Origin of the sequence: uncultured Bacteroides sp. (genome assembly GCF_902472605.1) — a bacterium.
Lineage (GTDB): Bacteria > Bacteroidota > Bacteroidia > Bacteroidales > Bacteroidaceae > Phocaeicola.
Genome location: NZ_CABROP010000001.1, coordinates 1 through 115,343, shown reverse-complemented (window position 1 = coordinate 115,343; position 115,343 = coordinate 1). Strand labels below are relative to the sequence as shown.

At 46.7% G+C, this 115,343-nt stretch carries 87 protein-coding genes (1 of these 87 running past the window's edge); 55 read left to right on the top strand and 32 right to left on the bottom strand.

What is annotated here, in order from left to right:
• Together RDP42_RS00435 and RDP42_RS00430 are read left to right on the top strand one after the other, a co-directional pair.
• On the top strand, positions 1-417 hold the final stretch of the coding sequence (locus RDP42_RS00435; RefSeq protein WP_308762084.1) for a glutamate-5-semialdehyde dehydrogenase. The gene continues 834 nt to the left of window position 1, outside the view; the window shows 417 of its 1,251 coding nt (coding positions 835-1,251); its start codon lies beyond the left edge, outside the window; its stop codon occupies positions 415-417.
• Between the two features lie 72 nt (positions 418-489).
• Positions 490-1,452, top strand: coding sequence for an acetylornithine carbamoyltransferase (locus RDP42_RS00430; protein ID WP_204474413.1), 963 nt, complete (start codon positions 490-492; stop codon positions 1,450-1,452).
• Positions 1,453-1,548: 96 nt separating this feature from the next.
• On the opposite strand, the gene RDP42_RS00425 is transcribed toward RDP42_RS00430, so the two are convergent.
• The 6 genes from RDP42_RS00425 to RDP42_RS00400 are packed head-to-tail and all read right to left on the bottom strand — an operon-like array spanning position 1,549 to position 6,533.
• A complete protein-coding gene (locus RDP42_RS00425; RefSeq protein ID WP_308762083.1) occupies positions 1,549-1,947 on the bottom strand; it encodes a rhodanese-like domain-containing protein in 399 nt (132 codons plus the stop codon).
• A 10-nt stretch (positions 1,948-1,957) separates the two neighbouring features.
• The gene (locus RDP42_RS00420; RefSeq protein WP_308762082.1) at positions 1,958-2,626 is read right to left on the bottom strand and encodes a NigD-like protein; all 669 of its coding nucleotides are present in this window, start codon (positions 2,624-2,626) and stop codon (positions 1,958-1,960) included.
• Entirely contained in the window at positions 2,623-3,777 is a 1,155-nt protein-coding gene (locus RDP42_RS00415; protein ID WP_308762081.1) for a 1-acyl-sn-glycerol-3-phosphate acyltransferase, read from the bottom strand. Before RDP42_RS00415 ends, RDP42_RS00420 begins: the two co-directional genes overlap by 4 nt.
• Positions 3,778-3,813: 36 nt before the next feature.
• Entirely contained in the window at positions 3,814-4,791 is a 978-nt protein-coding gene (locus tag RDP42_RS00410; protein WP_308762080.1) for a D-alanine--D-alanine ligase, read from the bottom strand.
• A complete protein-coding gene (locus RDP42_RS00405) occupies positions 4,788-5,864 on the bottom strand; it encodes an RluA family pseudouridine synthase (protein ID WP_308762079.1) in 1,077 nt (358 codons plus the stop codon). Before RDP42_RS00405 ends, RDP42_RS00410 begins: the two co-directional genes overlap by 4 nt.
• A gap of 18 nt (positions 5,865-5,882) precedes the next feature.
• A complete protein-coding gene (locus tag RDP42_RS00400; protein ID WP_308762078.1) occupies positions 5,883-6,533 on the bottom strand; it encodes a PASTA domain-containing protein in 651 nt (216 codons plus the stop codon).
• Between the two features lie 405 nt (positions 6,534-6,938).
• Between RDP42_RS00400 and RDP42_RS00395 the strand changes: the two genes are divergently transcribed.
• The 8 genes from RDP42_RS00395 (at position 6,939) to RDP42_RS00360 (ending at position 21,724) form a co-directional block, all read left to right on the top strand.
• Positions 6,939-8,138, top strand: coding sequence for an SAM-dependent methyltransferase (locus RDP42_RS00395; RefSeq protein WP_308762077.1), 1,200 nt, complete (start codon positions 6,939-6,941; stop codon positions 8,136-8,138).
• Positions 8,139-8,323: 185 nt separating this feature from the next.
• Positions 8,324-9,001 carry an ABC transporter ATP-binding protein gene (locus RDP42_RS00390; protein ID WP_022352824.1) on the top strand — a complete coding sequence of 226 codons (678 nt, stop codon included), beginning with the start codon at positions 8,324-8,326 and terminating at the stop codon, positions 8,999-9,001.
• 12 nt (positions 9,002-9,013) lie between these two features.
• A complete protein-coding gene (locus RDP42_RS00385) occupies positions 9,014-11,389 on the top strand; it encodes an FtsX-like permease family protein (RefSeq protein WP_308762076.1) in 2,376 nt (791 codons plus the stop codon).
• Between the two features lie 50 nt (positions 11,390-11,439).
• A complete protein-coding gene (locus tag RDP42_RS00380) occupies positions 11,440-12,330 on the top strand; it encodes a GIN domain-containing protein (RefSeq protein WP_308762075.1) in 891 nt (296 codons plus the stop codon).
• Between the two features lie 411 nt (positions 12,331-12,741).
• The gene (locus RDP42_RS00375; protein WP_308762074.1) at positions 12,742-14,559 is read left to right on the top strand and encodes a sugar-binding domain-containing protein; all 1,818 of its coding nucleotides are present in this window, start codon (positions 12,742-12,744) and stop codon (positions 14,557-14,559) included.
• 65 nt (positions 14,560-14,624) lie between these two features.
• Positions 14,625-18,572, top strand: coding sequence for a two-component regulator propeller domain-containing protein (locus RDP42_RS00370; protein WP_308762102.1), 3,948 nt, complete (start codon positions 14,625-14,627; stop codon positions 18,570-18,572).
• Between the two features lie 139 nt (positions 18,573-18,711).
• Positions 18,712-19,689 (top strand): family 43 glycosylhydrolase, encoded by a 978-nt coding sequence (locus RDP42_RS00365; RefSeq protein ID WP_308762073.1) that lies wholly within the window; start codon positions 18,712-18,714, stop codon positions 19,687-19,689.
• 4 nt (positions 19,690-19,693) lie between these two features.
• Positions 19,694-21,724 (top strand): hypothetical protein, encoded by a 2,031-nt coding sequence (locus tag RDP42_RS00360; protein ID WP_374046879.1) that lies wholly within the window; start codon positions 19,694-19,696, stop codon positions 21,722-21,724.
• Between the two features lie 95 nt (positions 21,725-21,819).
• Here RDP42_RS00360 and RDP42_RS00355 read toward each other — a convergent pair whose 3' ends face one another.
• Together RDP42_RS00355 and RDP42_RS00350 are read right to left on the bottom strand one after the other, a co-directional pair.
• Positions 21,820-22,194 carry a hypothetical protein gene (locus tag RDP42_RS00355; protein ID WP_308762072.1) on the bottom strand — a complete coding sequence of 125 codons (375 nt, stop codon included), beginning with the start codon at positions 22,192-22,194 and terminating at the stop codon, positions 21,820-21,822.
• A 21-nt stretch (positions 22,195-22,215) separates the two neighbouring features.
• Positions 22,216-23,175: a calcium/sodium antiporter gene (locus RDP42_RS00350; RefSeq protein WP_308762100.1), complete on the bottom strand. Its 960-nt coding sequence runs from the start codon at positions 23,173-23,175 to the stop codon at positions 22,216-22,218.
• A gap of 207 nt (positions 23,176-23,382) precedes the next feature.
• Between RDP42_RS00350 and RDP42_RS00345 the strand changes: the two genes are divergently transcribed.
• The 13 genes from RDP42_RS00345 (at position 23,383) to gpmI (ending at position 41,769) form a co-directional block, all read left to right on the top strand.
• Entirely contained in the window at positions 23,383-25,305 is a 1,923-nt protein-coding gene (locus RDP42_RS00345; RefSeq protein ID WP_308762071.1) for a family 43 glycosylhydrolase, read from the top strand.
• Between the two features lie 24 nt (positions 25,306-25,329).
• Complete coding sequence (locus tag RDP42_RS00340; protein ID WP_308762070.1) at positions 25,330-27,816, top strand: alpha-L-arabinofuranosidase C-terminal domain-containing protein; 2,487 nt, start codon at positions 25,330-25,332, stop codon at positions 27,814-27,816.
• A gap of 93 nt (positions 27,817-27,909) precedes the next feature.
• On the top strand, positions 27,910-30,270 hold the full coding sequence (locus RDP42_RS00335; RefSeq protein WP_308762069.1) for a beta-galactosidase: 2,361 nt from the start codon (positions 27,910-27,912) through the stop codon (positions 30,268-30,270).
• Between the two features lie 192 nt (positions 30,271-30,462).
• Positions 30,463-31,776: an NAD(P)-dependent oxidoreductase gene (locus RDP42_RS00330; protein WP_308762068.1), complete on the top strand. Its 1,314-nt coding sequence runs from the start codon at positions 30,463-30,465 to the stop codon at positions 31,774-31,776.
• A 124-nt stretch (positions 31,777-31,900) separates the two neighbouring features.
• Positions 31,901-33,247 carry an adenylosuccinate lyase gene (purB, locus tag RDP42_RS00325; protein ID WP_303914456.1) on the top strand — a complete coding sequence of 449 codons (1,347 nt, stop codon included), beginning with the start codon at positions 31,901-31,903 and terminating at the stop codon, positions 33,245-33,247.
• Positions 33,248-33,313: 66 nt separating this feature from the next.
• Positions 33,314-34,630, top strand: a complete 1,317-nt coding sequence (locus tag RDP42_RS00320; protein WP_308762067.1) for a pseudouridine synthase — start codon at positions 33,314-33,316, stop codon at positions 34,628-34,630.
• 83 nt (positions 34,631-34,713) lie between these two features.
• Positions 34,714-36,117 (top strand): asparagine--tRNA ligase, encoded by a 1,404-nt coding sequence (asnS, locus tag RDP42_RS00315; RefSeq protein WP_308762066.1) that lies wholly within the window; start codon positions 34,714-34,716, stop codon positions 36,115-36,117.
• A gap of 156 nt (positions 36,118-36,273) precedes the next feature.
• On the top strand, positions 36,274-36,765 hold the full coding sequence (locus tag RDP42_RS00310) for a DUF4488 domain-containing protein (protein WP_308762065.1): 492 nt from the start codon (positions 36,274-36,276) through the stop codon (positions 36,763-36,765).
• 288 nt (positions 36,766-37,053) lie between these two features.
• Positions 37,054-37,515: a 50S ribosomal protein L13 gene (gene rplM, locus RDP42_RS00305; protein WP_007569888.1), complete on the top strand. Its 462-nt coding sequence runs from the start codon at positions 37,054-37,056 to the stop codon at positions 37,513-37,515.
• A 6-nt stretch (positions 37,516-37,521) separates the two neighbouring features.
• The gene (rpsI, locus tag RDP42_RS00300; RefSeq protein ID WP_177866351.1) at positions 37,522-37,908 is read left to right on the top strand and encodes a 30S ribosomal protein S9; all 387 of its coding nucleotides are present in this window, start codon (positions 37,522-37,524) and stop codon (positions 37,906-37,908) included.
• Between the two features lie 209 nt (positions 37,909-38,117).
• Positions 38,118-38,957, top strand: coding sequence for a 30S ribosomal protein S2 (rpsB, locus tag RDP42_RS00295; protein ID WP_072541549.1), 840 nt, complete (start codon positions 38,118-38,120; stop codon positions 38,955-38,957).
• Between the two features lie 119 nt (positions 38,958-39,076).
• The gene (gene tsf / locus RDP42_RS00290; protein WP_308762064.1) at positions 39,077-40,069 is read left to right on the top strand and encodes a translation elongation factor Ts; all 993 of its coding nucleotides are present in this window, start codon (positions 39,077-39,079) and stop codon (positions 40,067-40,069) included.
• Positions 40,070-40,254: 185 nt separating this feature from the next.
• Positions 40,255-41,769 carry a 2,3-bisphosphoglycerate-independent phosphoglycerate mutase gene (gene gpmI, locus RDP42_RS00285; protein WP_308762063.1) on the top strand — a complete coding sequence of 505 codons (1,515 nt, stop codon included), beginning with the start codon at positions 40,255-40,257 and terminating at the stop codon, positions 41,767-41,769.
• 371 nt (positions 41,770-42,140) lie between these two features.
• On the opposite strand, the gene rpmH is transcribed toward gpmI, so the two are convergent.
• Positions 42,141-42,302 (bottom strand): 50S ribosomal protein L34, encoded by a 162-nt coding sequence (rpmH, locus tag RDP42_RS00280; protein WP_007564314.1) that lies wholly within the window; start codon positions 42,300-42,302, stop codon positions 42,141-42,143.
• 189 nt (positions 42,303-42,491) lie between these two features.
• Here rpmH and efp point away from each other — a divergent pair, with 189 nt between their 5' ends.
• Entirely contained in the window at positions 42,492-43,058 is a 567-nt protein-coding gene (gene efp, locus RDP42_RS00275) for an elongation factor P (RefSeq protein WP_204474356.1), read from the top strand.
• Positions 43,059-43,151: 93 nt separating this feature from the next.
• Here the strand turns inward: efp and RDP42_RS00270 are convergent, their stop codons facing one another.
• Positions 43,152-45,581 carry a glycoside hydrolase N-terminal domain-containing protein gene (locus tag RDP42_RS00270; protein WP_308762062.1) on the bottom strand — a complete coding sequence of 810 codons (2,430 nt, stop codon included), beginning with the start codon at positions 45,579-45,581 and terminating at the stop codon, positions 43,152-43,154.
• 314 nt (positions 45,582-45,895) lie between these two features.
• Entirely contained in the window at positions 45,896-46,150 is a 255-nt protein-coding gene (locus tag RDP42_RS00265; protein ID WP_007564320.1) for a type B 50S ribosomal protein L31, read from the bottom strand.
• Between the two features lie 343 nt (positions 46,151-46,493).
• On the opposite strand from RDP42_RS00265, the gene RDP42_RS00260 reads away from it, so the two are divergent.
• Positions 46,494-47,501 carry a class II fructose-bisphosphate aldolase gene (locus tag RDP42_RS00260; protein ID WP_308762061.1) on the top strand — a complete coding sequence of 336 codons (1,008 nt, stop codon included), beginning with the start codon at positions 46,494-46,496 and terminating at the stop codon, positions 47,499-47,501.
• 89 nt (positions 47,502-47,590) lie between these two features.
• On the opposite strand, the gene RDP42_RS00255 is transcribed toward RDP42_RS00260, so the two are convergent.
• Positions 47,591-47,767, bottom strand: coding sequence for a DUF4250 domain-containing protein (locus RDP42_RS00255; RefSeq protein ID WP_022353504.1), 177 nt, complete (start codon positions 47,765-47,767; stop codon positions 47,591-47,593).
• A 111-nt stretch (positions 47,768-47,878) separates the two neighbouring features.
• Here RDP42_RS00255 and RDP42_RS00250 point away from each other — a divergent pair, with 111 nt between their 5' ends.
• The 4 genes from RDP42_RS00250 to RDP42_RS00235 all read left to right on the top strand — a co-directional run bounded on the left by RDP42_RS00250 (position 47,879) and on the right by RDP42_RS00235 (position 54,026).
• Entirely contained in the window at positions 47,879-48,586 is a 708-nt protein-coding gene (locus RDP42_RS00250; RefSeq protein WP_308762060.1) for a SprT family zinc-dependent metalloprotease, read from the top strand.
• Positions 48,587-48,676: 90 nt separating this feature from the next.
• Positions 48,677-49,846, top strand: coding sequence for an MFS transporter AraJ (gene araJ / locus RDP42_RS00245; RefSeq protein ID WP_308762059.1), 1,170 nt, complete (start codon positions 48,677-48,679; stop codon positions 49,844-49,846).
• A 26-nt stretch (positions 49,847-49,872) separates the two neighbouring features.
• Entirely contained in the window at positions 49,873-51,783 is a 1,911-nt protein-coding gene (locus tag RDP42_RS00240; RefSeq protein ID WP_308762058.1) for a two-component regulator propeller domain-containing protein, read from the top strand.
• Positions 51,784-51,785: 2 nt separating this feature from the next.
• Complete coding sequence (locus RDP42_RS00235; protein WP_308762057.1) at positions 51,786-54,026, top strand: ATP-binding protein; 2,241 nt, start codon at positions 51,786-51,788, stop codon at positions 54,024-54,026.
• 104 nt (positions 54,027-54,130) lie between these two features.
• On the opposite strand, the gene RDP42_RS00230 is transcribed toward RDP42_RS00235, so the two are convergent.
• The 6 genes from RDP42_RS00230 to RDP42_RS00205 all read right to left on the bottom strand — a co-directional run bounded on the left by RDP42_RS00230 (position 54,131) and on the right by RDP42_RS00205 (position 66,059).
• Entirely contained in the window at positions 54,131-55,531 is a 1,401-nt protein-coding gene (locus RDP42_RS00230; protein WP_308762056.1) for a glycosyl hydrolase family 28 protein, read from the bottom strand.
• Positions 55,532-55,552: 21 nt separating this feature from the next.
• Positions 55,553-57,835 carry a GH92 family glycosyl hydrolase gene (locus RDP42_RS00225; protein ID WP_374046882.1) on the bottom strand — a complete coding sequence of 761 codons (2,283 nt, stop codon included), beginning with the start codon at positions 57,833-57,835 and terminating at the stop codon, positions 55,553-55,555.
• Between the two features lie 245 nt (positions 57,836-58,080).
• Positions 58,081-59,739, bottom strand: a complete 1,659-nt coding sequence (locus RDP42_RS00220; protein ID WP_308762054.1) for a RagB/SusD family nutrient uptake outer membrane protein — start codon at positions 59,737-59,739, stop codon at positions 58,081-58,083.
• A 24-nt stretch (positions 59,740-59,763) separates the two neighbouring features.
• Positions 59,764-62,757: a TonB-dependent receptor gene (locus RDP42_RS00215; RefSeq protein WP_308762053.1), complete on the bottom strand. Its 2,994-nt coding sequence runs from the start codon at positions 62,755-62,757 to the stop codon at positions 59,764-59,766.
• Between the two features lie 33 nt (positions 62,758-62,790).
• Entirely contained in the window at positions 62,791-63,858 is a 1,068-nt protein-coding gene (locus RDP42_RS00210; protein ID WP_308762052.1) for a heparan-alpha-glucosaminide N-acetyltransferase domain-containing protein, read from the bottom strand.
• A 35-nt stretch (positions 63,859-63,893) separates the two neighbouring features.
• On the bottom strand, positions 63,894-66,059 hold the full coding sequence (locus RDP42_RS00205; protein ID WP_308762051.1) for an alpha-N-acetylglucosaminidase: 2,166 nt from the start codon (positions 66,057-66,059) through the stop codon (positions 63,894-63,896).
• A gap of 176 nt (positions 66,060-66,235) precedes the next feature.
• Here RDP42_RS00205 and RDP42_RS00200 point away from each other — a divergent pair, with 176 nt between their 5' ends.
• Positions 66,236-67,585 carry an MATE family efflux transporter gene (locus tag RDP42_RS00200; RefSeq protein ID WP_308762050.1) on the top strand — a complete coding sequence of 450 codons (1,350 nt, stop codon included), beginning with the start codon at positions 66,236-66,238 and terminating at the stop codon, positions 67,583-67,585.
• 2 nt (positions 67,586-67,587) lie between these two features.
• On the opposite strand, the gene RDP42_RS00195 is transcribed toward RDP42_RS00200, so the two are convergent.
• Positions 67,588-67,815, bottom strand: coding sequence for a hypothetical protein (locus RDP42_RS00195; RefSeq protein ID WP_308762049.1), 228 nt, complete (start codon positions 67,813-67,815; stop codon positions 67,588-67,590).
• A gap of 57 nt (positions 67,816-67,872) precedes the next feature.
• Entirely contained in the window at positions 67,873-68,646 is a 774-nt protein-coding gene (proC, locus tag RDP42_RS00190) for a pyrroline-5-carboxylate reductase (RefSeq protein ID WP_308762048.1), read from the bottom strand.
• A 499-nt stretch (positions 68,647-69,145) separates the two neighbouring features.
• Between proC and RDP42_RS00185 the strand changes: the two genes are divergently transcribed.
• From RDP42_RS00185 to RDP42_RS00120, 14 genes are all read left to right on the top strand, one after another.
• Entirely contained in the window at positions 69,146-70,123 is a 978-nt protein-coding gene (locus RDP42_RS00185; protein ID WP_308762047.1) for an SGNH/GDSL hydrolase family protein, read from the top strand.
• A 25-nt stretch (positions 70,124-70,148) separates the two neighbouring features.
• Positions 70,149-71,573 (top strand): sialate O-acetylesterase, encoded by a 1,425-nt coding sequence (locus RDP42_RS00180; protein WP_308762046.1) that lies wholly within the window; start codon positions 70,149-70,151, stop codon positions 71,571-71,573.
• Between the two features lie 225 nt (positions 71,574-71,798).
• Positions 71,799-72,689: an AraC family transcriptional regulator gene (locus RDP42_RS00175; RefSeq protein ID WP_308762045.1), complete on the top strand. Its 891-nt coding sequence runs from the start codon at positions 71,799-71,801 to the stop codon at positions 72,687-72,689.
• Positions 72,690-72,887: 198 nt separating this feature from the next.
• Positions 72,888-74,186, top strand: coding sequence for a glycoside hydrolase family 2 TIM barrel-domain containing protein (locus RDP42_RS00170; protein WP_308762044.1), 1,299 nt, complete (start codon positions 72,888-72,890; stop codon positions 74,184-74,186).
• 200 nt (positions 74,187-74,386) lie between these two features.
• Entirely contained in the window at positions 74,387-77,659 is a 3,273-nt protein-coding gene (locus RDP42_RS00165) for a TonB-dependent receptor (RefSeq protein ID WP_308762043.1), read from the top strand.
• A gap of 11 nt (positions 77,660-77,670) precedes the next feature.
• On the top strand, positions 77,671-79,386 hold the full coding sequence (locus RDP42_RS00160; protein ID WP_308762042.1) for a RagB/SusD family nutrient uptake outer membrane protein: 1,716 nt from the start codon (positions 77,671-77,673) through the stop codon (positions 79,384-79,386).
• Positions 79,387-79,404: 18 nt separating this feature from the next.
• Positions 79,405-80,664, top strand: a complete 1,260-nt coding sequence (locus tag RDP42_RS00155) for a glycan-binding surface protein (RefSeq protein ID WP_308762041.1) — start codon at positions 79,405-79,407, stop codon at positions 80,662-80,664.
• Positions 80,665-80,680: 16 nt separating this feature from the next.
• Positions 80,681-82,354, top strand: coding sequence for an IPT/TIG domain-containing protein (locus tag RDP42_RS00150; protein WP_308762040.1), 1,674 nt, complete (start codon positions 80,681-80,683; stop codon positions 82,352-82,354).
• Positions 82,355-82,362: 8 nt separating this feature from the next.
• Positions 82,363-83,715, top strand: coding sequence for a glycosyl hydrolase (locus tag RDP42_RS00145; protein ID WP_308762039.1), 1,353 nt, complete (start codon positions 82,363-82,365; stop codon positions 83,713-83,715).
• 162 nt (positions 83,716-83,877) lie between these two features.
• Positions 83,878-84,957, top strand: coding sequence for a glycosyl hydrolase (locus RDP42_RS00140; protein WP_308762038.1), 1,080 nt, complete (start codon positions 83,878-83,880; stop codon positions 84,955-84,957).
• A 19-nt stretch (positions 84,958-84,976) separates the two neighbouring features.
• Positions 84,977-86,149 carry a glycosidase gene (locus RDP42_RS00135; protein WP_308762037.1) on the top strand — a complete coding sequence of 391 codons (1,173 nt, stop codon included), beginning with the start codon at positions 84,977-84,979 and terminating at the stop codon, positions 86,147-86,149.
• Between the two features lie 21 nt (positions 86,150-86,170).
• On the top strand, positions 86,171-87,565 hold the full coding sequence (locus tag RDP42_RS00130; protein ID WP_308762036.1) for an MFS transporter: 1,395 nt from the start codon (positions 86,171-86,173) through the stop codon (positions 87,563-87,565).
• The gene (locus tag RDP42_RS00125; protein ID WP_308762035.1) at positions 87,555-88,751 is read left to right on the top strand and encodes an AGE family epimerase/isomerase; all 1,197 of its coding nucleotides are present in this window, start codon (positions 87,555-87,557) and stop codon (positions 88,749-88,751) included. Before RDP42_RS00130 ends, RDP42_RS00125 begins: the two co-directional genes overlap by 11 nt.
• A 25-nt stretch (positions 88,752-88,776) precedes the next feature.
• Positions 88,777-91,116, top strand: coding sequence for a glycoside hydrolase family 3 N-terminal domain-containing protein (locus RDP42_RS00120; RefSeq protein WP_308762034.1), 2,340 nt, complete (start codon positions 88,777-88,779; stop codon positions 91,114-91,116).
• Positions 91,117-91,194: 78 nt separating this feature from the next.
• On the opposite strand, the gene RDP42_RS00115 is transcribed toward RDP42_RS00120, so the two are convergent.
• From RDP42_RS00115 to argR, 5 genes are all read right to left on the bottom strand, one after another.
• The gene (locus tag RDP42_RS00115; RefSeq protein WP_308762033.1) at positions 91,195-92,319 is read right to left on the bottom strand and encodes an aminotransferase class III-fold pyridoxal phosphate-dependent enzyme; all 1,125 of its coding nucleotides are present in this window, start codon (positions 92,317-92,319) and stop codon (positions 91,195-91,197) included.
• A gap of 143 nt (positions 92,320-92,462) precedes the next feature.
• Positions 92,463-93,431 (bottom strand): N-acetyl-gamma-glutamyl-phosphate reductase, encoded by a 969-nt coding sequence (gene argC, locus RDP42_RS00110; protein WP_308762032.1) that lies wholly within the window; start codon positions 93,429-93,431, stop codon positions 92,463-92,465.
• Positions 93,428-94,636 carry an argininosuccinate synthase domain-containing protein gene (locus tag RDP42_RS00105; RefSeq protein ID WP_308762031.1) on the bottom strand — a complete coding sequence of 403 codons (1,209 nt, stop codon included), beginning with the start codon at positions 94,634-94,636 and terminating at the stop codon, positions 93,428-93,430. Before RDP42_RS00105 ends, argC begins: the two co-directional genes overlap by 4 nt.
• 79 nt (positions 94,637-94,715) lie before the next feature.
• Positions 94,716-95,285 (bottom strand): GNAT family N-acetyltransferase, encoded by a 570-nt coding sequence (locus RDP42_RS00100; RefSeq protein WP_072541565.1) that lies wholly within the window; start codon positions 95,283-95,285, stop codon positions 94,716-94,718.
• Between the two features lie 23 nt (positions 95,286-95,308).
• The gene (gene argR, locus RDP42_RS00095; protein ID WP_308762030.1) at positions 95,309-95,785 is read right to left on the bottom strand and encodes an arginine repressor; all 477 of its coding nucleotides are present in this window, start codon (positions 95,783-95,785) and stop codon (positions 95,309-95,311) included.
• A 169-nt stretch (positions 95,786-95,954) separates the two neighbouring features.
• Between argR and RDP42_RS00090 the strand changes: the two genes are divergently transcribed.
• Positions 95,955-96,680 carry a methyltransferase domain-containing protein gene (locus tag RDP42_RS00090; RefSeq protein WP_308762029.1) on the top strand — a complete coding sequence of 242 codons (726 nt, stop codon included), beginning with the start codon at positions 95,955-95,957 and terminating at the stop codon, positions 96,678-96,680.
• Here RDP42_RS00090 and RDP42_RS00085 read toward each other — a convergent pair.
• From RDP42_RS00085 to RDP42_RS00070, 4 genes are all read right to left on the bottom strand, one after another.
• A complete protein-coding gene (locus RDP42_RS00085; RefSeq protein ID WP_308762028.1) occupies positions 96,670-97,794 on the bottom strand; it encodes a PepSY-associated TM helix domain-containing protein in 1,125 nt (374 codons plus the stop codon). The genes RDP42_RS00090 and RDP42_RS00085 overlap by 11 nt on opposite strands.
• A gap of 9 nt (positions 97,795-97,803) precedes the next feature.
• Complete coding sequence (locus RDP42_RS00080; protein ID WP_308762027.1) at positions 97,804-99,225, bottom strand: DUF4374 domain-containing protein; 1,422 nt, start codon at positions 99,223-99,225, stop codon at positions 97,804-97,806.
• Between the two features lie 32 nt (positions 99,226-99,257).
• The gene (locus RDP42_RS00075; protein ID WP_308762026.1) at positions 99,258-101,681 is read right to left on the bottom strand and encodes a TonB-dependent receptor; all 2,424 of its coding nucleotides are present in this window, start codon (positions 101,679-101,681) and stop codon (positions 99,258-99,260) included.
• 174 nt (positions 101,682-101,855) lie between these two features.
• On the bottom strand, positions 101,856-102,638 hold the full coding sequence (locus tag RDP42_RS00070; protein WP_308762025.1) for a Cof-type HAD-IIB family hydrolase: 783 nt from the start codon (positions 102,636-102,638) through the stop codon (positions 101,856-101,858).
• Between the two features lie 407 nt (positions 102,639-103,045).
• Between RDP42_RS00070 and proB the strand changes: the two genes are divergently transcribed.
• Positions 103,046-104,140: a glutamate 5-kinase gene (gene proB / locus RDP42_RS00065; protein WP_308762024.1), complete on the top strand. Its 1,095-nt coding sequence runs from the start codon at positions 103,046-103,048 to the stop codon at positions 104,138-104,140.
• A 13-nt stretch (positions 104,141-104,153) separates the two neighbouring features.
• Here the strand turns inward: proB and RDP42_RS00060 are convergent, their stop codons facing one another.
• A complete protein-coding gene (locus RDP42_RS00060; protein ID WP_308762023.1) occupies positions 104,154-105,290 on the bottom strand; it encodes a Gfo/Idh/MocA family oxidoreductase in 1,137 nt (378 codons plus the stop codon).
• A gap of 31 nt (positions 105,291-105,321) precedes the next feature.
• Entirely contained in the window at positions 105,322-105,711 is a 390-nt protein-coding gene (locus RDP42_RS00055) for a hypothetical protein (protein WP_308762022.1), read from the bottom strand.
• 93 nt (positions 105,712-105,804) lie between these two features.
• Between RDP42_RS00055 and RDP42_RS00050 the strand changes: the two genes are divergently transcribed.
• Positions 105,805-106,359, top strand: coding sequence for a cupin domain-containing protein (locus RDP42_RS00050; RefSeq protein ID WP_308762021.1), 555 nt, complete (start codon positions 105,805-105,807; stop codon positions 106,357-106,359).
• Between the two features lie 20 nt (positions 106,360-106,379).
• Positions 106,380-108,035, top strand: a complete 1,656-nt coding sequence (locus RDP42_RS00045) for an AMP-binding protein (protein ID WP_308762020.1) — start codon at positions 106,380-106,382, stop codon at positions 108,033-108,035.
• 62 nt (positions 108,036-108,097) lie between these two features.
• Here the strand turns inward: RDP42_RS00045 and RDP42_RS00040 are convergent, their stop codons facing one another.
• Entirely contained in the window at positions 108,098-108,985 is an 888-nt protein-coding gene (locus RDP42_RS00040) for an NAD kinase (protein ID WP_204477185.1), read from the bottom strand.
• A 197-nt stretch (positions 108,986-109,182) separates the two neighbouring features.
• On the opposite strand from RDP42_RS00040, the gene RDP42_RS00035 reads away from it, so the two are divergent.
• From RDP42_RS00035 to recG, 7 genes are read left to right on the top strand one after another with little or no spacing between them, the layout of a single operon-like run.
• On the top strand, positions 109,183-109,896 hold the full coding sequence (locus tag RDP42_RS00035; RefSeq protein WP_308762019.1) for a pyridoxine 5'-phosphate synthase: 714 nt from the start codon (positions 109,183-109,185) through the stop codon (positions 109,894-109,896).
• A 3-nt stretch (positions 109,897-109,899) separates the two neighbouring features.
• Complete coding sequence (locus RDP42_RS00030; RefSeq protein WP_072541575.1) at positions 109,900-110,619, top strand: MotA/TolQ/ExbB proton channel family protein; 720 nt, start codon at positions 109,900-109,902, stop codon at positions 110,617-110,619.
• Between the two features lie 6 nt (positions 110,620-110,625).
• The gene (locus RDP42_RS00025) at positions 110,626-111,042 is read left to right on the top strand and encodes a biopolymer transporter ExbD (RefSeq protein ID WP_204475759.1); all 417 of its coding nucleotides are present in this window, start codon (positions 110,626-110,628) and stop codon (positions 111,040-111,042) included.
• A gap of 14 nt (positions 111,043-111,056) precedes the next feature.
• Positions 111,057-111,893, top strand: coding sequence for a TonB family protein (locus RDP42_RS00020; protein ID WP_308762018.1), 837 nt, complete (start codon positions 111,057-111,059; stop codon positions 111,891-111,893).
• Positions 111,894-111,918: 25 nt separating this feature from the next.
• Positions 111,919-112,467: a DJ-1 family glyoxalase III gene (locus RDP42_RS00015; protein ID WP_177867293.1), complete on the top strand. Its 549-nt coding sequence runs from the start codon at positions 111,919-111,921 to the stop codon at positions 112,465-112,467.
• Entirely contained in the window at positions 112,467-113,135 is a 669-nt protein-coding gene (locus RDP42_RS00010) for a 2-C-methyl-D-erythritol 4-phosphate cytidylyltransferase (protein WP_303913690.1), read from the top strand. The genes RDP42_RS00015 and RDP42_RS00010 overlap by 1 nt, the downstream gene beginning before the upstream one ends.
• The gene (gene recG, locus RDP42_RS00005) at positions 113,135-115,234 is read left to right on the top strand and encodes an ATP-dependent DNA helicase RecG (protein WP_308762017.1); all 2,100 of its coding nucleotides are present in this window, start codon (positions 113,135-113,137) and stop codon (positions 115,232-115,234) included. Before RDP42_RS00010 ends, recG begins: the two co-directional genes overlap by 1 nt.
• Positions 115,235-115,343 lie beyond the last annotated feature (109 nt).

The following is a 115,343-nucleotide window of genomic DNA, read 5'->3' as shown; positions in this document are numbered from 1 at the left end:
ATATTGTATGCCGACGAAGCGGCTTACGAGGCTTTGTCGGGACAGTATCCCGTGGAATTGCTTCGCCCTGCTACGCCGGAAAGTTATGGGACAGAATTCCTGGACTACAAGATGGCCATCAAGACGGTGGAGAATGTGACAGAAGCTGTATCGCATATTTATACATACGGCTCTGGACACAGCGAATGCATCGTAACGGAAGATGCAGAAACGGCCAACTTCTTTACGAAGGCAGTGGATGCGGCTTGTGTGTATGTCAATGCACCGACTTCCTTTACCGATGGGGCTCAGTTTGGTTTGGGAGCCGAAATCGGAATCAGTACCCAAAAACTGCATGCCCGTGGTCCGATGGGTTTGCGGGAGATGACCACTTATAAATGGATAGTGGAAGGCGACGGACAGATTCGAAAAAAATGAATAAAAAAGGAACAGTGTTGTATTTTTATAGTATATTTGCGGTGAAAAATAAATTAATATACAATTTTACGTATGAAAACTTATACCAATGTATTCGATTTGGGCGACTTGAAGACCGCCTTGGCTGAAGCGTTCGAGATAAAAAAGGACCGTTATAAATACGAAGCGTTGGGCAAGCATAAAACTTGTCTGCTTATATTCTTTAATAACAGTTTGCGTACGCGACTGAGTACGCAAAAGGCTGCCCGCAACTTGGGCATGGATGTCATCGTGCTGGATGTGAATCAGGGTGCCTGGAAGCTGGAAACCGAGCGTGGCGTGGTGATGGATGGCGACAAGAGTGAGCATCTGTTGGAGGCTATTCCGGTCATGGCTTCTTATTGTGACATTATCGGCGTACGTTCGTTTGCCCGTTTCGAAAGCCGGGAAGATGACTATACCGAGAAGATTCTGAACCAGTTTATCCAATATTCCGGTAAACCGGTATTTTCTATGGAAGCGGCTACAGGACATCCTTTGCAGGCTTTTGCCGATTTGATTACGATTGAAGAATACAAGCGGACCGAACGTCCGAAGGTGGTACTGACGTGGGCACCGCATCCGCGGGCACTTCCGCAGGCTGTACCGAATTCTTTTGCCGACTTTATGAACGAGGCCAATGTGGATTTCGTGATTACGCATCCGCATGGCTATGAACTTGATCCGAAGTTTGTGCGTGGCGCGAAGGTGGAATACGACCAGAAGAAAGCGTTTGAGGGAGCCGAGTTCATTTATGCCAAGAACTGGGCTTGTCCGGGAGTAACTTGTCCGGAAGACTACGGAAAGATTCTGAGTAAGGATATGAGCTGGACGGTAGATACGGAACACATGTCGTGGACCAACAACGCGTTCTTCATGCATTGCCTTCCGGTACGTCGTAACATGATTGTGTCGGACGACGTGATTGAAGCTCCGACTTCACTGGTCATTCCGGAAGCAGCCAACCGGGAGATCTCGGCTACGGTCGTATTGAAGCGTATGCTTCAGAGTATGTAATAATCAGCACATCACATAAAATGCCGTGACGGTCAGAGGCGTTTCCTCTTGCGGGTCACGGCATTTTTTATAGGTGTGAGTTGTTTGAGCCTTATATTATTGTTCAATTTCTTTGCCCAGTTCTTTCCAGCCTTCAAAACCTTTGTCGAGATTGTACACCTTGAAACCTTTCTTGACCAATACTTTGGCGGCATTCCGGCTCCGGCGTCCGCTCTTGCAGTATACGGCTACCGGCTGTGACGGGTTCAGCAGCTCATCGGCGTTGGCTGAGAATTTCTCATCCAGCACGTTGATGTTGATACTGCCCGGGATGTGTCCTTCGCTGTATTCGGCTACAGTCCGTACGTCTACCAGCTGTACCTGGTCATCGTCGATAAGGCGTTCAAACTCGTCGGCCGACAGGTTCTTGAAATTGTCGCTTGATTTTCCTTTGCATGCTACCATGGCGATGGCGAACATGCATATAAAGAACATGAAATAAATTGTCTTGATCATAACTCGTTGTTTAATAAGTAAATTCGTAGTTGACATACCCTTTCTCATACGTGTTGATACGGAGGATTATCCGGTCGCCCGATGTCAGTCGTCCTTCATAAGCCCATAAGGGAACAGAAAGATAGCTCTTGCGTGTAAATGCCTCATAGTCTCCGTTCTGGTCGTGATAAAGCGTCAGGTGAAGTGTCCGTTTTCCGTCCTCATCGTCAGTGATTCCTTCTTCCATGAAATGGAAGATATGGCTCTTGTCCTTTGCCATGGGTAGCAGAATCAGATTGATGTAGTCTCCCGATTGCCATACACTTTGTATGTTTAACGGGTCAGTCTTGGCCGTTCCGTTCGGCAACTTGTCAACCGTCACCGGCTTCACGGAGATAATCAGTTGGCAGGAATACAGCAGGGCCGTCGCATTGCCTTGTGTGTCTATCTCCTTGGGCTCATAGATGGATACCGTCCGGTAGGTCGAATCGGGTGTCAATCCATCCAGCCCTTCCCGGTTGAGAATCTGCAGTGTCTCCTTTTTGTCGGTAATCAGCTTCTCTACGGTGCCACTGTTGTCTGTGCTCACATCGATGAACGTGCTTATCACGTTGGGATATACATATTCTTCATCCTTCTTGCAAGATCCTAACAGTAGCAGGCAGGCAAATATACTTAAAAGGATACGGAGCTGTTTCATGCTTCGTGGGCTTTCAGATAGTTGATAGCCGGATTGGCATACATTTGCAGCATACACCGACGGAGGAAAGCTTCGTCCTTGTTGGGCAGTTGAATCAGGTCCAGTTTCTTTTGCAGGTAGGCCTCGAAGCGTTGTTTCTCTTCCGGTGTATATTTCCCGGCAAAGGTATCGGTACCGTTCAGTAAGTCACAGGCCACGTAGTTTCCCGGATACATCCGATAATTGCGATGGATGTGTCGGTCGATTAATGTGGCAAGTTGGTTGAATATCTCTGTCTTAGGGAGTCCTCGCAGTGTTTCCAATTCCTCGTTGAGGCAAGGGGCTGTCTGGAAATGTACGTGTCCCTTGTAGCCGAAGATACCGGTCTGCATGTTGGTGAGATCGTCGGCCTGACTTTTCTTGAAGTTTTCCGAATCCCGTTTCTGCTGCATCTCCTTCGCTTTCAGAAAGTCACACGGATCATATTCATACGATAAGGATACCGGTACAAGGTTCAGTTCCTTCAGCCGGTCAACGATATCGCCTTCTCCTCCCATCGCCAGCATTTTCAACACGCTTTCCTGGGTGCGGTCGTTGGAGTCTTTGGCTCTTCCTTCACGCTGGGCAATCCACACACTTTCCTTTTTCTGGGTGATGGCAAAATGAATGTAGCGTGACATGCGGGCCGAAGATTCCAGCATCTGCCGCATGCTCAACGCACGCTGCACGATGAAGGCCTTGTTTACTCGTACCAGCTTCTTGATCCAGGGATAAATCAGCAGGTTGTCGCCGATGGCAATTTCTACGGTATCGGGGAAACCGTTGTCCAGTAAGCCGACAGACAGAAAGCCCGGGTCAAGAACGATATCCCGATGGTTGGAGATAAAGGTATAATTTTTGTTCTTGTCGGGAAGGGAAGAGGTATTCAGGTCAAATCCGTCGCTATGTTGCTGCATGATGTCGTGTAACAGCTTGTGGAAGAATGTTTCCTGTATGTCCAGGGTAGTCTTGCAGCGACGCAACTGTGCCGCAATCATTTCCATGGGCACACCCGGCATGACGGACTGGATGACAGCCTGAAAGTCCTTGTCGGCCAGTAGTTCCTCACAGACTTGTGGAAGTTCTTCGGGGGTGTACGGACGAATATCGTCAAATTCAGCAGGTATGTTCATGATATTGAATGTCTTGTTCTCTCCAAAGATACAAAATTAATTGAAATGGTCCTCAATAATATCGGTCATTACGTCCTTTATATCCAGTCCGGCGGCACGTACTTGTTGTGGGATGAAGCTGGTAGCAGTCATGCCCGGAGTGGTATTGATTTCGAGCATGTTGATTTTGTCGCCTTCTGTGATGATGTAATCCACACGGACGATACCCTTGCAGCCCAAAATATCATAGATGGCAGAAGTGAGTTGCTGTACGCGATTGGTCAGTTCGGGGCTGAGGCGTGCCGGGGTGATTTCTGTCACTTCTCCTTTGTATTTGGCGTTGTAGTCGAAGAATTCGTTCTTGCTGACCACTTCGGTAATCGGGAATACTACAGCGCTATTTTTAGTCTTGTAGCATCCGTTGGCCAGTTCGATACCGTCCATGAAGGCCTCAATCATTACATCGTCCGATTCCTTGAAAGCTTCTTGCAGAGCCGGCTGGATCTGTTCTTTGGTCTTTACCTTGGTTACACCAAAGCTGGAACCGCTGGCATTGGGCTTAATGAAGCAAGGTAAGCCGATTTTGCTGATAACATCCTCATCGCTGATGCCATGGCGTTTATTTACCAGCATGGATTCAGCTACCCGTACACCAAAGCCTTTCAGGTACTGGTTCAAGGTGAACTTGCTGAACGTCATGGCGGATACCAGCACGTCACAAGTAGAGTAAGGGATGCCAATCAGTTCGAAATATCCTTGCAGGATACCGTTTTCTCCCGGAGTTCCGTGAATGGTGATATAGGCAAAGTCGGGGATGATTTTCTTTCCGTGGTCAGTGAAACTGAAATCATTCTTGTCTACGGTGGCACGGCTTCCATCGGAAAGAATGGCTTCCCAGTGCGCTTTGGTCAGTTCCACAATATAAAGGGTATATTTTTCCTGGTCGATAAAAGAGTAGATACCCTCTGCACTTTTCATGGAGACTTCATGTTCGGAAGAGTCTCCTCCTGCTACAATCGCAATTGTACGTTTCATAATTGTTCTCTGTTACTGATATACGTTCTCCATCGTTCCAGCAGACAGGTCATGTCTTCGGGCAGTTCGGAAGTGAAAAACATTTCCTCTCCCGTGCGGGGATGTACAAACCCTAAAGTCTTGGCATGTAATGCCTGACGGGGACAGATTTCGAAACAGTTGTTTACAAATTGTTTGTATTTGCTGAAATGAGTTCCTTTTAAGATTTCATGGCCACCGTAGCGTTCGTCGTTGAACAGTGTGTGACCGATGTATTTCATGTGTACACGAATCTGATGGGTGCGTCCGGTCTCAAGCACACATTTTACCAGCGTGACGTAGCCTAATCGTTCCAGCACCTGATAGTGCGTTACGGCATGTTTCCCCTGAGTTGGGTCGGCCATGACGGCCATCTGCATCCGGTCGCGCGGATTGCGTCCGATGTTGCCCACGATGGTGCCTTCATCTTGTTCCACGATGCCCCACACCAAGGCGTTGTATTCTCGCTTGGTGGTCTTGTGGTAGAATTGAAGTCCTAAATTTGTTTTTGCATCCGGTGTCTTGGCCACGACGAGCAAGCCCGAGGTATCCTTATCGATGCGGTGCACCAGTCCTACCTGCGGGTCGTTCGGATTATAGGTCGGCACGTCGCGCAGATGCCAGGCGATGGCATTCACCAGCGTACCATGGTAATTTCCGCAGCCCGGATGTACCACCAGCCCCGCCGGTTTGTTCACTACCATCAGGTCGTCGTCTTCATATACAATGTTCAGGGGAATGTCTTCTGGGATGATATCGTTCTCGTAGCGTGGACGGTCCATCATCACGGTCAGCACGTCCAGTGGTTTCACCTTGTAGCTGCTCTTCACCGGTTTTCCGTTGGCCATGACAAAGCCGTTATCGGCCGCCATTTGGATACGGTTGCGCGATGCATTGACGATGCGTTCAAATAAATACTTGTCGATGCGGACCGGAGCCTGTCCTTTGTCTACCACCGTACGGAAATGTTCGTACAGTTCCGGTTCTCCCCCTATCGGTTCAATGTCGTCTGGCGTTTCGTCATCCAGTTCGTAATCAATCAAATCTTCTGCCATTTTTTCGATTTGTGGAGGTTAGAACCAAGAGTCATCCACTTCAGCTTCGCTGCTGGAAGATGCCCCTTCACTTATCATTACTTGTGTAGAATCCATGGCCAGTGAATCGCGGATGGCTGTATTGCCCACACACAAAGTCAGCATGGCCTCGTGGGGAACCTTGTCTCCGCTCATCAGGCTTCTGCCACGGTATTTGATGCCGTAAATCCAGTCTTGCTCACCCGAAACATATTCCGGTTCCGTCAAGCGGAAGCCCATGGCTTTTAATTTTGCTTCTGCCTGGCGCAGCGAACTGTTGTCAATCAAATCGGGCAGTTTTACCAGAGGTACCTTCGACGTGGTGATGGTCAGATAGATGGTACGTCCTTCTTTTACACGTGCGCCTCCCGCCGGATTCTGATCCAGAATCATTCCGTCGGGGAGTCCCTTCACATAACTGGAGTCTACTACCAGCCCTTCCAGCTTTTGGTTGTGAAGAGCCAGTTGCGCTTCTCCCAAAGTCTTGTTTTTTACGTTGGGCACCACATAGGCTTCTCCGTGGTGTGTATAGTGGTCGAGCCAGAGCAGCGTGCCCCAGCATGCACCGATAACTACGACAATCATGGCTATCAGGTTCAGCCAGAAAAAGCGGTTCTTCTTAAAGGAAAAGAATTCTTTCAGGGTTATCATGTTACGTCAAAGTCTATAATCGAGGCAAAGATATAACATTTTGTTGGAATACGGGGGAGTTAGGGGTGAAACCTATGTCTTTTTAACATGAAAACAAGCACTTGCAGCAGAAAGAGTGCAAGGGAAGGCGATGAAAGATACGGAAAGCAAGTGTGGAGAGAAGCAACCTTTTTCTTAATGCCTTTTAAAGCACAGGGTAAACTTCTTAATCTATGTTATAAAACATGCGTAAACGCGCACAATACTTGCATAATTCCAGAAAGTCCGTACCTTTGCATCGTGTTTTTCATAGTATTAGATTTAAGGTTAACAAAGGTTGGAGTTCAGCGGAACTCCTTTTTTTATGCCTTTTTCTGAACGAAAGGAAAAACGACAGCTTGTACAGACGCTTATAAGAACAGAAGAATGGCTGAACTTTCACCCGAAACGCTCCAGTTTATTCGTGCGCACCGTACAGAGGATGTGCGTACGTTGGCTTTGCAGGCCCGCAAATATCCGCAGGTGGATATGGCGGCGGCTGTGGTGCAGATTGCCGGCTGGCAGATTGCCGAGAAGAAAGTGCCCCTTTGGGCGCAGACCGAAGGCATCCGGTATCCGGCCCACCTGTCCATGGAACAGTGCTCCTCGGAAATCACGGCCCGCTACAAGGCTTCCTGGCTGAAGGGCGATACGATGGCCGATTTGACGGGCGGACTGGGGGTAGACTGTTCTTTCCTAGCACGGAACTTCCAAAGAGTGGACTACGTGGAGCGGCAGGAAGTGCTTTGTGAACTGGCCCGCCACAATTTCCCCTTGCTCGGCTTGCCGCAAGTCACGGTGCATGAGGCGGATGGCGTGGATTATCTGCAGCAGATGGAACCGGTGGATTGTTTGTTTCTGGACCCGGCCCGTCGCGACAGTCAGGGAGGAAAGACCGTGGCCATTGCCGACTGTGAACCGGATGTGCAGAGGCTGGAGCCGTTGCTGGTAGAGAAAGGACGCACGGTGGTGGTGAAACTTTCGCCCATGCTCGACATTTTTTCTTCGCTGCGGGAGTTGAAATACATCCGTCAGATTCACGTAGTGGCTGTGAATAACGAGTGCAAAGAGTTGCTCGTAGTGCTCCAAAAACCGGAAAAATCCGCTCCAGAAGCCTCCGGAGAGGTGTGGATAAGTTGTGAACAGGCTGTTAATAACTTTTTGACGGAACCGTTTGTCTTTACTTATGCACAGGAGAAAGAAGCCCGTTGTTCGCTGGCGGAAGAAGTGGGGAATTACCTTTATGAACCGGGGGCGGCTTTGCTGAAAGCAGGACCTTACCGCCTGTTGGGAGCGCGTTTCGGCCTCCAGAAACTGCATGTGAACAGTCATTTGTATACATCGGAGGCATTAGTCGACTTTCCGGGACGTCGTTTCCGGGTGCTGGAAGTGTCTGGTTTCGGGAAGAAGGAACTGAAACAGATGCTGCAAGGAGTGGACAAGGCCAACCTGACCGTACGCAATTTTCCGGCATCAGTGGCGGAACTTCGGAAAAAATGGAAATTGAAGGAAGGTGGCGATGTGTATCTGTTTGCCACTACCTTGGAAGGCGACCGGCACGTGGTCATCAAATGCGTCAAGGCATAACCTCTACTCGAAAATTGTCAAAAAATCATACAGCGGGTGTCTAAAAATTAGACACCCGCTTTTTTTAGGTATTTCATTCTTTGTTGATAATCAGTTGTTTAAAAGATTGGCACGGACTTTGTATAGGATTTAGTGGAAAATAAAGTTCCAAAATGAAAATATGAATCCTATAAAACGATAAAATTATGATTAAGATTGAAAACCTGACAAAAACGTTCCGTACCACGGAAGTAGAGACACTGGCACTGAATAAAGTAAGTTTGGAGGTAAGAGACAAGGAATTTGTAGCCATCATGGGACCTTCCGGATGCGGAAAGTCTACCTTATTAAATATTATGGGTCTGCTGGACAATCCGACTTCGGGAAGCTATTTTCTCGACGGAAAAGAAGTGGGCAGTCTGAAAGAAAAAGACCGTACCAACGTGCGCAAGGGAAACATCGGTTTCGTGTTCCAGAGCTTCAACCTGATTGACGAGTTGAACGTGTTTGAGAACATCGAACTTCCGCTGACGTACCTGAAGGTGCCTTCTGAAGAACGGAAACGCCGGGTGAATGAAATCATGCAGCGGATGAACATCAGCCACCGTGCAAAGCACTATCCGCAACAGCTGTCCGGTGGTCAGCAACAGCGTGTAGCCATTGCCCGTGCCGTGGTTTCCGGACCGAAGATTATCCTGGCCGACGAGCCGACCGGTAACCTGGACTCCAAGAACGGACAGGAAGTGATGGAACTGCTGACCGAACTGAATAAGGAAGGAACCACCATTGTGATGGTGACACACAGCCAGCGTGATGCGGGTTTTGCCGGACGTGTCATCAACCTGTTCGATGGCCAGATTGTGGCTTCTATCGCGGAAATGTAAAAATAGTGCTTTATGAAACGTGCATTGAAAGGACTGTTTCGAAAAGGAGAGGCCAATGTGGTCAAGATTGTCTGCCTGAGCGTGGGACTGGCCATCGGCTTGGTCATGCTGGCGGAGGTCATTTTCGAACGGTCGTATGATAATTTTCTGCCGGGGTTGAAAGAAACCTACCGGGTGGAAGAACGCTACAAACAGAAAGGTACCGACTGGAGGGAGCACGCGCAGACTCCTGGTGCCATCGGACCGGGGTTGCAGCGCTATTGTCCGGCGGTGGAAGTGGCCACCCGTTTCACGGGGATTGGGTCGATGACGCTGACGACGGAAGACCATAAAGAACTGGATGGGCAGGCTTATTTCTGCGACAGTACCTTCTTCCGGGTCTTCCCGCGGAAACTGCTGATGGGCGAGGAGCCTTATACGGGGTTGGAAAAGGCCAACAATGCGTATATCTCTTCCAAACTGCTGGAGGTGGCAGGCGAACAGATTATCGGGAAAACCTTGTCGTGGAAACAATACCCTGAGTTCCATGTGACCGTGGTCGGGGTGTTCGAGGCTTTTCCCGAGAATACCCATCTGCCACAGATGGATGTGCTCATTGCCCTGCCGACCATCGGGCAGGTGGCTTACGATGGAACGAACAACTGGTTGGGAAATGACCGCTACAAGACCTATGTCCGCTTGCGGAAAGGGAGCACTCCAGATGACTTGAAGGAAGGTATGGACCGCATGCTGGAAGCGAATCATGTGACGGAAGAACTGTCTCAGTCGGGGACGAATCTTGAATTTTCTCTTCGCCCCGTAGCCGAAATATTCACCTCGTCCGATTACAACCGCATTATGAACATCGTGTTTCTGAGTTTTGCGATTATCATGTTGCTGGTGGCTGTGCTGAACTATATTCTGCTGGTGGTTTCGTCCATGGTGAGCCGTGCCAAGGCCATTGCCACTTACCGTTGCTACGGGGCCGGGAGCGGCGACATTTACCGGATGATTCTTTCCGAGTCGTTGCTGCACGGACTGATCAGTCTGGCTCTGGCCGTATTGATTATTTTCGGCTTGCAGGATTTCCTGCAAGAACAGATAGGACACAGTCTGGAGTCGCTTTTCCCCTTGTCTACCGTATGGGTCTGTCTGGCAGTAACGGCCGGAGTGATTTTGCTTTGTGGAGTGATGCCGGGCTATCTTTATACCCGTATACCGGTGACCTACGCTTATCGCCGCTACACGGAAAACAAGCGGAGGTGGAAGCTGGGACTGCTGTGCTTGCAGTTCGTGTTGACCACATTCTTTGTCTGCCTTCTGACGGTCATCGGCTTGGAGTATAACACCTTGATGAATTTCAATCCCGGATTTGAATACCGGAACACCTTGTATGCCGACCTGTCGGGCTCTAAGATGGTGGAGCGGGAACGCTGTGTGCAGGAGTTGAAAAAACTGCCGGAGGTAAAGGCGGTTACCTGGGGCTACCAGCTCCTGTCGGAGCGTTGCAGTGGAAACAATGTGTACAATCCGGAAACAGGAGAAGAATACATGAACATTGCCGACATGTATTATGTAGGTCCCGATTATCACAAGGCTTTCCGGATTCCAGTCATCGAAGGAAATTTGTTTACCCCTACGCTGACAGATTCCTTGTCGCAGCAGGTGATGGTGAGCCGTCAGTTCGTGGAACGCATGAAAACACTGGCCGGATGGACAGGCTCTCCCATTGGGAAGTCGGTATATATTACCGAACATACCGAACGTGGAACGGTGGCCATTGTTTGCGGGGTGTACGAAGAAATCCATTTGGGCTCTCAGGTTTTGGAAGAGCATGACGAGCGTCCTACGGTGATGTTCTATCGAAATAGACCTTCGGGTTATTTATATGTAGCGTTGAACCGGATGTCGCCCGAGGCCATGAAGCAAGTGCAGCAGGTGGTCGACCGAACGGTTGCTTCCCAGCAGTTGAAGGTGTACAGCCTGTCGCTGGAGATGGGCAACTTGTACAATGGAGTGTTGCACGTGCGCAACAGTGTACTTTTTGCAGGCTTGTGTATCCTGATCATCGCCTTGACAGGACTGGTGGCCTATGTGCGCGACGAAGTGTCACGCCGTCGGGCGGAAATCGCTATCCGCATCATCCACGGGGCTTCCATGGCCGACGTGCAGAAAATCTTCCTGCTCGATTTGCTGAAGATTGCGCTTCCGGCTGTAGTGATTGGGGCCTTGTGTGCCTGGAAGGTCGGCGAACAGCTTTTGCAACTGTTTGCGGTGAAAATCGACCTCACCTGGTACCTGTTTGCCGGATGTATGCTGATTGTTTGCGTAATTGTTTGGCTGGTGGCCTTCGGACTGGTATGGAAAGCTGCCCGTGCCAATCCCATGGAGAATTTAAGAACAGAATAAAATAAGATGAAGTAAAAAATAATTGGAGGTAAAGACTTATGAAAATTGGAATGAATATACTCACATTGGCATGTGCCATGGCATGTTTCAGCTGTATGGGAACTGCCCATACCGTTCAACCGAGTCAGAACTATCAGACGGAACGTCGTACCCTCGGGAATATACAGGAAGTGTCTACGCTCTCTTCTATCGATGTGGTGTATCACCAGACTTCCGGACAGCCGTATGCGGAAATCTATGCATCCGACAATGTAATGCCCTACGTGGTGTTGAAGGAGTCGAAAGGGGCGTTGAGTGTGTATTATCAGGAGGGTACCAGTATCCAGGGAGAGAACCGTTGCCGGGTAGATGTATATGCGCCGTCTGTCAGTCGCTTTACGACGATGGCTTCCGGTGACATCGCCATTCCCAAAGGACTGCGTACGGAAGGAGGTATCCGTTTCCAGACGAATGCCAGTGGTGACATTGAATGTTCCACGGTGCAGTGCGGCAGTTTTGAGGCAGAAACCAATGCCAGTGGCGATGTGGAGGTACAGGAAGTCAACTGCAGGAAGTTGCAGGCTCGCATCAATGCCAGCGGCGATATGAAAATCAATAAAGCGGTGTGCCGCGATGCGGCCTTGGCGGTCAATGCGTCCGGCGATTTCATCCTCTCCAATCTACAGTGCCAGGAAACTTTGGAAGGTACGGTCAACGGCAGTGGCGATATGTTGGTATCGGGCCGTTGCCTGAAGGCCGTGCTTCGTGACAACGCTTCCGGTGATTTGGATGCCGGCAGCTTGAAAGCCGAGGAAGTGGATGCAGCCGTCCATGGTTCCGGTGATTTGTCTTGCCGGGCTTCCCAGAAACTTACGGCAAAATCCTACGGCAGTGGCAACTTGGTATATGCCGGTAACCCTTCGCAGGTGACAAAGGAAGGAAAAAATATTTATAGCAAATAAACATAGAAAATCTCTTTTAAAGTTAAGTAGGGTGAAAGGTCCGTGAGGTTCTTTCACCTTTTTTTGTGTCCTGACGGTACGCGGATGTGTCGCAAGAAATGGAAGGTCTTGCAGCAAACAAACTGTTTGAATGGGGAAACGCAAGAGAAAAGAGTGGAAAAACTCGTGCTATGTTTTATGTTTTCCGAGGCGGAAACGTATGTTTTCCATTCGCGAAACGTACGTTTCTCCGTGCGAAAACGTACGTTTCCCACAAGAGAAACGTAAAAACTGCCAAGGTGTATGTGGCATTTTGCGCGTTCGTTTGGTAATTGAAGTGATATTTGCCTCTTATTTTCTATTTTTTGGTAGAATCGTTTTATCTGAGTGGATAGTTATGTCTTATTTTTGTACATCTTAAAAATAATATCAATGAAAAATGTATGGTTATTGCTCGCCTTTTGGGGAGCTTTTGCAGTGCAACTGCATGCGCAATGGAAAATGGTGGATGGGAAAATCCGTACACAATGGGCCGAACAGGTGACACCCGAAAATGTGTGGCCTGAATATCCGCGTCCGATTATGGAACGTGAAGACTGGAAAAATCTGAATGGATTGTGGGATTATGCCATTGTAGAGAGAGGCAAGCACATGCCTGCCACGTTCGATGGACAAATTTTGGTACCTTTTGCCGCTGAGTCTGCTTTGTCGGGAGTCGGCAAGACGGTCGGTGCGGAAAAGGAATTGGTCTATCGCCGCTCGTTCGACATTCCTTCTTCGTGGAAGGGGAAAAAGGTACTTCTGCATTTTGGGGCAGTAGACTGGAAAACGGATGTGTGGGTGAACGGAGTGAAAGTGGGCAGTCATACCGGAGGTTTTACTCCTTTCTCTTTCGACATCACGGAAGCCTTGCAAGGCAGGGAAAATACCCTGATGGTGAAAGTCTGGGACCCGACCGACCAAGGCTATCAGCCGCGAGGAAAGCAGGTGTCCCGTCCCGAAGGCATCTGGTATACTCCTGTCACTGGAATCTGGCAGACAGTTTGGTTGGAACCGGTCAGTGAATCTTATATTCAAGACCTGCGAATCACACCAGATATCGACCATTCATTACTTTCCGTACAGGCGGTGGTGAATGAGGCTACGTCAAAAGACTTGGTAGAAGTGAAAGTTTTTGACGGACGGAAACTGGTGGCACAAGGGAAGAGTATCAACGGAGAGTGTGTACAGATTGAAATGCCGGAAGACGTCAAATTATGGTCACCGGACAGTCCTTTCCTTTATACGTTGAAGATTACCCTGAAACAAGGTGGAAAAGTGAAAGATGAAGTGGCCAGCTATGCCGCTATGCGGAAATATTCTTCCCGTCGCGATGCGAACGGAATTGTACGCCTGGAACTGAACAACCAACCGTTGTTTCAGTTTGGTCCGTTGGACCAGGGCTGGTGGCCGGACGGATTGTACACGGCTCCTACCGATGAGGCTTTACGGTACGATATTCAGAAAACAAAGGATTTCGGTTTCAACATGATACGCAAGCACATCAAGGTAGAACCTGCCCGCTGGTACACGTATTGCGACCAGATGGGAATTATCGTATGGCAGGACATGCCGAGCGGTGACCGCAATCCTGAATGGCAGAACCGGAAATATTTTGAAGGCACGGAAATGAAGCGGAGTGCCGAGTCGGAAGCCTGCTATCGGAAAGAATGGAAAGAAATCATGGATGCCTTGTATTCTTATCCGTGCATCGCGACCTGGATTCCTTTTAATGAGGCATGGGGACAGTTCAAGACTCCTGAGATTGTGGAATGGACCAAACAATACGATCCGACCCGTCTGGTTGATCCGGCCAGCGGAGGAAATCACTACACCTGCGGTGACATGCTGGACTTGCACAATTATCCGGCTCCAGAGCTGTACTTGTATGATGCACAGCGGGCTACGGTGTTAGGAGAATATGGAGGTATTGGTTGGGTAGTACCGGAACATATCTGGGAACCTGACCGTAACTGGGGATATATCCAGTTCAACTCTTCCAAGGAAGTGACCGATGAATATGTGAAATACGCGGAACAGTTGTACAACCTGATTCCGAGAGGCTTTTCGGCGGCCGTATACACACAGACCACGGATGTGGAAGTGGAAGTAAACGGGCTGATGACCTACGACCGCAAAGTCATCAAGGTAGATGAAAAGCGGGTCAAAGCCATCAACCGTAAGTTGTGCGAGTCATTGAGTAAGAAATAAGCGAGGTAAAAAAATATGTGTACCTTTGTACTATGAGGAAGAAGCAATCTGTTTTATATGGCATAATGGTAGTCTTGTGGCTCTTCTGCTTTGCAGGCGGAGAGCTACAGGCTGCCTCTTCCTATTATTTCCGGACATTGGGAATCAATGAAGGTCTTTCGCAGAGTACGGTAAATACCATTCTGCAGGACCAGGAAGGATTTATGTGGCTGGGTACAAAGGATGGGTTGAATTTGTACGACGGACAAGAGTTCCGGGTTTTTCGGAAAGAGAACTCTTCGTTGGGTAACAATATCATAACGGCCTTGTGCGAGGACCGCGAGGGATATATATGGGTCGGTACCGATGCGGGAGTCTATATTTACCAGCCGGTTCGGGAGAAGTTCTTGCGCTTGGACGAGTTGGCTGAGTCGTTGGATGAAAATATTACGCGTTCGGTGACGTGGATTACGGCCGATTCGCGCGGAAATATCTGGATTTCGGCCGATAATCAGGGATTGTTCTGCTATGAGAGGCAGAAAAGACACCTGAAACGATACATCTCCTGTGGTGAGCCGGGAACTTCGAACGTGACGAGTTTCTGGTTTGATGCCGGGAAATTATGGGTGGGCCGTTACGAGGATAACTTGTATTATTCGGAAGATGGCACTTCTTTTCAAGTCTTTCGGGACGCCGATGGAAAAGAAACATTCAAGGGGTTGGTCATCAACTTCTGTACGAAGGGATTGCATAATAACCTGTATGTGGGTTCTTCAAAAGGATTGATGGAGATAAACCTGACCACCCGTAAGGTCCGGAAGCTGTTGGATGAATATGTACGCAGCATTTGTTTCTATTCGGATACTGACTTGTGGGTGGGTACCGAACAGGGACTGTATATTTACAATATCGGGACCGGGCAATTTGTGCATCTGACCGTGCCGGAGACAGATGAACGCTATGCACTTTCCGACAATGCGATTTACAGTGTGTACAAAGACCGTGAAGGGGGGATGTGGGTCGGCTCCTATTTTGGTGGAGTGAATTATTATCCGTATCCGTACACGTATTTTGAAAAATATTATCCGCGGGAAAACCTGCGTTACATGGGGCGGCGCGTCCGTGAATTTTGCGAAGGGAATGATGGCACCCTGTGGATTGCAGAAGACAAGGGCTTGTTTCATTTCAATCCGGCCAATGGGGAGATTGTACCTTTTCTTCATGCGGAATTAGGACATAATATACACGGCTTGTGTCTGGACGGGAACAGCTTGTGGGTAGGCACTTTTGCCAACGGGTTAAGCCGTATCGATTTGCGGACAAAGGCTTTGACACATTACAGTAAGGGGGAGGCCTCCAATACGCTGAACTCCGATAATGTGTTTTCTATTTGCAAGACAAGTACAGGTGATATCTGGATTGGAACCACTTCGGGCTTGTTGCGTTATAACCGTTCGACAGATGATTTTCAGCGGATGGAAGAACTGGAGAATGTGTTTGTGTACGACATCCTGGAAGACAGCCAGGGCAAATTATGGATGGCTACCTATTCTGATGGAGTCTTTTGTTATGATTTGCCCCGCAATCATTGGAAGCAGTACAAGTGGGTGCCGGGCGACCGTACTTCTTTGCCTTACAATAAAGTAATCAGCATTTTTGAGGATAGCCATAAGCAGTTATGGTTCATGACACAGGGAGCCGGTTTTTGCCGTTTCTGCCCGAAGTCGGACAACTTTGTCTGCTATGACATGTCGCAAGGTTTCCCCAGCAATATCGTCTATCGGATGGTGGAAGACAAGGACGGAAAACTGTGGCTGACCACGAACAAGGGGTTAGTTTCCTTTCAACCGACTACCGGGGAGAAGCATGTGTATACCACGGCAAACGGATTGCTCAGCAACCAGTTTAATTATCAGTCCGGATTAAGAGCTCGGGATGGGGCTATCTATATGGGAAGTGTAGATGGATTTATCGTTTTCCATCCGTCTGCGTTCGTCGAGAATAAGCAGGTGTCTCCTGTGGTACTGACCGACTTTTTCTTGTGGAACAAGCGGTCATTGGTGGGTGAGAAGTCATCTCCTCTTTCCCAAAGTATCACCTATTCGGACCGGATTGACCTGAATGCCGGACAGAATTCATTTTCACTGAGGGCATCGGTCTTGAGCTATCAGGCTCCCTCGTCGAATGTGGTGATGTATAAATTGGAAGGTTTTGACAAGGAATGGTACACCTTGGAAGAGGGAAACTCAAAAATAAGTTACTCGAACTTGCCTTATGGCACCTATACCTTGCGGGTGAGAGGGGCCAACAGCGACGGTATCTGGAATCCGCAAGAACGTATGCTGAAGATACAAGTACATCCTCCTTTTTATTTGTCCTGGATGGCTTATACCGTTTATGGCATATTTTGTGTGGGACTTGTGTTGTGTGGAGTCTATTATATCTACAAACGGAACCACCGCAAGCATTTGCGGGCTATGGAAATCTTGAAGTACGAGAAGGAACGTGAACTGTACGCGGCCAAGATTGACTTTTTTACCAATGTGGCTCATGAGATACGTACTCCGCTTACCTTGATTAAGAGTCCATTGGAGAATGTGTTGTCGTCTTCGCACCTGGATGAAAGTGTGAAAGATGACCTTGAGATTATGGACCTGAATACCACTCGGTTGTTGGATTTGGTCAATCAGTTGCTGGATTTCCGGAAGACAGAGACAAAAGAAGTCAGGCTGAACTTCATGGAGTATGATTTGTCGGGCTTGTTGCAGAAAATATATAAACGTTTTACCCCCTTGGCGCGTGAAAAGAACTTGAAGTTTACGCTTGATATGCCGGAGGGTCTGCATGTTTCGGTCGACAAGGAAGGATTCACGAAAATTGTCAGTAACTTGTTTACCAATGCCCTTAAATACGGTGCTACTTATATTCTGGTGAAAGTGCAGGTGGAAAAGGAAGAAGGTCTGTGGCAGTTGTCAGTGGAAAATGACGGACCGGTGGTTCCCTTGAATGAACGGGAAGAAATCTTCAAACCGTTTAAACAATATCGCGAAGGTAACGCACAGGTGCAAGGTACGGGAATCGGGCTGGCATTGGCACGTTCTCTGGCCGAACTGCATGGAGGTAAATTATGGATGGACAAGGATTTGCACTGCAACCGTTTTCTTCTTGAGCTTCCCTTGTGTCATGAGCAGACCTTGACTTTACCTTATACGGAGGAAGAAGAAAAGGTGGCTGTGCCCGTATCGGGAGAGGAAAAGCCGGTTTCACAGCCCGACACTTTCCATTATACCCTGCTGGTGGTGGAAGACCATGCGGAGATGCGCCGGTTCTTGCAGAAGCAGCTTTCGGACACGTATAAAGTGCTGACGGCTGCCAATGGAGTGGAAGCGTTGAAGGTGCTGAAGGAATCTATTGTCAATCTGGTTCTTTCGGATGTGATGATGCCGGAGATGGATGGAATGGAGTTGTGCAACGTCATCAAGTCGGATTTGGACTACAGCCATATCCCGGTGGTACTGTTGACAGCCAAGACCACTTTGCAATCCAAGATTGAAGGTATGCAGATGGGGGCGGATGCTTACGTGGACAAACCTTTTTCGATGGAATTCCTTCGGGCGTGTATTCTGAACTTGTTGAAGAATCGTGAACAGCTACAGGCTGCTTTCATGCATGCGCCTTTTGTACAGACGAACAGCATGGCCATCACCAAGGCCGACGAGGAGTTTCTGAAAAAAATGAATGAGGTGGTACAAGCCAATATCCAGAACCCTGACTTTAATCTGCTGGACATGGCCGAACAACTGTGTATGAGCCGTTCGAGCCTGAACCGTAAGATAAAGGGAATCTTGAATATTACTCCCAATGATTATATCCGCATTGAACGTTTGAAGAAAGCAGCCCAGCTTTTGAAGGAAGGCGATTGCAAGATTAATGAGGTGTGTTACCGGGTCGGTTTCAATACGCCTTCTTATTTTACCAAATGTTTTCAAAAGCAGTTTGGTATGCTGCCGAAAGAGTTCTTGAATGAAAAATAAGGTCGTAGGGGAAGAAATTGGGCATTTTGATTGCATTGTGCTATAATCTGACTGTATCGTTGGGGGTATTTAGAAGGAAGGGGATTACCTTTGTGTGGAATGAAAGAGTACACGTATATACTTTAAATTAAAAATACAAATGAAAATCAAGTGTTTATTTTGGGGGCTTGTTCTGTCATCCGGTCTGTATGCGGCTGATAAGTACTCCAATCCGGTGATTGACTATAGTTTACCTGATCCTTCGATTATAAAGGGGGATGACGGTTATTTTTATCTGTATGCTACGGAAGATATCCGGAATCTTCCGATTCACCGTTCCAAAGATTTGGTGAACTGGGAGTTTGTAGGGACTGCTTTTACAGATGCTACCCGTCCGAATTTTGAACCGGAAGGAGGAATATGGGCACCCGACATCAATAAGATAGGCAATCAATACGTCTTGTATTACTCGATGTCCGTATGGGGAGGAGAGTGGACTTGCGGTATAGGATGTGCGGTGGCCGACCGTCCGGAAGGACCGTTCAAGGATTGCGGCATGATGTTTCGCAGCAAGGGTATCAAGATACAGAACTGCATCGATCCGTTTTACATAGAAGAAAACGGACAGAAATATTTATTCTTTGGAAGTTTTAGTGGCATTTATGCGGTAGAACTGCGTGAAGACGGATTGAAGGTAAAGGAAGGAGCAGCTCCGGTGCAAGTGGCAGGGACGGCTTACGAAGGAACTTATATTCACAAACGTGATGGGTATTATTATCTTTTTGCTTCGATTGGAAGTTGCTGTGAAGGTTTGAAGAGTACTTACACTACGGTGGTTGGTCGCTCAAAGCACCTGCTGGGCCCTTATTTGAATAAAAAGGGAGAGCGCATGCTGGACAATCATCATGAAGTGCTTATTCATAAGAATGCACATTTTGTGGGGACGGGACACAATTCAGAGATTGTGACTGATGAGGCCGGAAACGACTGGATTTTGTATCATGCGGTCAGTGTGAAGCATCCTGACGGACGTGTCTTGATGCTCGATAAAGTTTCCTGGAAACGCAAATGGCCTGTGGTAGCCAGAAAACGTCCTTCTATTTCTGCTAAGAAACCATTTTTTAAGACAAAAAAATAATACTATGAATCTAAGACGATTATTATCTGTAGTGGCGTTGGGGATGGGAATACTGAGCGTACAGGCCTTGGAGTATGGCCCCTCGAATGTTTCGGCCTCTATTGCGTTGAAGGTACCGGGTAACATGGCGGTACATTATCCGTTGACATTGAATAAATTATCAGAGAGTAACTTTGACTATCAGTTGGTCAGCAATGCCAAACTGCCGTTGCTGATGTATCAGAAGGTGACAGGAGAGGGACAGACGAAGCAGGTGCAGGTATGGATTGTGGCCCTGGAGGATGTCTATTTTAATTTTGGCGAACAGCTCAAGTCGGATGCACGTCATGACGACTGTCTGTTCTACATGCCGGGCTTCTGGTACCGGCGGAACTTGCGTTCGCCCAAGGAGGCCCCTTCTTTTCATACGTCAGACAGCTGGGTGGTGCGGGAAGACCGTTTGAGTACCCCGATGACGACTATTTTTGATGAGAAAAACAAAAAGTCGATTTCGGTAACCCGTCTGTCCACATTTGGGGAGGAGGCCTTGACGACTCATAAGGAGGGAGAGGTGATTCTTTCAGGTAAAACGTCCCTCGGTTATACGGGATTTGAGAATGTGAATGGTACGGCTACACTGTCGTTTGGCTATCCTTATAAGGAGGCTCCCCAAACTTATATCCGTAAATTGACATTGGCCCCTTCGGTAGAAGCGTATCAGTTTCTCAAGAAAGGAGAGACTTTGACGCTAACTTGGGAACTTCACGAAACAGCCGCTGAAGATTTTTCTGATTGCGTGAAACAGGCTTGGGAATATAGCTATGATTTGTATAAGCCGGCTCCCGTGGAAACGCCTTATACTGCCGATTTTGTGAAAGAGGTGTTGAGTAATTTCTTTGTGGAAAGTTATGTGGACGATGCGCCCACGAAATATTATTCCGGTGTGGAATTACGGACGGCCACCTGTGATAAACTGGATGTGGCCGAAGTCGGTTTTGTGGGACGTACCTTATTGAATGCATTTAATGCGCTGGAATACGGAGAAGAAAAGCAACGCAAGGATTTGGTGGAGCATGCCAATCAGATTTTTGATTCCTACCTGCAGCATGGTTTTTCAGCAGCCGGCTTTTTCAATGAGGTGGTGCATTTCAAACGTAATTTTGTAGAAAACAATCATAGTATCCGTCGTCAGTCGGAGGGGGTATATGCGGTGTTGTATTACTTGGACTACGAAAAGCGGCAAGGACGGAAACATCCGGAATGGGAAGGACGTCTGAAAACGATGCTCGATGCCTTCCTGCGTTTGCAGAATGAAGATGGCAGTTTCCCGCGTAAGTTCAAGGATGATTTCTCCCTTGTAGACAAATCGGGAGGAAGTACGCCGTCGGCTACTCTTCCGTTGGTGATGGGGTACAAGTATTTTAAAGACAAACGTTATCTGGAAGCCGCAAAGCGTTCGGTCGGTTACTTGGAAAAGGAACTGATTTCAAAGGCTGACTATTTCTCTTCTACGCTGGATGCGAATTGTGAAGACAAAGAGGCATCTTTGTATGCTTCTACGGCTGCTTATTACCTGGCTTTGGTGACCAAAGGAAAGGAACAGGCGCATTATGCAGAATTATCCCGCAAGGCAGCTTATTTCGCTTTGTCGTGGTATTATACGTGGGATGTGCCGTTTGCCCAAGGACAGATGTTGGGTGATTTGGGCTTGAAGACTCGTGGCTGGGGAAACGTGTCGGTGGAAAACAATCACATTGATGTATTCGTTTTCGATTTCGCCGATGTGTTGCATTGGTTGGCGAAAGAATTCAATGAACCTCGTTTCACCGCCTTCTCGAATGTCATCAGCACTTCCATGCGTCAGTTGTTGCCGTACGAAGGACATTTGTGTGGAATCGCCAAGAAGGGATTCTATCCTGAAGTGGTGCAACATACCAATTGGGATTATGGAAAGAACGGCAAAGGGTATTACAATGATATCTTTGCACCGGGATGGGTAGTGGCTTCTTTGTGGGAGTTGTTGTCTCCGGGGCGTGCAGAACGTTTCTTGGAATAAAAACGAGCAATCCGGACTATTCGGATTGTAGCTTAACGGAACAGGATGGCTTATCTTAAGGATTATTTCCTTATAGAGTAAGCCATCCTGTTCGTTTATTTTCCTACACTGAGTATTTCCACCAATTCCATCACACCGTCGTATTCGGCGGCGAAGCCTTCAGTGGCAGGGCCTTTCAGCCGCACTTTCAACTGGGCGGGTACAGCGGTATAGGGTGAAGCCTCCGGAGGAAGGGCTGCCTTGTACTGCGTTTCCAGCTGACCCGAGGGGTCGGTAATCCAGTAGGCCGTGGTGTCTCCGTCGGCGGTAAAGCTTTGGGTTTCGTGTCCCATGATGAGTTGTCCGTGGAGCACCTGGAGAGAGTCGGTCGACACGGTTTGTGTCCCGGAACTGTCGGCAGGCGGCTGCTTGCCTGAGTGGCAGGCGCTCAGCAGGCTGAGGCCGGCAAAGAGAAAAATGATTTTTTTCATGTGTGAAATAGGTTTTTAGGGTTATTGTTGTGAAATCAGAAAAGCGGTGTAAGCTACATAGCATACCACCAGCAAGGCTCCTTCTATACGAGTGATGGTCCGTTTCTTGAAGAACCAGCCCACCAGCCAGAACAGGATGGAAGAGCCCACCAGTACGGCCATGTCGATGTTGTTGATGTTACCCATGGGCAGTGGAGAGAGAGTGGCGCTGCATCCCAGTACGAAGAACACGTTGAACAGGTTGCTGCCGATGACGTTTCCGATGGCAATACCCGGATTTTTTTTCAGGGCTGCTGTAATGGAAGTCGCCAGTTCCGGCAGGGAAGTACCTCCGGCTACCAAGGTCAGGCCGATGATGGAATCGCTGACACCCAGGGAGCGGGCAATGCCGCTGGCACCGTCGACAAACAGCTGACCACCGAAAATCAATCCGGCCAGTCCCCCTATAATGTATAAAGTCGATTTCCAGGCGGGCAGTTCCTTGACCTTCTGTTCCTCACTGCCGTCTTCATTTCCGTTGTGGGCAATGGCAAAGGTGTAGCGCATGAAAATCAGGAAGAATCCCAACAACACCAGTCCGTCTATCCGGCTGATGATGTTCTGGCTTTCTCCATCCAGCAGGCAATCGTTGGCAAAGCAAGTCAGTACCAAGGCCGAAAGGATGACCAGCGGGATTTCCTTGCTCATGGTGCCTTTCCCTACTTGGATGGGCAGTACCAGAGCCGTGCAGCCGATAATCATCAGTACGTTGAAGATATTGCTTCCCACGACGTTTCCGATAGACATTTCTGCACTGCCTTGTAAGGCCGAAAGTACACTGATCACCAGTTCAGGGGCAGAAGTACCGAAGGCTACGATGGTCAATCCGATGACCAGGTCGGAAATATGGAAGCGTTTGGCTACGGAAGCGGCACCGTCTGTCAGTCCGTTGGCCCCTACCAGAATCAGAACCAGCCCGACAATTAATAAAAGTAAATTCATCCACATACTATGTTTCGTTTTTTGTTTTCGTTTGTTGGCTGCAAATATAAGCAAGAATACAGAAACACAGAAATTTGTCGTTTCAATTATAAATTTATGGATTGAGGATAGAAATGCACGATTCTCCTCCTTTTTTGCATGATTAATAGTTGTATGTGATACACTAATTCTCTATCTTTGTGCCAAACGTTAACACATATAAAGTATATGAGAAACAGAATCCTGTCTTTATTATTCTTGCTTCCGTTTATTTCGGAATCACTGTCTGCCGCATTGGTGGATGAAAAAGATTATGTGGCTTATTTGTTCACTTATTTTACGGGAAACAATATCAGTGAAGAAGCCGTATGCTATGGAGTAAGTATGGATGGATATACTTACTATGCACTGAATAACAATAAGCCGGTGATTGACTCGAAAGTCATCAGTTCTACCGGAGGTGTACGTGACCCTCATATTCTGAGAGGAGAAGACGGTCAGACTTTTTACATGGTGGTTACCGACATGGTTTCCGACAATGGATGGGACTCCAACCGGGCCATGGTTTTGTTGAAATCTACAGATTTAGTCAACTGGTCTCATTCGGTAGTGAACATTCAGAAACGCTATCCGGGTCAGGAAAAGCTGAAACGGGTATGGGCTCCGCAGACCATTTTTGACAAAGAGGCAGGAAAATACATGATTTATTTCTCCATGCAGTATGCCGGAGGTCCGGATGTGATTTATTATGCGTATGCGAACGAAGACTTTACCGACCTGGAGGGAGAACCGAAACCACTTTTCATTCCGAGCAACAAGACTTCCTGTATCGATGGAGACATTGTATATAAAGACGGAGTATATCACCTTTTCTATAAGACTGAAGGAAACGGAAATGGTATCAAGGTCGCTACGACCCGTGCGCTGACTTCCGGAAAGTGGGAAGAACAGCCGGATTACAAGCAGCAGACCAAGGAAGCCGTGGAAGGTGCCGGTACGTTCAAACTAATTGGACAGGACAAATATATTCTGATGTATGATGTGTATATGAAAGGTGCCTACCAGTTTACGGAAACAACCGACCTGAAGCATTTCAAGGCGATAGACCAGGCGGTGAAGATGAACTTCCATCCGCGCCACGGTACCATCATTCCGATTACACGTGCCGAATTGAAACGCATCACAGACCAATGGGGTAAGCCGGCCGAACTGGGTGAATTGCCGGTCAATCCTGCATTGCCGGGATTCCATGCAGATCCGGAAGTGCTGTATTCGCATCAGACACAGCGTTATTATATCTATTCTACGACCGACGGACAGCCCGGATGGGGAGGATGGTATTTCACCGTATTCTCTTCTGCCGACCTGAAGGAGTGGAAGTATGAAGGTGTCATGTTGGACTTGCGTTCTCCGCAGGTGCCTTGGGCCAATGGTAATGCGTGGGCACCGGCCATTGAAGAAAAACTGATTGACGGAAAATACAAATATTTCTTCTATTATAGTGGTAATCCGACCGATGACTCCGGTAAGAAAATCGGAGTGGCTGTAGCCGATTCTCCGGTAGGTCCTTTCAAAGATATGGGCAAACCTATCGTGACAGACTCTCCGGTAGGTTACGGACAGCAGATTGATGTGGATGTGTTTACCGATCCGGTTTCTGGCAAGTCTTATTTGTACTGGGGTAACGGTTATATGGCCGGTGCAGAACTGAACGACGACATGGTATCCATCAAGAAAGAAACCTTGAAGGTGATGACTCCGAAGGGTGGCAGTTTGAAAGATTATGCTTACCGTGAAGCTCCTTATGTATTCTATCGTCAGGGTACTTACTACTTCATGTGGTCGGTCGACGATACGGGTTCAGCCAACTATCATGTGGCTTACGGTACGTCGGATTCTCCGCTGGGACCGATTAAGGTGGCGAAAGATCCGGTGGTGCTGATACAGGATCCTTCACAGGAAATTTACGGTACAGCTCATAACTCTGTTGTGAGGAAACCGGGTACAGACGAATGGTATATTGTATACCATCGCATCAACAAAAACTATTTGAAATCAGATAAAGGACCGGGCGTACACCGTGAGGTATGTATCGACCGGATGGAATTCAATGCGGATGGAACCATCCAGCGTGTGAAAGTATCCAAATAATCATTCTATTAAATCTTCTTACCTATGAAACACCTGACACATTTAGCAGCTTTATGTGCTTGCCTTACCAGTCTTCCTGTGGCGGCTCGCGTGCAGGAAGTGATGAACGAACCGGATTCGGTCTATCTGTTCTCGTATGCTACCGTAAATGACGCGGGACGCAGCGGTCTGAAACTGGCTTGGAGCCCGGATGCCGACCGCTGGTTCAGTATTGGAAACGGATACGGCTATATGAAATGTGATTACGGAACCTGGGGAGCTGAAAAGCGGATGCTGAATCCTCATCTGACACGGGATGAAAAAGGATTGTGGCATTGCGCCTGGCAGTTGAACGAAAGCGGAAAGGAGTGGGGACAGGCCACTTCGCCGGACTTGATGAAATGGAATCCGCAGTCGTATTACTTGCAGTCTCCGGGAGAAGGAACTGGAATCCAAGGCAGCGAGACCCGCAAGAAAGCTGTTGTGGAAGGTGTGGTAGAACAAGGATATATGCAGAAAGTGGCCTGGGAAGAAGTGGACCGACTGTTGAAGTTTGTCGACTACCGGGCCTATAGAGACCAGTTGAATAATGAACGGACGGAACAGGATGGCCAGCGCTTTGCTGGGTTGGCTCCTGTATCCTTGCAGTTGACAGTCCGTCCGGAAGAAGCCAAACCCATCAGTGACAAACTGATTGGCATTTTCTTTGAAGACATCAACTACGGAGCCGACGGCGGGCTTTATGCCGAACTGGTGCAGAACCGTGACTTTGAATATACATCGAAAGAAGGCTCTGCTCAGGGATGGGATCATGGATATGCTTGGAGTGTGTGGGAGAACGGAAAGTCGTCGGCTGTACAGGTAGCCACGGAGCATCCTTTGCATGCCAACAACCCGCATTATGTGGTGTGGCAGGCCAAGCCGGGAAGCTCTCTCCGTAATACGGGCTTTGATGGTATTACGTTGAAGAAAGGCGAGAAATATGACTTCTCTCTCTTTGCTTCTATGCCCGAAGGCAGCAAAGGCGGAAAGGTTGTCGTACGCTTGTTGGATGCTCAAGGCAAGGAAGTGGCACAGGCTTCCGTAAAGGTAAAGGCGGGTGACTGGAAGAAGCAGACTGCGGTGCTGACGGCACAAGCAGATGTGGATGCGGCTGTACTTTCGCTGGAACCGGAATTTACAGGAGAACTGCACTTAGACATGATTTCACTTTTCCCGCAAAAGACCTTCAAAGGACATAAGAACGGGTTGAGAGCTGATTTGGCTCAGACATTGGCTGATTTGCATCCTCGTTTTATGCGTTTCCCAGGCGGTTGTGTGGCTCATGGAAACGGAATTGACAATATTTACCGCTGGAAAAACTCCGTCGGCCCGCTGGAAGCCCGTAAGTCGATGCGGAACTTGTGGGGCTACCATCAGACACTGGGACTGGGGTATTTTGAGTATTTCCAGTTCTGTGAAGATATAGGAGCGGAACCGCTGCCGGTATTGGCCGCTGGAGTGCCGTGCCAGAACTCTGCCTGCATCCCTGGCAAACTTTTGAGTGGCGGACAGCAGGGCGGAATCCCCATGGAAGAAATGGATGCCTATGTGCAGGACATTCTGGACTTGATTGAATATGCCAACGGTGACCCGAAGAAGAACAAATGGGCCAAGATGCGGGCGGAAGCCGGTCATCCGAAACCGTTTAATCTGAAATGCATCGGCATCGGCAACGAGGATTTGATTACGCCGATTTTTGAGGAACGCTTTGAAATGATTTTCAAGGCCATTAAAGAAAAATATCCGGAAATCACTGTCATCGGTACAGTGGGGCCTTTCTATGAAGGTACAGATTATGAGGCTGGATGGAAATTCGCTTCCCGCTTGCAGGTGCCGATGGTAGACGAGCATTATTATAATACGCCGGGATGGTTTATCAATAACCAGGACTATTACGACCGGTACGACCGTTCCAAACCGAAAGTGTATTTGGGAGAGTATGCGGCTCATCTGCCCGGTCGCCCGAACAACATTGAGACGGCCTTGGCAGAAGCGTTGTACCTGACCTCGGTAGAGCGGAACGGTGACATCGTATCGATGACTTCGTATGCGCCGTTGCTGGCCAAGGAAGGACATACCCAGTGGAATCCCGACTTGATTTATTTCAACAATAAGGAAGTGAAACCCACTGTGGGCTATTATACCCAACAGCTTTACGGACAGAATTCCGGTGACACGTATCTGCCTGCCGACCGGAAGATTGACAATTTCCGTCAGGATGTACAGCGCAGAATCGGTACGTCGGTAGTGCGTGACAGCAAGACAGGCGATGTGATTGTGAAGTTGGTCAACTTGCTGCCGGTTCCGGTGAAGACCCAGTTGAACGGTTTGACACAGGAAGGAGGACAGGTGACTTTACAAGTTCTTTCCGGTACTCCGACCGATCAACAGGCGCGTCCGGTGAAGAAAGAAATCTCCTTGAAGGACTTGTCACAGTATGAGATGCCTGCTTATTCGTTGAGTGTGATTCGGATTCATTTGTCAAAATAAAGAGACTGATTGATTTTTGTCTCTTTTTTGACAGATTTATGAAATCTAAAGAACGGAGAAAAAACTATTTTTGGCAATCTAATTTTAATATGTATGAAATATAAACACGCATTATGGGGCGTAGGCCTTTCTTTATTATTTTCCTTCGGGACACTCTCGGCTTCTGCAACTTCACCTGCTGGAGAAGAGGTGAACGTAAAGGAAACATTTGCAGTAGGTAAAGGGACGTTTTTATTGAATGGAAAGCCTTTTGTGGTAAAGGCTGCCGAAGTACATTATCCGCGTATTCCGGAACCTTACTGGGAACAGCGTATTCTTTCTTGTAAGGCATTGGGCATGAATACCCTTTGCTTGTATGTATTCTGGAACTTGCATGAACAGCATCCGGGTGAGTTCGATTTCTCAGGTAACAAGGACATTGCTAAGTTCTGCCGTCTGGCACAGAAACACGGAATGTATGTCATCGTACGTCCGGGACCATATGTTTGTGCAGAATGGGAAATGGGCGGACTGCCCTGGTGGTTGCTCAAGAAAAAAGATGTACAGCTGCGTACACTTGACCCTTACTACATGGAACGAGTTGGCATCTTTATGAACGAGGTCGGCAAACAGCTGGCCGACTTGCAGCTTTCCCGTGGGGGAAACATCATTATGGCACAGGTGGAAAATGAATACGGTTCGTATGGTATCAACAAGCCTTATGTATCGGCCATTCGCGACATCGTGAAGAAGGCGGGTTTCACCGACGTGCCTCTTTTCCAGTGCGACTGGAGTTCCAACTTCACCAACAATGCCTTGGACGATTTGTTGTGGACGGTCAACTTCGGTACGGGTGCCAATATTGACGAGCAGTTCAAGAAACTGAAGTCCTTGCGCCCGGAGACTCCGATGATGTGCAGTGAGTTCTGGAGCGGCTGGTTCGACCATTGGGGACGGAAGCATGAAACCCGCGATGCGGCTACGATGGTGAGCGGTATCAAGGACATGCTGGACCGGAACATTTCATTCAGCTTGTATATGACCCACGGAGGTACGACCTTCGGCTGGTGGGGCGGTGCCAATAACCCGGCTTATTCGGCCATGTGTAGTTCCTACGATTATGATGCGCCGATCAGTGAGGCCGGATGGACCACTCCGAAGTATTTCCAGTTGCGTGACCTGTTGAAACAATATCTTCCGGAAGGGGAAACTCTGCCTGAACCTCCGGCAGCTTTCCCTGTGATTTCTGTACCGGCCATTACAGACTGGAAGGTGGCTCCGTTGTTTGAAAATCTGCCAGAACCAAAACAATCGGAAGATATCCAGCCGATGGAAATGTTCGACCAAGGTTGGGGAACGATTCTGTATCGCACTACCTTGAAAGAGGATGTAAAAGGTACGTTGCATATTGACGAAGTACACGACTGGGCCCAGGTGTTTGCTAACGGTAAACTGTTAGGACGTCTGGATCGTCGTCACGGTGAATTTACGTTGCCGTTGAAAGAAACCTTGAAGAAAGGAACTCAGTTGGACATCCTGGTAGAAGCCATGGGGCGTGTAAACTTTGACAAATCTATCCACGACCGGAAAGGTATCACCCAGAAGGTGGAAGTGATCAATGGTGACCAGGCACAGGAATTGAAAGGCTGGACGGTATATAACCTGCCTCCTTTCTATGAATTTGTCAATCAGAAAAACTACCAGGCTGGAAAACCGGTAGACGGTCCGGCTTATTATAAAGCGACTTTCCATTTGGACAAGACAGGCGATACCTTCCTGGATATGGAGACCTGGGGTAAAGGTATGGTTTGGGTCAACGGACATGCCATGGGACGTTTCTGGGAAATAGGTCCGCAGCAGACCTTGTACATGCCGGGATGCTGGCTGAAGGAAGGCGACAATGAAATCATTGTGCTTGATTTGAAGGGACCGGCAGAAGCCAAAGTGGTCGGCGTGGAAAAACCGATTCTCGACATGTTGCGTGAGAAAGCTCCGGAAACCCATCGCAAAGACGGTCAGAACCTGAATCTGAAAGCTGAAAAGCCGGTGATGACAGGTACGTTCAAGGCAGGCAACGGCTGGCAGGAAGTACGTTTTGAGAAACCGACCACCGGACGTTATTTCTGTCTGGAAGGAGTTTCCAACTATGATGGTACCAACATTGCCGCTGTGGCCGAAATGGATGTGTTGGGTGCAGACGGAAAACCGGTTTCCCGCGAAAGCTGGAAGATTGTCTATGCCGACAGCGAAGAAACCCGCAGTGGTAACCGTACCGCCGACAAGGTATTCGACTTGCAGGAAAGCACTTTCTGGCAGACAGTGGACAATACCGCTTATCCGCATCAGATTGTCATTGATTTAGGAAAAGAATATCAGGTGACAGGTTTCCGCATGCTGCCACGCGCGGAAGCCGGTGCGCCAGGTTTGATAAAGGATTATAAGGTATATGTAAAGAAATCAGATTTTACATATTGATTTTTCAGTTTGTATAGAGCTTAAGGTATTTCAGGGAGATATCCCACAGACGGCGGGTCTGTGGGATATTTTTTTGCTTAGTGAAATAAAAACAGTATTCTTTCGTTTCTTTGTGACATTTTTTTACGAACTTTGCCGCCCAACGTGAAATAGAGATGCGAAAAGGAATTGCATCAGATAACAGATGAAAGAATGAACGATTCAAAACCGACATTTAAGGAAATAAACGAAAGCTATACATTAAAAGAAGCCATTACAGAGGCCAAGCGTTGCTTGAACTGTAAGCATCCTTCCTGTAAGAAGGGATGCCCGATAGAGAATGACATTCCGGAGTTTATCCATGAATTGTCAAAAGGGAATATGGGAAATGCCATGGCGATTATCAATGAAAAAAGCAATCTGCCAGCCATCTGCGGTCGTGTTTGTCCGCATGAAAAGCAATGTCAGGGGCATTGCGTGTTGTATCCGAAGGGAAAAGGTATTGAAATCGGAAAGCTGGAACGCTTCATCGCCGATTTTGATACGGAGATGAATCTGATTCGTGAAAAGTTGCCGCAGAAAACCCGTGGAAAGGTGGCTGTCATCGGCTCGGGACCTGCCGGACTGACCGTGGCAGGCGACTTGGCTCGTCAGGGTTTCAATGTGACCATCTTTGAAAGTCAGGCAGAGGCCGGAGGAGTCTTGATGTACGGTATTCCGGAATACCGTTTGCCCAAACAGGTAGTACGTCAGGAAATCCAGAAGATTGAAGCGTTGGGTGTCAACTTTGTGCTGAATTGTGTGGTAGGAAAACAATTGACCATCGACGATCTTTTTACACAGGGATACGATGCTATTTTTATCGGTTCGGGTACGGCGTTGCCGAAATCGCTGGATATTCCGGGGGCCGGACTGCGTGGTGTCATTCAAGCCACGTACCTGTTGCACATGGCCAATATTTATAGCGAAGGCACGGTTGGGCGTGATAAAGTACCGGTGATTGCAGGAGAGCATGTGGCCGTAATGGGTTGCGGCAACGTCGCTATGGATGCGGCTCGTACAGCAGTGCGTATGGGGGCCGCCAGTGTAACGATTGTGTACCGTCGTACGGAAGCTGACATGCCGGCCATTCAGGCAGAGTATCAGGCAGCCGTACAAGAAGGCGTGAAGTTTTTGTGGCAGACCTCTACCACGGAATTTTTGGGCGATGCGGAAGGAAAGGTCATCGGTTTACGCGCCAATACTCCGGAAGGCGTCAAGGAATATACCTTCGACCGTATCTGTCTGGCAGTAGGTTCTCGTCCGGCCAGTCGGATTGTATCTACGACCGAAGGCATTGACACTGATGATAACGGCTACGTACTGGTGAAAGAACGTCCGTTTGGTATGACCAGCCGGAAAGGAGTTTTTGCCGGAGGTGACGTGGTGCATCGGCCGCAGACGGTGGTGATGGCCATGAAGGCAGCCAAAAGTGTAGCAGTGGGCATTGCGCAGTATGTAGATGCCATAAAATTATTGAGCGAATAACCTAATTATAAAATAAATACTAAAGTTTAAGCCGTATCTCCTGATAACTCAGGAAAAAGCATTAATTTCGCGAATTCAAAGGAAAGTGTAGAAATTAGATACCAAAAATAAATTTACGACAATGATGGAGCTTGATTTACTCACAGCTGTATCGCCGATTGACGGCCGATACAGAAGCAAAGCGGGAGCTTTGGCCGCTTATTTTTCTGAATATGCGCTCATGAAATATCGTGTGCGGGTAGAAATTGAATATTTCATTACATTGTGTGAGTTGCCGTTGCCGCAGTTGAGTTCATTCGATGCGGCTCGTTTTGAGTCTCTCCGTGATATTTACCGTAACTTCTCGGAAGCAGATGCCGCACGTATCAAAGAAATTGAAAGCGTGACTAACCACGATGTGAAAGCGGTAGAGTATTTCATCAAGGAGCAGTTTGACAAACTGGGTGGTCTGGAACATTACAAAGAATTTATCCACTTCGGACTGACCTCTCAGGATATCAACAACACTTCAGTTCCCTTGTCTATTAAGGATGCGCTGGAAGAAGTGTATTATCCGCAGATTCAGAAGCTGATTGACCAGCTGACAACCTATGCGGAAGAATGGAAGAATATTCCGATGCTGGCAAAAACACACGGTCAGCCGGCTTCTCCGACTCGTCTGGGAAAAGAAATCATGGTGTTTGTATACCGTTTGAACCGTCAGTTGGCGGTGTTGAAGGCTTGTCCGCTGACTGCGAAGTTCGGAGGTGCTACCGGTAACTACAACGCACATCACGTAGCTTATCCGGATTTCGACTGGAAGGCATTCGGCAACAAGTTCGTATCGGAGAAACTGGGCTTGGAACGGGAAGAATATACTACACAGATTTCCAACTACGACGGACTGGGAGCTATCTTTGATGCCATGAAGCGTATCAATACCATCATGATTGACATGAACCGTGACTTCTGGCAGTACATCTCTATGGAGTACTTCAAGCAGAAAATCAAAGCAGGTGAAGTAGGTTCCAGTGCTATGCCACATAAGGTGAATCCGATTGACTTTGAAAATGCGGAAGGTAATCTGGGAATGGCCAACGCGATTTTTGCCCATCTGTCTGCCAAGTTGCCGATTTCTCGTCTGCAACGTGACTTGACCGACTCTACGGTATTACGCAACATCGGCGTGCCGTTCGGACATACTATCATTGCCATCCAGAGTTCCTTGAAGGGCCTTGGCAAATTGCTGCTGAACGAGCACAAGATTTATGAAGACCTGGATAACTGCTGGAGCGTAGTGGCTGAGGCTATTCAGACGATTCTGCGCCGGGAAGCTTATCCGCATCCGTATGAAGCACTGAAGGCTTTGACACGTACGAACCAGGCTATCACAGAAGCTTCTATCAAGGATTTCATCGAAACACTGAACGTAAGCGAAGACATCAAGAAAGAATTGCGTGCGATTACTCCGCACAACTATACTGGAGTATAATTTAAAACAAACAATATCGCCCGAGAGGGTATCACAGAGTATTAATTAGCATTAAACAAAAAAATTATGGCAGAAAAAGAATTCAGACAGGAAGGCGAAAACAGCCAGTCTGGCCGCGATGGTTACAAGTCTTATAACAGAGAAGGATATAATAAATATGGTAGAGGCGAGAAAAGCAACAGCTATGGTCGCCGTCCATATAATAACAATAGAGAAGGGGGAGAGGGCTATCGCTCTTCGTATAATCCCCGTTTCAATAACAACAACGGGGAGGACCGTCCGCAGAGAGGTGGTTACGGCAACCGTCCGCAGCGTCCTTATGGGAATCGTCCGTATAACAACGAAGGAGGCGAACAGCGTTCTTCTTATAATCCTCGTTTCAATAACAACAACGGCAATCGTCCGCAGCGTCCTTACGGTAATCGTCCGTATAATAATAACAATGAAGGAGGCGAACAGCGTCCGTATCGTCCGCGTTTTAACAACGGTGGACAGCAGGGTGGCGAACAGCGTTCCTATCGTCCGCGGTTTAATAACGGTGGACAGCAGGGTGGCTATGGTCGTCCGCAAGGAGGATACCGTCCACGTACAGCCGACTACAATCCGAATGCGAAATACAGCATGAAAAAGCAGATTGAGTACAAGGATGTGCTGACTGATCCGGATGAACCGATTCGTTTGAACAAGTTCTTGGCTAATGCGGGAATCTGCTCTCGTCGTGAAGCGGATGAATTCATTACTGCCGGAGTGGTTTCAGTAAACGGTGAGATTGTTACCGAATTGGGTACAAAGGTAAAACGTTCGGATGAAGTGAAATTCCACGACCAGCCGGTGAGCATCGAGCGCAAGGTGTATGTGTTGCTTAACAAGCCGAAAGACTGTGTGACGACTTCCGACGATCCTCAGGAACGTAAGACCGTGATGGATTTCGTGAAAGGGGCCTGCAAGGAGCGTATTTATCCGGTAGGGCGTCTGGACCGCAATACCACTGGAGTCCTTCTGCTGACCAATGATGGAGACTTGGCTTCCAAGCTGACTCATCCGAAGTTCCTGAAGAAGAAAATCTACCATGTATATTGCGACAAGAATGTGACAAAAGCAGATTTGGATCAGATTGTACAGGGTATCACACTGGATGACGGTGAAATCCATGCCGATGCTGTCAGCTACGCATCGGATACGGATAAATCGCAGGTGGGCATTGAAATCCACTCTGGAAAGAACCGTATCGTACGTCGTATTTTCGAGTCGTTGGGATATCGGGTAGTAAAATTGGACCGTGTCTATTTTGCCGGACTGACCAAGAAGGGACTTCGCCGAGGCGATTGGCGTTACTTGACGGAACAGGAAGTGGCCATGTTGCGTATGGGGTCTTTTGAATAATGAGAAATAAATTGAACACAGGGATAGGCGGATACCAAATATCTCTGTGTTTTTTAGATTAATTGATAAAACATAGAATCAAAATGGAAACAATTCGTAGAACAAAGATTGTTGACCTGCTGAAGCGTGAAGATTTTGGCGCGATGGTCAATGTGAAAGGTTGGGTGCGTACTCGCCGTGGTAGCAAGCAAGTAAACTTTATTGCATTGAATGATGGTTCTACTATAAATAATGTGCAGATTGTGGTCGACTTGGCTAATTTCGACGAGGAATTGCTGAAACTGATTACTACCGGTGCATGTCTGAGCGTGAACGGAGAGCTGGTGAAGTCAGTTGGTGCCGGACAGGCTGCAGAAATCCAGGCACGTGAAATCGAAGTGCTGGGTACTTGCGACAATACTTATCCGTTGCAGAAGAAGGGACACTCTATGGAGTTCTTGCGTGAAATCGCTCATTTGCGTCCGCGTACGAATACGTTTGGTGCCGTATTCCGTATCCGTCATAACATGGCAATCGCCATTCATAAGTTCTTCCATGAAAGAGGTTTCTTCTATTTCCATACACCGTTGATTACCGCTTCCGACTGTGAAGGAGCAGGCCAGATGTTTCAGGTAACTACCATGAACCTCTATGACTTGAAGAAAGACGAGAAAGGTTCCATCATTTATGATAATGACTTCTTTGGCAAGCAGACCAGTCTGACGGTTTCCGGACAGCTGGAAGGTGAGCTGGCAGCTACTGCCCTGGGAGCAATTTATACTTTCGGTCCAACTTTCCGTGCCGAAAACTCCAATACGCCGCGTCACTTGGCTGAATTCTGGATGATTGAACCGGAAGTAGCTTTCAATGACATTAACGACAACATGGACTTGGCCGAAGAGTTCATCAAATATTGCGTACAGTGGGCATTGGATAACTGCTACGACGATGTGAAGTTCCTGAACGATATGTTCGACAAGGGCTTGATTGAACGTCTGCAGGGGGTATTGAAAGAATCTTTCGTGCGTCTGCCTTATACAGAAGGTATCAAGATTCTGGAAGAAGCAGTAGCCAACGGCCACAAGTTTGAGTTCCCGGTTTACTGGGGTGTGGATTTGGCTTCAGAACATGAACGCTTCCTGGTAGAAGAACACTTCAAACGTCCGGTTATTCTGACTGATTATCCGAAAGAAATCAAGGCCTTCTACATGAAGCAAAACGAAGACGGTAAGACCGTACGTGCCATGGATGTTTTGTTCCCGAAGATCGGAGAAATCATCGGTGGTTCAGAACGTGAAGCGGATTATGACAAGTTGCTGGCTCGCATTCAGGAATTGCACATCCCGATGAAAGATATGTGGTGGTATCTGGATACTCGTAAGTACGGTTCATGTCCTCATTCAGGCTTCGGGCTGGGCTTCGAACGTCTGCTGTTGTTCGTAACCGGTGTGTCGAATATCCGCGATGTGATTCCGTTCCCGCGTACTCCGCATAATGCTGAATTCTAATAGAGTACAATATATTTGTAAGAAGAAAAAGCCATTCTGCTTGGAATGGCTTTTTTTTATGCTTTTTTGGTAGAAAAAAGTAGATAAAGCGCGTGATTTTCAAATTATTTTATATTTTTGTAGGTAACCTAACAGGCAATTCTAATACTTTTAGTTATGAAAATACGCGATTTCTTTCTGGTGGCATTTCTAATGCTTTTAACTGTCGGCAGTTCGATGGCCCAGGATGTACAGGAGAAGACTCCAATCACTTTGCATGGGGTTTGGCAGATGTGTTTTTATCGTTCTAATTCTCCGGATATTCCCGGTGAACTCAAAACAAGTAATTCTTTGAAGATTCTTTCTGATGATGGACGCTTCACCAACTTGCTGATGATGCAGACGGGGGCTGTCATTTTGGGGTATGGAACTTATGAAATCAACAATGAGGGCCTTTATACAGAATATGTAGAGAAGAACGTACATCTTCCGCAGTTGAATGGGGGAAAGAATGAAATGCATTTCGATTTGAAAGAAAACGGAACTCTGATGTATGTAAAATATTTTTTGAAGAATGATGCCAATGGAAATGAAATTGATTCGTGGTGTCATGAAATCTGGAAGAAAGTGGAAATGTCACCGGTTTACCCAGGTGATGAACTGCGATAATAGATTAATGTAAGAATAAAATAAATAAGAAAGGCGGTTCCGGAATGAAGTCCAGGTGCCGCCTTCATTGTTTCTGGCGTAGAGTCGCTATTCATAATCAACCGTTTATCCCGCGAAAAAAAAACTTAAAATCTTTGTTGGTTAAAAGAAAAGCCGTACCTTTGCAAGCCGATTATTATCAACTAGTGATAAATTTTTAATTCTGAGTGCTTTATTCTTCTTTGTCCGGGAAGAGTAGGGCGGGAGGAATTTGTTTTTTAGTAGTTAACATTTAAAAAAGATTTAAGAGTGGATACTTTAAGTTACAAGACCATTTCTGCAAACAAGGAAACTGCGACGAAAGAATGGGTCGTAGTTGATGCTACCGATCAGGTGGTAGGTCGCCTCGGTGCTAAAGTTGCAAAGTTGTTGAGAGGTAAGTATAAACCAAACTTCACCCCTCATGTAGACTGCGGTGATAACGTTATTATCATCAATGCAGACAAAGTGAAATTTACAGGAAACAAGTGGAATGATAAAATCTACTTGAGCTACACCGGTTATCCGGGCGGTCAGCGTGAAATCACTCCGGCTCGCTTGATGGCTAAGCCGAATGGCGCTGAAAAATTGATGAAGAGAGTAGTAAAAGGTATGCTTCCGAAAAATCGTCTGGGAGCTAAGTTGCTGGGCAACCTTTATGTATATGAAGGCGCTGAACACAAACATGAAGCTCAGACTCCGAAAGTAATTGATATTAACACACTTAAATAATAAAGAATGGAAGTAGTAAATGCATTAGGCAGACGTAAAAGCGCAGTTGCTCGCGTTTTCGTAAGCGAAGGTACAGGAAAGATTACTATTAACAAGAGAGACCTTGCACAGTACTTTCCATCAACTATTCTGCAGTATGTAGTTAAACAGCCGTTGAACAAATTGGAAGTGGCTGAAAAATATGATATCAAAGTTAACTTGTGTGGTGGCGGTTTCACTGGTCAGTCTCAGGCTTTGCGTCTGGCTATCGCTCGTGCACTGGTTAAAATCAACCCTGAAGACAAGAAGACTCTTCGTGCAGAAGGCTTCATGACTCGTGATTCTCGTTCTGTTGAACGTAAGAAACCGGGACGTCCGAAAGCACGTCGTAGATTCCAGTTCAGTAAACGTTAACGAGGGGACAAGTTGGATAAGGGACAAGTTGGCAAGGATACTCTCTTATAGATTATTTCCTTGTTGCCTCGTCAACTGATACCTCGTCACCTAAAGAAGCGTTTAGTATCTAAACTGCCAGGATTCTTCCTGCAAGCATTTGTCGGAAAGACTACCGGACAGTTGGTTCAATAAACAAAAAAGAAAGTAAACGATTAAAATTAAAGACAATGTCAAGAGTAAATTTTGATACATTATTGGAGGCTGGTTGCCACTTCGGACACCTTAAAAGAAAGTGGAACCCTGCAATGGCTCCTTATATTTTCATGGAACGCAACGGTATTCATATCATCGATTTGAACAAAACTGTTGCTAAAGTTGATGAAGCTGCTGAAGCTTTGAAACAAATCGCAAAATCAGGAAAGAAAGTCCTGTTCGTTGCTACTAAGAAACAAGCTAAACAGGTAGTAGCTGAGAAAGCTGCTTCTGTAAACATGCCGTACGTAATCGAACGTTGGCCGGGTGGTATGTTGACTAACTTCCCGACAATCCGTAAGGCTGTGAAGAAAATGGCTACTATCGATAAATTGACTAACGATGGTACTTATTCTAACCTGTCAAAGAGAGAAATCCTGCAGATTTCTCGTCAGCGTGCTAAATTGGAAAAGAACCTTGGTTCTATCGCTGATTTGACTCGTCTGCCGTCTGCATTGTTCGTAGTCGACGTAATGAAAGAAAACATCGCAGTCCGCGAAGCTAACCGTCTGGGTATTCCTGTATTTGCTATCGTAGATACAAACTCTGACCCGACAAACGTAGACTTCGTAATTCCGGCAAACGATGACGCTACTAAGTCAGTAGAAGTTATCTTGGATGCTTGCTGCGCTGCAATGGCAGAAGGTCTGGAAGAAAGAAAAGCTGAAAAGGTAGATATGGAAGCTGCTGGTGAAAACGCACCGAAAGCTGCAAAGAAAAAATCTACTAAGGCTCGCATGGACAAGGCTGAAGAAGAAGCCATCAACGCTTCTAAAGCAGCTGCCTTCATGAACAAAGACGAAGAAGAAGCTTAATATAAAGTAAGTTGAGAATTGAAAATTGAAAATTGGGAAGACTGTATTCTCGATTCTCAATTCTCAATTCTCAACTTTGTTTTTATGCATATTATTAACTCAAAATAAAAGATATTATTATGGCTGTAAGTATGGCTGATATCACCAAGCTCCGTAAAATGACGGGAGCTGGTATGATGGACTGTAAAAATGCTTTGACAGAAGCTGAAGGCGATTTCGACAAAGCAGTAGAAATTATCCGTAAAAAAGGACAGGCTGTAGCTGCAAAACGTTCTGACCGTGAAACTTCAGAAGGTTGTGTATTGGCTAAATCAACTGGCGACTATGCAGCAATGATTGCTTTGAAGTGTGAAACTGACTTCGTAGCTAAGAATGCTGACTTCGTAGCGCTGACTCAGGCTATCCTGGATGCGGCTATCGCTAACAAATGCAAGACTTTGGATGAAGTAAAGGCTCTGCCGATGGGTAGCGGTACAATTGCTGACGCAATCGTAGAACGCAGTGGTATCACAGGTGAAAAAACAGAATTGGATGGTTACAACTTCGTTTCTGGCGCTTGCACTGCTGTTTACAACCACATGAACAAGAACCAGCTTTGCACTATCGTAGCTTTCAATAAGGTTTGTGATGAAAAAGTGGCTCACGAAATCTGTATGCAGATTGCAGCTATGAACCCGATTGCTATTGATGAAGCGGGTGTACCTGAAGCTGTAAAACAGGAAGAAATCAACGTGGCTATTGAAAAGACGAAAGCTGAACAGATTCAGAAGGCTGTAGAAGCTGCTTTGAAGAAAGCAGGTATCAACCCGGCTCACGTAGACAGCGAAGAGCATATGGAAAGCAACATGGCTAAAGGCTGGATTTCTGCTGAAGATGTAGCTAAAGCTAAGGAAATTAAGGAAACTGTAGCTGCTGAAAAGGCTGCCAACCTGCCGCAGGCTATGATTGAAAACATTGCGAAAGGTCGTCTGGGCAAGTTCTTGAAAGAAGTTTGTCTGTTGAACCAGGAAAGCATCATGGAACCGAAGAAAACAGTTGCTGATGTATTGAAAGAAGCTGATCCTGACTTGGCTATCACTGAGTTCAAACGCTTCACTTTGCGCGCTGAATAATCATTATTCAATATCCTTTTTCGGGCATGCAGTTTTGCATGCCCGATTTGTTTTACAGCTGTTTGTTTCAAGCAGCCGTTTTTTATTGATTATTATAAGGAAAAGTAATCTTGCAAGCTGGATATTTTGTATTTTTGCTGCCGGAAAACATAGAATAGAATTCTAACTTTTAAACAAAATAGATTATGGCAAAGAAAGCGCTTTTAATGATTTTGGATGGTTGGGGATGTGGCGACCATCAGAAAGATGATGTAATCTTCAATACTCCGACTCCTTACTGGGACAGCCTGCTGGCTACCTATCCTCACTCACAGCTGCAGGCCAGTGGTGAAAATGTAGGTCTTCCCGACGGACAGATGGGTAACTCTGAAGTAGGTCACCTGAACATCGGTGCCGGACGTATCGTATATCAGGACTTGGTAAAGATTAACCGTGCTTGTGCCGACAACAGCATCCTGAAGAACAAAGAAATCGTGTCTGCTTTCTCATACGCAAAAGAGCATGGCAAGAACATGCACTTCATGGGATTGACTTCTAACGGTGGTGTACACTCTTCTTTGGATCACTTGTTCAAATTGTGTGACATCGCAAAGGAATACGGACTGGAAAATACATTCATCCACTGCTTCATGGACGGTCGTGACACTGACCCGAAGAGCGGTAAGGGATTCATTGAACAGCTGACTGACCATTGTGCAAAATCAGCCGGTAAGATTGCCTCTATCGTAGGTCGTTTTTATGCAATGGACCGTGACAAACGTTGGGCTCGTGTAAAAGAAGCATACGATTTGCTGGTAAGTGGTATCGGTAAGAAGGCTACTGACATGGTACAGGCTATGCAGGAATCATACGATGAAGGGGTGACTGACGAATTCATCAAACCGATTGTCAATGCCAACTTCGACGGTACCATCAAGGAAGGCGATGTAGTAATCTTCTTCAACTACCGTAACGACCGCGCGAAAGAGTTGACTATTGTGTTGACTCAACAGGATATGCCGGAAGAAGGCATGAAGACCATCCCGGGATTGCAGTACTACTGCATGACTCCGTACGATGCTTCTTTCAAGGGTGTTCACATCTTGTTCGACAAGGAAAATGTACAGAACACACTGGGCGAATACCTGGCCAACAACGGAAAGACTCAGCTGCACATTGCAGAAACAGAAAAATATGCACACGTAACCTTCTTCTTCAACGGTGGACGTGAAACTCCGTATGCCAATGAAGACCGTATCCTGGTTCCGTCTCCGAAAGTAGCTACTTATGACCTGAAACCGGAAATGAGTGCTTACGAAGTAAAAGACAAACTGGTAGAAGCTATCGGTACACAGAAATATGATTTCATCGTAGTAAACTACGCCAACGGTGATATGGTAGGCCACACAGGTATTTACGAAGCCATCGAAAAGGCAGTCGTTGCCATCGACAACTGTGTGAAGGATACTGTAGAAGCTGCCAAAGCAAACGGTTATGAAGTCATCATCATTGCTGACCACGGAAACGCTGATCACGCTTTGAACGCTGACGGTACACCAAATACGGCTCACTCTTTGAACCCGGTTCCGTTCGTATACGTCACAGAAAACAAGAATGCCAAGGTAGAAAACGGTGTATTGGCCGATGTAGCTCCTTCTATCCTGCACATTTTAGGTATGGCTCAGCCGGCAGAAATGACAGGTCATGACCTGATTAAATAAGCTGTCTGAGAATCCTCAAGAGAACTATATAAAAAGTCGGGCTTTACTGCAAAAAAGTGGTGAAGCCCGTTTTTTTATGCCTTGCGATCGAACCGTATGCCTGATGAGACTTTGTGAATGGGGAGGGGATGCGAAGCAGTGGATGGCTTGCCGTTTTTGAGGCGATGTGCGGTTCTTGCCTGGTGAGTGTGAGGTAGGTGTGGGTGATACGGCTTTCTCGTGGAAACTGGATGGAAGAGGGAGAAAGTGCAAACGCATAGTCTGGAAGACTGTCGGTTGTTCTCTTTCCGGAACCTGATAGGGTGGAAAATAAAAAGCCGCAAGGTAAAATGAGATTACTTTGCGGCTTTTCTGTCAAACAGAGAGCTTGATTAAGCTTTAACTCCGTTGTATTCGTCAGATACAGTTAATTTCTTGCGGCCTTTAGCGCGACGTGCTGCCAATACTCGGCGACCGTTAGCGGTAGCCATTCTTTCACGGAAACCGTGTTTGTTTCTTCTCTTTCTGTTAGAGGGTTGGAATGTTCTTTTCATTTTCGTATATACTATTTATGTTATTATTCCATGCGTTCGGGCTGCAAAATTAGTGACTTTTTTTTAATAATCAAAGTGCTAAATCATTTTTAGACAAATCTTTTTGTGTTTTTTCGTGATTTAGATTAATTTTGCAACCGTATTCAGAGAATAAATCAACTATAACATAATAATAAAAGGATTTAAGTTATGATTAATGCTCAAGACATTAAAATCGGAACCGCTATCCGTATGGATGGCAAATTGTATTTCTGCATTGACTTCCTGCATGTAAAACCGGGTAAAGGAAACACTTTCATGCGTACGAAACTGAAAGACGTGGTAGACGGATACGTATTGGAACGTCGTTTCAACATCGGTGAAAAACTGGAAGATGTACGTGTAGAACGCCGTCCTTACCAGTATCTGTATAAAGAAGGTGAAGACTATATCTTCATGAACCAGGAAACTTTCGAACAGGTGCCTATCGCTCACGACCTGATTGAAGGTGTAGACTTCCTGAAAGAAGAAATGGTAGTAGATGTAGTTTCTGATGCTTCTACTGAAACTATCCTGTTCGCTGAACTGCCGGTAAAAGTACAGTTGAAAGTGACTTACACTGAACCGGGTCTGAAAGGTGATACAGCTACTAACGCTACTAAACCGGCTACTGTTGAAACAGGTGCTACTGTACGTGTACCGTTGTTCATCAACCAGGACGAAATTATCGAAGTCGATACTCGTGACGGTTCTTACGTAGGTCGTGTAAAAGCTTGATGATATACTGTCAGAGAAATCATTCTCGAAGATAAAAAGAAAGCCGCATTGGAACATTCCAGTGCGGCTTTCTGCTTGTTATATCTTTTGCTCTTACAAGAGCTGGATACCTTTGTTCGCTTTCAGATTGACGGTTTTGGTCTTGCCGTTGAAGCTGACTTTTGTCTTTCCTCCTTTTCGTGCCTGGATGTACAGGGAAGTCACTTTCCCGTCTTTCCATTCCATGTCGACCACGAAACCTCCACGGGCACAGATCCCTTTCACGCTGCCGTCTTTCCATGCTTCGGGAAGAGCCGGGAGCAGCTGGATGCTGTTTTCGGACGATTGCATCAGCATTTCAATCACGCCGGCACAACCTCCGAAGTTGCCGTCAATCTGGAATGGAGAGTGGGCGTCGAGCAGGTTCGGATATGTACCTCCTCCGCGACGGGCATCTTTTCCTTTGTAGTTGTCCGGGCTGACATAGTTCAGCAGACGGCGGTAGATATGGTAGGCATTCTTGCTGTCTTTGAGGCGGGCATACAAGTTGACACGCCAGCCGGTGCTCCATCCGGTAGTCTTGTCTCCTTTGATTTCCAGCGTACGGGCGCAAGCTTTGGCCAGGTCGGGGGTACTTTCCACTGACAGGTGGCGGCCCGGATACAAACCGAACAAGTGTGACTGGTGACGGTGTTGCGGGTCTTCATCACTCCAGTCGTGGAACCATTCCTGCAGATTACCTTTCTTTCCAATCTGATAAGGTAATATGCGATCCAGGGTCTTTTCAATCTGTTTCCGGAATTCTTTGTCCGTACCGAGGGCTTCGGCAGCCTTGGACGCATCAATCAGGCATTCGCGGGTCATGGCCAGGTCGGCTGTGCAGCCGTAAGAAGTGGCGCCTACATACCCGTCGGGCGTCACGAACTTGTTCTCCGGAGAAGTTCCCGGTGAAGTGATCAGTTTACCGTCCTTTTCAATCAGCCAGTTCAGGCAGAATTCGGCAGCACCTTTCAGTACCGGGTAATATTGTTGCAAGAAAGTCTTATCTTGTGTAAAGGCATAGCGTTCCCAAATATGGGTTGAAAGCCAGGCACCTCCCATGGTCCAGCAGGCCCATGAAGGGTCGCCTCCGTGCAGGCCTACCGGGCAGGTCATGGCCCAGATATCCGTGTTCTGTCCCAGACACCATCCTTTGTCTACGCCATAATACGCTTTGGCAGTCTCTTCCCCTGTATGTTGCAGGTTGGCGATGAATTCCATCAATGGGCGGTGCATCTCACTCAGGTTGGCTGTTTCGGCAGCCCAGTAGTTTTCCTCTAAGTTGATGTTGCTGGTATAGTTACAGCTCCAAGGTGGGAGCAGCTTTTCGTTCCACAGTCCTTGCAGGTTGGCCGGAACTCCCGGGGTACGCGAACTGGAAATGAGCAGGTAGCGACCGTACTGGAAATACAAGGCTTCCAGTTCCGGGTTCTTCTGGGCTTTGTCGGTATATTGCAGCAGCTGTACGTCAGTCGGCAGGCTGGCGATGGCTTTGTCGGTTGTGCCGAGATTCAGTTCTACCCGGTTGAAGAACGACTGGTAGTCGGCCACGTGTGCCTTTTCAAGTGTGTCGAATGATTTCTGTGCGGCCCGGTTCATTCGCTGTGCCACCAGGTTTCGGTAGTCACGGCCTTCTTTCATCGGGTCCTTGTCGAAGCCGTTGAAGCTGGTCACGTTGGCCACTAAAATCAGCGCCTCTTTTCCGCCGGCTATCTTCAGTTCACCCGACGGGAAACTCTTCACCTGGCTGTCCGGGGCAATTACCCGGATCAGGGTACGGAAATGTGTGCCCCGTTCCGGATCGTACAGATGCTTGTTTTTCATGTCATCGAGATACACCGGATAAGAGTGGTAGGCAGCGTAACCCTCCGCAGAAATTTCATTGCCCGTGGCCGTAGTGGCATGAGGCAGGAGTGAGTTGAACGCAAGTGTGGTTTGAAGTCCCTTTTCATCTTCGGTCTGCAGGCGGAGTACGAGGACAGAGTCGGGAGCCGAAGCGAAGTAGTCGCAGGAGAACGCTTTTCCATTCCGTTGGTAACTGGTTCGGGCGAGCGCCTGCCGGATGTCCAGTGTCCGCTGGTAGCCGGTTATCTTTGCCGGGGTGTCCAGGTAAGTGATGGAGAGCTGTCCCAGCGGCTGGTAGTTTTCACTGTAGTGTCCTTGCACCTTCCGTTGGGCAAGGTCAGCGCCTCGGTAGTCTTCTTTGTCGAGCAAGGCCCGGATTTCCGGAATGGCCTTGTAGGCATCGGGCGTCGTGACTTTTCGGTCAGGTTCACCGGTCCATAGTGTCAAGTCGTTCAGGGAGAGGACGTCCTTGTCCGTACCTCCATAAAGAATGGCTCCCATTGTGCCGTTTCCGATAACAAGAGCCTCTTCAAAATATTCCGCGGGTCGGTCGTAGTGCAGCACCAGCTGGTTTTGTGCGGAAAGTGAGAGTGTAGGCAATGAAATGGTGCAGGCCATTACCACAATGCCCTTCCATTTGCGAATAAAAATACTTTTCATAGTGTATGTGTTAATAAAGATAATTAGCAGCCGCAAGTTATCAAGAAAATTCCGGAAAGGCAAAAAATGGGCTTTAAACATGTAAAAAAGTGGGTGTAAAAAAACGTCTTTGCGTTTGAATGGAAACGCAAGTGCATTCGAAGTCAAACGCAAGTACGTTTCATTCAAAACGCAAGGACGTTTTGTCTCAAACGCAAGTGCGTTTGGATTGAAACGCACTTGTGTTTTCTGGGGATTTCTGAAAGGTCACAAAAAAAGCCTTCCCATCGTCACGATGGAAAGGCTTTTCTTTATTTTTCCCGAAAAATAATCAATTATTTTTTCTTGTGGTTTGCATAACGGCTCATGAACTTGTCCACACGTCCTGCTGTATCCACCAGTTTAGACTTACCAGTGTAGAACGGGTGAGATGAGCTAGAGATTTCCAGCTTAACCAACGGATAAGTTTCACCTTCGAATTCAATTGTGTCTTTAGTAGCACAAGTTGAACGAGACAGGAACATGTCGCCGTTTGACATGTCTTTAAATACTACCGGACGGTAGTTTTCAGGATGAATGCCTTTTTTCATTTTAGTATATACTTTTTGTTGTTATTATTGACAAATAAATATGTGGTAACACTGGTAAAGTGTGTAATGGTCTATTTCGGGTTGCAAAGATACGCTATTTCTTTGAAACTAAAAAGAAATCCCCAAAAAATATTCTATCTGTCAAAGGCTTTTATAAAAAAGGTGGTCCAATTTTTGTCATATCTACTTTGCATCCTTGCCGCCTGTACAGTAAATATTTCGGTTCGGATTGATTTGCCTCAAGAAAAGAAAGAAAATCTATGAGGTAGTGTGTTGCTAATTCTTTTTATATTGTTACTTTTGCAGGTGGAATTAATTACTAACAACTATAAAACTTACAAAAATGGTTAATTACAAAGAGTTAGGCTTGGTGAACACAAGAGATATGTTTGCCAGAGCAATCAAAGGTGGATATGCTATCCCGGCTTTCAACTTCAATAATATGGAACAGTTGCAGGCTATCATCAAGGCTGCTGTAGAAACAAAATCTCCGGTAATTCTCCAGGTATCTAAAGGTGCTCGTAACTATGCTAACCAGACTTTGCTGCGTTACATGGCAGAAGGTGCTGTAGAATATGCAAAGGAACTGGGTTGCGCACATCCTGAAATCGTGCTTCACCTTGACCACGGAGATTCATTCGAACTGTGCAAGTCTTGCATCGACATGGGATTCTCTTCAGTAATGATCGACGGTTCTCATCTGCCATACGAAGAAAACGTAGCTTTGACTAAGAAAGTAGTTGACTATGCACATCAGTTCGACGTAACAGTTGAAGGTGAGCTGGGTGTATTGGCTGGTGTAGAAGATGAAGTTTCTGCAGAACACCACACTTATACTAACCCTGAAGAAGTAATCGACTTCGCTACTCGTACAGGTTGCGATTCATTGGCTATCTCAATCGGTACTTCTCACGGTGCTTACAAGTTCAAACCGGAACAGTGCCACGTTGATCCGGCTACTGGTCGTCTGGTTCCTCCTCCATTGGAATTTGCTGTATTGGACGCTGTAATGCAGAAACTTCCTGGATTCCCTATCGTTCTTCACGGATCTTCTTCAGTTCCTCAGGAAGAAGTTGATACTATCAACAAATACGGAGGTAAACTGGAAGCTGCTATCGGTATTCCTGAAGATCAGTTGCGTAAGGCTGCTAAATCTGCAGTTTGCAAGATCAACATCGACTCAGACTCTCGTCTGGCTATGACTGCTGCTATCCGTAAAGTATTCGCTGAAAAACCGGCTGAATTCGACCCGCGTAAATACCTGGGCCCGGCTCGTGATAACATGGAAAAACTTTACAAGCACAAAATCATCAACGTATTGGGTTCTGACAACAAGTTGGCTCAGTGCTAATCGTGTTTGATACTTATCACACCTGATAAAATGAATAAAGGCTGCTTTCCTTTCGGGAGGCAGCCTTTTTTATTTGTTTGCGTTCTTTTTTACCAGAACTTGTTCTGCGAGGGATTGTATTCAAATCCCACCGCTTTCAGACGGTTCACGATATCTTCCTTGCTCACATTCAGGTCGGCACAGAGTGCGTCGAGCGAAGGATAATAGTCTCTCAATTTCATGTTGATGAAGCTGAACAGCATCATCGGGTCTTTGGGTAATTCCATATTCTGAATTTGTTTTTACGGATTCTTCTTTTTTCGGGGTGCAAAGTTACGGCTTTTATTGTTTCCTTGTACTTATCCGGTTGATAATTTATTTGTTATCTTTGCAAAGCTATGTCAACCAAACGAGTGATAGAAGATAGAGATTTCCGCCGTATTGTGATTGCCACCCGCCGCGGGGCAAGAAATATCACGATGCGTGTGAAGCCCGACGGCTTGTATCTCACGGTGCCGCCCTACAGCAAGGCCGATAAGGTGCTGTCTACGCTGGAACAGTTCCGGGCTGACTTGCTGGAGCGTTTCCGCCAGGTGGCCCAGCAGACCTTGGACTTTAATTTCCGGATAGAGGCCGATTGTTTCCGCCTGTCGTTGGAACCCAGCCAGCTGAAATGTTTTACCGTGCGGTTACGGCCCTCGGGCGAAGTGACCGTGTTTTGTCCGGCGAACACCGATTTCTCGGACGAGGCCGTGCAGAAGCTGGTGCGGGCAGCCATTGTGCGGGCCCTGAAGAAAGTGGCCTCGGAATTTTTACCTCCTTTGCTGAAAGTATGGGCTGAACGTTTCGGCCTGACTTATCGGAAGGTGCGGATTACAGGTGCCCGTTCGCGGTGGGGCAGTTGCACGTCGGCCCGCACCATCAGTCTTTCCTGCTATCTGATGCTGGTACCCTCGCACCTGATTGATTATGTTATATTGCATGAGCTGGCTCACACGCGGGAAATGAATCACGGCCCTCGTTTTTGGGAATTGCTGAACGATATGACAGCAGGACAGGCCTTGCGCCTGCGTGCGGAACTCCGTCGGTTTCATCCTTCTTTCTGAGACATTTAAAAAGAAGGGATATTGTGTTTTTTATACACTTTTTTGATGTAAATTTGCATCGGAAAAGGTTAGGTAAAAAAGATTGTTTGAATGAAAAAGAGTTTGTTGGCGTTGGCTTCCGGTACGTTAGGGCTGGGCATCGCTGAATTTGTCATGATGGGAATTCTTCCTCGAGTGGCGCATGATTTGAATATTAGTATACCAGAGGCCGGACATTGCATTTCGGCCTATGCCATCGGAGTGTGTGTAGGGGCTCCGCTGACGGTGCTGATAGCCCGTACGCGCCCGTTGAAGCAGATTCTGTTGGGACTGGCAGCCATTTATATTTTCGGTAACCTGTGTGCGGCCCTTTCGCCGAACTACTGGATGCTGTTGCTGATGCGGTTTGTGTCCGGTCTTCCTCATGGAGCTTTTTTTGGAGTGGGTTCCATCGTGGCCGAGAAAGTGGCCGATAAAGGCAAGACTTCACAGGCCGTGGCACTGATGATTGCAGGTATGACCATTGCCAACTTGTTTGGTGTACCTTTGGGTACGTTGCTGAGTACGCTGTTTTCCTGGAGGGTCCCCTTCCTGTTCAATACATGCTGGGGACTACTGGTGTTCTTTTTGGTGTGGAAATGGATTCCTTCGCTGCCGGCCTTGCCCGATACAGGACTGAAGGGACAGTTCCGTTTCCTGCGTAACCTGGCTCCGTGGCTTATTATCCTGACCACGATGTTTGGTAACGGCGGGGTGTTCTGCTGGTTCAGTTATGTCACTCCGCAGATGTTGCACGAAGCCGGATTCCGGCCGGAAAGCATGACGTGGATCATGATGTTGGCCGGGCTGGGTATGACGATTGGCAACTTGATTGGCGGGCGTTGCGGCGATTTGTACGGACTGGCACCTGTGGTACGGTTCACGCAAGTGTTCATGATGCTGGCTTTGCTGGGTACTTTCCTGTTTGCCGGGATACCGTGGCTGTCCGTTTTGCTGATGTTTGTCTGTGCGGCTGCTTTGTTTGCCGTGTCACCTCCTCAGCAGTTGTTGCTGTTGCAGAATTCGCGTGGAAGTGAGATGATGGGAGCTGCCTGCGTGCAGATTGCCTTCAATCTGGGCAATGCCGTAGGAGCCTACGCCGGAGGACTTCCGATTGATGCCGGACTGGGTTACCGTTATCCGGCACTCGTGGGAGTTTTCGTGGTGGCTTTGGGATGGATATGTGTCTCCTGGTATGTCCAAAGGGAACGCAGGTCCGTCTCCGTGAAATGCAAGAACTGATACGTTTGTATCATAAACAATATACTATGAGACTACTTTTGTTGGCTTTGATAATTTGTTTGGGAGGATATTCTTTCCGTTTGAAGGCGAAAGATACATTCTTCTCGAAATATAACTTTTATCACCTGACGGAGGAAACGGGGTTGCCCAACAACTCGGTGACTTCCGTGATAAAAGATTCGTATGGTTACATCTGGATTGCCACTCAGGACGGATTGGCTCGTTACGATGGATATCGTTTCTTGAACTATGATGTGGAAGAGCCTTATTACCGCCTGAAGGGAAATTATGTGTATGCTTTGTCTGAAGACCGTTACAAAAGGCTTTGGGTAGGCTCGGATGCCGGTCTGGATTTGATTGACCTGCCGACGGGAAAAGTGCTCTCGCTGGACCGGTTGAATGGGAACAAGTTGCCGGAGCTGGCTTCTTTATCAACTTCTTTTGTGCATGCCGTTCTGCAGGCTTCCGACGGGGATGTTTGGATTGTGACCGACAAACTGTTATGGTGCCTGGAGTTGGATGCTTCCGGAGAGATTGCCGCCTGCTATCGTATGCAGAAAGAGGGGGAGAATGCCCTTACGGCAATTGCGGAACTGAAGGGGGGAGTATGTGCCAGTATCGGTAATCAAGTATATTGGATGGTAAAAAATAAAGACCATACGATTAGTAAACGACTGGTATCAAAATCCATCGTGCCTTTCAGTGCTGACTGGCGTATTTCCTGTCTGTTGGAAGACAAGGGATGTGTATGGATAGGAAGTAACCGCGGACTTTTCCGGTATTACCGGGATACAAGGACTTTAACACGCTATCGTTATTCATCGCACCGGGAAGGGATGCTCAGTCAGGCGTATATTACAGATATGAAACTGACTTCCGATGGGCGTCTGATTGTTTCCACACTTAACGGGCTGAATGTCTATAACCCGGCTTCCGATTCTTTTTCTTTTATCCGTCGGCAGGAGGCTCTGAAAGAGAGTGGCTTGAACTCCAATACCATTGTATGTCTGTTTACCGATGGGGAGGATATCTGGGCCGGTACGCAGGATGGAGGTGTGAATTTACTGTATCGTCCGCGTCGGCTGGAAGTATCCAGATTAGGTGATATCCCTTGGCAGCTTGCCGAAGGACGTGCGCCTCAAATTAGTGCAATCACAGAAGATAAGACGGGAAATTTATGGGTGGGCACGATAGAAGGCGGACTCTACCAGTTGAATCCGGTCACGGAGGCGGTGCAGCATTATTCGTTTGTGCCGCAGAACCGGTCGTCTATCCTTTCGAACAATGTGAACGGATTGCTGATAGATAGCGACAATCATTTGTGGGCTTACACTTGGGGAGCCGGTATCAGTGAACTGGATTTGAACCGTCCGCAAGCTGCGTTCCGGCAGCATTCCAATGGAGAGGTGCCGGGATTGGAAGATGAATTTATCATGAGCGCCGCAGAAGACTCTATTAACCGAGGGCTTTGGTTTGGCACCACGCACGGACTCGTGTTTTATGATAAGAAGCAGGACTTGTTCCGTAGTGTCGGATTCGGTTCGGATGTGAACGAGTTTGAGTCGGTCGGTTCGTTGTGTGTCGACCGGAAAGGACGCTTGTGGGTCGGCACCTCCGAAGGCTTGTATATTGTCGATTTGTTTTCTTTTGCCCGGTCACGTCGGCATTTCACTTATACCCATCTGCGTTACAAACTTGATGATGCGAAATCTACCCAGGTGGAGCGAATCAACGTGGTTTTTCAGGACAGTCAGGGAAATATCTGGTTGGGAGGAAAGGCTACGGGACTTTATCGTTTGCTTTCGGATGAAGGGGGCGTTTTCTGTTCAAGCATTATGGTCCCAAGGAGGGGTTTTATGAGAACACAGTCTATGGACTGGCTGAAGATGGCGAAGGGAATTTATGGCTTGCCACCGAAAATGGATTGTGTCGTTTGAAAATGGAGGAGAATACTTTTATTCCATACGAAAAAACAGATGGTATTCTGGATAAGGAATATAATATGCACACGCTGTATTTTTCATCGCGCTACAATCGGTTGTATTGTGGAAAAAACCATGGGGTGTGTGAAATCCTGTTGAAAAAGATACCTGAATCGGCAGGAGCACGTGAGGTTGTCATTTCGTCTTGTCGGGTGAATGGTGGATTGTGGATGTATGGGAATGGAAAGAACTTGTCTGGGTTGGAAGAAGGTGACAAACTGGAACTGGCTTTGACCACTCATGAATATGGTTATAGCGAGTCTATCCGTATCCGTTACCGGTTGGTCGGAAATGGAGAGGAATGGATAGAGCTTCCATCCGAGAATCCGGTGATTACGTTGTCTTCACTTCCGTCAAGAAACTGCCGGTTGGAAATACAGACCACCAATCAGGAGGGAGAATGGCAGAAAGAGGTGTGGCGGTTAGACTTGAAGGTACGCCCATATTATTACAAATCCTGGTGGTTCTGGTCATTGATTATTTTGGTGACAGGTTCTCTTTACGTTCTTTTTTATCGTTATAAGGTACGTCGGCTGAAACACCGGCAGGCAGTGCTGGAACAGTTAGTGGCCCAGCGTACCCATGAACTGGAGGTGCAAAATCACAGCCTGGAGGTTATGGCGCATCATGTGGAAGAAATGGCCGAAGAGAAGATACGTTTCTTTACGCATATCACCCATGAATTCCGTACGCCTGTCACGCTTATTCACGGACCTATTGAACAGGCTTTGGCACTGACTTCCGATGAAGAAGTAAAAGAACAGCTTCATATTGCCGAACGCAATGTGCAGGATTTGCTGTCTTTGGTAAATGAATTGATGGATTTCCGGAAACTCGATACGGAAAAGGTGAAACTGAATATTCATCCGTTCAATCTGGTGGGCATGATAGAGGATTTGCTGTTGCCGTTCAATTCCTTTGTGAAAGACCGGCATATTACGTTGCAGACATATTATCACCTGCAGGGACTTTCTGTCAGTGCTGACCCTAAATATCTGCATCGGGTGTTGACAAATCTGCTGGCCAATGCCGTGAAATTTACGCCCGATGGGGGTACGATTCGTCTGTATGCGGCCCGGCTGGTAGATGAGGAGGGAAAGGTACAGCTTTATCTCTCTGTCTCGGATACGGGATGTGGTATTCCGGAAGACGATCTGCAGCAGATTTTCGACAGTTTCTATCAGTCGCAGAATACCGTGGCTTACCCTGTTTTCGGGCAAAGCGGAACGGGTATCGGCTTGAATGTCTGCAAACGGATTATTGCCTTGCACGGGGGAGTGATTTATGCTCGGAATAATCGGGCCGGAGGGACTTCTTTCCGTATTCAGTTGCCGATGAAAGATTTACCGGCAGAGGAGGAACGAACGGTTGTGGAAACGGCTTCTTCGGAAAGTGAAGCCCAAAAGTCGAAGAGTGAACCGGTATCACCGGCCTGGGCTACCATACTGGTGGTAGACGATAACAGTGATATGCGCCGGTATATTCATTCATTGTTGAAGAAGGAATATAATCTGTTGGAGGCTGAAAACGGTGTGAAGGCTCTGGAGGTTCTCAAGAAACATACGGTTGACTTGATTATCAGCGACCTGCTGATGCCGGAAATGGATGGGCTGGAATTGTCGAAACGAGTGAAGGAGAACTTGGAAACCAGCCACATTCCTTTCCTGATTCTGACAGCAGTTCGTTCGGAAGAAAATGAAAAGATTTGTTATTCAGTGGGGGTTGATGAATATTTGTGCAAACCTTTCGATGCGGAAGTGTTCAAATATCGCATCCGTAACATTTTAGCATTGCGTCGTGGCTATCAGGAGAGACTTTCCAAACCGGTTGCACTTGCGGACGTGAGTGAACTGGGATTGGTTGAAGAATCGCGGGACAAGACCTTTATGGATAAGGCCATCGAACTGATGAAGCAGCATTATGCGGATTCTGAATACGGGCTGGATGCATTCATTCGGGATATGGGTTACAGCAAGACCTTAGTGAACCAGAAGATGCAGAATCTGGCTGGAATGCCGATCGGGCAATTTATGAAAAATTTCCGTTTGGATATGGGATATCAGCTGTTGGAACAGAGAAAAGGTGAGGCCAATGTGTCGGAAGTGGCTTATGCGGTGGGTTTTAATGATCCTAAATACTTTACGAAATGTTTCAAACAGCGTTTCGGCTGTTTGCCAAGTTCAGTAGGACGTTCCTGAAATGAAAGAAGAAGCCGGAATGCAGGGAGCTGCACTCCGGCCCAAAAAAGAAATTTAGAAATGTACCGTTTCACAACGGGTTTTTTATGAGCACTAAGCTAGCATCATTTTTGTATGATTTTGGATGCATTTTCCAAATGCACATCTTCTGCGGCGTAGTCCGGTCGGGTATCTCCCCAGTTCACCATGCAGTCTTTCAGTTGGATGTCTGAGGCTGTGTGGATGAAGAATCCGTAAGTCTTGCCTTTCAGGAAACCTTCTCCGTCGCACGGACGTTTGTCGTAAATACCTCCTTCAAAGGTCGTCCGTTTGTGCAAGTTCACTTCTACCTGGTCAAAGTAAATCCGGTTGATTTTGTCGGGGGTATCGCCGCCGACGAAGACTCCGTTTTCACTTGTGCACTTGATGTTATGGAAATAAATACGGCTTACTTCTCCACAGGCACCTTTCACGGCTCCTTTCGGGAAGCGCCAGCCTGCATCTTTGTGGTTACCCACGGCACGCGGATAGGAAGTGACATAGATTGGTTCGGCTTTGCCCCACCATACATTTGAGAAGAAGCGGCAGTCGACAATCATGTTCGAGAAAATCACATTGGTTACCGTACCTTCGTCACGGTTCTGGATACCGATGCCTCGGTTGCTGTCTTTGATGATGCAGTTCGTAAACAATACGTTGTTGATTTTGTCCATGTTCTCCGAGCCGATTTTCACGGCGCAAGAACGGGAGGTCATGGTACAGTTGGTTACCACTACGTCTTCGCAGCTTCCATACTCTTCAAATTCTCTTCGGTTTTTCAGACAGATGCAGTCATCTCCCGATTCAATGAAACAGTTGGAAATGCGCACATCTTTGGAGTGGTCCACATCGATACCGTCACCGTTCCGGATCTTGAGGTTGTTGAGGATGCTGATACCGTCAATCATGACGTTGCGGCAGCCAATCAGATGCACTGTCCAGTAGGCACTGTTGCAGATGTTCACATCGCGTATCACCAGCTTTTCGATATTGGTCAGCGTAAGCACGTGCGGACGTGGGTCAAAGTCGGTTACCGGTTTCAGTTCGTAGGAATCTTCCAGTTCTTTGCCCATGAAAGCCACTCCGTTACCGTCGATACTTCCGGTACCGGTGATGGATACGTTTTTCAGGTCTTTTCCGCTGATCCACATCATACCTTCTCCCCGGTTGGCACCAAAGGCACTTTCGGTATAGATACTTTCGTCCGGATTGGCCAGCAATCGGGAATTAGGAGCTAATTGTAGTTCTACGAATGATGCCAGTTTAAACGGTCCGCAAAGGAAGGTATGACCTGCCGGGACAAGTACTGTACCTCCTCCTGCTTCAGAGCAGGCATTGATGGCTTTCTGGATTGCAGCTGCATCATCTGTTTTTCCGTCGCCTGTGGCTCCGTAGTCCATGATGTTGTAAATCCCTGTTTGGGACGAATGGCATGCTCCAAGAAGGAAGATGCTGAGTAATGCAAGTAGGATATTTTTTGTTTTCATAATATAATGGACTTTAAGTTTTTATTCAGAAACTTCAACCAAAGAGGGAGGACAATCTTCTGGGGCATTTCCCCATACTTTGTTAGGAGTATTTCCCATGGTAAACACCATCTTTCCTCCTTCTGTGATATCCTTGTGTGAAATATAGTTTCGCGTATAAGGCTTTCCGTTCAAGGTTACTTTCTGTATATAGATGTTTTCCTTGGAAGCATTTTCTGTCTGCAAGGTAAAGGCTTTTCCGTTTTCCAGGTGTAGTGTGGCTTTTGTGAACGACGGGCTGGCCAGTACATAATAAGGTGAGCCTGGACAAACCGGATAGAATCCCAAGGATGCAAAGATATACCAGGCCGACATCTGTCCGGCATCGTCATTGCCCGACAAACCTCCAGGTGCGTTCAAGTATTCCGTATCCATGATGTGGCGTACAGCCTGCTGTGTTTTCCACGGTTCACCGGCGTAGTTGAACATGAAAGCTACCTGATGGCAGGGTTCATTGCCGTGCCAGTATCTTTGTTCGCTGAACATGGAGTCCAGTTTCTCCACATAGTGCTGACGTCCGCCCATGCATTCCATCAGTCCGTATGGGTCTTGCGGCACATACCAGGTGTAATGGCAGGGTGCCCCTTCGGTGATGAATTTGGTAAACTGGAAGGCATTCGCTTCTTTCAGGAAGGTGCCGTCGGCGTGTCGTCCCTGTGCATATCCTGTAGCGGGGTCGATGACGTTACGGTAGTTCTGCGCACGAGTTGCCAGCAGTTTGTAGTCGTCAGTCTTTTGGAGTAACTTGGCCACTTGAGAAAGCACGAAGTCATCGTAGGCATATTCCAAGGTACGTGACACCTGCTCTTTGGTGTGGAAAGCATCGGGCACACTGTCCTCCAATGGGATGTAGCCATATTTCAGGTACGATTGTAAAGCCCGGCGTCCCATGCCGTTCCGGTAATCTTCTTCTTTGGCGGGTGATTCGAACGCATTCTGCCGCATGGCCTTGTAGGCCGTCTCGATGTCAAAGTTGCGGATACCTTTCACGTAGGCATCTCCCAATGCGGCAATGCAGTGGTCGCCCACCATGGCAGCCGTATAGCTGTTCCAGCACGGGAAGATAGGCAGCCAGCCTCCCTGTTCATATTTATGTACAAGCGACTGCATCATGTTTCCTCCTCGGGTAGGGTATAATAAGTTGATGAGCGGATGCAGGGCCCGATAGGTATCCCACATACTGAAGTCATCATAGTAAGTTTCGTTCTGTGCCAGCTGTAGAATGGAATCTTGCTGTGCAAAAGCCGGGTATCTGCCGTCTACGTCATTGAACGTGCGGGGCAGGAAAGAGGCCCGGTAGAAAGCTCCGTAGAATTTTTCTTTGGCTTCCTGATCTGGAGTTTCCACTTCGATGGCCGAGAGATGCTTTTCCCAGATAGCGGTAAGCTCCTTTCGGGTCTGGTCGAAGTTCCAATGTGGAATTTCCTGTTGCAGGTTACGTTCAGCTCCTGTTCTATCGGTGAAGGAAGAAGCCGCTTTGACCAATATTTGTTCGTGGCTTTCCACGTGAAAGCCTATATAGATTCCGATGTTTTTTTCATGACCAATTTTTGTCTGTCCAGGGAACAGGCTATCTGCATGGAAAGTCCCGAAGTCACAGGGATCTTTCTGGTAGTCTATGATAAAGTGTCCACTGTATCCGGCTGGTTCTCCCCAGCCCTGATAAATACGGTGAACGGGGTTGTAGCCATAGATACGTTTCTGTAAGGTATCAATTTCAATGTATCCTTCTCCTTCGTCGCTGTTGGGATTGACGATGAGATAAGCTTTTCCCGCCTTCTCGTAGGAAAAACGGAAAATGGCCGACCGCGAACGACCTGTCATTTCAGCCTGAAGATGTTCATCAGGCAAAGTCACAGAATAATAAGAAGGGGTAGCAGTTTCCTGCTCGTGTGAGAATCGGGTGGCTCTTTTTTCCGGCAGGCATCGTAATGAATCGAAGGAAGCCGTCAGTGTCATGGAGCCATAGTCTTGTGTACATCCTCCCACAATCCAGTGGGAATTGCGAAATCCTTGGAATAAGGAATCACGATAATAATACGGTGCGATGCATTTCAGTTCGGTGTCTTGTGTCTGTGGTGTCCAGAAATTCATACCGTTTGGTTCCAATACGGCAGGTAAGGTTTGTCCGTATTCTTCGGTATGCTTGCCAAACATCCCTGCAGTGTGGGTTGTACTGGCTGCAGTGCCCACTCTTGTGTCAATGTATGATAATAAGTTTTCGTGGGAATGTTCCCCCGTACACGAAATCATTAATGGAACCATTGTTCCATAAATCAGTGATTTGAGTAATGTAGTGAGATGTGTTTTCATAAATCTTAAATCTACGTGATTGCTATGTGTATTTCCCACAAAAATAAGAAACGGTCATTATTATGCTTCGCAGGTTTAAGATTATTCAACTCATAATCTGTAGTTTCTATATATAGAATTAACCTTTGAAAACTTGAGAATAAAATGATTTACAAATATCGGTGAGGGAAGTCCCTCACCGATATTTTATAAAGTGATTAGTTGTGATATTCAGGATAACCCGGATTCTGTTTCCAGTTCGGATTTGTATTCAACATATCTCTATGCAACGGGAAGATACGGCGTGTCTTATCAAAGTTAGCTTCTGAGAAACCTGTCTTATAATGTGGGAAGAATTCATCCTCGAAGTGACCGAAACGGATCATATCATTTCTACGCCAGTTTTCATCGAAGAATTCACGACCACGTTCGTCATACAGTTCATCAAGAAGTTGTTCTTTGGACAATCCTGCTTGAACGTTATCTGCATGAACATAAGCACGTATTTGATTCATTAAGCTTTCTGGAGTATCACCATTTGTTGCAGTTCCTCCACGTAAAATTGCTTCAGCTTTAGTTAACAGAATATCTGCATAACGGAAGATAGGCAAATCATTAGACTGGTCTCTACCATTTCTGTAATCATCATCGATAACGAAGAATTTTACAGAACGATATCCCTGATTGTATCCTTTCAAATTATCTCCTACACCGATTTGAGGGTCACCCGGAGTTTCAAGAGTGATGTCTTTGGTAAGCACAATCTGTTTACCTTCTGTATCCAAAGCCGGTTCCTGGGTCGGTTCGTAAGTTGTCGGGTTGTATACATATACAGGGCCCATCAATACGCTCTTTGCACGGTCGCCTGCTTTACTTGCATCTTCGAACAATTCAGCAAATTCCGGAGTCATAGTGATATATCCACCTGCAGACTGGCTGAGTTGCATTCCATAATAGCTTATCTCCACATCTTTAGCAGCTTTCCAGGTACGGGCACGTCCATATTGTAGACCTTTTTCAGTATAAGTATCATACGGCATTGCATATATAAAGTCCTCTACATTTGCTCCGTTGTCAGGACCAAATTTTTTCTGGTAGGTCATACTGCCGAGGTTGAATTTACCGCTCTTGATAATGTCATCACAAAGAGCGATACAGTCATTAAGTTTTGGATTGCTATAGGCAGAAGCATCGTATTTATCTACAGATTCTGCTGTATAAACCGGCCAGTTGATATAAAGTTTTATCAAAAGAGCTTCAGCCATCCATTTAGTCGGTTTTCCGTATGTGTTGGAACTTACCTCATCTGTGAGTTGAGGAATAATCTCTTTCAACTCTTTTTCAATAAATTCAGCAACTTCCTTACGTGGTGAACGGTCGACATACTCACCATCATTGAGCAATTTATTCAAGATAGGAGCATCTCCCCAGCAATCCATCATAATGAAATGGAAGAAAGCACGCATAGCACGAGCTGGAGCAATTATACTACCTGCTTCATCTCCACCTAAATCACGGATAATTTGATTTGCTTTAGTGCAACCAGAGGTAAGGTTTCCCATCCAGTCAATAGTTGCATCCTCTGCTGTAAAGTTGTGAAAACTCGGATGTGCGTATGCACCACTATCATACCATCCACCTCCGTATGATACGGCTGTATATTCATCACTTGAGAGTGACATCACTTCCATGTATCTACGTCCGAACGTACCGCGCAGCTGATAATACACATCAGCCATTTTGGCTTCCACAGCAATCTCATTATCTGTCGGATATTCGGTATATTGAGATTCTACTGCTACATCTAGATCTGTACAGCCGGTAATGAGAGTTGCGGCTACACAAATAGAAAATAATGATTTTATATTCGCTTTCATAATTCTAGTGTCTATATTGATAAATTAGAAATTGATCTTTAACCCAACCATTGTGGTGCGAGTGTGAGGATATGCGCTCCAACGATAATCAACACCTGGATCGATACCACCCATGTTTACTTCTGGGTCAAGTCCTTTGTAACCAGTAATAGTAAATAGATTATTGCAAGTTACATATAATTGCAGGTTCTGCAACCAGCCATTAAAGTTCTTGAAAGTATAACCGATAGAAAGAGTGCTCAGACGCAGGTAGGAACCACTTTCAATGAAGCGGTCAGATGGCAAACTACCAGAAGTAGTAGGATGTTCAAGGAATTCCTTCAATACATTCTTACCTCCTGACAACATTTCAGGGCTCATATAGTTGGCACGGGTTCCGTTGTAGATATCATTACCGAAAACTCCTGTAAAGAATACTGTAGCGTTCCAGTTCTTATAGTTGAATGTGTTGTTCCATCCAAAGTTCAGCTTCGGCTGTGCACAACCGGTAATTGTACGGTCTTTATAACCTGGAGTAGTGGTTGTTTCTCCTGTACGTTCGCCCGTATTTTCATCTCTTACATAATATGTAGCTTCGTTATTATCGTTGAAGCCTGCAAATTCGTATGTAAAGAATGTTCCAAGAGGCTGGCCTTCGATGATACGTTGTGTATAACCTTCAGAAGATACTCCGGCTACCATTGGGTCACCTTGTGTAAATACACCTACTTCATACTTGTCGTTAGACAATCTGTTTACAGTGTTCTTGTTATGAGAAAGAGTTACAGTAGTATTCCATGTAAAGTCTTTAGTCTGAACAGGAACAGCATTGATAGAAACTTCAATACCTTTATTGGTAATTTCACCCACATTGGCTGCGATATCACCAAATGGATATATATTGGTAGATACCGGATAATTCCAAATCAAATCGTTTGTTTTCTTGTAATAGTATTCGATAGATCCATTCAGACGACCGTTAAAGAGTCCGTAGTCAAGACCTACATTGAACATTCCGGTAGTTTCCCATTTCAAATCCGGGTTTGCATTCTTGGTGGCAGCCAGTGTACGCCACTGTTTACCATTATAATTGAAGAAACCAGATGCACCGTAAGTCTCTACTGCTGTATAAGCGCCGAAGCCCAAAGCGTTACCACTGACACCATATCCCAAACGGAACTTCAAGTTATCGAACAAATTCTGGTTTTTCATAAATTCTTCTTCAGTAATGTTCCATGCAACGCTGACTGAAGGGAAGGTACCCCATTGATTATTCTTACCAAATACAGAAGAACCATCACGGCGAATAGTTGCCTGAATCATATATTTACTGTTGAATGAATAGCTTGCACGACCATAGAAAGATATGTTGCGGATAGTTTCCTTAGTACCACTTTCTACAGCAGGAATACCATCAATTGTACTTGCGTATGTAAGCTGATTCCATTTCAGCATGTCATCGTAGAAATCATGTACAGTCAAACCAAAACCATCGTTAGACATCTTTTCTTCCCAAGAATAACCCACCATCAATGACAGTTTGTGAATGTCATTGAAAGTTGCGTCGTAGTTACCGTAAGTTTCGAAGATGTGTTCGTGGCCGAAGTAAGTATTACGTCTTGCCTGACCGTTGTAAGCACTTACTCCTTCAAGCTGTGTTTTATGAGTGTCGTATGCACTGTAAGTACTCTGATTATTTGTAAATGAGTAGTTGACGTTCCATTTCAGTCCTTCAATAATTTCCAGACTTGCTTTACCTAACAACTGTGTATTCTTATAAATAGTCTCTGATGTATCTTCATAAATCAGTGACAATGGGTTATAATTCTTAGAACCTGTAAGAGCTGTACTCCATGAACCGTCTTCATTTCTAACCGGTAGTCCAGGTGAGAAGTAGTTCATAGCATCCAATACAGATGCACCTTCATTATTCATCGGAACGCCAATGGCTTTACCATATCTGGCATTTACACCGGCTGAAATCTCCAAACGGTCTTTCAGGACTTTTGTAGTGACAAGAGAACGGACATTCAATCGGTCCATGCTGGAGCCTTTGATTACACCTTCACGGTTTTGATAGTTAAGGCTGGCCATGTAAGTAGTCTTACCAGAACCACCGTTGATGGAGAGGTTGTGATTATGGCTGATAGCTGTACGGAGAACTTCATCCTGCCAGTTGGTGTTGGCGCCCAAGTCATTCTTTGGTTCTTCACCCTTCTGGGAATAGTATGCACGCAAATCATCGGCAGTAGCCATCTCCAGGGTATTGAGAATTTTATCAAATGCTACATAACCGCTATAACTTACGTTAGTGCGTTCTGCTCCGTGTTTACCTTTCTTGGTATTGACGATAATTACACCGTTGGCAGCTTTTGAACCGTAGATGGCAGTTGCAGTAGCATCACGAAGTACATCAATACTTTCGATATCATCAGGAGCTACCAAAGAGATATCTACACCCGGAATACCATCGATTACATAGTAAGGCTGCATAGCCTGACCGGTACGTAAAGAAGAAGAACCACGCAAGGTGATACTCGGAGAACCGTTCGGGTCACCTGAAGTAGTGATGCTCAATCCGGCAACTTTACCTTGCAACATGCTGGCTGCATCAGAGTATACACCGACGTTCAACTGGTCAGCTTTTACTGAGGTGATAGAACTGGTTACATCCTTACGGGCCATGCTACCGTAACCGATAACTACGACTTCGTCCAAAGTTTCTGTATCTTCTTTCATGGTTACATTTACTTTGGCATTGTTTACTACCACTTCCTGTGACAAGAAGCCGATATAAGAGAATACAAGGGTCTTGCCCTTAGCTACTCGAAGGGTGTAGTTACCGTCCAAGTCGGTAACGGTTCCGTTGGTGGTGCCTTTTTCCACAACGTTTACACCGATTAACGGTTCACCTGTCGTACTTTGTACGTTTCCTGTAACTGTGAGTTGCGCGAATGCCCATGAGACATTCATCAGAAAAAGAGCCATGAATAAAACAAATGGCCTTAGTCTTGCATTTTTCAATTGTACTTTACACATAAACTTAGATTTTTAAAAGGTTAGTTTTTAAAATCATATTTTGATATAAATCTTTTTCTTATGTAGGATATATCCGGTCAGTCCCATTACTCCACAGAAGAGGAGAGAGTAAATGAGGGAAGCAAAATATTCGTCCGTAAATAGGGTATTGATAGCTTGGTAAATAGGTTGCCGTATGTTCCATTCGGAGAATGCAATGGCTACTACTTCGCTAAGCACATAAAGGAAGAGCGGATTCATGCCGAAGACCAAGAAGAAGGTCCAGCCTTTGTTCACTTCCTTCACGTCTATCACATAGATGAGCAGAGCGAGAAGTAAGGAACCCCATCCACAGGTCACAAGTACAAAACTTGTAGACCATACTCGTTTGTTGAGGGGCATCCAGATAGAGAGGATATAACCGACAGCCAGCATCACCACTGCTACTGAAATCAGTTTGACAATGCGTTGGTTGATGGAAATCTTTTCCAAAAGGAGCTTGCCGCACAAAAATCCGATGAGGGTGTGGGCTACTGCGGAAATGGTGGCCACCAGCCCTTCCGGATCAATCGGGCTTTTCTTGTAAAGATGGGCTTCTCCGAAAATGCCTCTGTCGATGACGGCCAGGATGTTGGTGTCATCACAGGCATAGCCGTTTCCTGTCAGGAGGATAATGGAATAAACGACCAACAGACCGCCGGCAATCCAAGGAAGATACTTGTGGCGGATGTAGATGACCATCAGTGATACAATACCGTAGCACAAACCGATGCGTTGCAGCACACCGGGAATACGCAGCGTGTCTATCGGGAAAAATTCTCCTTTGCAGGCATAGCCGAACCATTCGATACCCAATCCGATAAGGATGATGAGGAAAGTCCGACGGAAAATCTTTTTGACCACATCCTGCGAGGGCTTGAAGTCGAACTTCCGAAGAGAAATGTAAGTGGAAATACCTACCATGAACAGGAAGAACGGAAAGACCAGGTCACATGGAGTCAGGCCGTTCCATACGGAATGGCGCAAAGGAGCATACGAAACAGGCCCTCCGGCATTGTTTACCAGAATCATGCCGCATACCGTGATGCCGCGTAATACATCAAGTGACACAAGTCTTTTCATCGTACCTTCTGTTTAAATGTGTTTTTCCCGATTCTTTATTTATCTTTGAATACCTTGTTGAAAACTTCCTTTGCTACAGTAATGCAATCGCCTTCTCCTTTTGCCGCATACGGGTTGTGAGCCACTGTCCATGGTTCTTCCATGGCATAATAATCCAGCTCTACCATCGGTTTTCCATCCAATACATCCTGGAGGGTCTGCCAGTAGGCTGCCCAGCGTTTGTAGTAGAAATCTTTCAGTATGCCGTTCCATTCTTTGTGCGCATAGTCGCGAAGACCTCCGTCATTGGCACATACACGGTCGCCCCAAGTGGTGATTTGTACGCGGGCATTCCATTCATACAGGTCTTTTTCTTCCGGAGTAGTTCCTAAATTGCGGGCCTGCTCAATCCAGCGTCCAACGCGGAACTCGCTTCTTGTAGCCAGCAGTTGATCTTGTGCCAGCAGGATGTTCAGGAATTCCAGAGAGTGAGCCGCGAAGCTTTTCTTGTCGAAGCTCTTGAAGTCGGCTACTGTCTGGTTGTAGACGATACGTCCTCTGTCTGACAAAGACTGGCGGACGATATCAATCAGGTCATATTCAAAGTTGTTGTTGCCTTTGAACTTGTCGGCTGCTTCCAGCATCAGGCGGGCCGCATCTTCGGTGGTAGTCGGGTCATAATAGTTTTCCATTTTTGACCAGCTGGAAGCCTGGAAGTTGTTCAGGCTTGGACGGCCGCAGAAGATGGATTCGTGGGTTCCCTGTTGGTTGTTACCGAACGGACAGTTATAGATACCGTTTGCCAAAATGTTCCATGCTTTGGCTACTGTTTCATCGTATGTGCCGTAACGTGCCTTGATGTAGCCTTTCAGCCATTCTTCCTTGGTGAATTTCTCTGGACGCCAGGGAAGTTCGCACATCAGTTCGAACATTACCGGATTGTTTTCACTGCCTTCCATGGTCAGGCCGATACCTTTCAGGTGAGCAGCCAGCGGATTGTTCTTGGTAAGATAGAAATTGTTCAGCAACTGGTCCATACGTCCGTGCAAGCCTACGTTACCTCCGAAATTTTCTATCATGCAGAACAGCCAGTTATGCTGTTCGTATCCTTTTTCGCGTTTCCAGATAGAAGGGATACCCCACATCGGGCGGCATTCGCTGAACAAGTCCAGAATCAGGATGTCTCCGTTGTTCAGGTTCTTGATCATTTCCGGACGCGGATTTTCTGTCCATCCTTGAATAACCCATGTGGCCTTCGGATTGGCTTGCTTCATGGCTTTAAGTACGGCTTTTCCGGCAGCGTCGAAATCTACGCTTCCTGCATCTTCAAGTTCATGGAACGGGTCCATGGAGTAGTAGTTGGCTTTGCCGAATAATTTTTCCAGTTCTTTATAATATAAGGAAGCAATTTCATTAAAGCGTGCATCTGTAGGAAGCAGGAAAGCCGGACGGGTGAATCCGTTCCATAATGCGGGTTCCGTTACATTCAATCCCAGTTTTTTATTGGCATCGTGGGGAACCATACCTGAATAGCCTGGGAATACCGGTTCGATACCGTATTCACGCATGCGTTTCAAAATCTTTTTCTGCAAGGCTTCCTGCTGTGTGTACCAGCTGTCTGGATTGGGACCGCCCCATCCTTCCAGGTTGTTCATGGCCCACCATGCCAGAAAAGCAGGTCCTGCAATGAATTTATTGATTTCTTCTTTTGTATAACCTAATTTGGTCAGCATGTTCTTCCATACACACTCCTGACCTACGACTGCGAGTGGAAGATTGATGCCGTGCAACGCCATCCAGTCAATTTCCTTTTCCCAACGGTTCCAGTCCCAGAATGCCATGGTATAAGAATAGGTACAATAGTTGAAATCGTATCTCAAGGAGAGGTTGGTTTCCTTGCGGACCGGAGTGGATACTTTCGGCAGGTTTTCCGGCAACTGGGCGGTCATTCCGTTCCAGGAAAGATGAATACCTGCGTAGTATTTCAGGTACCAGTTGAGGCCGGTGGCGATGTTTACATAATTATTACCGCGGATGACGACTTTGTTGCCTTTCTGGTCAAGTTCGAAAAAGTCGTTTCCTCCTTTTTGTAATTGTATAATGAACTTGTGGGATGACCCCGGGCAAATTCTTTCCAAAAGTCCGTCGACAGGATTACTCCATAAGCTGAATGGAATGCAAACACATGCTAAAAGGATAAGTAAAAATCGTTTGGATTTCATAATATTCATTTTTAAGTGTTACAAAAATCATACTTTATAAATAACATAAGGGGGAAAATAGTCAATAAAAGGGGGAAAATAGTGCATTATGGGGTTTCTACCTTTAAATTGACCTATATCAAGCCACTCTCTGCGGTAAATATTGTAATTTTGCCACGTTTTTAGAGAGTAAACACGTGGAACAGGCTATTCAACAAACAAACATCCGGAAGGGCTTGACGAAGCTCGTGATTCCTATTTTTATAGAGACTTTATTGATCATGATGTTGGGGGCGGTAGACACCATCATGCTGAGCCAGTACTCGGACGAGAGTGTGGCGGCAGTAGGAGTGGTCAACCAGATTGTGATGTTTGCTTTCCTCATCTTCGAGGTAATCAATATCGGTACTTCCGTGCTGTGTTCGCAGTACCTTGGAGCGGGGCTGAAGAATAAAATGGTGCAGGTGGTGGGAGTGGCCTTGCTGCTGAACTTGGTGGTAGGTATACTGGTCAGTGCCATTTTGCATTATGGGGCGGCCACGTTGTTAGGATGGATGGGATTGCGTCCGGAGTTGTTGAAGTACGGTATCGGGTACATGGAAATTGTAGGGGCCTTTGCTTTTTTCCAGGCCATCTCGCTGACCATATCTGCTTCGCTTCGTAGTGCGAACAAGGCTATCTATCCCATGCTGGTTACGGTGTTGGTCAATGTGATGAACATCATCGGCAATTATTCCCTGATTTTTGGTAAGTTCGGATTTCCGGCCTTGGGAGCGGAAGGAGCGGCTATTTCTACCTCCATTGCCCGAGGCGTCAGCATGATTGTGTTGTTTGTTATCCTGTTCAAGAAACATATTCCTTCTTTCCCGCTGGCCCTGTTCCGGCCTTTCCCTTGGAAAGAACTGAAGAACCTGTTGAAGGTGGGATTGCCTTCTGCCGGGGAGAACATGTCGTACAGCTTCTCGCAGGTGGTGATTACCTATCTGATCAATATTTTGGGAAATGATTCGCTGGCTACCCGTACCTATACGGTCAATACCACTATGTTTGTCTACTTGTTTGCCATCGCCATGGCACAAGGTGGAGCCATCAGTATCGGGCATCTGGTAGGGCAGAAGAAGATACGTGCGGCCTATCTGTTGGGAAAATATGTGATGCGTCTGTCCATCCTGGTCTCTTTGATACTTTCGTGTATCTGGGCCATTTTCGGGCATACCATCTTCAGTCTGCTGACCAAGAACGAGAATATCATTCGGTTGGGAGTGACCATCCTGATAGTCGATGTGATTGTGGAGATTGGACGTGCCGTGAACATTTATGCCACGAATGCCTTGCGTTCGGCGGGTGATGTGAATTTCCCTTTCTATGTAGGGTTGGTCGTACAGTGGACAGTGTCCGTCGGGTTGAGCTACCTGCTCGGCATCCATTGGGGATGGGGACTGGTGGGTATGTGGTGTGCCTTCCTGCTTGATGAGAACATCCGTGCCTTTATCTTCGTGAAACGCTGGAACAGCCTGAAATGGGCCAAAAAGGGATTTGTGAAGTAAGGCTACATACCCGATTGAATCAGGCAGAAATAGAAAAAGATGATGCAAAGTATGTCGATGGTCAATGCGATGACCGACCAGCGAAGGAATTGTTTATTTCTCTTGACGGCCCCGTAAATAATTCCTAAGATGGCAGAGAGGAGTATTCCCGTGATAATTCCGAAAACACCTTGTATGGCGATGCCCAGCAATACGAGGATACCCATCGTGATAAGGATATTGTTTTTCATGTCGATTTGATTTAGGTTAGGGAATAAAAAGGGAGCATGAAGCTCCCTGTATTGTTTTTAGAGGCTGGCCTTAATGGCACGAATGACCGCTGAGGTGAATCCGTCGTGTTCCAGTGAGTTGATGCCTTTGATGGTGATTCCTCCCGGAGTGGTGACCTTTTCAATTTCAGTGGCCGGATGGGCGTGTTCGTTGTTCAGCAACAGTTGGGCAGCTCCTTCCAGGGTCTGTGCCAGCATGGTCTGTGCATCGTGAGGTTTGATGCCAAGCTCTACTCCTGCCTGCATGGCAGCCTGCACGTATTTCAGCACGTAAGCGATGCCGCAGGAAGTCAATGAGGTGGCAGCAGCAAACAGTTTTTCGTCAATCAGCATGGAGCGTCCCATTTCATTGAACAGGGAAGTCATGCCTGCAATCTGCTCTTCCGAAGCGTTGCGTGCGGCAATCAGGGTCATGCTGGCGCCTTCTGAAATGGCGGTGTTCGGGATGACGCGGAAAATTGGCATCTCCGGGTCTACGAAATGTGCCAGGTCTTCAATGGTCAGTCCGGCAGCCACTGATACCAAGATTTGCGGATGTCTCAATCTTAAAGGTTTTAGCACTTCTTCCACTTTCCAAGGCTTTACGGCGATGATGACAATGTCGGCATCCTCTGCGGCCTCTTTGTTGGAATGGGTCACGTGGATGGCGGGAAATTCTGTTTTAAGCGCATTCAGTTTTCCGGCACTGGGGTTGGATACCGTTATCTGTTGTGCCTGGATATAATGTCCGTTGGCCAGTCCACGGGCAATGGCACCTCCCATGTTTCCGGCTCCGATAATCGCTACTTTCATATTTTACAAGTTTGAGTTCTATATTCGCAAAGTTATAATTAAAAATGAGAGTCTGGCTATATAATGGAATTTATTTTGGCTGTTCGGAGGAAGGAACGTAGCCATTTGGTGAAACATACGGGCATTTATACGTTATTTCCCGTTTGTTTTTTATGTTTCCCTTAAGGAAAACGTATGTTTTCCATGGCCGAAATGTATGTTTCCGCACCGGGAAACGTACGTCTCCGCTTCGGGAAACATAGAAAATGCAGGGGAGATGTGGAAAAAATGTGGGAAGGTTAAAAGATAATTTGAGGAAATTTAGATAAGAAAGTATCAAGCGGAATAGAAAGAGATGGCTATCTTTGTGAAAAGGAAAAATGATATTATGAGAAACAACCGATTTTTGTTCTGTTTTGCGCTTAGTGCGATTTTGCTCGGAGGATTCCTACCGATTTGGGCAGGCTGTTTGCCCCCGTCTAAAGACTTTGTTTCTTCTGATGATGAAAATATTGTGTATATGGGGAGAATCAGCAAACGTATTCCCCATGCCGTTCGTTTCACTTATCCGGGAGTGAGCATCTTTGCCAATTTTGAGGGCACTTCCTTGCAGATGCTGACAAGTCCCGGATGCGGCTCTTTCATGGTGGAGATAGATGAGCAGCTTCCTTTCCGGATAAACTTTGCTGAAAAAGACTCTGTTCAAACGCTGGCCGAAGGTCTTTTGGCGGGTGTGCATCGGGTGCGTATCATGTATGTGGTAGAAGGCTACGAACTGAAGCCGTCATTCAAAGGATTTTATTTGGATAAAGGATGCCGTCTGGCAGAGGCTCCGGTATTACCGGAGCGTCGCATAGAGTTTATCGGTAATTCTATTACATGTGGTTATGGAGTGGAATCGGAGAATCCTTCCGACCCTTTTTCCTATGAAACGGAAAATCATTTCTATACGTATGCGGCCCGTACGGCCAGAGCCTTGCAGGCACAGCATCTGGTGGTAGCCCGCTCGGGAATCGGAATCTATCGCAATTATGGGGCTCCCCGTGAGGGCAGTAAGGATTGTCTGCCTGCCATGTATGAACAGACCTTGTTCATGGATTCTACAGAGCACTGGAATCACGCGCTTTATACGCCTGATGTGGTTTGTATCAATCTGGGGACAAATGATACCAGTCTGGACAATTATGATATGCATTTGCTGACTGAAGGGTATCGGGGTTTCATGAAACGGCTTCGTGCCATTTATCCGAAGGCGAAACTGGTGCTGCTGACCGGTTCCATGATGAACGGGAAGCCGCTGGAGGATGTGAAAAAGGCAATGGATACCGTGGTTCGTGAAATGCATGCAAAGGGAGATGGAGTGGTTTACCGTTTTGATATGTCTCCTCAGACGGGGTCATTGGGAATAGGAGCCAGCTATCATCCTTCTATGCGGCAACATCAGAAAATGGCATGTGAACTGACTGCCTTCCTGAAGGATTTGATGAAATGGGAATAGAATGTATTTTAAATATCACGTAAAAATGAAGAAATGGATTGTAAGTGCCTGCCTGCTGCTAATGCAGGCTGGTGCGTGGGGTAAGATTACGTTGCCCGACATTGTGAGTGACAACATGGTGCTGCAACAACAGACTGAGGCTTGTCTGTGGGGCAAGGCGAAGGCCAATGCCGAAGTGAGCATCCGTCCGTCGTGGAACCAAGAGGTGTATAAGGTGACTGCCGATGCCGAAGGAAAGTGGGTGGTTAAAATCCAGACACCGACGGCCAGTTACCAGACCTATACGATTTCCATTTCCGATGGAGAGGAAGTGAAACTGAACAATGTGCTGGTAGGAGAAGTGTGGTTTTGCTCGGGACAGTCGAACATGGAGATGCCTTTGCGGGGTTTTGAGAATTGTCCGATAGCCGGAGCCAATGAAACCATTGCCACTGCCTCGAAGTGGAAAGGCATCCGGGTAGCCACTGTCGAAAAGAACGGACAGCTGCAGCCTGTTGACGAGTGTAAGGGAAGCTGGAAGGTGAGCAATCCGGAAAATGCGCCGGCTTTCAGTGCCACGGCTTTCAATTTCGCCATGATGATGAACCAGGTGCTGGATATTCCGGTGGGAATCATCAACTGTAGCTGGGGTGGCTCTATGGTAGAAGGCTGGTTGCCCCGTGAAATTGTGGCACAGTACCCTGATATTGATTTGAAGAAGGATATTCGTAAGGAAGACGGACATGACTGGTGGCATTACCTGAGTCCGACATTGATGTATAACGGTATGCTCAAGCCGTTGCAGAATTATACGATTAAAGGTTTCCTGTGGTATCAGGGCGAATCGAATGTCGGAAAGCACAAGACTTATGGCGAGCGGTTGAAAACAATGGTGGAGCTCTGGCGTAAGGAATGGGGGCTGGGCGAACTTCCATTCTATTATGTGGAGATTGCGCCTTTCAACTCTACGGAGACTACTGGTTGTGCCTATCTGCGTGAGGCACAGTTCAAGGCACAGGCGCTCATCCCGAACAGTGGCATGATATCGACCAATGACCTGGTGGAACCTTATGAAATGAAAAATGTACATCCGAAAAATAAGACCGATGTGGGGAAACGTCTGGCTTATATGGCCTTGAGCAAGACGTATCAGGTGCCGGGTATTGAGGCATATGGGCCGGTTTATAAGTCAATGGAAGTGAAAGACGGAGCAGTGATTCTCTCGTTCGACCATGCGGAGGAAGGTTTCAACCGTCTGTCGGGAATGGAAGGTTTTGAAGTAGCTGGAAGCGACAAGGTATTCTATCCGGCAAAAGCGGAAGTTTTCAACAACCGGCAGATAAAGGTGACCTGCGACAAGGTGACGCAGCCTGTAGCGGTACGTTACTGTTTCCGCGATTTCCAGCCGGGCAATGTGGCTAATTTGCGTGAGTTGCCGTTGTATCCATTCCGTACGGACGACTGGGAATAATCAGATTCTTCTTATATAAAAACCGGGTTTGCAAGATGTATGGCAGACCCGGTTTTTTTATGGATTCCGGTGGCAGTCGTAAAAGCATGAAAATAGATGGTAGGAAGTGATTGTTCGGATGCATTTTTATTTTATTTTTGCTGGAAATGAAAATAACGGAGAACTTTTGCGTGAAGGAAGCAGAGTCTGGAACTAACCTTATGTATAAATTGATTTGAAAATACTATGGGAAAATTAGTGAATGAGAATTTTATACGGGAAATCACTCCACTTTCAGATAAAGATTGTTTTTATATTGCCGACCGGCATAAAAAGGAGTTTACTTATCCGATGCATTGTCATCGGGAATTTGAGCTGAACTTTGTGGAACATGCGCCTGGGGTACGTCGCATAGTAGGCGATTCGGCGGAAGTAATAGGAGATTATGATTTGGTGTTGATAACCAGTCCGGATTTGGAACATGTCTGGGAACAGAATACATGTACTTCGCCGGATATCCGGGAAATTACCATTCAGTTTGTACCTTCTTTCATGAGTGGACTGGTGGAAACCAATCAGTTTGATATGATTCGTAAAATGCTTGAAAAGGCACAAAATGGACTGTGTTTCCCCATGGATGCCATGATGAAAATCTATTCGCTTATTGACAGGCTTCCTGAAATGAAAGGTTTTTATGCGGTTATGAATTTTTTTACTTTACTTTATGAGTTGTCTTTGTTTACCGATCAGGCACGTACCTTGTCGAGCTCTTCATTTGCCAAAATAGAGGTACATTCAGACAGTAGGCGTGTGCAAAAGGTACAAAATTATATAGAAAAGCATTACCAGGAGGAAATCAAGTTGAAACTGTTGGCCGATATGGTGGGGATGACAGAAGTTTCGTTCAGCCGTTTCTTTAAGTTGCGTACGGGTAAGAATCTATCGGATTACATTATAGATTTACGTTTGGGACATGCGACCCGTTTGCTGGTAGACTCTACAATGGCAGTTGCTGAGATTTGTTATGAGTGCGGGTTTAATAATCTGTCAAATTTTAACCGTATTTTTAAGAAGAAGAAGGATTGCTCTCCGAAGGAGTTTAGAGACAATTATCGGAAAAAACGTATCATTATTTGATGGAAATCCCATTTTGTTACAAAAGTAATTCCCTTTTCCTGCTCGTGTCAGATTAACAGGAAAAGGGATTTTTTTTAATGGAGACTGGAATATATATATTTCAGGGAAATAGGTATTTGGTGGATATTGGATAAGATTATATCATTTTTATAAGTTTTTCCCTCCTAATTTTGGGCCATAAAGATAAATCTAATAGGTATGCAAAAACATAAATTCATTTTATTGTTAGTGTGGTGTGGTTTGGCCATCTCTTGTGTGGCGAGGCCTCAGGAGGAGAATCGTTTTGTGAGGATGGAAAACGGGCAGTTTATCCGTCATGGTAAACCTTATTATTATATTGGCACCAATTTGTGGTATGGAGCTATTTTAGGGTCGGAAGGTAGAGGAGGAAATCGTGAGCGTTTGTGCCGTGAACTGGACTCGCTGAAAAGTATCGGAATAGATAATTTGCGTATTTTGGTTGGCTCGGATGGGGAAGAAGGGATGCCAGCCAAGGTGGAACCTACACTTCAGAAGGCTCCTGGGGTATATAATGATACGATTTTTGCCGGCCTTGATTTTCTTCTGGCAGAAATGTCAAAGCGCGATATGTTGGCCGTACTTTATTTGAATAATTCCTGGGAGTGGAGTGGAGGATATGGACAGTATCTACAGTGGGCAGGTTATGGTAAAGCTCCTGCTCCTGCGGTTGATGGCTATGCAGCATATAGGGATTTTGTCAGTCAGTTTGTGCGCTCCGACAGTGCGAAAGCGCTGTATGCAAATTATGTGAAGAAGGTGGTGGGGCGCACAAACCGTTATACGAAGCAACGTTATGTGGATGATCCTACCATTATGTCATGGCAGATAGGAAATGAGCCTCGCGCTTTTTCGCAAGAAAGTAAGCAAGGGCTGGCAGAATGGATGAGTGAGGCGGCTGCTTTGATAAAATCGCTGGATCCGAATCATCTGGTGTCTACCGGAAGTGAGGGCAAATGGGGCTGTGAAATGGATATGGATTTGTATGAAAAGATTCATGCGGATACCAATATAGATTATCTGAATATTCATATCTGGCCTTATAACTGGGGATGGGCGCCGAAAGATAGTCTGCAGGCAAATTTGGAAAAGGCCGAACGAAATTCGAAGGCATATATTGATGAGCATCTGATAATAGCAAAAAAGTATCAGAAACCTTTGGTTCTGGAAGAGTTTGGTTATCCTAGAGATAATTTTTGTTTTGACAGGTCGGCTCCGGTCGTGGCGCGTAATGCGTATTATACGTTTGTGTTTGAACAGATAGTCAATCATGCAACCGCTCATTCTTTGTTTATGGGATGTAATTTCTGGGGATGGGGAGGCTTTGCAGAGCCTTCAGGAATACATGAGTATTGGATGCCGGGAGATGATTATACGGGTGACCCCGCACAGGAACAGCAAGGACTGAATTCTGTGTTTGCTTCAGATACAAGCACAATCAGGCTGGTAAAGTCTTATGTAGAAAGACTGGGAAAATGAGAAAACATGAGATGTCGGCATATGCAAAGGATGGATAAAATAATATCATTATTCCTGTTTCATTATCTCTACTTTTGTGTTTGTAAAAGAACTGAAACAGAAATGACTTGAATCTGATATTATGTCGGGAGGATTCTTTGTTGACTTTTCACATATTATCTATTGGACTAAGGAGTTATTAATCATACAAATGGTGCATTATGAATAAAAATGTAAAAAGATGTGTGCTGGTTGCTGGTGCTCTTACTATGATTTCTGTGGGAAACGTGCATCAGGCGCAGGCTTCTGGAATTGAAGCATCGGAGGTACTGCAACAGGCTAAAACGCAGATCAAAGGTAAGGTGGTAGATGCCACCGGTGAAACTGTGATTGGGGCAAATGTTCTTGAAAAGGGAACAACTAACGGGGTGATTACGGATATTGACGGTAACTTTGTGCTGAGTGTCTCTCCAGGGGCTACGATTGAGATTTCTTATATTGGCTATGTGACGCAGACTGTAAAGATTACGAATCAGACCTCTTTGAACATTGTGTTGAAGGAAGATTCTGAGACCTTGGATGAGGTAGTGGTAGTAGGTTATGGTACCATGAAGAAAAGTGACCTTTCCGGAGCTTCTGTTTCTGTAGGTGAAGATGCAATAAAGGGTTCTGTTATTACAAACTTGGATCAGTCTTTGCAGGGACGTGCTGCCGGTGTGTCTGCTGTCAGTACTTCTGGAGCGCCAGGATCGTCTTCTTCCATTCGTGTGCGTGGACAAGCTACCATCAATTCAAATGCGGAACCTTTGTATGTGATTGATGGAGTCATTGTACAGGGAGGTGGTTCTTCCGGTTCTGATTTTGGATTAGGTGATGCACTGGGGAACGGTTCTGTTTCTACTATTTCTCCGCTTTCTACCATTAACCCTTCGGATATTGTGTCTATGGAAATTCTGAAGGATGCTTCGGCTACTGCCATTTATGGAGCCCAGGGTGCCAATGGTGTAGTCTTGATTACTACCAAACGAGGAAAAGCTGGGGAAGCTAAATTTACTTACGACGGTATGCTGGCCGTACAGCGGCAGACAAAACGTCTGGATATGATGAACCTGCGTGAATTTGCCAGCTTCTATAATGATTTTGTGGAAGTGGGTGAATTGGAAGAAAACGCAACTTATGCGGATCCTTCTTTGTTGGGTACAGGTACAAACTGGCAGGATGCGGTGTTCCGTACGGCTTTGCAGCATCAGCACCAGATTTCAGCTCAGGGAGGAACGGAAAAGGTGAAGTACTATGTGTCTGGTTCTTATATGGATCAGGATGGTACGTTGATAGGTTCCAGCTTTAACCGTTACTCGTTCCGTACAAACCTGGATGCCCAACTGAAGCCGTGGTTGAAGATTGGTTTGAATGCTACATATTCTTCTACGAAAGATGATTTAAAGCTAGCAGACAGTGACCAGGGTATTATCAGTTATTCGTTGCAGACTGTGCCAGATATACCTATTTACGATATTGACGGTAATTATTCTTCTATTGTGCGTGAAGGATACACCAGTCCGAATCCGATAGCCATGGCCATGATGGATGAGATTATGTTGTATCGGCAAAAACTTACCGGAAGTATCTTTGCAGATGTGACTTTAATGAAGAACCTGACTTGGCATACGGAATTTGGTTACGATATCAGTTATAATAAAGGAGAACGGTATCAACCCAAGGTAGACTTAGGAAACTGGAAACGTGACAGTAATTACAGTTCTATCCAGAAAAACAACAGTACTTTCTGGCAACTGAAAAATTATGTGACCTATAACGGACAGATTGGCAAACATTATTTTACAGCTATGCTGGGGCAGGAATGTTGGGAGTCTAATTATGATTATATTTCGGTAGCAAATACGAACCTGCCTTCGGATATAGTTCATAATCCGGCTTTAGGTACAGGTACTCCTTCCATTAATTCCGGTTTCGGAAGTGCGGCCATGGCTTCTTTCTTTACACGTCTGAACTATAATTATGCCGACCGTTATCTGGCTACTTATACTTATCGTTATGATGGCTCTTCAAATTTTGGCCCGAATAACCGTTGGGCCGGATTCCATGCGGTAGCTGCTTCATGGCGCTTTTCGAATGAGAAATTCTTTGAATCTCTTAGTTCGGTCGTAAGTAATGGAAAACTGCGTTTAGGCTGGGGACAGACTGGTAACTCAAATATTGGTAGCTATCGATGGGGAGCCAGCATGTCTAAAATGCCGACCGGATTGGGCTTGGGTTACCGTCAGTCTAATATTGCAAACTTAGGAGTGAAGTGGGAAACACAGGAACAGTTTAATGTGGGAGTAGATTTGGGCTTCTTCCAGAATCGTGTGAACCTGGTAGTTGACTGGTATCAGAAGGTTTCTAAGGATATGTTGATGTCTTTGCAGCTTCCTTCGTATATGGGAACTTCCGGGAATGCCTCTTCTGTCTTGTCTGCTCCAATGGGGAACTATGGAGATATTGAAAACAAGGGATGGGAAATCTCGTTGAATACACATCCGTTGGTGGGAGCGTTTGAATGGGATTCAGATTTCCAGATTTCTTTCAATAAAAATAAATTACGTGCCTTGAGTGGAACGGCCAATGCGCAGATTGTGGGATATGGCCAGTGGACAGATGTGGTGAGTGTGACGAATGTAGGAGAGTCTTTGTATAATTTCTATGGTTATGTATGTGATGGCGTGTATGAAGACTTGGAAGACCTGCAGACCTCAGCCAAGCCTGAAAAGTATCCGGCCAATGGAGTCTTTAACCGGACGAATACTGTGTGGGTTGGTGATATCAAGTACAAGGATTTGAACGGTGATGGGGTGATTGATGAAAATGACCGTACAAATATCGGTTCTCCACTGCCTAAGTTTACGTTTGGATGGACAAATACGTTCCGTTATAAGAATTTTGATTTGTCACTGTTTATTAATGGTTCTTATGGAAATAAGGTATATAATTATCTGGCGATGAAGCTGACACACATGAACTCATCATGGACCAACCAGCTGACCACAGTATTGGACCGTGCCCAGATTGTTCCGATAGATGAGACTAAAGATTATTCAGGTGGCGTACTGGTAAATGGAACAATGGTGTATAATTGGTATGATGACATAACCAACGTACGGGTGTCAAATCCTGAGACATCAACTCCACGCTCTTCTATACAGGATCCGAACGACAATGACCGGATAAGCGACCGATATATTGAAGATGGTTCGTATATTCGTCTGAAGAATATTACGTTGGGATATACTTTCCCAACCAAGATGATAAAGAAATGGGGATTGGAGAACTTGCGTGTATATGCAAATATACAGAATTTGCTGACCATTACCGGATACAGTGGTTATGACCCTGAAATTGGTGCCAGCACATCCAGTGCCAATGTATATGGATTGGATAATGGACGCTACCCTTCTCCTACCGTTTATTCTTTCGGTTTGAATGTTTCTTTCTAAAAAATGAAGTTATGAAATTAAATACCATTAAATATATAGCATTAGCTACAGTTTTAGGAGCTAATTTGTCTTCTTGCGACGATTTCCTTGATCGGCCAGCTGAGGATTCGTATAATGTAGACAATTTTTATCAGAATGAGGAACAGTGTTTCCAAGGGGTAAATCCGTTGTATAATTCTCCTTGGTTTGATTTTCAGTTGGGCTTTTTCAAAATTGGTGAAGTTTTGGCAGGAAACTACTATTGGTTTTCTTCTCCTTACTTGACATTTACAGTGAATGGAACGGATGAGGACTTGATAAATATGTCTTACTCTTTGTGGTCGGTCAATGCGTATGCCAATACGATTCGTGAAAGATTGCAGGCTGCAGAGGTGGATGAAGATACGAAAAACACCTGCATCGGTGAATGTCTGGTTTGGAAAGCAATGGCTTATTTCTATCTGGTCCGTACGTTTGGAGCTGTTCCCATCGTGCATAGCAATTCAGAAGAAATAGAGGCGGGCAATTATAATGAGAAATACAAGGTTCAGGTTCCGGATGTATATGAATACATAATCATGACGTTGGAAAAGGCTATTGAGTTGCTTCCGGAAACGAACTCAGAAGGCCGTATTGACCAATATACAGCAAAAGGTTTGTTGGCAAAGGTTTATCTGACCAAGTCTGGATACGGTATGAGCGGTTCCAGAGATGAGGAGGATTTGAAGCAGGCGGCTGCTTATGCCAAAGATGTGATTGACAATTCAGGACGTCATTTGCTGGAGAATTATTCAGACGTATTCCGTTTGTCCAATAATTTTAATGAAGAATGCCTGTTATCTTGGCATTGGTCGGCTTCTTCTGATACGTGGACCTGTCAGAATGCCTTACAGTCAAGTCTGGCTATCACGGGATTTGATGAGTTTGGTGACTGTTGGGGAGGATATAACGGTCCGTCGGTGGATTTGCAGGATGCTTTTGGGGAGAATGCGTTGAGCCCGACACGTTATAATGGCGATACTCGCCGGAAAGCTACGATGATGATGTGTGGGGATGTGTATGACTACTTTTGGCAGGATAAAGGCGGTTTCAATTATATTAATTTCATTTATGATACAGAAGGCTTGGGAGGTCCGGGGCAATTCCAGAGTGCGACTGGAGCCAACTCTGTCAAACATCTGTATGGTAATGCGAATGACCATCTGACAGCAACAGGGGTCTCTGCATCTGCACAGCATAGTCAGTTGAGTACGCACCTGTTGCGGTTGTCGGATGTGTATCTGATTTATGCGGAGGCTGTAATCGGTAATAACGGTTCCACGACAGACGCATCTGCCATTGATGCTTTTTATCAGGTACGTCATAGGGCAATCAGTTCGTATACACGTCCTGCTTCAATTACTTGGGAGGATGTATGGAAAGAACGACGCTTGGAATTGGCTTGTGAAGGAGACCGCTGGTATGACTTTGTACGTCTGTCTTACTATGATCCTCAGAAGGCAATCAATGAACTGACAAACCAGCGTCGGGATGTATATTATGGCTTGGATGACTTGTATAAGACTTATTATCAGACTGGTACTTTCACCGTGAATCCCAATGAACACCGTTATAACCCGACTGCGGTAAAGCCGAATGTAACAGAATCTAGTTTTACACTTCCCTTACCAACGGAAGATGTGGTGTTTAATCCTCATTTGATGGAAGATCCGATTCATGTGGATGTGCGAAGTGAATATAGTTATTAATCAATTAAGTGAATTAATATGAGAGCAGTAAAATATATGAAAGCTCTGCTTCTGGTGGGAGCAGTTGTTTCAGGGGCAATGTTCACTTCTTGTGAAGATGAGCCGGATAAGTATGAAATAGCAGAGGGATTGCCTACCGTACGATATGTGCGAATGACAGATCCTGAAGTGGCAGATTCTTTGATTACCGGAGCGTATATGTCGAATACGGTTTGTCTGGTAGGAGAAAATTTGCGTAGTGTGTATGAACTTTACTTCAATGATCAGGAGGCAATCTTGAATACAAGTTTGATTACGGATAATACATTGATTGTAGATGTACCTTCTACGATTCCAAGTGTGGTGACCAATAAAATCTATTTGGTGAATAAGGACAAAGATACGGTGACGTATGATTTTAATGTATTGGTTTCCGGACCTGAAATTACTTCCATGTCGAATGAATATGCCCAGCCGGGTACTGAGGCTACAATTTATGGAGATTATTTCATCGATGACCCGAATGTGCCGTTGAGTATTAAAATTGGAGATGTGCCGGTTACGGAAATTAAGAGTCTGACACGCTATGCAGTTAGCTTTGTCGTGCCTCAAGGCGCATCAACAGGATATGTGAACGTGGAATCAATTTACGGGACCGGACAATCTACTTTCCGCTATATGGAAACAGAGGGCATCTTGTTTGATTTCGATGACGATGGGGATGAAGCTATCGCAACAGACCATGGATGGCATCCTGCTACGATTGGAACATTGGAAAATATTACCTCATTAGATGGTAAATATCTGATTTTCAAAGGAAATCTGGATAATGATTCTTGGGAAGATAGTAAGTTTGCTTTTGAATACTGGCCAGATGGGGATGCTGTAACTCCTTATCTGAATACATTGGTTGATTTTGAGGATTTAAGTAACTTGCAGTTAAAATTTGAAGTTAATGTGCCCGACGCGTGGAGTGCATGTGCATTACAAATTATGCTGACAACCAACGATGAGGTGAGTGGGGCTAATATGAATAACTCGTTTTTCCAAAGTGATTCGTTCCCTCGTGCTTTATGGATTCCTTGGCAATCGGAAGGTACTTACACGACTACTGGTTGGACTACGGTGACTGTACCTTTATCCGATTTCTGCTATAACTCTACAGGTATCGCTGTTTCTCCTTTGTCGTCAACAGATATTACAGGTTTAACTCTGTTTGTATGGAGCGGAGGAGTAACCGGAACAGCTTGTACCCCGACTATCTGTATAGACAACATTCGAGTGGTTCCTATTTATTAACTAAAAGAAGAAATGAATGATGAAAACAAATAGATTATCAGTGCTTTTTCTGGCAGGAGCGCTTTTCCTGACAGGCGTTTCTTTTACTTCCTGCCTGAAAGGGGATGACATAGATACGAATCAATATACTGGAGGTATCAGCTTGAATGTGTTTGGTCCATCGCCGGTGGTTCGTGGTGGTGAGTTAAGGTTCTTGGGAAGTGGTATGAATCAGGTGACAGCAGTGGTGATTCCGGGCTGTGCGGAAATTACAGATATTAAGGTAATCAGTGATACGGAAATCCGTATCACTGTACCTCAGGAAGCCGAACCGGGATTGGTTACGCTGAAGACACCTAATGGAGATATTACCACAAAGACGAAATTGACTTATATTGAGACAATTTCATTGGAAAGTTTCACTCCATCTTCTGTAAGAGCGGGGGACGAATTCACGATTACAGGAGAATATCTGAATTTGATTCATGAGGTGATTTTTGCCGATGAAGTGGCTGTGTCGGAAGATAACTTTATAGTGCACAATCGTAATACAATTAAGCTGACTGTTCCTGAGGAGGCACAAACCGGTAAGATAATCTTGTCTGACGGGGAAGAATTGCCGAACTTGATTTATTCGGAAGAAGAACTACAGGTTGCTTTGCCTTCTGTCGCAGAAGTCATAAATCTGGAAAATGCGAAGCCAGAGGATATGATTACGATAAGTGGTGAGAACTTGGATTTGGTGGCCAAAGTGCTTGTCCCAGGTAATCCGGGGAATATTGAAGTTGCATTTGAACTTAGTGCGGACAATAAGCAACTGACATTTGCCTTACCTGCCGATGCGGCGGATGGGGATGTGATCATCTTGCCGGCTTCAGGCGTAGAGATTGTGGTTGCGCATTTAAGTATGGCAAAACCTGAGGTCTCAACTATTTTTGATGCAGAAGTATTGGGGGGCCAGACAATCACACTGAATGGAAAGAACTTGGACCTGATAGCTGGAGTTACTTTCCCGGGAGTAAATGATCCTGTGATTCCAGCATCGTCTTCTGAAACAGAACTGACGGTTGTGGTACCGGAAGCTGCCGTAAGTGGAACAATTGTGTTAAACTTAAAGAATGGAGATGTGATGGATGGTCCTGTATTGTCTGTGAAGACGAAGTGTACTGTGAAAAATTTACCCACAGAAGTACAGGCTGGAGCTACATTGGACCTTAATGTGGAGAATGGAAATCAGTTGACTGGTGTAGAGGTGAATGGGAACAGTGTTCAATACTCATTGCAAAATTCCATGTTAACGTTTACTCTGCCACAGGATTTGACGGGTAGTGTAACATTGAAATTGATATCCGGTGGGGTTTCTGTCACTTATACTATTCCTACCGTTTCATGGGGTATTCAAATTTATGGAGAACCTAAAGTGTTGGGATCGTCATGGGCAGATTATGTATACTTGGAGCCTTCTTCTTTTACGACGGTTCAGGTGGGGCAGATCATTACGGTGGTTGTGTCTAATGTACAAGCGGATGCGCAAGGAGCATTTAAAACTACAAGTGATGGATGGCCAGCTATTGCTGATGGATATGGATATTTTTCAATTTCAGGTAATTATAGTCTGGAAATTACTCAGGATATACTTGCCAAATTACAATCTACTGGGTTAGTTGTGGGCGGAGTGAATTATACAATAGAATCGGTTTATATTAAATAAGGGAAACTATGAATAAGATTTATATAGGTTTGCTATGGGTAGCAATGTTATTTGCTACAGTTTCATGTTCTACGGAAGTGGAGCACGAGATTACACAGGTGGCATCGCCTGTGTTGGTATCTTCTACTCCAGCTTCAGAAGCCTCTGGAGTGGAACTGGGTGAGGTGACTATTAGTTTGACGTATGATAAAAATGTGTTTTTTGCATCTAAAAACAAGGATTTGTTATCTATCTCAAACGATGGAAGTATTATTAGTGCAGATGTGATAGGTTCAAGTCCTACATTGGTGGTAGTGGCCAATTGTCCTTCCAGAAGTACAACTTATACCCTTTCCATTCCGGAAGGTCTGGTGACAGGGCCTAATGAGATGCCCGCACCGGCTGTAGAACTGAGTTTTACGACTCAAGGGGTAGATGCGGCCGTCAATACACTCACAGCGGAGGCCCAGAAAGTATATGATTTTTTGGTAGAGACGTATGAACAGAAGACAATCTCAGGTACGATGGCACAAGTCAACTGGAATACGGATGAGGCCGTGCAAGTAAACACCTGGACAGGTAAATATCCAGCATTGAACTGTTTCGATTATATTCATCTTTATGCGTCAAATACAGGTGAAGGTAGCTGGATTGATTATGGAGATATAACTCCGGTTCAAGAATGGTGGGACAATGGAGGTTTGGTAGCGGCCATGTGGCACTGGAATGTTCCTAAATCGGAGGGTAGCAATGAGATGTCTTTCAATATGGAAGGAAATAATTTCAATATTGACAATGCTTTCACGGAAGGTACGTGGGAGTATAATGTAGTGAATGAAGATTTGGCGAAAGTGGCAGGTTATTTGAAACTTTTGAAAGATGCCAATATTCCGGTAATCTGGCGCCCGCTGCATGAAGCGTCAGGTGGCTGGTTCTGGTGGGGCAAGAATGCCGACAGCTTCAAGAAACTCTGGATAAAGATGTTTGATTATTTCAAAGCACAGGGTTTGAATAACTTGATTTGGGTATGGACCGCGGAAACGGGAGATGCTGACTGGTATCCGGGTGATCAGTATGTGGATATTGTTGGTCGTGACTTGTACGGTAAAACGGCGGCAGAATGTGTGTCTCAATATCAGGCTATTGCAGAAGAATATAATAATAAGATGGTGACGTTGAGTGAATGTGGAGCTTATCTTGATACAAATACCATATTGGGAACACTTTCGGAGCAATGGAATGCAGGTGCCAGATGGTTGTGGTTTATGCCTTGGTATGACAGTGACGGACAGTCTATTCCGTATGTGGGTGAAGCATGGTGGCAGGATGCCATGTCGCAGGACTATGTGATTACCCGTGACCAACTTCCTTCTTTCAAGTGAAATTGAGTCGTGACAGGAGATAGGAACATTTTTTCAAAAGGTGGAAACGTATAGGTATATGTTAAGATTGTATCATCTTGTCGGATAAAATGTTCCTATCTTTGCTAATGTGGAACGGTAAAACTAATTATTATGAAAATATCGAATCTTCTTTTTTCAATCATGTTTTTTGGACTTGGAATGGCGGCTTGTGGTGGCCAACCGGGAAACAGGTCGGCATCGAGAGAACAAACACCGGAGGCATCTGCCATGTTGGAGATACTCGTGAAATTGCCTCAGCAGAAACAATTCATGTTCGGGCATCACGATGATCCGGTATATGGTATCGGTTGGGATGGAGACTCAGCACGTAGTGATGTGAAAAGTGTATGTGGTGATTATCCGGCCATGATGTCTTTTGACTTGGGTCGTATTGAAATCTATGGAGACAAGAATCTGGATAATGTGTCGTTAGACCGTATTCGGAAAGAGGTAGTGGCACAATATGAGCGTGGAGGTATGTCTTCTTTCAGTTGGCATGTGGACAATCCGGTGACGGGAAAAGATTCGTGGGATGTAAGTGACTCGACTGTGGTGAAGTCAGTCTTGCCTGGAGGAGTGAATCATGAGAAGTTCATGGGATGGCTGGATAAAGTGGCCGATTATCTGAATTCGATACAAACATCAGAAGGGATAAAGGTGCCGGTGCTGTTCCGTCCATGGCATGAGCATACGGGAAGCTGGTTCTGGTGGGGACAAAATCTTTGTTCTACAGAAGACTATAAGGCACTTTGGCGGATGACGTATGAACGGATGCAGGAAAAGGGAGCTACCCAGTTGTTGTATGCTTACTCTCCAGGGATAGAGCCTAAGGACTCTACGGAGTATCTGGAACGCTATCCGGGCGATGATATTATTGACCTGATAGGGGTAGATGCATATCAGTTTGACCGGGAGGCATACGTGAAAAGTCTGGATAATATGCTTGCTATCATGACACAAGTGGGAAAGGCACATCAAAAGGCAATCGCAGTGACAGAGACTGGATACGAAACCATTCCAGATTCATTGTGGTGGACACAAACTTTAATGCCCGTCATCGAAAAGTATCCGATAAGTTATGTCCTGGTGTGGAGAAATGCCCGCGAAAGAGAGAATCATTATTACGCACCTTATCCGGATCATCCGTCGGCTACTGATTTTGTGAATTTCTATAATGATTCACGCACGTTGTTTGCAAGAGATATGAAAAATGTGAAATAATAAATATAAATTGATTAAGATGAGTACCTTTGAAGACAAAGTAAAAAAACTGTTTGTGCAGCATGAAGAGCTGATTACTCGTAAGAATGAACCTGTGGAAATGACAAATGGGGTATATACCCGTTACAAATATCCGGTAGTGACTGCGGCTCATACCCCGGTGTTCTGGCGTTATGACTTGGATGAAAAGACAAACCCTTATCTGATGGAACGTATCGGCATGAATGCAGCCATGAATTCCGGAGCTATTAAGTGGAACGGTAAATATGTATTGGTGGTCCGTGTGGAAGGAGCCGACCGTAAATCTTTCTTTGCAGTGGCTGAAAGTCCGAATGGGGTGGATAATTTCCGTTTTTGGGATTATCCGGTGACCATGCCTGATGATGTGATTCCGGCTACTAATATTTACGACATGCGCTTGACGGCACATGAAGACGGTTGGATTTATGGTATCTTCTGTGCGGAACGTCATGATGACAATGCTCCGGCGGGTGATTTATCGTCGGCTACGGCTACGGCTGCCATTGCCCGCACAAAAGACTTGAAGACCTGGGAGCGTTTGCCGGACTTGAAATCAAAGAGCCAGCAGCGTAATGTTGTACTTCATCCGGAGTTTGTGGATGGCAAATATGCGTTTTATACCCGTCCGCAGGATGGATTTATTGACGCCGGAAGCGGTGGAGGTATCGGTTGGGCTTTGGTAGATGATATTACACATGCGGAAGTGAAAGAAGAAAAGATTATTGACTGTCGCTATTATCATACTATTAAAGAAGTGAAGAACGGTGAAGGACCTCATCCTATCAAGACTCCAAAAGGATGGCTGCATCTGGCACACGGTGTACGCGGATGTGCAGCGGGCTTACGTTATGTATTGTATATGTATATGACTTCGCTGGAGGATCCCACCAAGGTCATTGCGTCTCCTGGGGGGTATTTCATGGCTCCGGAGGGAGAAGAACGGATTGGGGATGTCTCAAACGTGCTGTTCACCAACGGTTGGATTGCGGATGAAGATGGAAAGGTGTTTATTTATTATGCTTCTTCCGATACACGAATGCACGTAGCTGTGTCTACGATAGATAAGCTGGTGGACTATTGTATGAATACGCCACAGGATGGTTTGACAACTACAGCTTCGGTTGAGACATTGAAACGATTGATTGATAAAAACATGAAATTGATGAAATAATAGAGAAAGGTAAGTGCTGCTATGATAAAACTCACGGAAAAAATTGGCTACGGATTTGGAGACATGGCTTCTTCTATGTTTTGGAAGCTATTTGGAGCCTATTTGATGATATTCTATACGGATGTGTTCGGACTACCGGCTGCAATGGTAGGTACAATGTTCTTGGTAACGCGTATTTGGGATTCTGTATTCGATCCGATTGTAGGGGTAATAGCTGACCGTACATCCAGTCGATGGGGAAAGTTCCGTCCATATTTGTTGTATCTGGCCGTTCCGTTTGGGTTAATAGGGGCACTTACCTTTTATACTCCTCCTTTCGGTGACATGGGGAAATTGGTGTATGCGTATATCACCTATTCATTGATGATGATGGTATATTCTGCTATCAATGTGCCTTACGCTTCATTGTTGGGAGTGATGAGTCCTAATCCGTCAGAACGTAATACGTTGTCTACGTATCGTATGATGTTTGCTTATCTGGGCAGTTTTATCGCTTTGTTACTGTTTATGCCAATGGTGAATTGGTTTAGCGGGCAGAGTAAGGAATTGGGTGAACAGCGGTTGGGCTGGTTTATGGCAGTAGTGGTGATTGCGGTGATGTGTGCTGTGCTATTCCTTGGTTGTTTCGCTTGGACCAGAGAGAGGGTGAAACCGATAAATGACAAGAAGACGTCTTTGAAGGAAGATATCAAGGATTTGTTTCATAATAAACCTTGGTGGATTTTGTTTGGAGCTGGAGTGGCCACATTGGTATTCAATTCCATCCGTGACGGAGCCGCTGTCTATTACTTTAAATATTTTGTGATAGAGGAAGAGTATCATACCATTTCGTTAATGGGAGTATCGTTTGTATTGAGTGGTTTGTATCTTTCTGTAGGACAGATTGCGAATATTGTGGGGGTGGTTCTGGCTGCTCCAATGAGTAATAAAATTGGAAAGAAGAGAACTTTTGCGCTTGCCATGTTGCTTGCTTCGGTGTTAAGTGTGATATTTTTCTGGTTTGATAAGGAGGATTTGACGTTGATTTTTGTATTTCAATGTCTGATAAGTGTATGTGCCGGCAGTATCTTCCCTCTGTTATGGTCTATGTATGCCGATTGTGCTGATTTCTCAGAGCTGAAGACAGGAAACCGTGCTACAGGATTGATTTTTAGTGCTTCGTCCATGAGTCAGAAATTTGGATGGGCCATTGGTACGGCGGTTACTGGATGGCTGCTGTCTTTCTTTGGATTTCAGGCCAATGCCGTACAGAGTGCAGAGACCATTCAGGGTATTAAGATGTTTCTAAGCTTGCTTCCGGCTGCGGCTGCATTTATTTCGATAGTCTTTATTCTCTTCTATCCATTGGGAGAACAGAAGATGAAAGGTATAATGGAACAGTTAAATTTAAAGAGAGAATCAAAAGATGAAGAATGAGAAGATAAATCAGTTCTGTACGGAGGTGAAAGCAGAACTGGAACAGAATATACTTCCGTTTTGGATGAACAAGATGATTGACTGTGAACATGGTGGATTTTATGGCCGTATAACCGGGGAGGATATACTGGATGCATCTGCATCAAAGGGGGCTATTCTGAATGCACGTATTTTGTGGACTTTCTCGGCTGCATATCGTCTGCTTCACAAAGAAGAATATTTGGAAACGGCCACACGTGCCAAACGTTATTTGATAGATTATTTCTATGACGTGGAGTTTGGAGGTATTTATTGGGAATTGGATTGTGAAGGGAACCCACTTGATACCAAAAAACAGATTTATGCCATTGGCTTTGCCATTTATGGGTTGAGTGAGTATGCACGTGCGACGGGAGATTCGGAAGCTTTGGACTATGCTTGCCAATTGTTTGAGGCAATTGAAAAATATAGTTTTGATGTAGACGAGAACGGATACTTAGAAGCGCTGACGCGTGACTGGTACCCGATAGAAGATATGCGTTTGAGTGATAAGGATGAGAATGAGAAGAAAACGATGAATACGCATCTGCATATTCTGGAACCGTATACTAATCTGTATCGTGTATGGAAAGATGAGCGGTTGAAGCAACAGATTGTCAATTTGGTCAATTTGTTTTTAGATAAGATATTGGATGCAAAAACGTATCACCTGAATCTGTTCTTTGAGGATGACTGGACCAATAAGTATCAGATAGTATCCTACGGACATGATATTGAAGCTTCGTGGTTGATACATGAAGCGGCTTTGGTGGTGGGTGATCAGGAATTGTTGAAGGAGGTAGAACCAGCTATTGTGAAGATTGCTGTGGCAGCCGATGAAGGTCTGAATCCGGATGGTAGCATGATTTATGAGAATTTTGTTGATAAAGGAAAGATTGACCGTGAACTGCACTGGTGGGTTCAAGCCGAAAATGTGGTAGGCCATGTGAATCTTTATCAGCATTTCGGTGATGAAGAAGCGTTGCAAATCGCATTGCAATGCTGGGATTTCATTCAAGCGAAACTGGTAGATAGAGTACATGGTGAATGGCACTGGAGTTTGTATGCAGATGGCACTGTCAATACAAAAGATGACAAGGCTGGATTCTGGAAATGTCCTTATCATAATGGACGTATGTGCATGGAGATTTTGGAACGTTTCGCTTGAGTTAAACTGCAAAATAAACTATATCATGAAAAACATTCGAAATTGGGCAATGGCTTCTATCGTTTGCGCTGGAAGTCTTGTAGGAACGGCCCAACCTTCTCCTGCTATTCCAGCTGACCCGGCGATTGAAGCGCACATTCAGAAATGGCTGGAGAAAATGACGCTTGAGGAGAAAGTGGGTCAGATGTGTGAAATTACGGTGGATGTCGTAACTGATTTTCCCGGAAGCAAGGATGGCTTCAAACTGAGCGAGGCAATGCTGGATACGGTGATAGGCAAATATAAAGTGGGTTCTATTTTGAATGTGCCTTTGAGCGTGGCACAAAAAAAGGAGGTATGGGCTTCCGCAATCCGTCAGATTCAGGAGAAGTCGATGAAGGAAATTGGAATACCGTGTATTTATGGAGTAGATCAGATTCATGGAACTACTTATACGCTTGATGGAACCTTGTTTCCTCAAGGTGTGAATATGGGAGCTACTTTTAACCGGGAGCTGGTGCATCGTGGCGCAGAAATTTCAGCTTATGAAACGAAGGCCGGATGCATTCCATGGACTTATGCTCCAGTGGTGGATTTAGGTCGTGACCCCCGATGGCCACGTATGTGGGAGAATTATGGTGAAGACTGTCTGGTGAATGCGGAGATGGGGGTGGAAGCTGTAAGAGGTTTTCAGGGTGAGGACCCGAATCACATAGGTAAATATAATGTCGCTGCTTGTATGAAGCACTATATGGGATATGGAGTTCCGGTATCAGGTAAGGATCGTACACCTTCTTCTATTTCTCGTTCAGATTTGCGTGAAAAACATTTTGCTCCGTTTTTGGCTGCAGTAAAGGCGGGAGCTTTATCGATAATGGTGAACTCCGGGGTTGACAATGGAATGCCTTTCCATGCCAATAAAGAGTTATTGACGAAATGGTTGAAAGAAGATTTGGCTTGGGACGGAATGATAGTTACTGACTGGGCAGATATCAATAATCTTTGTACACGTGACCATATTGCCGCTACCAAAAAAGAGGCGATAAAAATAGCAATTAATGCGGGTATTGATATGTCAATGGTACCTTATGAGGTAAGTTTCTGTGATTATCTGAAGGAATTGGTGGAAGAAGGTGAAGTGCCGATGAGTCGCATTGATGATGCAGTGGCCCGCGTGTTGAGATTGAAATATCGGTTGGGACTTTTTGAGAATCCTTATTGGGATATTGAAGAATATGACCAGTTTGGTTCTAAGGCATTTGCTGATGTGGCTTTACAGGCTGCAGAAGAGTCAGAAGTCCTCTTGAAAAATGACAATAATCTTCTTCCTTTAAAGCGTGGAGTAAAGATTCTGCTTGCCGGTCCGAATGCAAATTCAATGCGTTGCTTGAATGGAGGATGGTCGTATTCTTGGCAAGGACATCGGGCAGATGAATTTGCTGGAGTTTATCATACAATCTATGAAGCATTGTGTGAAAAATTTGGAGAAGGAAATATCGTGTATGAGCCAGGCGTGACATATGCACCCTATAAAAATGATAATTGGTGGGAAGAAAATATGCCTGAGATTGAAAAAGCAGTATCGGCCGCAGACGAAGTAGATGTAATTATAGCTTGCATTGGCGAGAATTCTTATTGTGAGACTCCGGGTAATATGAATGATTTGACTTTGTCGGCCAACCAATGTGAGTTGGTGAAGGCGTTGGCTGCTACAGGGAAGCCTGTGGTCCTGGTTTTGAATCAGGGAAGACCTCGTATTATTAATGATATTGTACCGTTGGCAAAAGCAGTAGTAAACATTATGTTGCCTAGTAATTATGGAGGAGATGCACTGGCCAACTTGTTGAGTGGAGAGGCCAATTTCAGTGCCAAGATGCCTTTCACTTATCCTCGTTTTATTAACTCATTGGCTACGTATGACTATAAGCCTTGTGAGAATATGGGACAAATGGGAGGTAACTACAATTATGATGCGGTGATGGATGTGCAGTGGCCTTTTGGCTATGGCTTGAGCTATACAACGTATGAATATACGAACTTGAAGGTCAATAAAACGGTCTTTGGTGCGGATGATGAACTGGTCTTCAGTGTGGATGTAAAGAATACAGGAAAACGTGCAGGGAAAGAAGCTGTATTATTGTTCTCAAAAGATTTGGTAGCAAGCAGTACGCCTGATAATATACGTCTTCGTCATTTTACGAAAGTTTCTCTTTTACCGGGTGAAATAAAGAATGTGGTGATGAAGATTAAGGCAAGTGATTTGGCTTTTGTTGGGTATGATGGGAAATGGAGACTGGAAAAAGGAGATTTTAAGGTAAAATGTGGTAATTTGTGGATTGATCTTCAATGTCAGGAAACAAAGATTTGGGTAACTCCTAATCGCTGATGAACGTTTATCAAGGTAGAATTTCAGGATAATATAAAATTTACCCCCGCTACAAGTGTCTGTGGCGGGGGTTGTTTTTTATTTCATGACGTGTTGCAGACGAGTCAGGAAGTCGTCGGCTTCTTGCATGCTCAGACAGAGCGGGGGAAGCAGACGGATGACGTTCGTACCGCTGACACCGGTAAATACCTTCTGTTCGAAAAGCAGTTGCTTGCGGAGTTCCTTGATGGGCTCTTCAAACTCCAGGCCAATCATCAGACCGCGTCCACGTACTTCCTTGATGCCTTTGAAGTGTTTCAGTTCTTCCAGCAGGTGGGCACCGACTTTGGCTGCATTTTCAACTAAGTTTTCTTCCTTCATCACATCGAGTACGGCGATGGCAGCGGCACAAGCCAAATGATTGCCTCCGAAGGTAGTTCCCAACTGACCGTACACCGGGGTAAATTTCGGGCTGATCAGTACGGCTGCCATCGGGAAGCCGTTGCCGATACCTTTGGCTACCGTAATCATGTCCGGGCGGACATCGCTGTACTGGTGGGCGAAGAATTTACCGCTTCGTCCGTAACCTGACTGAATTTCATCCACAATCATCACGGTATTGGTTTCGTCGCAGGCCTGGCGCATGGCTTTCAGGAAATCAGTGTCGGGTACCTGAATACCTCCTACGCCCTGGATGCCTTCAATAATCACGGCACAGACATCCCCTTTGGCCAGTTCGGCTTTCAGGGCTTCCGTATCGTTCAGCGGAAGGTAGGTGACATGGCCGTTGTCATTGATAGGAGCAATGATCTTGGGGTTGTTAGTCACTTCTACTGCCAGTGAAGTACGTCCGTGGAACGCTTTGGCGAAAGAGACGACGCGGGTACGTCCGTTGTAGAAAGAGGCCAGTTTCAAGGCATTTTCGTTGGCTTCTGCGCCGGAGTTAATCAGGAAAAGCTGGTAATCGTCGTAGCCGCTGATGGCTCCTAAGCGGTCGGCTACTTCCTGTTGCAGTTTGTTGATGACAGAATTGGAATAAAATCCCAATGTGGCTACTTGTTTGCTGATGGCTTCCACGTAGTGGGGATGTGCGTGGCCGATGGAGATTACGGCATGGCCTCCGTAGAGGTCGAGGTATTCCTGGCCTTTGTCGTCCCATACATGACAGCCTTTTCCTTTGACGATGTTGACATCGAAGAGGGGATATACGTCGAATAATTTCATACTTCTGTTAAGATTAAGAATGAAGAATAAGATGAAATCTCTTTCAGAACTTATTCTTCATTAATTTATGTTTTGCAGTCCTGCGGGAAGATGCGAGAAAGGCGATAAACTCTCGTTCTTCCTCTGGGTAGAGGACTTGTTGGTTAGAATGCGCTCGGTTTCAGTTTCAGTCCTACGGTTTCTTCCAGGTTGAACATCAGGTTCATGTTGTGTACGGCCTGGCCGCTGGCCCCTTTCAGCAAGTTGTCGATGCAGGAAACGATGAGCAGCTTGTCACCGTGCTTCTCCAGATGAATCAAACATTTGTTGGTGTTGACCACCTGCTTCAGGTCGATATTCTTGTCCACGATGTGGGTGAAAGAATCTTCTGCATAGTACTCTTCGTACATTTTCACGATTTCTTCCAGTTCCACTTTCGTCTTTACCACGATGGTGGCGAAGATGCCGCGCGGGAAATCACCTCGGTAAGGGATGAAGTCGATTTCAGAATGGAAACTGTTCTGCAACTGTTGCAGGGATTGCTTGATTTCCGGTACGTGCTGGTGGGCAAACGGTTTGTAGATGCTGAGGTTGTTGTTACGCCAGCTGAAGTGGCTGGTAGCTCCCGGTTTGACACCGGCTCCGGTACTTCCTGTAATGGCGTTGACCATGATGTCGTCGTTCAGCATCAGGTGTTTGGCCAACGGCAGCAGTCCGAGCTGGATGCAAGTGGCAAAACATCCCGGGTTGGCCACGTGTTTGCTCTTGCAGATAGTCCGGCGGTTCAGTTCCGGCAGACCGTATACGAAGTCGTGGTCGTCCGATTTGATGCGGTAGTCCATGGAGAGGTCGATGATTTTCAAGTCCTCGGGTACGTTGTGGCTTTCCATGAACTTCTTTGTATCTCCATGGGCCGTGCAGAAGAAAAGCACGTCGATGGTGTCGAGTGGAAGTTCGTCGGTGAATACCAAATCGGTTTCCCCATACAGCCCTTCGTGCACATCGGTAATCTTGTTACCGGCATTGCTGGAACTGTTGATGAATTTGATCTCTACATCCGGGTGGTTGATGAGCAGGCGAATCAGTTCGCCTGCTGTATATCCTGCACCTCCTATAATTCCTACTTTAATCATATATTGGCCTCGTCTTTATGGTTTGCATAATACGCACGAAGCGGAGTAGAAAGCACTTTGATGAAGCCTTTGGCATCTTCAGCTGTCCATCCTTTCTGCATTTCACCATATTCACCGAACTTGTTCTTTACCAAGTCGTCTTTAGAGTCTACGCCTACGGTAGAGAAGCAGTACGGACGAAGTTCCAGAATGGCTGTTCCGTTGACGTTACGCTGAGATTCCTGCAGCATGGCTTCGATGTCACGCATTACCGGTTCCAGGTACTGGCTTTCATGCAGGAACATGCCGTACCAGTTGGCTACCTGGTCTTTCCAATACTGCTGCCATTTGCTCAAGGTATATTTTTCCAGGAACTTGTGGGCACCGATAATCAGCATTGGAGCGGCTGCTTCGAAACCTACACGTCCCTTGATGCCGATGATGGTGTCGCCTACATGCATGTCACGTCCGATACCGTAAGCTGCACCGATTTCCTCCACTTTCTGGATGGCTTTGATTTTGTCGTCGAAGATGACTCCGTTGACGGCATACAGCTCCCCTTTCTTGAATTCCAGTTTCAGCAGCTCGCTGCCTGTTTTGTTTACCTGTTTCAGGTAAGCGCTTTCCGGCAATCCCTGGGTAGAGTCCAGAATTTCACCGCCGCAGATAGAAGTTCCCCAGATACCTACGTTGTAAGAATATTTCAGTTTGGTGAAGTCGGCTTCAAATCCGTGTTCTTTCAGGTAGTTGATTTCATATTCACGGCTCAATGCCATATCACGAGTCAGGGTGATGATTTCCACGCCCGGAGCCATTACCAGGAAGGTCATATCGAAACGTACCTGGTCGTTCCCTGCACCGGTAGAACCGTGTGCGATGGCGTGTGCACCGATTTCGTTGGCATAGCGGGCAATGGCCAGCGCCTGGAAGATACGTTCAGAGCTTACAGAAATAGGATAGGTTCCGTTACGGAGTACGTTACCGAATACCATGTATTTCAGACTCTTTTCGTAGTATTCCTGAGTTACGTCGATGGTGACATATTTCGTGGCTCCCAGTTTGTATGCGTTTTCTTCGTTTTTCTTCAATTGTTCGGGACTGAATCCGCCGGTGTTGGCACATGCCGCATATACTTCATATCCTTTTTCCTTTGCCAGGTACATCACGGTGAAAGATGTATCCAATCCGCCGCTGAAAGCAACGACAACTTTTTTCTTTTCTTCCATGGTTCTTATCTTTTTAAGGAGAAGTCTTCCAAGACTGGTTTCGGGAGGGGAAGGCTTCGTCGTCAGTTATTTTTGTATTTTAGAAATTGTTCACTTTGTCATCTGTATGCAGGGCCGGATCGTACAGCATGGCGGTGCAGATACAGAATTTACGTTTCTTGGCCATCAGGATTTCGTGGTTGATGCAGCCTTCGCATCCTTTCCAGAATGATTCATCGTCTGTCAGTTCATTGAAAGTGACGGGCACGTATCCCAGTTCCGTATTCATTTTCATGACGGCAGCTCCTGAAGTCAGACTGAAAATCTTGGCTTTCGGCCATCGCAGGCGAGCCAAGGTGAACGAAGCGTGTTTGATACGTTTGGCCAGTCCCAAACCTCTGTACTTCGGGTGTACAATCAATCCGGAGGTAGCCACATATTGTTTATTACCCCATGATTCGATGTAAGTAAATCCGGCAAAGTCGTCTCCGCACAAGGCGATGATGGCTTTTCCTTCCTTCATCTTGGTAGCTACATATTCGTGTGTACGTTCGGCAATACCTGTACCGCGGACTTTAGCTGCTTCTCTAATCGTGTCCAATATTGTGTCAACGTAAACCTCGTGTGAGGCGTCGGCTACCATTACATCAATTTGTTTAGTAGGTTCCATTCTTGTTCTTTATTCTATTATAATTAGTTTATATTCGGGATGATAGTAGAAAGGGCATGTTTGACTTCCGTACGCGTGCAGTTTTCACGTATTACCAGCATGATGGTATCATCACCGGCAATGGTACCGATAATTTCGTGGAAGTTGTGCATGTCAATGTCGTAAGCCAGGCTGCTGGCGTATCCGGGGCGAGTCTTGATTACGGCGATGTTGTTGGAGAACTCAATAGAGATGAAACCATTGTGTCGCAGCATCTCACTGGCCTTCTGCGGCTCGGTCATACGTTTGTACATAGTGTTGTTCGGCAACACGTATACATAATTTCCATTCATGCTGGCGGCTTTAGCTACCTTCAGTTGTTTTAAGTCGCGTGACAAGGTGGCTTGTGTCAATTGGAATCCTTCTTTCGTCAACTCTTGCAAGAGTTCGTCCTGACTTCCAATCTCCTTGCTGGAGATAATCATTTTGATGGAATCAAGTCTGCTATTCTTGTTCTTCATTGTATAATTATTCTTTTGTGGCTGCAAAAATACAGATATATTTTGAATATCATGCATAAATTCTTATTTTTTTAGGGGGTTTTTCTAAAAAACGCATGAATATAATGAATAAATAACCAAAACTGATTTTGTTTTGTATCTTTGTGCAGTTTTATAGAAAAAGAGAAATATGGAGACCACAATCTTGCAAAAAGAGAAAGACCCGATGGGGACTGCGATATATGAGTATTTCAAGACTGGAAAAGCCGGAAGGTTGAGGGTATTCTCCTCTCAGTTTGAGGAGGATGAGATTCCGGTGAAGGATTTGTTCCGTACGTATGCCCACATGCCGATGCTGGAGCAGACCGCCTTGAATCTGGCAAAAGGAAAAATTTTAGATGTCGGTGCAGGTAGCGGATGTCATTCGCTGGCTTTGAAGGAAATGGGAAAGGAATCGTTAGCTATCGATATTTCACCACTTTCAGTAGAGGTGATGCAGGCCCGTGGGGTGGATGCAAAGTTGGTAAATTTGTTCGATCCGCATTTTGCAGAGCGTTTCGATACCATCCTGATGCTGATGAACGGGTCGGGGATTATCGGTCGGATAGAGAATTTCGGACCTTTCTTCCAGCGGATGAAGTTGTTGCTGAATCCCGGCGGATGTATTCTGATGGATTCCAGTGATTTGAAATACTTGTTCGAGGAAGAAGATGGAAGTTTTGTAGTCGATTTGGCAGCCGATTATTATGGACAATTGGATTTCCAGATGCAGTACAAACAAATAAAAGGAGAAGCATTCGACTGGCTGTATGTGGATTTCAATACATTGAGTCTGTATGCTTCCCAATATGGCTTCAAGGCCGAGTTGGTGAAAGAAGGCAGTCATTATGACTACCTGGCCCGACTTACCTTGTAGGTCTTCGTTTCTTTTTCCACCAGAGGTAATATCCGCTGAGTGGAAGTACTCCCCCGATGAAGGCCGCCAGGAAATAGAGTACTTTGGTGTATACTCCTCCCCAACTTCCGGTGTGGAAGGCATAAAACCAACCTTTCAGCTTTTGGGAGCGAGGCGTATCTGCCGAGGTGATGATTCGGGTGAGTGTGCCGTTTGCTGGATTGAACTCTACGGTATCCGTTCGCCTCAGGTTATGCCCTTGGTTGACCTGTATTTTGTTTTTTTCGATACGCAAGGAGGCATAGTCGGGATACTGGGACTGTACCTGCCGGAAAGCTTTATCCCATGCCGAATAGTCAGTCTCTGCTTTTCCCTTTCCTTTCGTACGTATGCCGTCTGCCTCCTGCGGGGCAGAGTGGGAATGAGAGGATGCGGACGAGGTAACAGTGCCTCCGAAGAGTCCGTAGGCCAACGACCGGTACCATCCGAACGACCAAGTGAGGCCGGTGAGGGCCATGACCAGCAGGAAGAGGGTGGAGTAGAATCCGAGGGTTACGTGACTGTCGTACCAGAAACGGCGCCAGCCTTTGGTACAGGACACCTGCAATCGGTTGTGCAAGGCCTTCCGGCTGCGTGGCCACCAAATGATGAGTCCGCTCACCAGAATCACGACCATTAGTAAGGTGGAGATGCCGACGATTACTTTTCCGGTAGAAGAAGCTCCTTTTTGAGGAGGTGGATTCAACAGCCAGCGGTGCAATTTTCGCATGGTCTGGAAGAACGGATAGCTTTGGGTCCATCCGTTCACCTCTCCCGTATAAGGATTCACGCTCAAGTTTTTCTTTCCGGCATTCTGAAAGGTGACCATGACGGGTTCGTCGGCTGCGCCCCCGTATTGGAGGGCACTCAGCCTTAACGAATCGGCAATCTGTGTCTTCAGGCGAGCTATCAGTTCCGAAGGAGGTAATAGAGTAGCTTCGCCTTCCGGTACTTCTACCTTATATATAGATGGATTCAACCGCTGGGTGATTTCCTTCTCGAAGACCAGCGTGGCACCCGAGAAGCAGATGACCGAAAGAATGATTCCCAACGGGATGGAGATCCATCGATGTATTTTTCCGAATAATTTTCTCATTTTTAAAAGTTATTGCGCGGTTAATGCGATTTTGCCTACCGTCGTAATTTCGTCGGCTTCCACTTCCAGGCCTTTGACAGCTTCACCTGTTTCCGGATTGATTTTATAAAAAGTGGGAGTAGCTCCTTCTTCGGTGGTCAGTACAGGTAGGTAGAAATACTTGTTTTCCAGATAGGGAGCATTTCCGAAAGAAGAAATCAGGTTCTTGTCGGGCAGTCCCGTGATGGAAATCAGTTTTTGCTCGCTGGCCTTGAAGATAACCAGCTCATTCTTGGGCGCATTGACGCCCAGGGTGGTCACTTCTTCGATACTGCATCCGTAGTTGTTGAGCAGGAAATAGTCGCCGCCTACATGCCAGCAACGGAATAGCGGGTGTCCGGTAGCACCTTCCATGGTTTCCAGGTTGCAGTAATACTCGTCGAAGCGGGTGCTCCCGGCCGGAATGCGGACCACTCCCGAAGGAAGTTTACCTTGTACCTTGGCTTTCAGATTGGCATCAGCTGCCGGTTGGGTGGCCGTACGTCCGTATCCTCCGGAGAAGACATACAAGTTGCCGTCGTCGTCACTCCAGATGGTCTGGTAATATTGAGAGCGCATGCGTCCGCAGGCAAAACCGATTTTATCCGTCTGGGCAATGACAGGGGGTTCGTCGAAACTGCTGCCGCTATAGATGGCAATGTAGGCGTTGTCCGGGTATTGGGTCGACGGGATTTGTCCGGCGGTGTATTTGCCGCTGCCGGTCCCTCCGTCACCGGTAGCCACATAGTCCTGACTCAGTACCTTATCAGGCCAGGTATTTACACCGTAGTGGCTCATTCCCATCGGAATGATGGAAGTGTAAAGCTTTCCGTTGGCTTCTACGAATCCGGCCATGGTTACTTTCTCGCCGTTGCCTAAATAGTTTTCTGCTAAGATATCTTTCTGGTTGGTGCTGGTGGTTCCGGTTTTGGCGTTCAGATAGTTGAACAAAAAGCCTTGAGCCGCATTGCCTTTGCTGTCGGTCTGTTTGGTATCTCCGGTTGACACAGTAATTACGTTGTCGCCCCAGGTGCCGTAAGTGGTGAAGCGGTTGAAAGTATAGTTGTATTTCTTTTGGGGTACGTTGTTCGCATCCAGGTAGTAGCAGCCTCCGGTGCCTTGCGAACCGTTGTTGTATTTGATGCCGAAGAAATAATTCTGGTCATAGAAAATCCAGTAAGAAATCTGTTCCTGGAATTCTTTTCCGTTGTTCAGTACCGAAATCTTTCCTTCGTCCAGACTTTCTGCCGTAAGCAGGTAAGAGGTACCTCCGGCAGTGACCGGAATGACATAATTCCCTTTGAAGTTGTTGTGACTCTGAAAGGTGGGGTCGTTGTCTTCCTTCTGACAATTTGTAAACAGGCTTCCCATGCAGAGTAAGCCCAGTGTGTACATCCAGTTTTTAGTGATCATATACTTGTATTTTTGATTGTGATAAGGGTGAATTAATTTCCAAAATAAACACGGAACTTGCCATAGAAAGCCCGTCCAGCTTTTTGCAGGCTAAAGTTGTCATACAGCTTCTCGTCCGTGAGGTTCCGGCATTCCAGCGAGAGGTTATAGCGCCCGTTGCGGATGCTGTAGCCCAGCGATAGATTGTGTGAAAGCTGGGTCGGTACCCGGATTTTCGTAGAAGAGTCGCCGAACTTTTCCCAATACAAGGGAAAATCGTGCTGGTAGAAGCAATCCCATCCTAATGTCAGGGTATTGCCTTTGGCAAACAGGTCGTGCCAAGAGAAGTTGGCATCGAAGTTGGCATAGCGGTAGGGCAGGTTCGGGATGCGCTGTCCGTAGGTCAGGGCATTCTGTCCGCTGCTGGCCGCCCGCTTCTTTTCTTTGTCGCGGATGTCGAGGTTATTGAACGTACCTCCCATGTTGAACCAGTTACTATAGTTGTAACGAAGGGATACGTTGAATCCTTTGGTCTCTACCCGTCCGTGGTTGGTATAGCTACCGTAACTGGTACCGCCTACCGTAGAGAGGTCACGCTTGATGTAATCCTGGGTGTTGCGGTAAATCACCCCTCCCTCTGCATACAGTCCGTGTTTGCCCCATTGCTTGCTGTAGCTGGCACTGAGGTTCACATTGTCACTGCGTTCCGGTTTCAAGTTCGCTTTTCCTGCTTCCAGGTCACCGTCACCGAACAATTCCTGGGTGCTGGGCATGCGCAGTGCCTTTTCATACGAAAGCTTCAGTTGGATATCTTTGTGCAGGAAATACGTGCCGGCTGCTCCATATCCGAAGGAGTTGACGCTTTGTGATATTCGGGTGTTATTTCCTACGTTGTTGTCACTCAACTGTACTGTACCTTCGCTGAATGAATGATAATGCTTGCCGAAAACCGACAAGTTCCATTTTTCTGAAGGCATCAGGCGGTAGGAGAGACCGGCGATATTCTTTCGGCTTTGGGTTGGGTCGTCGAAGTCTTCCAGTACCGAGTTCTTTTCGATGAGGCTACGCCCCGTACGGCGGAAGGTGCTGAACACGTTGTTGAACGTAAAAGAATGTATCTTGCCCAGTCGGTACACGGCCGTGAACGTGGCGTTCCAGTTGGTGTTTATCTGCTCGCTGAACTGGTGGTTCTGTTCTCCGGCGGTCGAGCGGGGGATGCGGTCGCCTAACCAGTTATATTTATACATGGCCGTATCCACATTGGTCGTCAGATTGTGGTTGTAGTTGGCCGTCACTGTCACATCCAGTCCTTTGGTGAAAAGATTGCTTTTGCGGTATTCCACTGAAGGTACGACCGAGAATCCGTGACGGTGTTTCTGTCCGAACACGATTTCTTGGTACACGCCGTTTTGTATCTCTTTGTAGAAATGTGAATAGGCCACGTTGAACATCAATCGGTCGGCCCAGCTTTTGCCTGTCACGCCGATTTTTCCGATGACTGCCTCGTTGTGGAAGGTATCGTTGAAGCGTTTCACGTGCTGGATGTGGCTTTCGTCGCTGATGGACGTGTTGTTTTCGTGGTTGAACTCCTCCACCCAGTTGTCAATGTAGTAATTGTTGTCCGAGTAGTTCTGGTATGCGTTGATTTCATACGTCAGTCCGTTCTTGAAACTCTGTCCGAAATTGACATACGATTTGTGTGTATTGAAGGAACCGTAGGAATACGATGCGTCCAGGAACCAGTTCCGTCTCTGTTTGTTGGTCACGATGTTGATGACCCCTCCCAAGGCATCAGTACCGAAGCCTACGGGTACCACTCCCTTATACACCTCAATACGTTCGGCAAAGTTCACGGGAATGTTGTTCAGGTCGAAAGCGGTTCCGGCTCCCTCCTGTGGTACGCCATCGATGAATACCTTCACGTGCTTGCCGCTGAAGCCGTCGAGCATCAATTGTATGTCCGAGCCTACACCGCCCGATTCGCGCAGTTTCATTCCCGGAAGTTTCTGGAGCGCTTCGCTCAGGTTTTTGGTCGAGTTTTGCAGTTCCTTGGTATCTACAGCCACCGCATTGAAGGCCGACCGTTTGACGCGTCCCACTCCGCTGGACACCACTACCACTTCTTCCAGTTCGGTCACGGAAGGTTTCAGAATGATGTGTTGACGGCTGCGTCCGTCGGCCTGGATTTCTACTTCTTTTTCTGCTGTCTCAAAACCGATGGCCGAAACCACCAGCGTGTATTTTCCGGCAGGCGCTTTCAGGTGGTACAGGCCTTTTTCATTGGTTGTGCAACCGTATTGCGTACCTTTCAGATATACCGTGGCAAAGTCGACGATGCTTTTGTCCGAGGAAAGCACTTTCCCCGACAACAAGGCACGTCCTTGGGCAGAGACTCCCACGCCAATACACCAGCACAATACAAAGAATACACCCCATTTTAAGTTTTCGCTTCCCCGCGAAAAAGCTGAATTTCTCATTTACTGTAATTCGTATTTGTTGTTTCGCACTAATTTTCTGCCTGCAAAATTAGTATGGTTGTGCGGAGAAGGCAATCGCCAAAAGTGGGTAATTTAGACGAAGTATAAATACCTATTTGTGGGTATTGCAAGCTTGCACGCTTTGTGACAGAACGAATTACAGTAGTGTGTACTTTATAAAATGTGGAAATGCTGCAAGGCTTTCAGGATGCCGTCGTCGTCGACTGAGGTGGTTACGTAATCGGCTACCGCCTGGATGTGAGGAGCCGCATTCCCCATGGCCACACCTAATCCCACGTGCTTCAACATCGGGATGTCGTTGCCGCCGTCTCCGAAAGCCATGGTGTCTTGCAGGTCGATGCCGTAGTAAGCCAGCATTTGGTCGATGCCGTGGCTTTTGCTGTTGCCCCGGGCAATGATGTCGGCGAAGAGCGGATGCCAGCGCATCGGTTCACAGTGCGTGAGTACGCTACCGAAGATTTCCTCGTCTTTCTCTTCCGGAAAATAACCCATGATTTGCAGGATTTCCTTGTCCCGGGCAGTTTCAATGGGAAGGATTTCCGGAATGCCGATGTGGATGAGTTGAGCAATTTCGCGGACCGCTTCATTTTCGTGGGTCAGGAACCAAGTATTGTCGTGCACAAAGACGAAAGGCATTTCCGGGTGGGTGTGCTGGTAGTGGATGAGGCGCTCGATGTCCTCCTGCGGCACACAGCCTTTGTAGATGTCCTGCCCGTCGGCGGTGAAACAGTAGGCTCCGTTCAGGGTGACGTATCCGTCGAAGTCGAGGTCGCCCACGGCTTCCATCATTAACGATTTGGGGCGTCCGGTGGCAATGAATACCTTGATGCCTTTTTCTCTTAAAAGTTGCAAGGCCTTGCGGGTAGAGGCAGGTACGGTGTGGGTCTGGAAAGAAACCAGTGTGCCGTCGATGTCAAAGAATATCGCTTTTATCATTTGTCTTGTGCATTAAAAGTCCGTGCAAAGATACGGAATAAATGAAAGGAGAGGTACATAAAGCGTTCTATAATCGTAGATGGATGCCTATTTTCTTTTTCCAAATCTCCGGTGGAATAATGCATAAGAGGAGGGTCGTTTTCTACGTTTTCCATGGCTGAACCCTACGTTTCCCGCCCGTAAACCGTACGTTTCCGCCTTGGAAAACCTATGTTTCCCGGTGCGGAAACGTAAAGAAATCGGAGAAAGATTGGTATTTACGGGCTTACGTTTCTCTCAAACGATAGGCAGGCGGGAGACAGCCTTTTATATGAAGATCCTTTTAGAGTGATAAATTGTTTTGTTTATCCGATGTATTTGTTACATTTGTCGCGTAAAACAAATGAAATAATGAGTGTTTGAAAGTAATGGTAGAAAATAAAACATATCAATATAAACGGATTGCCGTAAAGATAGGCAGTAATGTGCTGACCCGTCGGGACGGTACATTGGATGTGACCCGTATGTCGGCCTTGGTCGACCAGGTAGCAGAGTTGTACAAAGCTGGAGTGGAAGTGGTGCTGGTGTCTTCCGGAGCGGTGGCTTCTGGACGAAGCGAACTGAAACCTCAGAAAAAGTTGGACAGTGTGGACCAGCGGCAACTCTTTTCTGCCGTGGGGCAGGCCAAACTAATTAATCGGTATTACGAACTGTTCCGCGAACATGGCATTACGGTGGGGCAGGTGCTGACTACCAAGGAGAGTTTTTCCACTCGCCGTCACTATTTGAACCAGCGTAATTGTATGCGGGTGATGCTGGAGAACGGGGTGATTCCCATTGTAAACGAGAATGACACGATTTCCGTCACCGAACTGATGTTTACCGATAACGATGAACTTTCGGGCATGATTGCTTCGATGATGGATATGCAGGCACTGATTATTCTCAGTAACATCGACGGCATCTACAACGGCTCTCCTTCACAGCCGGGCACTTCGGTCATCCGTACCGTGGAGCGGGGAAAAGACCTTTCCGACTACATCCAGACCGAGAAATCCGGTTTCGGCAGAGGAGGTATGCTCACCAAGAGCACCATTGCCCGGAAAGTGGCCGATGAAGGCATTACGGTGATTATTGCTAACGGAAAGAAAGAGAATATCTTGCTCGATTTGTTGTGTCATCCCGATACCACGGTATGTACACGTTTCCTCCCCGCTCCAGCAGAGGTGTCGAGCGTTAAGAAATGGATTGCCCACAGTGAAGGTTTTGCCAAAGGGGAACTGCATTTGAACCGGCAGGCGGTGGAGGCCGTCAGGGGCAGCAAGGCGACCAGCATCCTTCCGGTAGGAGTGACGCGGGTGGCTGGTGATTTTGAGAAGGACGACATCGTGCGTATTATGGACGAACAGGGACAACAAATCGGGGTAGGCCGTGTGTCGGCCGATGCGGCTGAGGCTATCTTGCTGGTCGGACGCCACGGGCAGAAACCACTGGTACACTATGACTACCTTTATCTGGAATGAGGTTGAATTGTCCTCATTCCATAGAAATCGTTTTGCGTTGGGCGATAGACTGGATGGATAACGGAGTAACCGAAGTCCAGAGTGCCAAGTCGCGCAGGTCGGCCGGGTAAGTGAGCTCCTGTTTCAAATCTGCCTCCAATGCTTTGAGCATGATGTAGTCCATGCCCTCGTGGTGTGTATCCAGATGGAGTGCTTCTTCTCCCCAACGTTTCCAGTAGGTATGTGCATATTGTTGCAGGTAAGGTGCATCCGGCTCCCAAGTTTCGTGGGGACTTCTTCCTTCGATATAGATACGTTGCAATTCTCCCTGCCAGATTCCTTTCGTGCCCTGTACCTCCAGGTCCAGACTCCGGGGGCGGGGTAAGGTGGTGTCGTGCGTAAGCGAAACCAATATACCGGAAGTCGTTTCCAGCTGCGTCAGGACGATGTCTCCTTGGGTGATAGCCGGCTGTGCATTTCCCCCTAAATCCCGGATACGCTGATGCAGTCCGGCTGGTTTGGAAGCAAAGGAGGTGAGGCGGACGAAACGGTCCTTGCGAGGAATGCCGGCAATGAGACAGAGCGGAGCCAGTCCGTGGGTAGGATAGAGGTCCCCGTTTTCTTGCAGATAAAATTTGCTTCGCCAGATACTCTCTGTCTTTTTCCGGTTGCCCAGGTTTCCTTTGTCGTCCAACAGAAGGTTGCGCAGGTCGTGGCGGTAGCCGCCGCGCAGGTGTACGATTTCTCCCAATGCGCCTTCACGGACCAGGTTACTCATGGCCAGTACTTCTTGTCGGAAAAGGGTGTTTTCCAGTGGAAACACCTTCTTCCCGCAGGTATCGGCCGCTTCCAGGAGAGGCCGGTATTCGTTCAGGTAGAGTCCTCCTTTGATTTCAAGTGCCACATGGCAACCGGCTTTCAGGCAATACAGGGCATGCGTCACATGCAGTTGCCAGGGTGAGGCAATGAACACCAGTTGCGGGGCATGCGTGGCAATCATCCGTTGGTAATCGTCACCTCCCCGATTGTAACAAGGCACGCCATAGTCCTCTTCCCGGGCTTCCGGGTCGGCAATGGCGGTAATCTGGAAATAAGGAATGTGACGGCAGAGGGCCAGCAGTTGCTTGCCGCGGTATCCCATGCCGATATAAGCGATTTTGAGTGTTTCCATCGATTGAAAGGTTAGGTAGGGTGAATACGGGTCAGTGTCTGGACTCCAGGAACTGGATAAGCAATTCACGGGGCAGGGAGTAAGTCTTTCCGTGCGCTTGCACGTATTTCAACAGGGTCACTCCTTCCTGTTGCAGGCGGGCTTTGGGCACGATGTCTTCCGTGTCTTCTGCCATTTTCAGCATCATCATGGCAGCCAGTTCTATTTTTTCGATTCCGTCTTTGTCTTCGTGGTATTGGTTAAGCAGTTCTTCACATTTCATTTGTGCCAATTGTTCGGGTGTCACTCCTAAAATTTGCCGGGCCGTGCTTTCATATTCCTCCCAGTCTGTTTGGCTGATGCGCTTTCGGCGGAGAATCAGGTTCACAATGGCAGCGAAGATTTCCTGAATCATGCGTATGAGATAATCTTGTCGAATCATGGTTTTTAGGTTTTCGGTTGCAAAGTTCGAAATATTTTTCTTGCTTTTTCATAATCTTTCGTAAATTTGAGCGAAGAACTAAAAAATCGAACTATGGACGAGCAAATAAGACAAATAGGGGAACGCATCCGTGGATTGCGTGATGCCTTGGAACTAAGTGTGGAAGAAATGGCCGACCGCTGCGGGCTGCGGGTAGAACAGTATCGTGAGATTGAGTCGGGAGAGTTTGACATTGCCGTCAGCACCTTGCAGCAGATTGCGCGGAAATTTGACATCCCGTTGGATGTGCTGATGTTCGGAGAAGAGCCCAAGATGAATTCTTATTTTCTGACCCGCTGGGGAACAGGCATCTCGGTGGAACGTACGAAAGCCTATAAATATCAGGCACTGGCTTCCGGTTTCCGAAACCGCAAGGCCGATCCTTTCCTGGTAACCGTAGAACCGAAACCGGTAGATACACCTATTTATTATAATACCCATTATGGTCAGGAATTCAACATGGTGTTGGAAGGTCGGATGTTGCTCAGCATCAATGGGAGAGACCTGATTCTGGAACAGGGCGACAGCCTTTATTTTGATTCTTCCCTTCCGCACGGCATGAAGGCCCTCGACGGGAAAGCCGTGAAATTCCTGGCAATTGTAATGTAGAAATTAAGACTGAAAAATATATGTTAGAAAGATTCGTTGAACAGACTCATTTTACCTCGCAAGAGGACTTCATCGCACATTTTAAGGTAAAAGTACCGGAAAATTTCAATTTCGGTTATGATGTGGTAGATGCCTGGGCGGCAGAACGTCCGGAAAAGAACGCTTTGCTTTGGACCAACGACAAGGGTGAGCACATTCAGTTTACGTATGCAGATTTGAAGAAATATACCGATATGACGGCTTCCTACTTCCAAAGTCTGGGTATCGGGCAGGGCGACAAGGTGATGCTGATTCTGAAACGCCGTTATGAATTCTGGTTCTCCATCATTGCCTTGCACAAGATTGGGGCTATTACGATTCCGGCCACGCATTTGCTGACCAAGAAAGACATTGTGTACCGCTGTCAGGCAGCGGGTATCAAGGCGATTGTCGCTGCCGGTGAACCGGTTATCACGAAGCATATTCTGGATGCCATGCCGGAATCGCCGACGGTGGAACGGCTGGTGAGCGTAGGGCCCGAATACCCGGAAGGCTTTGAAGACTTCCATAAAGGGATGGAGGCGGCACCTCCTTTCGTACGTCCGGCACATGTGAATACCAACGACGACATTCCTTTGATGTATTTCACCTCGGGTACGACCGGTGAACCGAAGATGGTAGCCCATGATTTCACGTATCCGTTGGGACACATCGCTACGGGATGTTTTTGGCATAATCTCCATGAAGACAGCTTGCATTTCACCATTGCCGATACGGGATGGGGAAAGGCCGTATGGGGAAAACTCTACGGGCAGATGATTGCCGGAGCCAATATCTTTGTGTATGACCATGAGAAGTTTACGCCGGCTGATATTTTGCAGAAGATTCATGACTATCACATTACCTCGCTTTGTGCGCCTCCTACCATCTACCGCTTTCTGATTCGGGAGGATTTGTCGAAGTATGATTTGTCGTCACTGGAATATTGTACCACGGCGGGAGAGGCTCTGAATTATTCTGTGTATGAAACCTTCAAGCGTATCACGGGTATCCGGTTGATGGAAGGTTTCGGTCAGACGGAAACGGCTTTGACCCTGGCTACTTTCCCGTGGATGGAGCCCAAACCGGGCAGTATGGGGGTACCTAATCCGCAGTATGACATTGATTTGCTGAAACCGGACGGCCGTTCGGCGGAAGATGGAGAACAAGGGCAGATTGTGGTGCGTACCGACAAGGGCAAACCGCTGGGACTGTTCAAGGAATACTATCGCGACCCGGCCTTGACGCACGAGGCATGGCATGACGGGGTGTATTATACCGGCGATGTGGCCTGGCGTGACGAGGACGGTTACTACTGGTTTGTGGGCCGTGCTGACGATGTCATCAAGAGCTCGGGTTACCGTATCGGCCCGTTCGAAGTAGAGAGTGCCCTGATGACTCATCCGGCGGTGGTGGAATGTGCCATTACCGGTGTGCCCGATGAAATTCGCGGACAGGTGGTGAAAGCGACCATTGTATTGGCTAAGGATTACAAGCAGAAAGCCGGACCGGAACTGGTGAAGGAATTGCAGGACCATGTGAAACGGGTGACGGCGCCTTACAAGTATCCGCGTGTCATTGAGTTTGTCGACGAATTACCGAAGACCATCAGCGGTAAAATCCGCCGGGTAGAAATTCGAGAGAAAGATAATGCCTGAATGAAATAAAACTGAGAAAGCCGGGATGTGGTAAGCGTTCCGGCTTTTTTTGTGTCAAAAATTCAGATGCGTGTATCGGCTCCCCACATCATTTTCTCGCGCAGGGTGTTGAAGAAAGAGTGGTGGCAGCGTTTCACAATGCGGATGAAATGTTCACCCCGACGGATGGTCAGCCGGCTGCCTTCGCGGAAGGTCTCGCTACGACCGTCAATGGCAATCAGGAAATTGTGGCTGCGGCTTTCCACTTCTAAGGTGATTTCCCAGTCATCCCGAATCACGATGGGACGTACGTTGAGGCTGTGCGGGGCTACGGCGGTCAGGCTGATAGTACCGCTTTGGGGGACTAAAATCGGGCCACCTACGCTGAGGGAATAACCCGTAGACCCGGTAGGAGTGGCCACAATCAGTCCGTCGGCTTGGTACACATTCAATAATTCCCCGTTGACGTATGCCCGAATGGAAATCATGGATGAACTGTCGCGCTTCAGGATGGCGATTTCATTCAGTCCGTAGGGATATCCTTTTAGCACCTGTCCGTTGCTGGTCAGTTTCAATACCCTTCGCGGTTCGGCCAAGTACATTCCCTGATGGATCTCTTCAAAAGTTTCCTCCATCTGGTCGGGGGTAATATCGGCCAGGAATCCCAGACGTCCGGTGTTGATACCCAGTATGGGAATTTCCTTGTTACCCACCAGGCTGGCGGTTTTCAGGAAAGTGCCGTCGCCACCGATACTGAGGGCCATATCCGCCGTAAAGTCATCGTGACCGTTGAAAATCTCCAGTCCTGTCAGGTCTGCACTCGTATGCAAGCGCAGGAACTCGTAAAATTCCCGGTGAATACAGATATGGTCTTCCTTGTGCCGGAGAATCTCCAGCAGATGGGTCACGTGGGCTGATTTATGTTCCTGATACGTGTTTCCAAAGAGGGCGAATTTCATCTTCCGCTGCATATAGGGTGTCGTTTTTATCAATCTTTTTAAGAATAAACATGTCAAGTTTTTCGTAAAACCTGCTAACTTTGCACGATGTTGATGCAAAGATAGTGAAAGGCGAGGGCAGAGACAAACGGAAAACAAAGTTTTCAGATTGGACTATGCCGGGCCGCATCCTGTCTTCGCGTGAGCAAAGATAACGAAATTCACGGAATATGACTAAATTAAGTGTAAACATAAATAAGGTGGCTACGCTTCGTAATGCACGTGGCGGAAATAACCCGGATGTAGAGAAAGTGGCCTTGGACTGCGAGCAGTTTGGGGCGGAAGGTATTACGGTTCATCCGCGCCCGGATGAACGTCATATCCGCTATTTGGATGTGTATGCTTTGCGCCCGGTATTGAAAACGGAATTTAATATTGAAGGATATCCCTCAAAGGAGTTTGTCGATCTGGTATTGAAGGTGAAACCTACCCAGGTAACGTTGGTGCCGGATGCGCCCGATCAGATTACCTCCAACTGTGGTTGGGATACCAAAACACATCAGGCATTCCTGACGGAACTGATGGACACTTTCGGAGAAGCAGGTATCCGTACGTCTATTTTTGTGGGGACAGACTTGGAATTGATTGAATATGCAGCCAAGACAGGGGCCGACCGGGTGGAACTGTACACCGAACCTTATGCTTCCCTTTATCCAAAAAATCCGGAAGCGGCTGTGGCTCCTTTTGTGGAAGCTGCCGACCGCGTACATAAACTGGGGATGGGACTGAACGCCGGACACGATTTGAGTCTGGTGAACCTGAAGTATTTCCATGAGCATATTCCTTGGCTGGATGAGGTTTCCATCGGCCATGCCTTGATATGCGATGCATTGTATTTAGGATTGAAGAAAACCATTGAAGAATATAAAAATTGCCTTCGTTAAATTATGATGACTTTAACTTTACTGGCTGCCGCTCAGGCTGTAGCCGACACGATGGCCGGAGCAAATCCGGTACTGACTCCGGTTTCTTCCGGTGAGCCACAGATGAATCTTTGGGACATGGCCTGCAAGGGAGGCTGGATTATGATTGTACTGGCTGTGATGTCGGTAATTGCTTTCTATATTTTCTTTGAACGGGCAGTAGCCATCCGTAAGGCGGGAAAGGATGACCCTTTGTTTATGGACCGTATCCGCGACTATATCAAGTCGGGTGAAATTAAGTCGGCCATCAACTACTGCCGTATTACGAACACTCCTTCGGCCCGCATGATTGAGAAAGGAATCACCCGTATGGGCCGTCCGGTAGCCGACGTGCAGGCTGCCATCGAGAATACCGGAAACATTGAAGTGGCCAAGCTGGAAAACGGCTTGTCTATCATGGCCACCATTTCGAGTGGGGCCCCGATGCTGGGATTCCTCGGTACGGTGACCGGTATGGTGCGTGCCTTCTGGAACATGGCCAACGCGGGCAATAACATCGACATCACTTTGTTGTCGAGCGGTATTTACGAAGCCATGATTACTACGGTAGGTGGATTGGTGGTAGGTATTGCTACAATGTTTGCCTACAATCACTTGGTATACCGTGTAGACAAGGTGGTGAGTCAGATGGAAGCACGCACATTGGCTTTCATGGACTTGTTGAATGAACCGACTGAAAAATAAACGCGTATGGCATTAAAGAGAAGACAGAAAATATCACCCAGCTTCAGCATGTCGTCTATGACCGACCTGATATTTCTGCTGTTGATATTTTTTATGATCACTTCTACCATGGTATCGCCGAATGCCATCAAGGTGCTTCTGCCGCAAGGGTCGGAGCAGACTTCGGCCAAGCCTATGGCACGGGTGATCATTGACAAAGACCTGAATTATTACGGTGCCTTCGGTAACGAGGATGAAATGCCGCTGGCCATTGACGAGGTGCCCGCATTTCTTCAGGAATGTGCCCGGAAAGAACCGGAGATGTATGTGGCCTTGTACGCCGACGAGTCCATTCCGTATCGTGAAATCGTCCGGATATTGAACATTGCAAACGAGAACCATTTCAAAATGGTCTTGGCAACTCGCCGTCCGGATAAAAACTAAAAAGCAGAGTGACGTTGAAAAAAAATAAGGTAATCGGAATTGTATGTACGGTGGTTTTGCACCTGCTGGTGTTGCTGCTGCTGTTTCTTCTGAAGCTGACCGTACCGGCAGAACAGGAGGAAGGCGGTGTGCCCGTGATGCTGGGCAACACGGAACTGGCGGGAGGGGAAGCCGACCCTTATACCTTGACCGAGGTAGATATGATGCCTTCGGAAGCCCCTGCTGCCCAGGAAGCGGCGGAGACACCTGCCGTAGACCAGCCGATGATTACGCAGCAGGATGAACCTTCGTTGCAGGTGAAGAAGGAGACTCCGAAAAAAGAAACGCCCAAGAAGGAGCAGCCGAAGAAAACGCCGGTGAAGACCGAAACGCAGACCGTGAACAAGCCGAAGGAGAAGACTGAGGCGGAGAAACGGGCTGAAGCGGAAAAGGCTGCGGCACAGGCGGCTGCCAACAAGATAGCCGGTGCCTTTGGGAAAGGCTCTCAGATGGGTAGCAAGGGAAATGCTTCCGGTACCGGTTTGCAGGGAAGTCCTACCGGGAATTCCTCTACCGGAAAGACGAGTGGCGTAGGCGGTTATGGTACATTCGACCTGAACGGCCGTTCACTGGGCAGCGGAAAACTTCCGGTACCGGTGTACAACGTGCAGGATGAGGGCCGTGTGGTAGTAACCATTGTGGTGAACCCTGCAGGGCAGGTCATCAGCACCAGTATCAACAAGCGGACAAACACGGTGAACCCGGCGTTGCGGAGAGCAGCAGAAGAGGCGGCCCGGAAAGCCCGTTTCAATGCGGTGGACGGGGTGAACAACCAGAGTGGTACCATCACCTATTATTTTAAATTGAGATAATTTTTAATTCTAAACAGATAGATTTATGAAAGCAGTTTGTATCTTTTTGGCTGAAGGTTTCGAGGAAATGGAAGCCATGTTCCCGTTGGATATCATGCGTAGAGGCGGATTGAATGTGAAAACCGTGTCTGTAACCGGCAATAAGACCGTAACCAGCTCTCATCAGGTACCTATCGTAGCCGATATGTTGTTTGAAGACCTGAAAGAGGACGAAGTGGAAATGATTGTACTTCCCGGAGGACTGCCAGGTGCTACCAACTTGGATGCACATGCCGGACTGGACAAGCTGATCATGAGTTTTGCTGCTGCCGGAAAACCGCTGGCTGCCATTTGTGCCGCTCCGCTGGTATATGGCAAACGTGGTTTGCTGAAAGGCAAGAAAGCAACCTGCTATCCGGGCTTCGACAAGTTCCTGGAAGGAGCAGAATATACAGGCAACATGGTAGAAATCGTCGACAACTTCATCTTGGGTAAAGGTCCGGGTGCTGCGCCTGCCTTTGGCTTTGCCATTCTGGAAAAATATGCCGGTGCAGAAAAGACCCTTGAAGTGAAAAAAGGAATGTTGCTGGCATAATGAAGAAATATGTCATTGTGGTAGCGGGAGGAAAAGGCCTGCGTATGGGGGGAGAGATTCCCAAACAGTTCATACCGGTAAAAGGAAAGCCGGTGTTGATGCGTACGCTGGAGGCTTTTCATGCCTGTGACCCGCAGATTGAACTGATTGTGGTGCTTCCGGTGGAACAGCGTTCCTACTGGGAGCACCTTTGTGCTGAATACGGATTTACCTTGCCTCACCGGATTGCGGCGGGTGGAGAGACCCGTTTTCATTCCGTGAAGAACGGACTGGCTCTGGTAGAGGAAGACGGATTTGTCGGAGTGCACGACGGAGTTCGTCCTTTTGTCTCTTCCCAAGTGATTGCGGATTGTTATGCGAAGGCCGCCACCCTGCAGGCAGTAGTGCCTGTGACGGATGTGGTGGAAACCGTACGTCATCTGTTGCCCGAAGGAGGCAGTGAGACCGTATCGCGCAATGAATACAAGCTGGTGCAGACACCGCAAGTCTTTACGGTGGAACTGCTGAAACGGGCTTATGCCCAGGAATACAAGCCCTTCTTTACCGACGATGCTTCGGTGGTGGAAGCATTGGGTCAGCCGGTACATCTGGTACCTGGCAATCGGGAAAATATCAAACTCACCACCCCTTTTGACTTGAAAGTAGCAGAATCTCTTATCGACGACTGATGTTTGACTTATCCACACGCGACGTGAAATATTTACCGGGGGTAGGACCGCAGCGGGCGGCTCTACTGAATAAGGAATTGAACATCTATTCCTTACGCGACCTGTTGTATTATTTCCCCTACAAGTATGTGGACCGAAGTCGTCTGTATTACATCCACGAGATTGACGGCAATATGCCCTACATTCAGTTGCGTGGACGGATTTTGAGTTTTGAAACGTTCGGTGAAGGCCGTCAGCGTCGGCTGGTGGGACATTTTACTGATGGTACGGGTGTGGTGGACCTGGTGTGGTTTCAGGGGTTGAAATACATCACCGGGAAGTACAAAGCTAATGAGGAATACATCGTATTCGGTAAGCCAACAGTGTTCAATGGGCGCATCAACGTAGCGCATCCCGACATCGACCCGGCGCAGGAACTCACTCTTTCTACCATGGGCCTCCAGCCCTACTACAATACGACGGAGAAGATGAAGCGTACCAGCCTGAACTCGCATGCGCTGGAAAAGCTGATGAAGAATCTTTTCCAGGTCTTGCAGAAAGAAACTTTTGAAGAAACTCTGAGTCCTTCCTTGATTGCGGTCCATCAGCTGATGCCCCTGACGGATGCGTTGTATAACATTCATTTCCCGCAGAATCCGGAATTGCTCCGCAAAGCCCAGTATCGGCTGAAATTCGAGGAACTGTTCTACGTGCAGCTCAACATTCTCCGTTACACCAAGGAACGTCGCAACAAGTTCCGCGGGTTGGTGTTCGAGCATGTGGGTGAGATTTTCAATACCTTTTATGCGCATCATCTGCCTTTCCAACTGACGGGGGCACAGAAGCGTGTCATCAAGGAAATGCGTCGTGACATGGGGAGCGGTCGGCAGATGAACCGGCTGTTGCAAGGTGACGTGGGCAGCGGAAAGACCCTGGTGGCTCTGATGACCATGCTGATTGCCTTGGACAACGGTTTCCAAGCCTGCATGATGGCTCCTACTGAGATTTTGGCTACCCAGCATTATGAGACCATCCGCCACTTTTTGGAAGGGATGCCGGTGCGGGTAGAACTGCTGACCGGCAACGTGAAAGGCAAGCGCCGGGAAACGATTCTCCGGGACTTATTGACAGGGGATGTGCATATCTTGATTGGCACGCATGCCGTGATTGAAGATACCGTCAACTTCTCTTCGTTGGGACTGGTGGTCATTGACGAGCAGCATCGCTTTGGAGTCGCTCAGCGGGCCAAGCTGTGGGGCAAGAATACCCGTCCTCCCCATGTGCTGGTCATGACGGCTACTCCGATTCCTCGTACACTGGCCATGACCTTGTATGGTGACCTCGACGTGTCGGTCATCGACGAGCTGCCTCCCGGCAGAAAACCCATCCAGACCATCCATCAGTTTGACAACCGCCGGAAAAGTATGTATGAGTTTATTCGGAAACAGATTCAGGAAGGGCGTCAGGTGTACATCGTGTATCCGCTGATTCAGGAAAGTGAAAAAATGGACATCAAGAACCTGGAAGAAGGTTATATGCACATCTGCGAGGAGTTTCCTGAATATAAGGTCAGCAAGGTACATGGCAAGATGAAACCGGCAGAGAAAGAAGAAGAGATGCAGCGTTTCCTGGCCAACGAAACCCAGATTATGGTAGCTACTACCGTGATTGAGGTCGGGGTGAATGTGCCTAATGCCTCGGTGATGGTCATTGAAAATGCCGAACGCTTCGGGCTTTCCCAGCTGCACCAGTTGCGCGGACGGGTAGGCCGGGGGGCCGACCAGTCGTATTGCATTCTGGTGACCGGATACAAGCTGTCGGAAGAAACCCGCAAGCGCATCGAAATCATGGTGCAGACCAATGACGGCTTTGAGATTGCCGAAGCCGATTTGAAGCTGCGCGGTCCCGGTGATTTGGAAGGTACCCAGCAGAGTGGGGTGGCCTTCGACTTGAAGATTGCCGATATTGCCAAAGACGGTCAGTTGCTGCAATATGTCCGTGGTATCGCTGAACGCCTGTTGGAGGATGATCCCGAAGGGGTGAAACCGGAGAACCGAATTGTCTGGCAGCAGCTGAAAGAACTTCGGAAGAAGAATGTGAACTGGTCGGTAATATCCTGAGAATTAGTGCTCTAAAATTTTCTTGTAGGCGTGCTGAAAAACGCAAGTACGTTTTGTAGTGTACTAAATAAGTTGACACAATTTATTTAGCGACATGCGTAAAAAACGA

What these genes read in the sequence shown, in the direction of transcription:
- recG (WP_308762017.1), top strand. Translation starts at nt 113,135, where the DNA reads ATGTTTGACTTATCCACACGCGACGTGAAATATTTACCGGGGGTAGGA.
- RDP42_RS00220 (WP_308762054.1), bottom strand. Translation starts at nt 59,739, where the DNA reads ATGAAAGCGAATATAAAATCATTATTTTCTATTTGTGTAGCCGCAACT.
- RDP42_RS00045 (WP_308762020.1), top strand. Translation starts at nt 106,380, where the DNA reads ATGTTAGAAAGATTCGTTGAACAGACTCATTTTACCTCGCAAGAGGAC.
- argC (WP_308762032.1), bottom strand. Translation starts at nt 93,431, where the DNA reads ATGATTAAAGTAGGAATTATAGGAGGTGCAGGATATACAGCAGGCGAA.
- RDP42_RS00350 (WP_308762100.1), bottom strand. Translation starts at nt 23,175, where the DNA reads ATGAATTTACTTTTATTAATTGTCGGGCTGGTTCTGATTCTGGTAGGG.
- RDP42_RS00040 (WP_204477185.1), bottom strand. Translation starts at nt 108,985, where the DNA reads ATGCAGCGGAAGATGAAATTCGCCCTCTTTGGAAACACGTATCAGGAA.
- purB (WP_303914456.1), top strand. Translation starts at nt 31,901, where the DNA reads ATGGAGCTTGATTTACTCACAGCTGTATCGCCGATTGACGGCCGATAC.
- RDP42_RS00215 (WP_308762053.1), bottom strand. Translation starts at nt 62,757, where the DNA reads ATGTGTAAAGTACAATTGAAAAATGCAAGACTAAGGCCATTTGTTTTA.
- RDP42_RS00230 (WP_308762056.1), bottom strand. Translation starts at nt 55,531, where the DNA reads ATGAAAACAAAAAATATCCTACTTGCATTACTCAGCATCTTCCTTCTT.
- RDP42_RS00410 (WP_308762080.1), bottom strand. Translation starts at nt 4,791, where the DNA reads ATGAAACGTACAATTGCGATTGTAGCAGGAGGAGACTCTTCCGAACAT.
- araJ (WP_308762059.1), top strand. Translation starts at nt 48,677, where the DNA reads ATGAAAAAGAGTTTGTTGGCGTTGGCTTCCGGTACGTTAGGGCTGGGC.
- RDP42_RS00340 (WP_308762070.1), top strand. Translation starts at nt 25,330, where the DNA reads ATGAAACACCTGACACATTTAGCAGCTTTATGTGCTTGCCTTACCAGT.
- RDP42_RS00345 (WP_308762071.1), top strand. Translation starts at nt 23,383, where the DNA reads ATGAGAAACAGAATCCTGTCTTTATTATTCTTGCTTCCGTTTATTTCG.
- rpsB (WP_072541549.1), top strand. Translation starts at nt 38,118, where the DNA reads ATGTCAAGAGTAAATTTTGATACATTATTGGAGGCTGGTTGCCACTTC.
- RDP42_RS00130 (WP_308762036.1), top strand. Translation starts at nt 86,171, where the DNA reads ATGATAAAACTCACGGAAAAAATTGGCTACGGATTTGGAGACATGGCT.
- RDP42_RS00030 (WP_072541575.1), top strand. Translation starts at nt 109,900, where the DNA reads ATGATGACTTTAACTTTACTGGCTGCCGCTCAGGCTGTAGCCGACACG.
- RDP42_RS00170 (WP_308762044.1), top strand. Translation starts at nt 72,888, where the DNA reads ATGCAAAAACATAAATTCATTTTATTGTTAGTGTGGTGTGGTTTGGCC.
- RDP42_RS00145 (WP_308762039.1), top strand. Translation starts at nt 82,363, where the DNA reads ATGAATAAGATTTATATAGGTTTGCTATGGGTAGCAATGTTATTTGCT.
- RDP42_RS00405 (WP_308762079.1), bottom strand. Translation starts at nt 5,864, where the DNA reads ATGGCAGAAGATTTGATTGATTACGAACTGGATGACGAAACGCCAGAC.
- RDP42_RS00310 (WP_308762065.1), top strand. Translation starts at nt 36,274, where the DNA reads ATGAAAATACGCGATTTCTTTCTGGTGGCATTTCTAATGCTTTTAACT.
- RDP42_RS00050 (WP_308762021.1), top strand. Translation starts at nt 105,805, where the DNA reads ATGGACGAGCAAATAAGACAAATAGGGGAACGCATCCGTGGATTGCGT.
- RDP42_RS00085 (WP_308762028.1), bottom strand. Translation starts at nt 97,794, where the DNA reads ATGAGAAAATTATTCGGAAAAATACATCGATGGATCTCCATCCCGTTG.
- RDP42_RS00135 (WP_308762037.1), top strand. Translation starts at nt 84,977, where the DNA reads ATGAGTACCTTTGAAGACAAAGTAAAAAAACTGTTTGTGCAGCATGAA.
- RDP42_RS00420 (WP_308762082.1), bottom strand. Translation starts at nt 2,626, where the DNA reads ATGAAACAGCTCCGTATCCTTTTAAGTATATTTGCCTGCCTGCTACTG.
- argR (WP_308762030.1), bottom strand. Translation starts at nt 95,785, where the DNA reads ATGAAGAACAAGAATAGCAGACTTGATTCCATCAAAATGATTATCTCC.
- RDP42_RS00105 (WP_308762031.1), bottom strand. Translation starts at nt 94,636, where the DNA reads ATGGAAGAAAAGAAAAAAGTTGTCGTTGCTTTCAGCGGCGGATTGGAT.
- RDP42_RS00055 (WP_308762022.1), bottom strand. Translation starts at nt 105,711, where the DNA reads ATGATTCGACAAGATTATCTCATACGCATGATTCAGGAAATCTTCGCT.
- RDP42_RS00425 (WP_308762083.1), bottom strand. Translation starts at nt 1,947, where the DNA reads ATGATCAAGACAATTTATTTCATGTTCTTTATATGCATGTTCGCCATC.
- RDP42_RS00060 (WP_308762023.1), bottom strand. Translation starts at nt 105,290, where the DNA reads ATGGAAACACTCAAAATCGCTTATATCGGCATGGGATACCGCGGCAAG.
- RDP42_RS00205 (WP_308762051.1), bottom strand. Translation starts at nt 66,059, where the DNA reads ATGAAATCCAAACGATTTTTACTTATCCTTTTAGCATGTGTTTGCATT.
- RDP42_RS00025 (WP_204475759.1), top strand. Translation starts at nt 110,626, where the DNA reads ATGGCATTAAAGAGAAGACAGAAAATATCACCCAGCTTCAGCATGTCG.
- RDP42_RS00035 (WP_308762019.1), top strand. Translation starts at nt 109,183, where the DNA reads ATGACTAAATTAAGTGTAAACATAAATAAGGTGGCTACGCTTCGTAAT.
- RDP42_RS00125 (WP_308762035.1), top strand. Translation starts at nt 87,555, where the DNA reads ATGAAGAATGAGAAGATAAATCAGTTCTGTACGGAGGTGAAAGCAGAA.
- RDP42_RS00415 (WP_308762081.1), bottom strand. Translation starts at nt 3,777, where the DNA reads ATGAACATACCTGCTGAATTTGACGATATTCGTCCGTACACCCCCGAA.
- efp (WP_204474356.1), top strand. Translation starts at nt 42,492, where the DNA reads ATGATTAATGCTCAAGACATTAAAATCGGAACCGCTATCCGTATGGAT.
- RDP42_RS00160 (WP_308762042.1), top strand. Translation starts at nt 77,671, where the DNA reads ATGAAATTAAATACCATTAAATATATAGCATTAGCTACAGTTTTAGGA.
- RDP42_RS00355 (WP_308762072.1), bottom strand. Translation starts at nt 22,194, where the DNA reads ATGAAAAAAATCATTTTTCTCTTTGCCGGCCTCAGCCTGCTGAGCGCC.
- RDP42_RS00080 (WP_308762027.1), bottom strand. Translation starts at nt 99,225, where the DNA reads ATGATCACTAAAAACTGGATGTACACACTGGGCTTACTCTGCATGGGA.
- RDP42_RS00210 (WP_308762052.1), bottom strand. Translation starts at nt 63,858, where the DNA reads ATGAAAAGACTTGTGTCACTTGATGTATTACGCGGCATCACGGTATGC.
- RDP42_RS00260 (WP_308762061.1), top strand. Translation starts at nt 46,494, where the DNA reads ATGGTTAATTACAAAGAGTTAGGCTTGGTGAACACAAGAGATATGTTT.
- RDP42_RS00335 (WP_308762069.1), top strand. Translation starts at nt 27,910, where the DNA reads ATGAAATATAAACACGCATTATGGGGCGTAGGCCTTTCTTTATTATTT.
- RDP42_RS00270 (WP_308762062.1), bottom strand. Translation starts at nt 45,581, where the DNA reads ATGAAAAGTATTTTTATTCGCAAATGGAAGGGCATTGTGGTAATGGCC.
- RDP42_RS00430 (WP_204474413.1), top strand. Translation starts at nt 490, where the DNA reads ATGAAAACTTATACCAATGTATTCGATTTGGGCGACTTGAAGACCGCC.
- RDP42_RS00010 (WP_303913690.1), top strand. Translation starts at nt 112,467, where the DNA reads ATGAAGAAATATGTCATTGTGGTAGCGGGAGGAAAAGGCCTGCGTATG.
- RDP42_RS00390 (WP_022352824.1), top strand. Translation starts at nt 8,324, where the DNA reads ATGATTAAGATTGAAAACCTGACAAAAACGTTCCGTACCACGGAAGTA.
- RDP42_RS00320 (WP_308762067.1), top strand. Translation starts at nt 33,314, where the DNA reads ATGGCAGAAAAAGAATTCAGACAGGAAGGCGAAAACAGCCAGTCTGGC.
- proC (WP_308762048.1), bottom strand. Translation starts at nt 68,646, where the DNA reads ATGAAAGTAGCGATTATCGGAGCCGGAAACATGGGAGGTGCCATTGCC.
- RDP42_RS00150 (WP_308762040.1), top strand. Translation starts at nt 80,681, where the DNA reads ATGATGAAAACAAATAGATTATCAGTGCTTTTTCTGGCAGGAGCGCTT.
- RDP42_RS00180 (WP_308762046.1), top strand. Translation starts at nt 70,149, where the DNA reads ATGAAGAAATGGATTGTAAGTGCCTGCCTGCTGCTAATGCAGGCTGGT.
- RDP42_RS00330 (WP_308762068.1), top strand. Translation starts at nt 30,463, where the DNA reads ATGAACGATTCAAAACCGACATTTAAGGAAATAAACGAAAGCTATACA.
- rpsI (WP_177866351.1), top strand. Translation starts at nt 37,522, where the DNA reads ATGGAAGTAGTAAATGCATTAGGCAGACGTAAAAGCGCAGTTGCTCGC.
- RDP42_RS00075 (WP_308762026.1), bottom strand. Translation starts at nt 101,681, where the DNA reads ATGAGAAATTCAGCTTTTTCGCGGGGAAGCGAAAACTTAAAATGGGGT.
- RDP42_RS00250 (WP_308762060.1), top strand. Translation starts at nt 47,879, where the DNA reads ATGTCAACCAAACGAGTGATAGAAGATAGAGATTTCCGCCGTATTGTG.
- RDP42_RS00165 (WP_308762043.1), top strand. Translation starts at nt 74,387, where the DNA reads ATGAATAAAAATGTAAAAAGATGTGTGCTGGTTGCTGGTGCTCTTACT.
- RDP42_RS00360 (WP_374046879.1), top strand. Translation starts at nt 19,694, where the DNA reads ATGAATCTAAGACGATTATTATCTGTAGTGGCGTTGGGGATGGGAATA.
- RDP42_RS00380 (WP_308762075.1), top strand. Translation starts at nt 11,440, where the DNA reads ATGAATATACTCACATTGGCATGTGCCATGGCATGTTTCAGCTGTATG.
- RDP42_RS00255 (WP_022353504.1), bottom strand. Translation starts at nt 47,767, where the DNA reads ATGGAATTACCCAAAGACCCGATGATGCTGTTCAGCTTCATCAACATG.
- rpmH (WP_007564314.1), bottom strand. Translation starts at nt 42,302, where the DNA reads ATGAAAAGAACATTCCAACCCTCTAACAGAAAGAGAAGAAACAAACAC.
- tsf (WP_308762064.1), top strand. Translation starts at nt 39,077, where the DNA reads ATGGCTGTAAGTATGGCTGATATCACCAAGCTCCGTAAAATGACGGGA.
- RDP42_RS00140 (WP_308762038.1), top strand. Translation starts at nt 83,878, where the DNA reads ATGTTTTTTGGACTTGGAATGGCGGCTTGTGGTGGCCAACCGGGAAAC.
- RDP42_RS00375 (WP_308762074.1), top strand. Translation starts at nt 12,742, where the DNA reads ATGAAAAATGTATGGTTATTGCTCGCCTTTTGGGGAGCTTTTGCAGTG.
- RDP42_RS00120 (WP_308762034.1), top strand. Translation starts at nt 88,777, where the DNA reads ATGAAAAACATTCGAAATTGGGCAATGGCTTCTATCGTTTGCGCTGGA.
- RDP42_RS00240 (WP_308762058.1), top strand. Translation starts at nt 49,873, where the DNA reads ATGAGACTACTTTTGTTGGCTTTGATAATTTGTTTGGGAGGATATTCT.
- RDP42_RS00090 (WP_308762029.1), top strand. Translation starts at nt 95,955, where the DNA reads ATGGAGACCACAATCTTGCAAAAAGAGAAAGACCCGATGGGGACTGCG.
- RDP42_RS00195 (WP_308762049.1), bottom strand. Translation starts at nt 67,815, where the DNA reads ATGAAAAACAATATCCTTATCACGATGGGTATCCTCGTATTGCTGGGC.
- RDP42_RS00265 (WP_007564320.1), bottom strand. Translation starts at nt 46,150, where the DNA reads ATGAAAAAAGGCATTCATCCTGAAAACTACCGTCCGGTAGTATTTAAA.
- proB (WP_308762024.1), top strand. Translation starts at nt 103,046, where the DNA reads ATGGTAGAAAATAAAACATATCAATATAAACGGATTGCCGTAAAGATA.
- gpmI (WP_308762063.1), top strand. Translation starts at nt 40,255, where the DNA reads ATGGCAAAGAAAGCGCTTTTAATGATTTTGGATGGTTGGGGATGTGGC.
- RDP42_RS00070 (WP_308762025.1), bottom strand. Translation starts at nt 102,638, where the DNA reads ATGATAAAAGCGATATTCTTTGACATCGACGGCACACTGGTTTCTTTC.
- asnS (WP_308762066.1), top strand. Translation starts at nt 34,714, where the DNA reads ATGGAAACAATTCGTAGAACAAAGATTGTTGACCTGCTGAAGCGTGAA.
- RDP42_RS00175 (WP_308762045.1), top strand. Translation starts at nt 71,799, where the DNA reads ATGGGAAAATTAGTGAATGAGAATTTTATACGGGAAATCACTCCACTT.
- RDP42_RS00365 (WP_308762073.1), top strand. Translation starts at nt 18,712, where the DNA reads ATGAAAATCAAGTGTTTATTTTGGGGGCTTGTTCTGTCATCCGGTCTG.
- RDP42_RS00185 (WP_308762047.1), top strand. Translation starts at nt 69,146, where the DNA reads ATGGGGAGAATCAGCAAACGTATTCCCCATGCCGTTCGTTTCACTTAT.
- RDP42_RS00235 (WP_308762057.1), top strand. Translation starts at nt 51,786, where the DNA reads ATGGAGGAGAATACTTTTATTCCATACGAAAAAACAGATGGTATTCTG.
- RDP42_RS00400 (WP_308762078.1), bottom strand. Translation starts at nt 6,533, where the DNA reads ATGATAACCCTGAAAGAATTCTTTTCCTTTAAGAAGAACCGCTTTTTC.
- RDP42_RS00100 (WP_072541565.1), bottom strand. Translation starts at nt 95,285, where the DNA reads ATGGAACCTACTAAACAAATTGATGTAATGGTAGCCGACGCCTCACAC.
- RDP42_RS00155 (WP_308762041.1), top strand. Translation starts at nt 79,405, where the DNA reads ATGAGAGCAGTAAAATATATGAAAGCTCTGCTTCTGGTGGGAGCAGTT.
- RDP42_RS00370 (WP_308762102.1), top strand. Translation starts at nt 14,625, where the DNA reads ATGGTAGTCTTGTGGCTCTTCTGCTTTGCAGGCGGAGAGCTACAGGCT.
- RDP42_RS00395 (WP_308762077.1), top strand. Translation starts at nt 6,939, where the DNA reads ATGGCTGAACTTTCACCCGAAACGCTCCAGTTTATTCGTGCGCACCGT.
- RDP42_RS00225 (WP_374046882.1), bottom strand. Translation starts at nt 57,835, where the DNA reads ATGGTTCCATTAATGATTTCGTGTACGGGGGAACATTCCCACGAAAAC.
- RDP42_RS00385 (WP_308762076.1), top strand. Translation starts at nt 9,014, where the DNA reads ATGAAACGTGCATTGAAAGGACTGTTTCGAAAAGGAGAGGCCAATGTG.
- RDP42_RS00115 (WP_308762033.1), bottom strand. Translation starts at nt 92,319, where the DNA reads ATGAAATTATTCGACGTATATCCCCTCTTCGATGTCAACATCGTCAAA.
- RDP42_RS00015 (WP_177867293.1), top strand. Translation starts at nt 111,919, where the DNA reads ATGAAAGCAGTTTGTATCTTTTTGGCTGAAGGTTTCGAGGAAATGGAA.